This window comes from Methanosphaerula palustris E1-9c, from assembly GCF_000021965.1.
In the GTDB taxonomy this organism is placed as follows: Archaea; Halobacteriota; Methanomicrobia; order Methanomicrobiales; family Methanospirillaceae; genus Methanosphaerula; species Methanosphaerula palustris.
In genome coordinates, this window is sequence record NC_011832.1 from 2,521,764 (window position 1) to 2,634,793 (window position 113,030).

Below are 113,030 nucleotides of genomic sequence, written 5' to 3' on the forward strand. Positions count from 1 at the left end.
GGCCCAGGAAGTCCCTCCTCTGCCACCGGTATCGATCGCCGCTGCCCCTGCCCCGGCGATCCTCCTGGCTGTTTCGCCGGCAATCCCCGACCCGGTCTCCTTGACGATCACCGGGTAGGACGCCTCCTCACAGAGCGAGGCGAGGGCTGCCATACATCCCCTGGCATCGTGATCCCCTTCCGGCTGAATCGCCTCCTGCAGGAAGTTCAGGTGGACGGCCAGGGCATCACCCCTGATCATCTCCACAGCCCGATCGGCCCACTCGATCCCGTGGTCCCTGAGTTGTACGACCCCGATGTTGGCGCAGAGGAACGCTGAGGGAGCCATCTCCCTAACCACCCCAAAGGTTCCTTCCAGGTCAGGATTCTCGAGTGCCGCCCGCTGCGAGCCAACTCCCATACCGAGGTTGAACCGTTCTGCCGCCCGGGCAAGCTGCTCGTTAATGACAGTCGTCTCCGGATGTCCGCCGGTCATCGCCGCGATAAAGAGCGGAGAACCGAACAGATGACCGAGGAACCTTACCCCAGTATCGATCTTGCCCATATCACACTCAGGGAGGGCGTTATGGATCAGACTGACCCCCTGAAACCCGGGATCCCCCTGTTCGACCTCGTCCTGGCTGCAGATCCTGATATGATCCAGTTTTCGTGACGAGGTCTGATGGATGATCGTCATGGTCGTCACGCCATCCTGACCACAGTCCCGCCATGGTCACGCTGGTGCAGAAAGTCTTGTAACCGGGAGACTGCAAATATGTGCGACTCCACACCTCCTCCAGCCAGAACCAGCAGTTCCCGGATCTTCCCCTGCATCCCTCCGGTCACGTCGACACTGGAGGAGGTACCGATCGAAAGTCCTTCGATATCAGACGGCGTGATCGACCTGACCACCTGACCCTCCGAGGAGAGAACCCCAGGCACATCCGTAGCAAGTCCGACCCTGCCAACCGCCAGTTGAGGTGACAGCGCGCTGATCACCTGATCGCCCGATACGATACAAGCTCCCCTCCTCCGGTCCAGCACCACATCCCCATGCAGCACCGGTGTGATCCCAAGGGCATTCAGCCGATCGAGCAGTTCCACCGGGGCAGAGACGAGACGGCCGTCGTCAGCAAGGCAACTATCGAGGAGATGAACGCCGATCGCATCGATCCCTTCGTTCTGCAGGGCTTCGACGACCGCCCGATTCAGGGCGGTAACCGCCCGGTGGGTGACCCCAATACCGACAGCGTTCGAGCGGTCCGCACCAAGGTCGAGGTGATATTGGTGGGCCTCAGGATGCCCGCAGGAACCGGCGCCATGGACGATATATCCGGAGAATGCGCTCTCTTTCAGAGTTGAGGCTATCGTCGCCAATTGCTGGCGATCTATCACGTCCTTTCCCGCCTTGTCGGTGATCACACTGCCACCGAGTTTCAGCATCACCTGATTATGCATCGTTCTCCTTTCTGGCTCCGACCGTATCGATGGAGGTGATGAAGGCTCTAGCATCGCAGGCATCGATGGCCGCTGCCACCCGCCCCTTCATATGTTTTGGACAGAGCGCAATCATACATCCACCACCACCGGCACCGGTAAGTTTTGCCCCAAAAGCCCCGGCATTACGGGACGCGATCACCAACTTTGAGAGGGTGGGGTGGCCGACCCCAAGCACCTCAAGTAGTGCCTCATTGATGTTCATCAGTTGCCCGAGCTGCCTGGGGTTGGAGAGGTTCCGAACTGCACTGAGCGTCAGCGCCCCCATCGCTTCCATTACAGGGTTCATCACATCAGGAAATTTTCGCTGCCCTTCTGCGACCAGTTCGACCATCTTTGCAGTGCTGTGCGAGACGAGCGTGTTCCCGACCACCAGATTCAGGTTCTGTGGTGGAATCTTCCTCCGCGATTGTCCAGTGATCAGTACCATCCCTCCGATCGTCGACACGTAGGTGTCCGTCGGACTCGCCCGACCTTTCTGCACGGCCCGTTCGATCTGGTAAGCAGTGAGAGCGATCTCCTCACGGGTACGATCGAGATCGAACTCGTCGTTGATCGCCGAGAGGGTGGCCACCGTAACGGCCGCCGACGAACCGAGCCCTGACGAGGAGGGCATCTGCGAATTCACATAGACCGAACCTGTCACCCCCATCGCCTTGAAGCATCCGTCGATATACGGGGATTTGGCAGGGGTCGGGTGACGGTTCTTCCGGACCGTCACAAAGACCCGCGGTTTGATGGCCATTGCAAGCCCTGGCTTACCATAAACCACCGCATGTTCACCGAACAGAAATACCTTGCCCGGCGCACTCCAGGTCACCACCTCATATCACCGCAATCGCTGCATACCCAACGACGGAAGCACGATCCCCGGTCACATCCCCACTCGTTGCATACTTCAGAAGTTCTCCCTTCTCAGCCCCTGCTTCAATAGAGGCCGTGATCATCGCTGCGATAGTACCATATCCACAGGCTGAAGAGCCACGTTCACGTAGACGGTTGTAGAAGAGTTCGATCTCCAGAGACTTTAATGCCTCTATCGCGTACAGGTCCTGACCCTTTGCCACGGTTTCAGGGACATAGTGGGAAAAGTCGCTCGAAGCAACCACCCGTATCTCCCGCCGGGTCTCTCGAGCCGCCCGTGCGATCATCCGACCGAGCCTGACTGAGGATGCAAGGTCCTGATCTCCCATCAGCACTGGAGCGATCCTGGCCCGTGGAAATCGGTATTTGATGAAGGGCATCTGCACCTCAAGCGAGTGCTCGTCGGCATGATAGGACTCGTTCACTGGAAGGTCAAGCGCTGATACCAGGTCAGTATCGGTGTCGACAATCCCGAGTGGAGTCTCCCAGGGAACCGCTGAGGTGCAGGTAGGATAACCACGATGACTCGGTCCGATCACCACAAAAGTTCCATCAAATGAAGAAGGGAGCGTGGCATAAGCCAGTGCCGCGACCGCACCGGAATAGATGTACCCCGCATGCGGGGCAACTATCCCACTGGCACTGGTCTCATGACCGGTTACTGCAAAGAACTTTCCAAGCAGTTGTTCCAGATGGCTGGGTTCCCCAGGATAAAACATACCCGCCACTGCGCATGTTCTGATCTTCATTAGGGAACCTTTCGCGTTCTGGTATATCTACAGATCGATCTCGAAGTCTTCCTGGGTCAGTGAGGTGGTCACACCACGAATGCGGAGGATCTCACGGGTCAGCAGGAAGTAGATCATCGAGAGGGCCTTGCGCCCCTTGTTATTGGTGGGAATAACAAGGTCCATGAACTGAGTCATATTGTTGGTATCACAGAGGCCCACAACCGGGATCCCACTCTGCACGGCCTCCTTGACAACCTGTGCATCACCGATCGGGTCGGTGATGAAGACGACTTCGGGCTCGAGGTAACCGTTCAGGTTCTGGTTAGTCAGTGACCCGGGGATGAACCGTGCAGTCTTTGCAATCCCACCGATGGCATCTGCGAACTTCTTGGCTGGGTACTGCCCATACTGACGGGAGGTGACGACCAGAATGTTCGAAGGGTTGAACTGGGAGAGGAACTTCGCCACAGTCTTGATCCGCTCATCAGTCTCCCTGATATCGATGATATAGAGGCCATCCCCGCGGACGCGGTAGATGAACTTCTTCATATCCTTGCTCTTCTGCTGGGTGCCGATATGGATACCGGCGGCCAAGTACTCCTCAACGGGAATCAGGGGTTCTTTTAACTCAATTTCCATTTCATTTGCTGTCATTAGATCTGCTCCTCAATGCGTATCAGTTCATTCAGTTTTGCTATCCGTTCGCCGCCAACGACGCCGGTCTTTAAGAATATGCACCCAAACGCTGTCGCCAAGTGTGCAATGGTGGTATCTGTGGTCTCACCGGAACGGTGGCTCATCACGGTATCCATCCCATGAGTATGAGCCATCTGAACCGCTTCATAGGTATCGGTCAGGGTCCCGACCTGATTCGGCTTGATCAGTACAGCATTTGCCGAACCGATATCGATCCCCTGCATGATCCGCTCGGTGTTGGTCACGAAGAGATCATCACCGCAGATCAGACAACGGTCACCGACCGCTTCAGTCAGGTCTGAGAAGCCCTCGAAGTCGTCCTCACGGAGCGGATCCTCGACATAGATAAGGGAGTAACGGTCGACCAGTTCGCCGATGTAGGCGATCTGGTCTTCAGTGGTTCGGTCGGCATCCTTGTAATGGTAATGGGTATCGTTCCAGAGTTCACTGGCGGCGACATCGATCCCCATCGAGATCGTGATGTTCATCTCATCAGAGATGGCCGTCACAGCCTGATGCACCGTTTCAAAGGCAGTGATGTCGTCGATGTGCGGAGCCCATGCCCCTTCATCTCCCTTTCCACAACCCTTGCCCAGTGCAATCAGCAGTTCCTTGACCTTCCGATGGACTGCTGCATTCGCAAATACTGCCTCCTCTGCATCAGAGGCTCCAGTTGGAACGACCAGAAACTCCTGAATGTCAGTGGCATCCACAGCATGAGCTCCGCCGCCGATCACATTCCCGAGTGGGAATGGGGTCTCCTTGATGAAAGCTCCACCCAGATAACGATAGAGATCCATTCCATTGGCACTTGCTGCTGCCTTGGCATTTGCCAGCGAGAGGGCGACCGCGATGTTCGCCCCGATCTTTGAGAGATCTGGTGTGCCATCGATCGAACGGAGCTGCTGATCGAACTCTGCCTGATCTCCAGCATCCAGCCCGATCAGTGCAGGGATCAGGTTCTGCTCTGCATCATCGATCGCTTCGTCGACGGGTCGAACCTTCGCTTCATAGACACCGGTGCTTGCACCGCTCGGTGCAGCCGCCCGACCAAAGCCACTCTCTGTGACCATGTCGACCTCCACCGTCGGGTTTCCTCTGCTGTCCAAGATCTTTCTGAGCTGGACCGCCTGAATAATCGTCATCTAATTATTGCCTCCTCTTCACCGTGATGGGGATTATACCCTGGTTGTACTCCTCAAGGGCGATCTCTAGGGGATCTGACTTGGTAGTCCTGACCAGAATAGGTGCTCCCATCGATATCTGCAGAGACCGAGCACCGATGATCCTTGCTCGTTCATACCGAGTATACGATTCCATTCTCCGCCTCAAAATCATTCATTTATGAGAAATGGGGTCGCTGAGATTCGAACTCAGGTCACAGCATCCCGAACGCCATAGGATTCCAGGCTACCCCACGACCCCTCATGTTCAAATTACTGGTATGGGTTTAACTCATCAATAATCTCTTTGTGTGTCAGCAGCATTCGTCTGCAGCAGTACTGCGTCAGACCGAGGTCGTCGAGGATCGCTCCAGGATCCTCGCCGGCATCTCTCCGCTGTTTAAACTCTTCCCAGGCGGTAGAAATTACTTTTCCACATGTGAAACATCGTACAGGTATCATTGATGATCGGTCTCTTATCAGTATATAATTAACGGTATGATTTCTGGACTTTGGCGCGGGCGCCCTTTCCGTGCGGTTTCTTTGCCTCTTTCTGACGTGAATCGTTGACCAGCAATGTCCGGTCGTAGGCTACATACAGATCCTTGAGTTGTGGATCGTTGTGCCAGTTCACGATAGCGCGCGCAAGAGCGGTCCGGACAGCTTCTGCCTGACCCATAACCCCGCCGCCTTTTACATCGATGATCACATCGACGTCTTCAACGCCCTTGGGATTCAAAAGGATCGGCTCGGATATCTTCATCCGGACAACTTCGGTCCCATATACCTCAAGCGGAACAGAGTTGATTCGAATGACCCCTTTGCCAGCCTTCAGAGTGGCGCGAGCGATCGCGGTTTTCCGCTTTCCACTGGTGTTTATGACTTTTACCATTATATCTCCTCAATACTTCGACCCAAGGAAGGTGCTTACAGCGCCGACTGTTATATAGCGCGATGTGTTCAGGCGGTCGATATGTGCCTCATCGAGTTTCTCGATGGGCTGATTTTTCAGATCCACAGGAACACCGACATAGGCCTTGATGGCCTTGAAGGCCTCGATACCCCGCTGGCGTTTGTAGGGAAGCATCCCCCGAATCGTCCGCTTTACAATGTGATCAGGCCTGCGGGGGAAGAACGGTCCGCCCTCGCGGGAACCTCGTGTCCGCTTGACACGGTAGTGCTGGAGTATACTCGCCCTACCGCCAGAGATCACGGCCTTCTCTGCGTTGATGAGGGCGATCTCCTCGCCATCAAGGGCACGCTTTGCCACAATTGAGGCCATCCTTCCGAGCAGGAGTCCTTCTGCATCAATAATCGTCACCATCTGCTCACCTCAGAATCCTCACGCGGCTCCCCTTCGGGTTGTTCGCGAGCAGTTCTTCAATCGTCATGCATGTGCCCTGTGCCTTGGCGATCTTGCTGACCGCCGATTCACTGAAGTTCAATGCAGCGACCCTGACCGACTGGTTCAGCATCCCGCTCCCGAGCACCTTGCCCGGAACGAGGATTGTCTCGCCCTCGGCAGCATACCGATTGATCTTGCTTATATTCACCTCTGCGTGCGCACTGGTGGACGCCTCGAGACGATTTGCAATATCTCGCCAGATCTTTACCTCACCTGTACGCGATGCGTCCTTCAATGTGGTGATGAGGCTGGTAAGGCGTGGATTTGTCTTCTTCACTCTTCCTGTCATCAACTATCCCTCGGATATCTCCTGTAATTTTTCAGCCAGCTCGTTTGATTCGTTCTTCAGATACAGCAGCGATTGCCGTATAATCGTCCGGACCGGAAGGGATCCGTCACTCTCCACCACGCCGATGAACCGGGTGGCATCGTCGGAGATCCGAATCCCCGGCTCATCTCCGATCCCTGTACTCAGGCATGCCTTTTCACAGAGTTTGCAGAGTGAACAGGACTCGAGCTTTCCCTCTTCGACGGTGAGCACACCGCCCTTCAGAACCAGTACATCTCGTGGGCACTGGTCAACACAGGTACCACATGCATCGCAGTGGGTCTCGACCGTGATTACCGGATAGTTCTTGTATCCGCAGTTGATTGTGGGCTGCCACTTGGCATGGACCTTTCCAAGGTTCATCTCGGCACGTGCCTCAATGACCACCTTCTGCCCCTTCTCAAGCTTCACGATCGGGATCTTCTCATCAACAGGGACTGCCTCAGGGTCTGATGGTATCAGATCCCGTGAGTAGACCATCCCCGGTCCCTCGACACTCAACGTATACATCGTCGAACAGCGGTCGCATCCTGCTCCTTCACAGGTACACCGATCTGCAGAGACATAAAGGTCCGAGTTGGTCTTCAGCGGGACGAGCCCGATCCGGTGTGCCAGCATCTCATCAAACAGAGCACTGGTATTGTCGTAGATTTTAATATCTTCTATCGCAAGTTTCGGAACTTCACTGCACATCGCTCTCCGGATGGCATTGATGAACGAAGGACTCACGCCAGTCAGCGTATAACGCGCTACGGTGTTGTCAAGTCTGCTGAATACGAGATCCATTCAGACTCTCCTTCCCCGCCGGCCACCCTTTGCACGAATGCTGTCGTGGGGAACCGGAGTTACATCCTCGATGCGACCGATGCGCATACCTGCCCGGGCGAGTGCACGGATTGCTGCCTGTGCGCCTGCCCCAGGAGATCGCTGCTTGCCGCGACCAGGTGCTCGGACCTTGATATGAAGCCCGACGAACCCCTTGTCCATCGCTGCCTGCGCAACATCCCCGGCCATCTTCATTGCTGCGTACGGGGAGGACTCGTTCCGGTCCTGCTTGACGACCATACCGCCGCTGCTCTTGGTCACAGTCTCTGCACCAGTCATATCGGTGACGGTGATGATTGTATTATTGAATGAGGCGAAGACATGTGCGACTCCCCACTTTTCTCTGTCATTTGCCATGCTGACTCACCGCCTCTTCTTGTTGATCCGCTCGATCTCCGGGTGCCCCTCACTAGTCAGTGGGGAGGTCCCATAGTAAGAGATCAATGTCTCCTGATCCCGTGGAACACGGTAAGACGGAATGTCCACACGTCGGCCTGCGATTGCGATATGACCATGAGTTACCATCTGACGAGCCTGCTTTGGTGAGCGTGCGAGACCCTGCCGGTAGACCATCGTCTGCAGGCGGCGCTCAAGCGGCTGCTGGATCTTCAATGACAACACATCACCAATGTCTGCATCCGGTCCAAGCAACCCAATCCTGTTCAGGTGACCGAGCAGATGTTCCTTTTTCGTGGCGATCTGCTGCTCGTCGGAGCTCTGTGACATGAACGCAAGCAACTCCCGTGCCGCTTTGCGGTACCTGCGGAGCACACTCTGTGCTCTCCAGACCTCACGCTTGTTCCGAAGGCCGTACTCGATAACAATACGGGTCTCATCCTCGATCCGCTGCTTCTCAAACGGACGTTTTGGGGCTTCATACCCCTTCGTGTTCTTGCCTGGATACCCCATTTATTCACGACCTTAGTCTTTCTTCCTCTTCACGCCGACAGTGGTGCCGGTTCTACCAGTAGACTTGGTCCGCTGTCCGCGCACCTTCTGTCCGGTCTCATGCCTGATACCACGGTAACATCGGATCTTCCGAAGAAGGTTCACGTCCTCATCGTTGGTCATCGCAAGGTCTGAACCAAGGATATGCTTGCTCTCGCCAGTATAGACGTCCTTGATACGGTTGCGCATCCACGCAGGGATCAGCGCACCATAGTCAGTGACGACATCGCGGATCCGGTCGACGTCCCCATCGGGAAGGCGACCGAGCAGTTCATGTTCGTTGACGGCTGCACGGCGGGTGATAATCCCAGAGGTGTGCCTACCGACACCAGGGATCCCAGTCAGGGCTACCCTGACTGACTTGGTCCCGTCGAGGTCAGTGTTGCTGACCCGTACAAAGTATTTTATGTCCTCTTCTTCTTGAGCCATTGAACTCTCCTCAATGAGATAATCTTGTAGCGCTGAGGGAGGGATTTGAACCCTCGAGTCCCAGGGGGACACAGGTTTAGCAAACCTGCGCCATACCAGGCTTGGCTACCTCAACAGAGAATCTCGCATCTTTCGACACTCGCAGCGCGATTTGACTGCTCCATGAATGGTGCTTTATCATATAAGACGGGGGGATTAATAACTGTTGTGGCACTCCATCAGAGAACCGGCTTCTTCCGTTCGACACCCCCGGCGATCAGTGCAGAGGTGACCAGCGGCAGAGCGATCGTCGCATCGACAAAGCACTGGACACGCGGCGAGGTGACCTGCTCCTTTCCCCATGAGATCGCCTCTTCAAAGGTACAACCCGAGAGACCACCCCAGTGAGGAGCGTCGCTGGTATATTGGACGGCGTACGCATGACCCTGACAATCCGCATTATGGATCGAGGCGATCACCTGAGTCTGCTGGATGAAGTTCTTCGGGACACCCCCGCCAATATATACCACTCCAGTCTTACCAGCCTTCTCGACGATCGCAGTCACCTCGTCGGCGTCAGAGAGCTGATCGATCTGAACGTCCACACCAGATCGCCGGGCCATTAGCAGACCTATGCCGATCGATGAGTCACAGAGCGCAGGAATAAAGATCGGGACATTGACCGAGACACAGGTGCTGATCAACGAGGTCCCGTCAGGATACGTTTCCGAGAGCCACTTTCCGAAGACCTGAATGAACGCCCGGGAAGAGCCCTGGAACGGAGCATGGTCCCGGGCGAAGTCGGCGATGATCTGGTCGACAGTTCGGAACTCTCCCTCATAGGCAAAGATATCATAGATCCGGTCGATTCCCTTGGAGAAGAGTTCACCATCATCGACATGGTGATGGCCTATGTAGTGGTGCACCCCGATATGCTCGCAGGCATCGTGGAAGATGTTAGCTCCGGTGGAGACGATGGCATCGACATATCGATGCCTGACCAGTTCGACAAGACACTGCTGCATCCCAGCTGGGATCATCGCACCCGAAAGACCGAGCAGAATGGTGCAGTCGGGGTCGTTGATCATCTCGGTCCAGACCCTGACCGATTCTCCAAGTTTCCTCCCCTGGAAGCCTGTCGCGCTCATCCCCTTCAACAACGCCGCCACGTCGCGTTCCGGGATCACGGGTTCTGTTGGATGCATCGCCATAATCGTCGACTAATCATTGGGAGGTGCAACGTATATAAACTCTATCTGTTTCTTTCTGTTTAGGCGATAAACACCAGTTCAACGGTAGAAAGAAGGGGAATATGAAGGGGAATATAAAGAGGAATATAAAGAGGAATATAAAGAGGAATATAAAGAGGAATTCATCGCAATCGAACAGGACAATCCTTGTAATTCAGGACTGAGGCGTTGGCATCCCGCTGCCCGGGGTGCTGTTCTGCAGGTACTTCTGGGGGATCCGGACCTCTATCGAGTACGACTGGATGTACTTGGTGTTGATGATGAAGTAGTAGTCATGGTTCCCTTCAAAGAATTTCTCGACAAACGGTCCGCCATAACTGTTCCCCGGTGGAGTGATCACCCGGACGAACCGGTTCGGGTCCTCGGCATCGACCACTTGCATCGAAAACTTTGGAACCACCACGTCAGGAGAGACTGTGGTAGTAAGGGTATACCAGATCTCGAAGTACGGGTACGGGATGTGTATTACATCGGTGGTTCCGCTCCAGCGGCCATTTATGGTCGCGAAGACCCTAGTCGTCTTGTCTGCCCCGCCATCCGGCTTCGGTACATTCATCGTTGGATAAGTATCGATCACACTGACATTATATCGGGCGGGGTCGACGAAGGGAACCGTTTTCGGTGTGAACGATGTGGAGAGTGTCTGAGTGGTGGTGAGCCCCACAAATGGGAGGCCGGAGGGGAGAGGAGGCGTCGAATTTTCCCCAGACCCATTTCCAGAAATATTGGTTGTCGTGCCATTTCCCGATACAACTGAATTAGTATTGTTGGCCTGCGTCTGGTTCGTTGCCCCTGACTGATTGGAGGAGGTCGCCGGCGTCTGCGTTCCATTCAGGGTGGTGACAGTCGGCGTCACCGTCGGAAGGCCTGTGTTGGCAGGTTTGCCAGTAATAGCCGGTTTCACTACCAGTGCCAGGATGATCACGATTGAGAGCGCGAGGATAACATACCGGATATCCTGCTTTTCCATAATATATTCACGTTGGCTTGAGGATTATTTATAATCCTATAATTCTGATCGGCAGGGTATCCTATGAGCCAGGTGAATTATCTGAATCAATTGATAGAAAAAATGAATAATTCCGAAATTTCGCTTGTTTCCGATTGAAAACAAATATATAACTCGACTGCGTTCAAAGATATAGAATACCGTAAAAATCTGGTATTCAGTTAAGAAGGTGAACAGGATGAATACTATTAGAAGAAATGAAGACGCATTTACCGGCCTCGAAGCGGCAATTGTACTTATTGCATTTGTCGTCGTTGCGGCGGTGTTCTCATACGTGGTGCTGGGCGCAGGGTTCTTCACCACACAGAAGAGTCAGGAGACTGTACATACTGCTGTAGGTCAGGCATCATCAGCCATTGAGATTGTCGGTAACGTCTACGGTCAGGCAGACAATGCAGGGGACGATATAAGTTCAGTCGTCTTCAGCGTCGGCCTCGCAGCAGGCGCGACCCCAGTGGACATCAACAAGACCGTCCTGACCTTCTCAACAGGAGATACCGTAGAGACCCTGACATTCGCAGGATCAGCTGATCCCGCAGGAGCAGCAACTCCTGCAGCGGGTCAATGGGCAATTACTCATCAGGAGAACAGCCTTGGAACAGAAAACAAGGTGCTCGACAGTGGAGAACAATTCACCATCACGGTTAAGCCAACGACAGCACTGAAGGCATACGCTGGATTTAACATCGACGTCAAGCCCGCAGTCGGAGCAGCACTTGCAATCCACAGAACTGTTCCAGCATACACCGATAAGGTGAATCTCCTCTACTAATACTTTTTTTATCCTTTCAGTGAAGGTTCTCCTAGACCCAGTTTAGGCAATTCATACCAAGGCAGACTCCGGACCGGAATCAGCACACGGTTTGATCCTCCTGAATATTGGAAAGGTACCACCTTCCGGCGCCAGAAAATCACATTTGAGAGTGCGAAGATACTGGATTCATATATTTTGCAGTTCCTTTCATGTATTCAGTCAGGTTCGTGAATTATTTATAAAACCATAATTCTGATTACACACTAATTCGTATGGACCATTGAACTGGGAATTTCACTGATAATAAAATTGGAATAGTTCCATAATTACGCATATTTCATATTGCAAATATTTATAAGTTATAACTACATTCAATGATATAGAATACCGGGGAAACCCTGTGTTCAGTCAAGAAGGTGAATAGAATGAAATCCATTAGAAGAAATGAAGACGCATTCACCGGTCTCGAAGCGGCAATTGTGCTTATTGCATTTGTCGTCGTTGCGGCGGTGTTCTCATACGTGGTGCTGGGCGCAGGGTTCTTCACCACACAGAAAAGTCAGGAGACTGTACATACTGCCGTAGGACAGGCATCATCAGCCATTGAGATTGTCGGAAATGTCTACGGTAAAGGCACTGCTGGGACCTCAGTTGACACGATTGTCTTCAGCATTGGCCTCGCAGCTGGAGCAACCCCAGTCGATATCAACAAGACCGTTCTGACCTTCTCAACAGGAGATACTGTGGAAACACTGGCATTCGCAGGATCGACTACCACGGATGGATCAGGTACTGTGACAGCAGGGAAATGGGCCGTTTCCAGTCAAGATAACTCCCTTGGAACAGAAAACAAGGTGCTCGACAGTGGAGAGCAGTTCACCATCACGGCAATGCCATCAACAGCACTGAATGCATACGCTGGATTTAACATCGACGTCAAGCCCGCAGTCGGAGCAGCACTTGCGATCCACAGAACTGTCCCGGCATATATCGATTCAGTGAACCTCCTCTACTAATCTTTTTTTATTTCCAGAGATGTCTGATTCAATCGATTTTCCATCAGATACCATTGAGTGAATGGATCACCAGACAGATTCCCCTGCTCGCTCAGTTATTAAAGAGAAAACTCGAAAAGGATACACAGTAACCTATTTAGAGAACTCAGAAACTCACACTCCAATGAAGGATAAAAAGGAGATGAAACAAGGATGGAAGATGCATTCACCGGACTTGAGGCTGCAATCGTTCTGATAGCCTTCGTTACGGTCAGTTCGGTCTTCTCATTTATGGTTCTGAGCGCAGGGTTTATGACCACTCAGAAAGCACAGGAGGTCGTGCATGCTGGAGTGGATCAGGCAACGAGTACCTTGCAGATACAGGGGGAAATATATGGAAGCACAGATAGTCCAGGTGGTCCGGTGACCACGGTGACGATCATGTTGAAGACCGGGGTTCCCTTCGGGTCCGTCGATCTCAATAAAACAACATTTCATATATCAACCGATTCAACAAACGAAATCCTCCATAAGGGAACAGACCTAACCGATCCTGGACCTGGCCAGTGGACTATCCATGAACGAACGGGAGATAGCACCGGACAGACTGCTCGTCTCGGAATGAATGATCAGATCACCGTCGAGTTGAGGCCATCATCCCCACTCCAACCAGGCAGAAGGTTTACGCTAGAAGTGAACCCGTCTGGGACCGTAGGATTTACAATTACTCGATCAATACCAACCTCAACAGACCACATCGTTACCTTATATTGAAAGAGGCTTCGTTTAGCAGGGGGATGAATCTCTGAAAAATCCGGGCTCTCTTCAGTCCAGCCGGTCTTGGATATGACAAAGATCAGTCCAAGAGGTCTTCCCAAAACTATTATCTCCAATTATCCCCAGGGGTCTCCGTATGACCTTTATCGAAATTGGTGATGAACTCTGGAATCTTATTAGCCCCTTATTTCCCCCACAAAACCTCCGATGGGTCGTCCACGTTCTGATGAGCGTGGTTTGATCAATTGGCATTCTTTACGTACTTTCCACTGGTTGCTCTTGGACTGATGTTCCTCGACAATATGGCACTAAATCTACAACACACCAGTTTCACTTGTTACTCAGTACTCAGGGAAGACATGACCAGATATTTGCCCTTATCCAAAACCAAGGTTATTATCTCTCCCAATTCGATCTCTCCTGTTGTTCGATTGATACTACCACGATCCCAGAAAAAAGAGGATTGCTAGGCTTTTACAGACTGGATCGAATTCAAGGCAGCAAAATGAGTGTTCTCGTAGAATGGCATGGTAGACCACTCGCCTACATCATTGTTCCAGCGAACGTACATGATGCAATGACGTATCACCGACGTTAACGGTGTTCAGAATTCAAAGGCCGATTGGAAGGCCGATCACACGATCACAGGAGATTCTCGCAGATGCAGCGTACGATTCCATAGCCATCAGAACAATCAATCGTAGACGCGGAATTAAGACGATGATTCCAGTCAAACGGAGAAATCGCAGGCGACCCAAAAGAGGACGATCATATCGATTCGATCCCATGATCTACCGTTCTCAAGGAGCAGTTGAACGGTTCTTTAGTTAGGTCAAAGCATTCAGAACGATCTCACCCAGATATGAACGGCTCGAAGAATCATTTCGAGGACTGGTCATCGTCGCCTGCATACTGATATTATGAAGACATTTGAGATGATCTCCAGGATTATCAACTGAAATGATCGTCAGTATAGGAATGTCCATCCTTAGTTTGAGCCGGGACATCTTTTTTAAGGGGTTCTTCCCACAACCAGTATCAATGAGATGGACAGTTTTACCACGAACGATAATCATAGTGAAAATTTTCAAATATATTTTGAAATAACCCCCATATTACTTGAATTTAAAATAGATTAACTTAAATTGTATTGTCTCATCAAATAGGGGTAGATTAATGGATATGTGTCATATTTCCATTATTTGAAGGCGAAGAGAATGAGAGATCAAATCAAAAATGAAGATGCATTTACCGGTCTCGAAGCGGCAATTGTGCTCATTGCATTTGTCGTCGTCGCAGCAGTGTTCTCATACGTGGTGCTGGGCGCAGGGTTCTTCACCACGCAGAAGAGCCAAGAGACTGTACATACAGCCGTAGGACAGGCATCATCAGCCGTTGAGATTGTCGGAAATGTCTATGGAAAAGGTACTGCTGGAACCTCGATAGGCACAGTCGTCTTCAGCATCGGCCTCGCAGCTGGGGCAACTTCGGTCGATATCAACAAGACCGTATTGACCTTTTCGACCGGCGAGACCATCGAAACCCTGACATTCGCAGGATCGGCTACCCCGGATGGATCAGGAACTGTAACGGCAGGAAAATGGGCTATTACCAGGCAGGACAACTCTCTCGGAGCAGAAAATAAGGTGCTCGACAGTGGAGAGCAGTTCACCATCACGGCAATGCCATCGACAGCACTGAAGGCATACGCTGGATTTAATATCGATGTCAAACCAGCAGTCGGAGCAGCACTCGCAATCCACAGGACCGTCCCGGCGTACATCGATGCAGTGAACCTCCTCTACTAATACTTTTTTACTTACTCGATCTTGAAGAAGACTTAACCAACAGGAAGAAAGAGGTTTAGATGGAGTGTCCGCTGCCCATCTGTGCATTCCAAGGACCATATACACCCATAATGACCTATCAACTGGCCATTTTCTTTAGATTCTATAAATATCCACATAAATTAATTATTCACAATAGAATAATATAAATATTATAATAACCTCAATAGTAATTAGAATATCAGAGTGATCTGGTGTTCAGTCAAGAAGGTGAACACGATGAAATCTATTAAAAGAAACGAAGACGCATTTACCGGCCTCGAAGCGGCAATTGTACTTATTGCATTTGTCGTCGTTGCGGCGGTGTTCTCATACGTGGTGCTGGGCGCAGGGTTCTTCACCACACAGAAGAGTCAGGAGACTGTACATACTGCTGTAGGTCAGGCATCATCAGCCATTGAGATTGTTGGTAACGTCTACGGTCAGGCAGACACTGCAGGGGGCGATATAAGTTCAGTCGTCTTCAGCGTTGGCCTCGCAGCAGGCGCGACCCCAGTGGACATCAACAAGACCGTCCTGACCTTCTCAACAGGAGATACCGTAGAGACCCTAACATTCGCAGGATCAGCTGATCCCGCAGGAGCAGCAACTCCAACAGCGGGTCAATGGGCAATTACCCATCAGGAGAACAGCCTTGGAACAGAAAACAAGGTGCTCGACAGTGGAGAACAATTCACCATCACAGTTAAGCCGACGACAGCACTGAAGGCATACGCTGGATTTAACATCGACGTCAAGCCCGCAGTCGGAGCAGCACTTGCAATCCACAGAACTGTTCCAGCATACACCGATAAGGTGAATCTCCTCTACTAATACTTTTTTTTATTTCCAGACCCTTGTTGTAGCAGTTAATCAAAGAGAACAAATACGCAATCATGAAATGATTCTGGTTCTACCGATTATCTTTCGAATAACAAAATAGATCATCCGATCCCCTACTCAATCCACCACTAAAGAGATACCTCGAAATGGATAAGCATCAATCTTATGAGATAACCATTGGAACCCACCTTCGAGAGAAGGTCCATAGGGAGATGAAAGAGAGATGGAAGATGCATTCACTGGACTTGAGGCTGCAATCGTTCTGATAGCCTTTGTCACAGTAGGTTCGGTCTTCTCATTTATGGTTCTGAACGCAGGGTTCGTAACCACCCAGAAGGCACAGGAAGTAGTACATACTGGAGGAAGCGAGGCTGCGATTACCCTCCAAATCCATGGAGATATCTATGGCAGCGCCGATAGTTCAGGGGGACCGGTGACCATGATAACGATGATGCTGAAGGCTGGGGTTCCCTCGAGTTCCATCGATCTCAACAAAACCACATTCCATATCTCAACCGATTCGACAAACGAGATCCTCCAAAAGGGAACGGATCTGTCGGATCCCTCCCCAGGACAGTGGACAATTCACGAACGATTCAGTGAGAACAACGGACAGATCTCTCGTCTCGGACCCAATGACCTGGTTACCATAGAGATCAGACCTTCATCCCCACTCCCCCCAGGTAAAAGATTCACACTGGAAGTGAACCCGACCGGAGCAACAGGTTTTGTCATAACACGATCAATACCTACCTCAACAGACCATATGATCGTCTTATATTGATGAGTGTGGGGCCTCAGCAAAAAGCAGAATCTCAGAAATATTCCTGCCATCCCCTTCCGGATTCGAACCTGAATTGATGTTCAGACATCTGATCCCTTTTTTTGGCTCTGATGAAATGCTTCAACTATGATGACAATCACTACAGATTGAACTACCTTCGTGAGGTTATAGAGGATCATTTTGACCTTGATCTCATTGACCTGTTACCAATTTTTTCGTGCCTTCAAGTCATCTCCGTAGCGTGCCAAAAGTGATGTAAAGTAAAAATACCCTGTATTCAACCTAGAATTGCGTGAAAGGTGAAACAGGGCCATGATACCATTATCATTTATCGAAGAACTCATCCCAAAAGTCTCCATAGTATCAGTATGCAGGCGACGATGACCAGTCCTCAAAATGATTCTTCGAGCCGTTCATATCTGGGTGAGATCGTTCTGAATGCTTTGACCTAACTAAAGAACCGTTCAACTGCTCCTTGAGAACGGTAGATCATGGGATCTTCACCGATATGACTGCCCCGATAGAGATATTCACCCTTGATTCAAGCCGGATTCAACACATAAGAAGTGTACTTCCCACAACCTGCTTTAATGAGAAGAACATTTTATCCCAAAATCAATAATCCTGGCGATTAACTACTACTAAAATCTTAAAATATCACCATATATCATTAATCTAAAATGGATTAGTTTAAATATTAATATCACATTAGTAATGAATAGAATACTGAATAGTTTCGGTATTCCTATTTGTTGAAGGCGAAGAGAATGAAATCTCTAATCAGGAATGAAGATGCATTCACCGGTCTCGAAGCGGCAATTGTGCTCATCGCATTTGTCGTTGTTGCGGCGGTGTTCTCATACGTGGTGCTGGGCGCAGGGTTCTTCACCACACAGAAGAGCCAAGAGACTGTACATACTGCCGTAGGACAGGCTTCATCAGCCGTTGAGGTTGTAGGCAATGTCTACGGAGAAGGTACTGCTGGAACTTCGGTTGATACAATCGTCTTCAGCATCGCCCTCGCCGCAGGGGCAACCTCGGTTGATATTAATAAAACTGTATTGACCTTTTCAACCGGTGATACCGTCGAAACACTGACATTCGCGGGTTCTGGTTCAACAGATGGAGCAGGTACCGTAACAGCAGGGAAATGGGCAATTACCGGACAGGATAACTCCCTTGGAGCAAAGAATAAGGTGCTCGACAGTGGAGAACAGTTCACCATCACTGCAATGCCATCAGCAGCACTGAATGCATACGCTGGATTTAATATCGATGTCAAGCCTGCAGTCGGAGCAGCTCTAGCAATCCACAGGACCGTGCCGGCATACATCGATGCAGTGAACCTCCTCTATTAATCCCTTTTTTTTACCAATTCAGTCTGTATTGTGACTGAAGATCAAAGACGTCTTCCTAAACCAATTATCAGATCTTTATTTCCCTGGACCTCCGTACGACTTTCGTCAGATTGATGATGAACTTAAAAATATAATCCGCTCTACTCCAAAATTCTTCAAAGGATCTGACAGGTCAACTCATACACAAACATAAGTCGCGAGTTCCACCAAACATGAAGTCCCCCTTGGACGTTGCATGGGTCCACTATGAGAATACGCACATCCACCTATTAAAAAATGATTAGGAACATACCAGCCACACAGCAGCAATTATATTCTACATCCGTCGATATCGCTAGCGGTGCTCTCATACGTTGTGCTTGGCGCAGGGCCCTCTACCACACTGAAGAGAAAAACGGATTCCACCAACAGAAAAAAATGCTGTTTCAACGTAACACAATATGCAATTTGTGAAATGAAATTAGATATCGACGATGCAGTATAAATAATTTTAAATAGTAAAATATCAATTTATTCTATATATTAATCATCCATTTTGATCTCCCATAAAGACAGAAGGTGACCAGAATGAATCTCTCCATCGGATCTGCAACAAATAATGAAGCCGCGTTCACCGGTCTCGAAGCGGCAATAGTACTGATTGCGTTTGTCGTCGTCGCATCAACCTTCACCTACGTAGTGCTGGGTGCAGGGTTCTTCACCACACAGAAAAGTCAGGAGACTGTACATACTGCCGTGGGACAGGCATCATCAGCTGTTGAGATTGTGGGTAATGTCTATGGAAAAGGCATTGCTGGCACATCGATCGACACGATCGTATTCAGTATCGGTCTCGCTGCAGGGGCAACCCCGGTGGATCTCAATAAAACCGTATTGACCTTTTCTACGGGTGATACTATTGAGACACTGGCATTCGCTGGATCCGGTTCAACAGATGGATCAGGTACAGTCACAGCAGGGAAATGGGCAATTTCAAGCCAGGACAACTCCCTTGGGGCAGAAAACAAGGTGCTCGACAGCGGGGAACAGTTCACCATCACAGCAATGCCATCTACAGCGCTGAATGCCTATGCTGGGTTTAATATCGATGTCAAGCCCGCAGCAGGAGCGGCCCTTGCGATCCACAGGACCGTACCGGCATACATCGATGCAGTGAACCTTCTTTATTAACCCTATTTTTATTATTCAAAAAAAAGAGTATAAACAAAAAATTATCAGAGAATTAGGAGAGGCTGGCTCACTTCGCCCCCCGAGGCAGGGCAATCTTTCCGGTCCGAACAAACTCCTTGATCCCATACTGCCTGAGCAGTTCTTCGAGTGCATCAATTTTCTCAGAGTCGCCGGTCACCTCCAGCACCACTGTCTTCGCCCCGACGTCGACGATCTGGGCCCGGAAAATATCAGCGATCTGCATCACCTCAGCCCGGCCGGCACCGGGCTCGGCGGTGACCCGAATCAGAGCCAGCTCGCGGTCGATATAGGCCCGTTCGGTCAGGTCGGAGATCCGGATCACATCGATCAGTTTGTGGAGCTGCTTCTTCACCTGCTCGACCATCGGGTCATCCCCGATCACGACGATGGTGATCCGCGACATCCCCGACTCCTCGCAGGTGCCAACGGCCAGCGACTCGATATTGAACCCGCGGCGCGAGAAGAGCCCGCTGACCCGGGAGAGAACACCGGCCCGGTTCTCGACCAGCACCGAAAGGGTATGCGCCCTCATCGCTCCCGCCCCCCGATCATCTCATTGATCGCAGCACCGGCCGGCACCATCGGGAAGACATTCTCTTCCCGTTCAACCCGGAAGTCCAAGAGGAATGGCCCATCGGTGGCGATCGCAGTCTTCAGGGCCTCATCCACCCCGGAGACGGTAGTGACCTGCATCCCGTCGATTCCGTACGCTGCTGCGATCTTCACGAAGTCCACGGCCGGCAGCTCGGTGAACGAGTACCGCCGGTCATAGAAGAGTTCCTGCCACTGACGGACCATCCCGAGGTAGAGGTTGTTGAGGATCACAATCTTTACCGGGATGTTGTACTGCGCGACGGTACCGAGCTCCTGTATATTCATCTGGAAGGACCCGTCACCGGCAACGACGAAGACCTGTTCATCGGGGCGGGCATACTGAGCACCGATGGCCGCCGGGAAGCCATAACCCATCGTGCCGAGACCGCCGGAGGTGATCCACTGCCGCGGCTCTTGAAAGCAGTAATACTGGGCCGTCCACATCTGATTCTGCCCGACCTCGCTGGTGATCACAGCCTTACCACCAAGCAGTGCCGAGAGTCGCTGGATCACATACTGCGGATGGAGGAGCCCGTCGTCACAGTACCGAAGCGGATGGTCCCGCTTCCACGCGGCAACCTGCTCCAGCCAGGCGGACGACTGCTGCTTCTTCTGCAGACGGGAGAGGAGTTCACCGAGCACACACTTGGCATCGCCAACGATCGGCACCTCCGGTTGCCGGTTCTTCCCAATCTCGGCCGGGTCGACATCGATGTGGATCACCCGAGCCCCCGGCGCGAAGGTCGAGAGCTTACCGGTGACCCGATCATCAAACCTGACTCCGACGGCAATCAACAGGTCCGCCTCGGTGACAGCGAAGTTCGCGTACTCGGTCCCGTGCATCCCGAGCATCCCGAGGTTGAGCGGGTGGTCGCCCGGAACGGCACCGAGACCCATCAGCGTGGTTGTCACCGGGATCATCAGTTCCTCGGAGAGGGCAAGCAGCTCTGCCGATGCACCGGCCGCGATCACACCCCCACCCGCATAGATCAGGGGGCGTTCGGCCTCCCGGATAAGCTCGGCGGCCTTCTCGATCTGTCGGGGGTGACCCTGCCGGGTCGGCTGGTAGCCACGGAGGACCGGCTTTGGAGCGATGACGATATCGTCAGGCACCGATCCGGTCATCATGTCTTTCGGGAGATCGATCAGCACCGGACCGGGCCGACCGGTGGACGCGATATAGAACGCATCGGCGAGCACCTGCGGAATGTCGGCGACCTTTTTTACCAGGTAGTTATGCTTGGTCACCGGCATCGTGATCCCGGTGATATCAGACTCCTGGAACGCATCGTTACCGAGCAGGTTCGTCGGAACCTGACCGGTCAGGGCGATCAGCGGTACCGAATCCATGTATGCGGTCGCGAGGCCGGTGACCAGGTTGCATGCCCCCGGTCCCGAGGTCGCCAGGCATACCCCGGTCTTCCCGCTGGCGCGGGCATATCCGTCCGCAGCATGCGCTGCTGCCTGTTCATGCCGCATCAGGATATGCCTGAGTGGCGAGTCATACAGTTCGTCATAGATCGGTAACACCGAACCCCCGGGGTAGCCAAAGATTGTAGTAACCCCCTGCCGGTGCAGCCCTTCAATCAGGACCTTAGCGCCTGTCTTCATCTCTTCTCCTCAGCAATCTGTTCATTCCCTGCACCACCGCCTCTACACTGGCCGCGATGATGTCGGTTTCAGCGCCTCTGGACGTACGTGTCATTTCACCATTACTTAATGTTGCGGTCACCTCGACGAGCGCGTCGGTCCCGCCAGTGATGGCATCCACATGGTACTCCAGCAGACTGATCGCGGCCACGTCAGCCACCGACCGGCGGAGCGCTTCGATCGCCGCGTCCACCGGCCCGGTGCCGGTCGCGGCGTTGGTCACCTCCGCGCCGTTCACCAGCAGGGTCACCGAGGCCGTCGGAAGAACCCCAGACCCCGAGACCACCGTGAACTGCTTCAGCACCAGCACAGGTTCGGTCGAAACCTCCAGCACCGCCTCTGCGATCGCAGCCAGGTCGCCATCAGTGACCCGGTGCCCCTGGTCACCCAGATGTTTGACCCGTGCAACGATCACCTGCAGCTGGGCCGGGGTCGGGCGATATCCCGACTCCTGCAGCGCGGCCTCGACACTGGCACTCCCCGAGTGCTTGCCGAGGATGATCCGCCGGGTCCTACCGACCGTTTCAGGGGCGAGCGGCTCGTAGGTCGACGGGTCCTTGAGGATCCCGTCGGCATGGATACCACTCTCATGCGTGAAGGCCAGTTCCCCGACGATCGGTTTCTGGGCCGGCAGGGGTACCCCAGTCAACCGTGAGACGAGGACAGAGAGAGGGTAGAGACGTTCGGTCCGGATCCTGGTGTCATAACCGTAGAGCCGCTCCAGCGCCATCACCACCTCTTCGAGGGGAGTGTTTCCTGCCCGCTCGCCCAGACCATTGACGGTCACATGAGCACACGATGCTCCTGCCTTAAGGGCCGCGATCGTCGTCGCCAGCCCAAAACCGAGGTCGTCATGACAGTGGATCGAGAGGGGCGCGATCGCCGCCAGCGGCGGGATCATCAGGGCGGTCCGTTCCGGAGTCATCAGCCCGACAGTGTCACAGAAACAGAGCCGGTCGGCCCCGTGTTCGACACCGCTGGCAAAGACCTCCGCCAGAAAGGACTGATCCGCCCGGGAGGCATCTTCACCACTCAGTTCCACGATCAGACCCCTCTCCTTAGCATAATCCACAGCCTTATTCGCCATCGCTGCCACGGTTGCCCGATCCTTCCGGAGTTTCTTCTGGATGTGCAGGTCGGAGACCGGCACCACCAGGTGGACTGAATCGACACCACATTCAACAGCGGCATCGATGTCACCGGTCATCGCCCGTACAAACGTACAGACCTCGACCCCCAGTCCGGCATTGGCGATCTGTCGGATCGCTGCCCGGTCTCCTGGAGAAGCAGCGGCTGAGCCGGCCTCGATCACATCGACACCCACAGCTGCAAGGGCTGTGGCAATGATACATTTCTGATCCGGTGTCAGTGAGACGCCCGGTGTCTGTTCTCCATCCCGAAGGGTGGTATCAAAAAAGCGCAGTTTTTCGCCAAATAAAGCAATCACTCATAGTAATATACACCACCTACCAATTTGATGGGACTGCTATATAAGTCTTCAGACCGTCAGCTGCCCAGAAACACCGGAGCTGATGACACTTATTACCTAATACAGACAAGCATTATACCAGCAACAGTAGCATGTTGAGGCAGATGTGGTCATATGGGAACAGCAATTGACGGTGTGGTTATCAAGCCACTGAAAGTCATCCCTGATGAACGGGGATGGCTGATGGAGATCCTCCGGAATGATGACCCGATCTTCACCCAGTTTGGACAAGTCTACATGACGACCGCGTACCCCGGCGTGGTGAAGGGGTGGCACTACCATAAAAAGCAGACCGACAACTTCACCTGTGTCCACGGGATGATGAAGGTCGCCCTGTACGACAAGCGGGAAGGATCGTCGACCTATGGAGCACTGATGGAGATCTTCGTCGGGGAGAAGAACCCAGTGCTGATCAGCGTGCCGCCGGGTGTCTACCATGGATTCAAAGGAATCGGAACAGAGACAGCGTTCTTCGTCTCGGTCCCGACACTTCCCTACAACTATGCCGAGCCAGATGAGTACCGCCTTCCACCGGACACCGATGAGATCCCGTACGACTGGGGTCTGCTGCCCGGGCTCAAGCATGGATGAGGTGGGATGATGAGACTACTGGTGACCGGCGGGTCAGGATTCATTGGTTCAAACTTTGTCAGGTACATGCTCAAGGAGCATCCTGACCTGGACCTGGTGAACCTGGACAAACTGACCTATGCCGGCAACCCGGCCAGCCTGAAGGATCTGGAAGACGACCCCCAGTATACCTTCGTATACGGGGACATCTGCGACCCCCAGGTTGTTGAGAAGGCGATGAGTGAACACGAGTGCGACACGGTCGTCCACTTCGCCGCTGAGAGCCACGTGGACCGGTCGATCCACGACGCCTCAGCCTTTGTCAAAACCAACCTGCTTGGGACCGCGACGATGCTGGAGGCCGCGAGAAAAAACGGGATCACCCGGTTCATTCATATCTCGACCGATGAGGTCTACGGGTCGACGCTCGAAGGGGCGTTCGTCGAGACCGACCGGCTCGAACCGTCGTCGCCGTACTCCTCCTCAAAAGCCGGGTCCGACCTGCTGGCGAAGGCTTATGCGACCACATACGGGCTGAACGTCTCGATCACCCGCTGCTCCAACAACTACGGTCCGTACCAGTTCCCAGAGAAGTTGATCCCCCTCTTCGTCACCAACCTGCTCGAGGGCGGGAAGGTGCCGATCTACGGAACCGGGAAGAATGTCCGGGAATGGATCTATGTGCTGGACCACTGCAGAGCTATCGACTTCGTGCTCACCCACGGGGCAAAAGGAGAGATCTACAACATCGGGTCAGGAGTCGAGAAGACCAACCTTGCGATCACCGACCAGATCCTCGCTCTGCTCGGGAAGGACCAGTCCTCGATCGAGTATGTGCAGGATCGGCCAGGGCATGACTTCCGGTACGCGATCAACTGCACGAAACTGGAGACGATGGGTTGGAAGCCGGCCTACTCGTTCGAAGAGGCGCTGACAGCCACCATCAACTGGTACAGGGAGAACCCATGGTGGTGGAAACCCCTGAAGCACCCGGCAGTCTGAAAGGCTGTTCAGATGAAAAAGCGTCGCTCCGAACCCTGATCTTCGGGGGGACCGGCCGACTCGGCAGGGTGCTGCAATGCACCTATCCCAGTTCGGTCGCAGTCGGCCACACTGTCCCGATCACCGACAAGGAGGCGGTCAGGGCGCTGGTCGAACGGGTCAGGCCAACCCTGGTGCTGAATGCCGCGGCATGGACCGATGTGGACGGGTGCGAGATCGATCAGACACGTGCTCTTCTTGTGAACGGCGAAGGGCCGGGATACATCGCTACAGCCTGCAAGGAGGTCGGGGCCACCCTAGTCCACTTCTCCACCGATTATGTCTTCTCTGGTGACCGGATGGTCTACTACGAGGACGATCCCGTATCGCCGATCAACGTCTATGGCAGGGCCAAGGCGCTCGGGGAGGAGCGGGTGATGGCTGGCTGCCATGACTATCGGATCATCCGGACCTCCCGCCTCTTTGGGCCGTACGGCGAGAACTTCGTCACGTTGATGCTCCAGCGTTCTGCTGATAAGAAGACGGTTACGGTGATCAATGACGAGGTCAGCTCGCCGACCTACATCCCCGACCTCGCCAGCATGGTGCCGGCTGTGATCAGTGCTCAGCCCGGGATCTATCATGTGACTAACAGCGGGTCCTGCTCCTGGTACGAGTTCGCGGCTGCGGTGATCGGAAACGCGGTCCCGGTACATGCCGCGCAGTGCAGAAAACGGGCACCCCGCCCTCGATCCTCGGTGCTCTGCTCGCGAACCCTCCCCCCCCTCCGCTCCTGGCAGCAGGCACTCGGTAAGTATCTACAGGAACTGAACCGATGATACCTGCCGATCGGTAGACTGGACCCACGTGGGAAGAGAAGAGAGGATCCAGAGGACACCTTGAATGATGGTGATGGTTTTTCTCAGCAAATAACCAGCAGATTCTGACTCTTTCAGTTCCGAAATGGAAGAGTCACCACCCTATATAACCTATCAGGGAGAGATCAGATCAGATGAAAGGTGTAATACTGGCGGGAGGCACAGGCTCGCGCCTCCTTCCCCTGACGAAGGTCACCAACAAGCATCTGCTACCGGTCTATGATCGGCCGATGATCTTCTATCCACTCCAGAAACTGATCGAAGCCGGGATCGAGGAGATCATGATCGTCTCAGGGCGGGGACATGCCGGCCATTTTCTGGAGCTGCTCGGGTCCGGAGCGGCCTTTGGGGTCAGGCTGACCTACGAGATCCAGGACGGAGCCGGCGGGATCGCCCAGGCCCTTGGGCTGGCCCGAAAATGGGCGCAGGGTGAGAGCATCGCCGTCATCCTCGGTGACAACATCTTTGAGGATGACTTCCGCGAGAAGATCACCTCGTTCACCTCCGGCGGCAGGATCTTTCTCAAAGAGGTGCCCGACGCCAACCGATTCGGGGTCGCTCAGGTGAAAGGGGACCGGGTGATCGGGATCGAAGAGAAGCCGGAAGAGCCGAAGTCCAATCTGGCCGTGACCGGGCTGTACCTGTACGACTCCGAAGTCTTCGATATCATCAGCACTCTGAAACCCTCGGCCAGGGGTGAACTGGAGATCACCGATGTCAACAACGCCTACATTGCCAGAGGAACGATGGGGTTCTCAGTGTTATCGGGGTTCTGGTCTGATGCCGGGACCTTCGATTCGTTGATGCGAGCCAGTCTAATGGTGCAGGAGCACAGAAAAGCAGGAAAACAGTGATATTATATGACAGAACAGACACGGATCGGCGTGGTCGGGACCGGGTTCATCGGCAAAGGGATCGTGATGTCCCTCGAGAACCAGCCCGATCTTCGGATCAGCCATGTACTGACCAATTCGGATATCTCCCGACGGAATGACTATCCAGGAAAACACCTGTTGACCAACTCGGTGGAGGACCTGATCAGCGGGTCTGACCTGATCGTCGAGTGTAGCGGCGAAGCTGTCTCGGCCACCTATGTGGTCGACAAGGTGATCAAGGCCGGCCTCCCGGTTGTGACGATGGACGCGGAACTGCAGGTGACGACCGGGTCGTACTTTGCCAAGAAGGGGTTCATCACCGAGGCCGAGGGAGACCAGCCCGGCTGTCTGGCAGCGCTCGACGAGGAGGCCCGGCAGATGGGCTTCTCCCCGCAGGTCTACGGGAACATCAAGGGGTATCTGAACTACACTCCAACCATCGAGGATATGCGGTTCTGGTCCCAGAAGCAGGGGATCAGCCTCGATAAGACCACTGCCTTCACCGATGGAACGAAGGTTCAGATCGAACAGGCGCTGGTCGCCAACGGGCTCGGAGCCCAGATCCTGCAGGACGGGATGCTCGGCCCCGAAGCAGATGATATTCAGTCCGGCGGGCTGATCCTCGCCGAAGCCGCAAAGAAGATGGGGACGAAGGTGAGCGACTACATCCTCGCCCCAGGCGCTCCCGCCGGGGTCTTCATCGTCGCAGAGCACGAGGAGCGGCTCATTCCCTATCTCAGATATTATAAGATGGGCGAGGGGCCCTGGTACACCCTCGTTCGAAATTTCCATCTCTGCCACCTCGAAGTGATCAAGACGATCCGACGGGTGCTGGACGGGGGAGAGGTGCTGTTGAACAACAGTACTGCCCCAACGGTCAGTGTCGGTGCGATCGCAAAGCGGGATCTCGAACCAGGACAGATCCTCAAGCGGGGAATCGGATCCTTTGATGTACGGGGGACAGCGCTCACCATTGCGAACAACTCCCAGCATGTCCCGATCGCTCTTCTCACCGGGGCCGTGCTGACCGAGCAGGTCAAAGCGGGTGCACAGATAACCTTCGACGATGTCGAGGTACCGGCAAGCCTGGCCTGTGATATCTGGTTGAAGAATAATTAATAGAAAAAGTGATATGAGAGAGAGACTCTCCCTTTTTTCCCTTTTTAACTTCTGTTTCTTAAGAGTGCCATCAGCGAATGAAGGATCAGTCCAGAGGTGATCAATAGCAGTCCGGTCAGGGTCAGCAACGCTCCGATGGATATCGTGAAGAACGGGATCTGCGTGGTCTGGGTATACCGGTACGCCCCCCAGGTGGAGATGATCAGGCCGAACAGGGCGATCAGGATCCCCGGGGTGCCGAAGGCCGTCAGCGGCCTCTTCGCTCCGATGGTCCCGATGATATTGGTCAGGACCCCAAATCCATGGGTCAACGGGTTCTTCTTGTGCTTGTGCGGCACCTCATACTTCACTGAGATCGGTACCTCGGTGATCGTATATCCCCTGGACGAGAAGGACGAGAGCATGTCAGACTCGACATTATAGCCATCGGACTTCAGTTCCAGATCCTCAAGGGCACGCTTGGAGAGGGCCCGGAAGCCGGACTGCGAGTCGGTCGAGTGGTAATCTGAGGAGGCGTTCGTGAAGATGTTCAGCACGATCTGACCGAACCGCCGGTAGAGCGGAATGTCATAGTCGGTCTCGAGGAATCGAGACCCGATCACTAGGTCCGCCCGTCCCGAGAGGATCGGGGCGACCACTGCCGGGATCTCATCCGGGCAGTGCTGTCCGTCACCATCGATCAACACCAGCGCCCGATACCCACCGTCACGGGCATAGTTCATCGCGTCCCGGACACCGGCACCCTTCCCGAGGCACCCCAAATGGGAGATCACGGTCGCTCCTGCCAGAGTTGCGATCTCGGCCGTCAGATCTTTTGAACCATCGTCGATGACCAGCACCTCGTCGGCATACTGCCGAGCTTTCAGAACCAGCGACCCGATGGTGAGCCCTTCATTGAAACAGGGGATCGCAACCAGCACCTTCATCGGCTGCGCTCCATCGAAGAACTCCATGTACAGTACAACGGACTAATCGAAATACACCCCATCAACGCAGGCACGAAATTCGTGCGAGTCATTATAGATCTCGATCCTGAGCCATATGTACTTTCTCCCAGAGCGGCGAGGTGACGAAAAAAATAGGATGGATTAGTGGGTGGAGAAGTCCGGACGAGTCTTCAGCGCCTCGACCAGGAGATCGACCGCAGCCTCGAGATCGGCGATGTCGAGCACCTCTACCGGGGAGTGGATATACCGGGTCGGGATCGAGAAGGAGGTGCAGGGGATGCCAGCTCGGGTCAGGTAGATAGATGAAGCGTCGGTCACTCCGCCACTTCCAACCTCGAACTGGACCGGGATCTGGGCTTTCTCTGCGGCGTCCCGAAGCCATGAGATCATTCGTTTATGGGCGACTACACCCCGTCCGCCCGCCTCGACGATGGCGACGACCGGCCCCTTGCCCATCTTCACCGGGGCGTCCTTCTGCTCGATGCCGGGATGGTCTCCGGGGATCGTCACGTCGGTGGCGATTGCACAGTCAGGATCGATCCCAAAGGCGCTGGTCTTCGCCCCCTTACATCCGACTTCCTCCTGGACGGTGAATACGGCATAGACCGTGGACGGGGACTTCATCCGCTGCATGGCCTTAATGAGCATCACAACGCCGGCCCGGTTGTCAAAGGCCTTGCCACTGACACGGTTGTTCGATAATTCAGCAAACGAACGGTCGACGGTGACCGGGTCACCGATTTCAATTCCGAGAGCTGCGACCTCCTCAACCGATGCGGCACCGACATCGACGAACATCTCCTCGATCTTGACGCCCCGTTTCCGTTCTTCGTCCTTCATCATATGCGGAGGCTTGCCACCGACGACGCCGGCGATCATCCCGTTCTTTCCATGGATCAGGACCCGCTGGTTGTACAGGGTAGGGGCATACCAGCCGCCGATCGGGACGAACCGGATGAACCCCTTCTCATCGACATAGCTGACCATCAGCCCGATCTCGTCCATGTGGGCGGCCAGCATCACCTTGAAGTCATCGCCATGTTTGACGGCTATCAGGTTGCCCATCGTATCTTCGAGAATCTCGTCGACATAGGGGGTGATCTCCTTCTTAATCAATGCATAGATACTCTCTTCGTTGCCTGATGTGCCATGGGCATCTGATAGTTGCTGTAACAGTTTTTTTACCATGATTATTTCCTCATCACTTCTCTGATTCGCCCGAGGGCTGTCGCCAAGTCTTCACGAGAGGCGGCGTAACTGATACGGGCATAGTTGGGTTCATTGACCCCGAAGGCCTCACCGGGCACGATCGTGACCCCATGCTCGATGATCCTGTCGGCCAGGGCCGGGTCCATCGGGACGAAGAGATAGAAAGCCCCCTCCGGCCGCGGGAAGACGAAACCAAGATCGGTCAGCCCACCATAGACCAGGTCCAGACGGGCCTGGTACTCATCATGCATTATGCCAATACAGGTCTGGTCGCCAGTATAGGCCTCGACGGCAGCATACTGTGCGATTGAGGTGGCACAGGCCTGGGCATACTGGTGAAGTTTGATACACTGGGCGAGATGCTCCTCCGGCCCGGCCAGACACCCGACCCGCCAGCCAGTCATCGCATAGGTCTTGCTGGTCGCATTGATGGTGATCACGTCATCACCGAACCGGGCAGGGCTGGTATGCGAGACCCCATAGGTGAAGTGTTCGTAGACCTCGTCTGAGACGACGGTGACGCCGGCATCCATCGCGTACTCGACCAATGCTCTGATAGATGCTTCCGGTTCTACAGCCCCGGTCGGGTTGGCAGGAGAGTTAATGACAATCAGCCGGGCTCCGTCCATTGCTGCCTTGGCCTGCTCGACATCGATATGGAACCGGTCGTCGAGTTTGAGTCCTTCTGGTCTTCCTCCGGCGATGGTGGCCAGGGCCGCATACGAGACGAAGCCGGGGTCCTGTACCAGCACCCGGTCGCCAGGGCTAACCAGGGACTGTATCACCAGATGGAGGGCCTCACTGGCTCCGGCAGTGACGATGATCTGGTCAGGGGTGTACCTGATCTGGTTCTCACGCAGGAATTTCGCGGCCAGGGCTTCGCGGAGTTCTGAGATCCCAGCATTGGGTGTGTACCCGGTTTTATTCCCCCTTATGGCAGCGATAGCAGCCTCACCGATATTCGCCGGTGTCGGCAGGTCGGGCTGTCCGAGGCCAAGGTTGATCGAACCCGGGCCGGCTCCTTCAAACCATTTCCTGATCCCAGAGACCTCCACAGATGCGATTCCAGGGGCATATGCTCTTCTGATCATCATTTTTTCCCCCAAGGTGTCACTCCATGTTCGCGTGTCGCGACTTGAGCTGGGTCTCATCGACCTTCCGGAGTTCCATCAACCGCGAGATGATCGAGTCAGCAAAGATCATCGACGTGGTCTCAAAGATGGTGCCAAGCGGAGCGAACGATTTATGTTCGCCGGTCATCTGACGGATATCGAACTCAGAGGAGTCATCTGGAATTTCGTCACGCACCGACTCGAGGACGACAATGCAATCGGCGATCCTACCGATCCGTGAGTCGGGGTTGGAGGTGATAAGGCCGATATTTCCCCCAATCTCCCTAGCAGTCTCGGCGATATCAGCGACGGTCTTGGTCTTCCCGGATCCTGAGAGGACGACCATCGCATCCTGAGGGGTGAAGGACGGAGTAATTGTCTCCCCGACCACGAACGATGACAGACCGAGATGCATCAACCTCATCGCAAAGGCCTTGGCCACGAGGCCTGACCGGCCGGCACCCATCACATAGATCCGATCCGCTTTCAGAAGCATGTCGATGAACTGATCGATCTCTTCATCAGATATCGTATCTGCAATCGATGCCACCTGTGTGGCCATCAATTGCATCATTCCCTGTACCCTGTGCTGTTCCATACCTTCTCCCTGTATGCATCACCTTCTGTGGAGAAGAGGATTTCGGGGTGGGGGATCGATCAGACTTATGCCTGATTAGAGCCAGATCATGGGTATGGCATCTGTACTCTTACTTCTCTTCACTGAGATTTTGATGATCTTCTTTCTGGGCATCGGGTATCTGATCCGATTCAAGGGCAAGGTCACCCTGGTCGCCGGATATGATCCCAAACGGGTCAGAGACAGCACAGGGCTCTCCACCTGGATTGGAAACAGTCTGCTGTTGATAGGGGTCATTGGGGTTATCACCTTCCTTATCGAGGTGCTGGTGGATGCCCAGGCCCTAGCAGCGTTCTTCACCTTCGCACTCATCATCGTACCGGTTGTCAGTATAGTCACTGCCTGGGGAGCCAGGAGATTCTACAAGAAGGAAGTAGAATAATTTTTCAAATCTCTCTTTTTTTATAGATTATTTCATCAGAGTGATCAGTACGATTTCGCTGAACAGGTATCTTCGGTCTCTTACCTGATAACATGAGAGGAAAGCCGTCCCCACACATCCGAGGAAGGAGCATTTGGGACTCTGATATGAAGACCGATCAATAGCAGTGGATGGATTCTAAAGAATCGTTCAAGAGCAGCCCATCGATATCTGATGATAACAGATCTCTTGTTCACTATCGACAGTAGATCCTGATGGTGCAATAAGACACCGACAAAAAAAAGGGGTGATTAGTTTCTGCGTGCGACCAGGAAGGCAACTGCACCGAGACCAATCAGGGCAACCAGGGCACCGAATCCGGGTGACTGGGTTGGAGCTGTTGAGGTGGTGTTGTTAACCCTGGTGGTTGATGCTGCAGAGGTTGCTGCCGAGGTTGAGGAACCGGTTGCGTTGGACTTAACAGTTGAGATTGCAGCGGTTGTCGCTACAGCTGAAGTGTTGTTGCTAACTGCTCCGGTCTCAAGGAGGTTGAAGGTACTGGTCTGTGAAGTACTGGCCTCGATGGACTCTACCTTGACGGTGTACTGGTCTGCCTTGAACGCAGATGCGTCGACGGTGAAGTTCCAGGTGTTACCATTGTCGCCTGCGACGATGGTGGTTGAGCCTGAGACTCCGCTGAAGTCGCCGGCCTGGGTCTTGTCAGTTGGCTTGAATGATGATGACAGGACGTCGACCAGGACTGTGTCGCCTACTGCGAGGTTGGTGGTTCCGCTGATGTCGAACTTGTCTCCAACGTTCTTGTCAGGGATCGCGTTGATGTTGATGTTCGGCTCATCGATGACGAAGCTGAGCTTGGTGTACTTGTCGTCAATGTTTGCGCCGTTCAGCAGGTCAACGAGTGCATTGGCTGCGTCTGAACCCTGGAGTCTTCCTGCGCCTTCTGCGACGAAGAAGTTACCGCTGGTGTCGTAGACACGGGTGACTGAGCCGTTCTTGAATGGTGCGACATCGAAGACGCCGTTGCCCATTGGGTGCTGGATGACTGCGAAGTACTGTCCGGAAGCGAGGTTCTGGGTTGTACCGCGGTCGATGGTGATCTCATATGTGCCGTCGTCGTTCACTGTCTCGGTGTTGTACGCGAACAGGTTCTTTCCGACGATCCAGTATGCTACTGAGCTGGGCTTGCCTTCTGCAAGTCCATCGATGATTAACTTGTCGCCCTTGGCAACCGTTGCTGCTGATGCATTGGCGGTTACGAATGGCTTCTTGATGATGACGGATGCAGTTGCGTACTTGGCATCCTTAAGGTTGTCCTTGTCTGCCGGGACACCCACTGCATAGACAGTGTATGAACCTGCATCGATGTTCAGGTTGCTGGTCTCCCATTTGTATGACCAGGTGTCGTCAGTGTTGACGGTTTCCTGGGTGAATGAGCCTGCATTCCCGTTCACGACTGCTGAGATGTCAGTGAGACTGGCACCGTTGGTCGGGGTGTTTGGACCGGTGATGAACAGGTAGACGTTGGATGAGTCAGTGTTCTTACCGCTCAGGGTGACCGATTCACCGAGGAAGTAGCTCTGATTGCCGCTTGAGGTGATGGTTACCTCACCCTTGCTGACCTTGACCTTGACAGAGTCGGACTTGAACTCGCCGTTTGCGTCAGTCCACTGGACCTTGATCGTATAGGTCTGGTCCTTGGTGCTGGAGTTGGTCGAGAGACCGACAGTTCTCTTGCCGTTGTCGTCAGTGGTTACGTTTGCAAAGTATGCTGAAACGCCTGTGTCAGGGTTGGTACCTGGTGCGACATCGGATGCAACGGTCTGGCCTGCACTGTTGTAGACGTAGCTACCGGTGGTTGCTGATCCAACTGCAACACCATTCTGGCCGCTCTTGATTGCCGGTGGCATCTCGCCGTCGGTTCCCTTGAGGGAGCTGGTGCCTGAGACCCACATGTTGTATGCCTGGTTTGGTCTGCCGCTGATTGAGATCGCAAAGTCGTTGTTTCTGATGACACCTGCATTTGCATCAGCGTTGCTGGTGATTGCAAGGGTGTCCTGGCCGATGGTCAGGGTGTAGACCGACGAGATGGTCTTGCCTGTGTTATCTGCACCTGATGACGGATCCTTGTAGTTGTCTTTCATGCCGTTGGCATTGGACTCTACCCAGATCTTGTAGTCGCCGTCCTTGTAGTCCTTGTAGTTGGTATCCCACATTGCTCCGGACGTTCCGGTTCCCTTCACGAAGAAGGAGCTGGAGGAGACAGGGATGTTGACAAGTCCGTTGGACTGCTTGAGGTCATCGTACAGTGCGACGTAGACGTTGCCTGACGGGTCCTTTACCTTGATGGTGACGGGTGCCCCGGTAACTCCACGCTGGGTGAATGCATCGAGGTTGCTGTCGATCCTGAAGTTCAGGAGTGTGCCTTCAACAACCTGCTTGTTGGTGACATCCTTTCCAGTCTTGGCGTCGAAGATCTTCATCGCGACCGATGGATCCTTGACGGTGAACGCTGCAGTCTTGGTCTCCAGGTTGTACCATACACCGGTCTGGGTGCCTGGTGCAATGTACACGTTCGATGCATCGCTGATGACGAGTGTTGCATCTGGCGAGTTGGTCTGGATGTTGGATCCGGACTGGTACCATCCAAGGGTCTGGCCGTTCTGGATGCCTGCAAGGGTGTTCAGGTTCAGGCCTGCTTCACCGATGTAGACTGACCCGCCGGCTGGGACAACCTTGATGTTGCCGGTTGCATTCGTAACGTTAGTAGCGACGGTTGCTACAGTGGTCACATTGCTAACATTGCTGACGACCGTTGTTGTGGTGGTCGTTGTGTTGTTCGTTGCATTGGCTATTGCCGCCAGTACATCTGCCGAAATTGTTACAGTTGGCACTGCGGTGGTGGTGGTGTTGTTCACTGTCGTCGTGGCAGTGGTGGTCGGATCTACTGCCGCCACTGGGGCAACAAGAACCAACGCTAACAACACCAGTGAAACCAGTGCTATGCTCAATTTTTTTATCATCTTGCTTTCCTCCATGTAAAGTAATCAGCTTACTTCTGTTAGTGGAATGATCCACCCGCCTGTTCGACATATGTCGAATTCGGGTTCTGCTTGCTCTATACTCCGAACGACGGAATATGGTTGAATATTAGTAGAACACTTGATATATCCTTTGTGGTTGAGTTGAACATGCAACCACCTGCAGCATAAAGAGGGATACTGATATTTCGGTCTATTCTGCCGATTATCGGATCGCAACGGATGGAGCATCGATGGCTGGGAAGTACAGGTGGCCCGGGCCGACTGCCTGAAGAGGTGACGCGCACGAGTATATCAGAAATCACCGGATCTCTGCCGGCTTCGGCACTGTGATCCCGCAGCTGATCAACGATCGACCGGCGAGCACGGTGATCGTCGGAAGCTGCAGAGATCAGTCCCCCATCCATCTGCATGAAGGTACGAAACCACACCTCACCTCCAGCCACCCCGAGAGATGGTCCATTGGATCCATTGATTGGATCCATTGTATTGTTCTCATCTGGAGGTGCGTCTATATTATAGTGCAGTTTCCTGCACATCCGATCCGTCCCGGAATTTCACCCATGACGGCCAGGAGAGAGCCTCATGCACCATGAACGTTTCGGGCCGGCTGATGATCGGGAGGTGCTTGACCCCCCATTTTTCCGGAATGAATGGTCAACCTGCTTCTTAAAGATGAAGAAGTCGACGGTATGAGAAGAATCCCCTTTCGGAATATATATATCTCCGAGGTGCGTACTATCAATCAATACTGCAATGCACGAATGTTGCATTATTGAAGGTGAACATAATGAAGATGACACGAAATGAAGATGCAGTTTCGCCGGTCATCGGGGTCATCCTGATGGTCGCGGTGACAGTGATTCTCGCAGCAGTGATCGCGGCGTTCGTATTCGGGATGTCCGGGAATATTTCAAAGGCTCATGTCGTAGCAGCAACAGGCCAGGTTGACTCAACTGGAAATGTTGCTGTCACCTACCAGGGAGGACAGGATGCAGCTCAAGTTCAGAGTATGAACGTAACTTTTGATGCAGGAAATACCAATGTCGTCAAACCTCTTCCAATAACTGTAGGGTCATCAGTATCAGGTATTAAGGGCCATACTGTCGTTGCCGCTACATTCAAGGATGGCTCTACGTCAGTCATTCTGGATACCACTTACTGAATTTCTTAAATTATTCTTTTTTCAAAGATATGAGATGAATATCACTGATCTATTAAATCTACGATCTAGAGGGCAGAGATGTGCGTGTAAAGACAGAAATTCTCCTGATCGTATCAATTCTCAACATTATTCCATTCACAATCATTATCATCGGGGACTGGCTGGGTGCCAGCATCCAATCTCCATGGTTCACCTATATCATCTCTTACCAAGGCACAAGCCTGATTTCTGCCTACTCAAACCTGGGATATGTCACTTCAGGAATCCTCTCCCCCAAATCCACCATCTCGATCGTCCTCTGGGAAACCGGCACCGTCCTTCTCGCAGCTGCAACCTGTCTGCTGTTCTATGAACACACCAACGCATCTCCCCGCCATAAAGTTTCCGGCACCCTGACGATCCTCGCCGGCATCGCAATGCTCGCCTCGCTGGTGCAGCAGTACGGCCCCCTCCTCCATGGGCCGGCCGGCATCGCCATCCCGGTCGGGCTGCCGCTCGTTTTTGCCGTCGGGTGGTGGGTGTACAGGTACGAGGAACCTGTCGATCCATCACCTGCCGGTGAACAAGCAGCCGGTGAGGGAGAACAGGAACTGCAATAAGTTCTCACCAGCGGGATCCTCCGTCCTATCCAGAGGAAGAACCTACCGACAGTTCATCCACTACATACCGATCCATCCCATTATCCCCGAATCCCAAAAAAATATCGGACGGATTCCAATTCGAAGTATATATATTCTAACATGGCGTTGGTTCACTCAATCGGAAATGCACCTGACGGTGCATCCGACGGATACCATGATGAAGATGACACACAACGAAGATGCAGATTCACTGGTCATCGGGGTCATCCTGATGGTAGCAGTTACGGTGATCCTCGCAGCAGTGATCGCAGCATTCGTATTCGGGATGGCCGGAAGTATCGAGAAGCAGTATGTCGTCGATGTGGGGGGGCAGGTGGATACTGCCAGCAATACAGTTCTTCTCACCTATTATGGCGGACAGGATGCGAACAGAGTTACCGGACTAAACTATTCCGTCGATGGCGGTATACCCGGTTCAATCTCCCCAGTTGTAGGCACTTCCGTATCAGGCATTCCAAGGGGTCATATCGTTGTCACTGCATCCATTAAAGATGGACCAACCGTGGTGATTCTTAATAGCAATTATTAATTTCAATTTTTCCGTTCTTTAACAGACCGTACCCACCACACAGCCACGATGATCGAAAAACCTTCAAGAATATTGAAATATCCTGGGCATACATCAGAAATATCCTCCCAAAACTGAAATTACCCCATCCTCGTCACTATAATTCCATGATAGCGAATGCAACAACCGTCCATCACTGGTTCCCAGCACCCATTCAATCCCCGCCCACAGAGCAGCGGAGTCCCCCCTCCCAGGGGCCGGCCTACCTTCGGTCGGAGAAAAACAACTGACACTGAACGCAGACCATCCATCGGCGTGAGATCGCCTGTACTCACTCCATGATGAACTAAAAAAGAAACCGGATCAGGCCGGAAGCGGGATCGGGATCGTCGTCTGAACCGATACCGGGACCACCGGCTGTGGCACTGTCGTCCCTGCCTGAGTCGGCAGCGATGGAACCGTCGTCTGCTGCGTCGTCGGTACTGAAGGCACCGTCGTCTGGGGTGCAGTCGTCTGAGATACCGTCGTCTGGGGTGCAGTCGTCTGTTGCGTTTGCACAGTCGTCTGAACAGTCGACGACGTAGACTGGGTGACCAGTCCGCCCTGCGTCGGTGATGTCCGGGTCGTCCCTTGAGTCTTCGTCATCTCAGACGTCGCCGTCGTCACAGCCGCTGTCGTCGCGTTCGACCGAACGGTCTCGGCCTGGGTGGTGTTCGAGGTGAGTGGCCCGGAGCTCGTCTGCGTCGTGTTCACGGTCACCGGAGTATAGACCGATCCATCCCCATTGGATACCGGGTAAACAGGAACCACATAGGTCGATGTAGATGAGGTTGCCATCGTCGTCGGCTCTGTTGTCGTCACTGTGGTCGTAGCGGTGGTCGTCGCCGTCGTCCGGGTGGTCTGATTTGGCGTCTGGTTCGACGTCTGGTTCTGAACCACCGTCTGGCCAGGGACCGTTAAATTCCCGAAAGAAGCGATGGAAACCGCCGGCGCCAGTCGAACCAGTGACCAGCCGTTCCCTTCACCGAGAGTGTCCCCGGGCAGCTTATCAGCGGTCGAGTAGGCCAGTGGCAAACCCCGCCAGGTACTCTGTTTGGTCCCGTCCAGCCGCTTGAGAACCCCAAAGTCACGCAGGTTCAGTATCGTCGGTCCTGATGCCTGCTCGGTGTAGAACGGCGTCTTGCCAGTCTCGTTCTTCACACTCGGCGTCACCATGGTCGTCTCAGGAGTGGCGGCCGTGCTGTTTGCTGATCCGTTTCCATAGACATAAAGCGCCCTTCCAGCGCCATCGGTCAGGTACAGGCCGGGCTGATCCTTCTCCTCGACCATCAGCGTGAAGTCAGGACGGATCGCAAACCAGATATTCGAGGCCGTGTCCAGCTTCAAATCCCCTGCATTCTTGTCATTGAAGTAGTAATACAGCGGCCAGCCCTTGTAAGTAGTCTGCTTCTTTCCATCAGTCCGGGTCAGAATCCCAAAATCCGAGATATTGATCCCAGGCGAAGAGACCACATTCTCAGCATAGAAAGGCGGATAATACCGGCTGAACTCCCCAAGGTCAGTAACCTTCCCGGTTCCAGGCACATCCTTAGCGAGGAAATAGAGCGCCTTTCCATTGGAATCGGTCAAAATTGAACCAACCGACGGATGATCACTCAACTTCACCGACAGTGAAGAGGACTGGGTACACCCTGCACTGAGCAGCAGAGCTGCGAGCAGAGCTGCGATTACCAGCGGTGATCTCTTCATAGCAGAACCCCGGTCTTGGCACTCATAGATGAGAATATGTTGGAGTCTCCCCTTATATGATAACTATGGTCATGGCACCGTAGAACCTGGAAATAGGTATTATACGAAGAGATAATGAGAATTAACGTGAGAGACATGCACAGATCAGATCCGTTTAATCAGTTCTGCAACATTCTCGGCAAACCGTCGGATCCCCTGGATTCCCTCTTCATCCTTCCAGATATCGCCCGGGTTCCCCCCAAAGAGCATGTTCCAGGAGAGAGATCCAGGCACGATCATATCGTTGCTCAAAAAGAACATCACCATCTCTTGGAGACTGCTGGTCTGCCTACCACGCCGTGCCACCACGACCGGCCCCCCCAACCTTCCAGGTGAGGAAATTCCTTCGCCCTGGAGACCATCCCGATCCGCTGCAGAGCGGCCATCATATCGCCCCCGGGCCGTTCCAAAATAGACCGGAGCCCCAGCGATCAGCCCATCTGCCTCCCGGACCTTCTCGATCACATCACCGAGTCCGTCATCAAGTACACAGGTTCCCTGCTCCTGACATTTTCTACAGGCTATGCATGACCGAATCTGCATCAGACCAAGTGGGATCACCTCAGCTTCGACACCTGATGCTCTGATGATAGAGGCACATTCATCGAGTATCTGCCGGGTATTTCCATCCTGACGAGGGCTACCACAGAGCAGCACAACCTTCTTATCAGTCATCAGGGGCGAAGCTAGGCTACACCGGTTGTTAGGTTTGTCGCTAAAAGAGGATATTCCAAACCTTTAGAACCCGGCCAGACGGAGGAACGTACCCAACGTCAACCCGGCCATCGTTGTAGACGCAGCAAAAAGACCGATACAGATATTCCCAAGCATTGGACCTACCTTCATCTCCACATAGGGACGATCCAGATATCGCCGCCTGTCCTTTCGGAACAGGGGAACATCAGATGATACGATTGGCCTGTTCTTCTTAATTTTCATCACTGATCACCACGGATCTAAAGTAATAATTACCTAATATTCAACATCATATAAATACTCATCTGCCCGTTCGATACCAAAAAGGGAGGTTCTGCCGTTTACGGCTCCCCATTGTCATCCTCCGGCAGGATCACCCAGGCCAGCAGGTAGAGGAGGATGCCAGGAACCACCCCGGTCAGTGAGATCAGGATCCAGACCAACCGCACCAGGTTCGAATCAATCTCGAAGTACTCACCTATCCCGCCACAGACCCCTGCAAAGACCCGGTCTCTCCGCGATCGAAGCAATTGCTTCATAATCACCACTAGGGATAAGACATATTTATAATCATCTCAAAGCCGGCCAAAGAGCATGACCACATCATCGAAATCCAATCTCCCGTTACCATTCAGATCTTCATAGAGACCAAACACTGATAGACCAGCAGAGAGCGGAACCTCCACCGTCCCATGAGCATAGGTATCAAAAACTCCGGTCGATGGAATCGGGACCGTGCCGAGCTCGGGATCGTTATCAAGCAGAGTGACAGAATGGCCAGCCCCCGGACTGAATACTTACAGGTCAACCCGAAAAACCCTGAAGCAGTAACATTCAGCGTGCAACGAGTCCACTCCCCGTCCCGGATAAACTGAGGTATAGCCCCACTGCTGGTCGACTCGATGTCAACCCCATCGGTCCGGTAGGTGCCCCCCAGGTTGGTTGGGGAGGTGTCATGATACCCAACCCCCTCACCGCCAGTAATATAGTCCTCAGCCTGGACGATCCCGGGTACCTGATGAAGCGTAGGTATCTCTGTCGGAGAGACCGTGGTTGTCGGCACCTGCCCGGCCTGCCACCCGGCAATGCGTGTCCAGAAGTCCAGGTTGCATATGCCTTTCTATTTGCGTTCAACGGTCCGGTTTGCGCTGCACCGCACTGACACCAGTCCACCCCTTCATCATGTTGGTCCTGCCAGCCCGGGCCCAGTTATGCTGCCAGTTATCATAGTTACAGCCGTTATCTGCGCCACGGCTCAGGTACTCGTTCCCGTCAGGGTCGTAACTCTCGATGTCTGCGAAGTCAAAGAGCACCTTGTCGTGTGCCCTACAGTACGCCCGGATCTGATTGTTCCACTGGTTCAGATTCCCGGAGAGACCGGTCCCATCGAGGTGGCCGGTCATAGAGACAAACACAACCTGATGATAGTCGACCTCGAAGGAGTCCATCAGTGAGAGATACATATCGACATTCGCCGAGGAGGCAGAGAAGAACTCTCCGCACCAGGACCAGAAGACAACGTTGGTCTTTGGATGGCTATTTAAATAATTCCAGGTCATTGTAGACTTGGAGGAGAAATCCGGGTTACCGAGGTCATTCCAGACCCCCTTCCACATCCAGATCCAGCGCTCCACCAGAGTCCCACCTTTGTTCCAGGCAAAGTTGAGCCAGGGTACGGGACATGGGGAAAGGAGACCAGACTTATCATCCCAGTAGTCATCTGGGAACCATGCGAGGTGTGTCCATAACGATATGCAGATTCTGTTTCGCCTGATCTTTCGCCATACCTGGGAGAGCAGAAAAATCTGTTGTCGTGTGATCGATGATCAACAGCGCCGTCCTGGCCTCCTCCGTCTGCTGCTGGCGGGGACGATCAGAAGGAGCAGAAGCAGGACGATAAGAACATTCTGTTTGGACATAGAAGATGCCATGACTGAACATTGTGATAAATCCTCGGAATTTACTGATTTTGGATAGACAATCCAATCAAAAGAAGATATACCCAGAGGAATCTGAGAAAATGTCGGGGGAAAAAGAGAGATGGTTTTCAAGAGGCCGCATCAGAAGAATGCTGGGCTCAGTTCCGGCCATGAGGGTGCTTAGCTGGGTGCGCCTTCTTGGTGGCAGGTGACCTGACTGAACTCTCGACCTTTTCAGGGGATACACTCTTCTCAGCGGGCGTACTCTTGGTTGGTACCGTCTCACGGCCCTTGTTTTTGGACATTACGTAGTTCCTCGGTGTCGACACCAGTCGACAGAAGAGGAATACCCTGTGAGGGTGTATATACCTATGGGTAAAGACACACCAATATAAAATTCAACCAGACCATCAGAGAGATAAGAACGCTCCACAGGGTTTTCCAGGCTGGAACTCGAAGAACCCAAAAATGGAGACGGAACCCTCATCCAAGATACGGAAGATAGAAGAGGGAACCCTACCAACGCATCACCATGAAGTTCTCGGTCAGCATTCCAGATGATATCATTGCGCTCATAGATACCAGAGCATCGACGGAAGGTGTGACCCGGACGGAATGGATCAGACAGGTCGTCACCCTTGCCTGCACCCCGGTAGAAGCAGGCCGAGCACCCGAGAACCCCCAAGATAGCACCTTACAGAACCCGCAAAGAACCCCAGAGAACCCCGACAATTCCCAGCAGATCCGTGATCTGGAGGCAGATGTGAGACGGCTGGAAGAGCTGGCTGAGGAGAAGGATCGGCGGATCGCAGACCTCAAGGGGATCAGTGATCGGCTCCTCGACCAGGGGGAGCGATACCAAGTCCTCCTGCAACAGCAGACCAGAATTTCAGCCGGCTCCCCACTCTCTGAACCATCAGCAACGGTGAGACCACCCTGGTGGAGATTCTGGAAATGAGCAAAAGGACACCTGGGATCGCCGCTGATCGACAGTCTGATGTAGAACCTCCCCGCCAGTCGGGTATCATCTTTCAGGTCGATGGAATTCTGGTACCGGGAAGACGACCTGAAATAAAAACAGAGATCTACATATCGTAAAACTGAACCAATAAGAATTGTTCAAATTCAACAATGAAAAAAGTCAGACAACCCATATTTCAAAGGTCTCGATCCTGCTACAGTGAATGAGCCCCATGCTCCAGAGATCAGATAAAAACAAAGAACCAAAAATCACTTGGAAAAAAAAGCCGGAGATGATCCTTACCCGGATCTTCAGACCACTCCTTCAGAAACGGGCTTGAGCCCATAGAGACTCTGACGGGCATCGGGGATGTAGAACCGCACAGAGAGGATCCCCACGTCACGCAGTCTCCCAATCGCGTACCTGACTGTCCGGGAAGGAAGCGTGGTCCTTTCGATCAGATCCTTCTGGGTCAGTGCACCTTCAGATTCGAGCACCCGGTATACGAGTTTTGCCGATGGAGGCAGATGAACTAAGCTGTCTACTGGGCTGACGCCCTGGATCTCAACTTCGGAGACAAAAACGATCACTCATGACGTATCACATATAATCATTGGAGTTCACAATTGTTAACTATTTCGATCAGAAGAACATGGTTTAAGATCAGGGGTGAAGGAAGTACCTGAAAAATCAGAAATATCAATCCTGAAAACAGCGAGATAGCCTCATTAACCTGCACGATCATAGTCATCCTCTGATCACTATGGTAGAATGTATCATTGTCAGTACCCCATTTGTGCCCGGACATAAGATCACGAAGAACATTGGATTCACCTGGGGCCTGATCGTCCGGAGCCGGGGCCTCGGCGGGAACATCGTCGCTGGTCTCCGAACGATCACCGGAGGGGAGATCCACGAGTACACCCAACTTCTCAACGAATCGCGATCCCAGGCCCTCGATCGAATGAAGGATCATGCGACCGAGATGGGAGCAAACGCCGTCATCAGCGTCGGATTCGACTCTTCAGAGATCGGTCAGTCGATGACCGAAGTGCTGGCCTACGGCACCGCCGTTGTCATCGAACCCGAGACTGCCCCGTCCAACCCGGTCAGGTTGACCTGATGGGAATAACCGAAACAGTCCGGTTCAGCATAGCCCGAGCATGAACGATCCGATCATCGCTGTTGCGATGAAGAACTGATAACCCTTTTTTTTATGATGGAAGGCACAGGACGATCCTGAAATAGAACGTCGACCATGGTACTGCATACAGAGGTATGGAAGATGCAGGAGCAGATCGAAAGAATAATTGTGTATGTACAGACGGTCTTTGAGGAGTCCGGGTCGCACGGGTTCGACCATACCCTCCGGGTCACCCGGCTCTGCGAAGGCCTGGGCGAGGACGAAGGGGCTGATATGAGGGTCGTCCTCCCGGCCGCCCTGCTGCATGATATCGGACGCCCCCTCGAAGAGAAGCAGGGGATCGCCCATGAGAAGGCTGGTGCAGTGATCGCAGAGGAGTTCCTCAGATCGATCGGATATGACAAGACCCTGATCCCGAAGATCACGCACGCTATCCGAACGCACCGGTATCGCTCAGAGAACAGACCCGGGACCCTGGAAGCGATGGTCCTCTCCGATGCAGATAAACTGGATGCTATGGGGGCGATCGGGATCGCCCGGACGTTCATGCAGGCAGGGGAACGGAACAGGACGATGACAGACGCCACCGATCATATCCATGAAAAACTGCTGAAATTAAAGGGAATGATGTACACCAGGGGTGCCCGAGGGATGGCTGAGAAGCGACATACAGTGTTGAACAAGTATCTTCAGGCCTTCGAGGCTGAACTCTCCCATTGAACGCCGACTGGTTCACCGAGAGAGCCAGACTGATAGGTCGGTCTGATCCAGACCCGGGCCGGTCCCTTTTCTGACCATCAGACCCTCATCCCGGGCGTACCGTGTCACTGCAGCGCTGACTGTCTGCCAGGAGATGATCGGGAACGGATCAGAGAATCCCCGACCGATCCGGTACCGAATCGGCCGCTCTACAGTGAAGGCCGGGTGCTCGCCAAAGACCAGCGCATGGTTTGGAGCAGGTGAAGATCTCGAAGGCAGGAGACCCCTGGGTGAGCGATGCTGGCCTGGCGAACTGGGTGATCGGCCGTGTCCAGGTCCCCTGCCGGTCGAGCTTGAAGAAGCCCTTCCCCCCCTTCTTCCCGACCACCACCGGGCACGCCCGAAAGACGGGGTCACCGAGGAGGGGAAGATGTGTTTCGTCATCGATATCCAGACAGCAGATCGTGTAATGATCGGCAGTCGGATAGTTCATGTCGATCGAGATGGAGAGGATCTCGGGCCCCCATCCCCTGACCCCCGGGATCTGCCAGAATTGTTCGATCGCATTGAGCCGTTCCTGCGTCGGAAGATGGAACGAATCCCGAACCTCCCGACCGAACCGCTCGCGGCCGAACCTTGAGAGGAGAACAGAAGCGGACGGGGGATTGTCCTGGTAGACGCCGTAGCGTGAGATCACCGAGACCGGACTCTTGGAGCGGGGCCGACACGGGATTGCAGTGATCCCGTTTATCGAAAGCCAGTCGAGGATCGGGCCGGCGATGAAGCAATGATGGTCCATGATCCCTACTCCTCAGGAGATCCCACCTCAGATGGCCAGATTGCGATCAGCAGGATGGCGACCGCGCTACCGATGACTGACTCACAGAACCGAAGGCCCGCGTTGATGATCGGGTTCAGATCGGGATTCAGAAACGAGATCACCATGATCACCCCGACCGTCAGGGCGGCGAGGCGAGGGTGACCCGGAATATGAAGTTCCTGGCAGATCAGAACGGTCAGGCCGATCATGATCGCCATCCCAAACGGGTTGAACGGCAGGAAGGAGAGGTAGAGCCCACTCATCACCGCCCCTACCAGTGAACCGAGGACCCGGAGCCATGCGTTGTCGATGGTGTCCTGCCGGGTCTCCTGCATTACCACGATTCCCGAGACCATCGACCAGAGCGCCCCGGTGGTCGTCATAATCGGGGTACCGGAGATCGATCCCGTGAGATAATACGCCCCTAAGTAGGCCAGCAGGGATACGAGCAGATACTGGACTGTGATGGTGATATACTGGACCTGCCCTCTCATGGTTTACCATACCTCTTCTCGGGCTTTCGGAAAAAATATCGGATCGTGTATCATCGGTCGGGCATGATCTCCTAACCGAGATGACAAAAAACGGAACTACTATCTACCCCCTGGGCCATCATCTTCCATGCATCAGCACCTACGTGACACCATCGGGCTCGGAATGGCCTTCTGGCTGATCGGGTACCTCCTCTCGCTCGTCCTCTACTTCATCCTGCCACCCGGGGTCATGGGCTGGATCCTCTTTGTCGTACTGACACCGGTGATGATCGGAGTCACCTGGCGGTGGTTCAGAGATCGGAACCTCCCGGTTACCTATTACCTGAGGGTCGCACTCACCTGGACCGCGATCGCGGTGGTGGGTGACTATCTCTTCATTGTGCACCTCTTCTCATCTCAGGGTTACTATCAGGCCGATGTGCTCGTCTATTATCTGGTGACATTCCTGATCCCGATGGGCGTAGGAATTGGACTGAACCGGAAAGGCGATGAAGCCCGGACCACCAGATGATCACCCGCGGTTCATCGATCTGTTGGAGAAAGTCAGATGGATCAGAACCATCGACGATTGGGTTCCTTGAGAACCCTCAAAATGAGAAAATATTTTAGTTGAGTCTGGGTTAGAACCCAGAACCCCATAAAGAACCCATTTGAGAACCCTCCTCAGGGGGACTGGAGATCATCCAATGCGGGATTTTTCCGGAAAACTGGAGAGACCCATCACCCAACACCTACAGTCGAAACCCCGGGACCGTCTCAAAGAGGTTCTGATAGAGTCTGGAGAAGAGGGCGATATATTCGGGTGCCCGTTCGGTTGCAGCATAGGTGGTCTTCTCCCCTGCCAGTACTTTCAACAGGTATCCCCTGGTGACCAGAAACTCGAGATACTCCTGCCCGGTCTTTGAGTTGAGGTCACAGCGGTTGATGATCCCGGTGAATGACCTCGGTGTTTTGCAGAAGACAAGGATCTCCCAGTAGATCTCGTAGGGCGTCCTTCTTCCACTCATGGGCTGTACTCCTCCATCATTCTCTGGAGTTCTTCTTCAGACCGGGCGATCTCCATCATCCTTCGATCCCAGACCGAGGAGTACTTCCAGAAGAGATACGAGTTGAGGAGGCTGACCAGACTCATCCCCAGAGTGATCAGTGCTGAAGGGAGCAGCAGGGAATTGAAGAGATCGATGGTGAATGCCCCGGCGGTCAGCCCGAGGGATACAAACTCGATACTGTTCAGGATGCCGAGCACGAAGAAACAGACGCCACCAAGGGTGCATACCAGGATCATCTGTTCGATGACCGGTTTATTCTCCCGGTACTGGGTGATCATCCTGACGATCAGCCCGGTGATCTCCTCCTCAGTGCCCTGGTCGGCCAGGGCGCTCAAGGCCTCCCGGATCTCCTGCACTCCACAAAAGATTCTGGCGCTCGAGGAGATCCATTTCAATCCCAGCAGGAATGCCAGGGCAGCCAGGACGAGGATCACCATTGAGACTCTGGGGGATCCTGGTATCGAAGTGACCTGCTGGACGATGGTGGAAACCCCAAAAGCTATCGCCAGAGCACCAAAAACCAGGTTCAACAGGGAGAGGAGGAAGAACGCTCGAAGTTCGTTCTCGAACCGTTCACGCACATGCTTGTTCATCGCCGTATTCACTGGACTAATGGTAGGTCTGATGGTTATAAAAACGGCCATGAATCTGAAGTACATAGCAGCGTTCGCCGGCATCGAACGATCAAAAAAGGGCTGGGGGGGAAAGGAATAGCAGATTACAGCCCCTCGATGAACCGGAACAGACCCTGAGGAACCGTGATCTCAAACCGCGTACCCCTGCCGGGTTCACCGGTCTCCCGGATACTCATCCCGGAACTTTCGAGGATGTCATGCACAAAGGTGATACAGAAATCCTGTGCCCTGACGATCTCACGGGTGAAGAGATCCCGTTTTCTGCTACCGGATAGACCAGCACTGTTGTCCTCATAGGTGAGGCAGAGACCATCGGGCACCTCAGTACAGGTGATCCGGACCTCAGGATTTGTGCTCTGGTTCTTCAGAGTATATTCGATCAGGAGGGAGAACATCCGGTCAAGGGTCGGATCACAGAAGAGTTCCAGGTGATCCAGATCGAGGTCAATCCGGAGGAGAGTTACGCCAATTCTGGACCAGGCCTGATGGACTGCATCTTCAACACTCATCCACCGCCGGGGGAGCGAACCGATCTTCTGGTAATCCATCGTGTACTGGAGCAGGTCATGGATCTGGCCAAGTAGTCGCTCCTCTGCCTCGATGAATGCCATGCCCTTCTCGTCCTGGGTCAGGTCCCGTGAAAGGTCGACATATCCCCGGATACCACTGATCTTGTTTTGGATCTCATGCCAGGCGACAATGTTCATGAGATCGAGTTTCTTGCGAATGAGGGTGAACTGACGCTCCATTCGTCTCCGTTCTGTGACATCGGAGATCACATAGGCAAATCGCGGATTCCCGCTCACCGATATACACAGATATCTGACCGTTGCAGAGAAGAAGTGCTCATCGTCATCAAACCACTGGGTGTATTCAAAGGAGACCGGCTGGTCCAGGCGTCGACTCTCCTCACAGTGCTGAATCCAGGTTCGATTATTTCGGACGAGATCATCGATTTCCGGTATGATCCGGGGTAGGGAGTTCCCCTTCTTCTGTTTCAGAAACCCGGAGGTGCAGGGATTATCAGATATATCAATGATATCAGTGTCCACGACTTCAGCAATTCCCCGAAAGAGACCCGGGGTATCAGTGATATTCTGAATGCAGGAACTGCAGTCCATCAGTGAATAATCTGCGCGCTTGCGATCGGTGACCATCATCATTATGAATCACACACAATCCACATTATCCCGGTGATAATGTATATCATTACCGTTTTAACGATTTTAACGCCATTAAAATAAATTACGTCGTTGTAATCCCGGGGCTGAATACAACTGGAGACATCCTCATAACAGACACTCAATACCGCTGTCAGGAGGTGGATCCGAGGTGCCGATCCAGAGGGATTTTCCATAGAGAAGAACAAAGTCCTCTTGGTTATCCGGTGCACACTATGAGCGATCTCTTAAGCGTCATCTCAGCCTCTGAAAAGAGGCGCAATCTTCTGATTCTCCTGAACAGTGGACCAAAGGAATGGGATGAGATCAAACATACCCTCAATGTAACCTCCACCGGGATGCTCCCCCAGGTAAAAATTCTCGAAGATGAACACCTTATCGAGAGAGATGGAAAGAACTTCTTCCTCACCCCGATGGGGAGGGTGCTGACTGCACAGATGATCCCCCTGATAAAAACAATGGATGTCTTTGATCGGGAGAAGAAGTACTGGCACGAACACTCCCTCGATGCACTCCCGTATGAACTCCTGCTCGATATCAGTGACCTCGGAAATTATAAGATCATTGAAAATTCTGATGAAGAAATCTTTGATATCACCACATTTCTCAACAATATTGCCACCTCAAAGACAGTGAAAGGGATATCTCATGCAGTGCACCCACGGTACCCTGAATTCTTCTTAAACCTTGCAAAAACCGGTGTCGAAGCATCATTGATCCTGACCCCGGGAGTGTATAAGATCATGAAGGATAAGTACTACGATGCCTTTGAAGAGGGGTTACGCTACAAGACATCAAGCGTGTACGTATCAAAGGATGATATAAAATTCTCGTATACTGTCACGGACTCATACTTTTCGATCTCCCTCTTCTATAATAACGGTGTCTTTGACTCGAAGAACGACCTTATCAGTCGTGACCAGTCTGCACTTGCATGGGGAGAGCGTATCTTCTCATACTACAGAGACCGGTCGGAAAAAATTGAGTCTTTGGATTAACCCACAACACACGCCCTGATGGTCAGTCCGATGATCGGCTCCCAGCTGATCACAAACTCCCTCATCTTCCTGAAGATAAGTGAGGGTCTGTCTTCAAAGGATGAGGAATAGACCATCAGAAACGCGATAGTGACCACCAGGCTGAAGAGCAGGATGATCCATTCACTCCGGATGATATGGAGGTTCAGCGCGTAGATCATCACGCCGTACAGCCCCAGCAGGATCAGGATCAGCACACCTCGGGTCATATTCTCCCCGAGACAGGCCGGCAGGGTCCGGATGCCTGCCATCATGTCCCCCTTGACATCCTTGAAATCGTTCACACAGGAGTTGACGAAGACTCGCGATCCATAGAAGAGGAAGATAATACCGACCGTCACGAGACTGGTGGTCCACTGACTGATGATCAGGGCGATCGTTCCTCCCCAGGTGATCCCGACGATGATGTTCTTTACGCCGACACTTCCTTTGAGTTTGATCGTATGGGACCCGATCCGGATCCCACGGGTATAGAAGTACCCCACGATAAAGGGGAAGAGAGGTGCGAGGTATATCCCGTCCATGCCAAGGATCGACGCCCCCAGAAGAAATGTCACGGCACTGGCGATGAGACCGGCATTCCGGTTTGCACCACACAGTTCACTCTTATTGATCGCATCCTCTTTACAGTCGAGGGCACGGTCCAGTGTATAGGTGGAGTAGATGATCAGTATACAGGCACAGTATACCGGTATTCTCATAGCAAGACCTGCGAGGAGGAAGGCAATGTGCAGCCGAAGTCCCCCTGATAGTGCGACAACTGTGGATGAATTCAACAGTCGCATCGTTGGTGTGGCAAAAGGAGTCACACCTTAAAAAATTTCTTGTGTTCTATTATTATAACCGCATTATAATTTTTTATCTGATTATAATCTTGCAGATTGACCCATCCATCATATCATCTGTATACCCAGTCACCTGACCTGATGAAACAGAACCACGAGGAAGAGTCGACTCATCTCCATCTCAGATTTGTCAGGAATATCAGAAAGCCTCATCTCCCATGAAAGGAGAATGAAGGCTCGATGATCACACAGGGCATCATCAAAAAACTCTGGGATGAGACTGGAGTCGGAAACGTCGCCCTATGAATGGATGAAACGATGACCGTGGTGCCAGCCAACTATCCAGATGAGACCGCCGGAGAACGACCGATGGTCATCCTCAAGCCCATCGCCCTGGTGAATCAGTACGAACTGCTGGACTTCGCCCTGAACGATGAAGGATTACTTGAAGAAATCGAACGGGTGGTCAGGACCGCCGGCGGCGTGATCACCCGGGGCCAGAGACAATAAAACCCTGGTCGGGGATGATCCCCGCTCTCCCATCAGGTGGTGTCAGCCTTCCGGGGGACTCTGACGAGGAGAAAGAGGATGGCCGCGATGAGTATGATCACCGGGAAGAGGGTCAGGGTCGCGGTGAGGCCGAGATGGTCGGCGACCGCTCCGGAGACCGATACACCCAGTCCGCCGGCACCCATCGCGATCCCCATAAAGAGACCCGAGATCATGCCGATCTGTGAAGGGATCATCTCGTGAGCCATGGCGATGGTGACAGAGAACGACGACCAGAGCAGGAACCCAAAGGTCATGATGGCGGCGATCTGCGCGACCCCGTGGGTGAGAAGGATCAGTGCGAAGGCAGGGATGGCTGCAAACGTGGAGACGACGACGATCGGCTTTCTGCCCAGACGATCTGATAGTATGCCACCGGTGATCTGCCCGGCGACGCCGGAGAGGAGCATGACGCTGACGAGCATCGTGGCCGTCAGGATCGGATAACCATTCAGGACCAGATACGTGGGGAGGAACGTCATCGTCCCGAAGGTCACCCAGGCCCGCAGGGTGCTCCCGCCGAAGAGGAGGAGCACCGGCCGCCAGTTTTCATGGTCGGACATGGCAACCTTCCTGACGACCGGACAAGTATCAGGGATCGGACTGACGAGGAGGATCAGGGCACCGACCACCGCTGGAATGACCAGCCAGGTGACTGCAGGGATCCCTCCGAAGGTCAGCACCAGCCCCCCGAGGATCGGGCCGAGTGCCTGTCCGAGGTTGCCACCTACGACAAAGAATGAGGTGATCCGCCCCCGGTCTCCCTGACTCGCGATCGCATCGACCTTGCAGAGCGCACCGGGATGGAAGGTGGCATGGCCGATACCGGATATCGCGACGCAGACGAGCAGGATCAGGTAGTGATCAGTGAGCTGACCGACGAGGGCAATGCCGAGGCCGGAGAGGAGGATCGAGAGGCCGACACTGACCCGGAACCCACGACTGTCGGCCAGCCGCCCGAAGACTGGCTGGAGGAGTGACGAGATCAGACTGTGCATCACCGGCAGGAGAGCTGCCTGGAAGTAACTGTAGCCCATCGTCGTGATCAGCACCGGCTGCAGGGCCATCAGCACCGGTGCATAGATATCATTGATCAGATGGGCCAGTGCCAGTTCAGAGATCTCCTTTAGCCTGGCGGAGGTCCGGGCCGGCCGGGTCTGCCCGGTGCCCGGTTCTGCCTCCATTCATCTCACCTCCCGTGACTGCAGCCGTGCCGTAAGGAGTTCCTCGATTCGTTCATCATAGACAGATTCAAACGCATTGAAGAAACGGGCGATCAACTCCAGTTCCTCCTCTGAAAGGGGGCCGACCCGTTCGGTGGTCCTCGTGTAGATCTCCTTATGAGTCTGTTCATGGTACCTGTAGGCGACCCATCCCTGGTCGGTCAGCTCGAGCGAGACCTCCCGTTCGTTCTTCCGGCCCCGGACTTTCTTCACCAGCCCGCGTCCAGCCAGTTTTGTGACGGCCTGTGAGGCGGCCGAAGGGGTCACCCCGAGCAGGTCGGCGATGACCCGGACATTGTTCTCCGGGGTGGCGCCGATCGCCTGAATGGTATGGATCTCAGAGAGGAAGAGTGACTCCTTCACCCCGTAATCACGAGGGATGCTCTCCATCTCATTGACCTTGTTCCGAAGCCGCATCCAGATCTGGTACACTTCCTGCATGGTGATGGGGTGAGATGCCATAATGATCAACCAATTATATACTTAATTAATAAGTCACTAATTGGTTTAACTATTTTGTATCAATCCACCCGGTTCGGCATATTCCCTTTCACCAGGGAGCGACAATTGGCATAAAGACTGGACAGATGATACCATTATATATTCAACCGATATAGTGCCCCCTATGAAAGAAGAAAGCCGGCTCCCATTGCCGCCATTCTCATTCGAGACCGCGGTGGAGAAAGTACGAATGGCAGAGGATGGATGGAACTCAAGGAACCCAGAACTGGTCTCGCTGGCCTACAGTATCGACAGCAGATGGCGCAACCGGGCCGAGTTCGTCAATGGTCGCGAAGAGATCGTCGCGTTTCTGAAACGGAAGTGGGCGAAGGAACTCGAATATCGCCTGATCAAGGAGATCTGGGCGTTCCAGGAGAACAGGATCGCCGTACGATTCGCCTATGAATGGCATGATGATGCAGGGAACTGGTTCCGTTCGTACGGTAACGAGAACTGGGAGTTCGATCAGACCGGCCGAATGAGTGTGCGCCATGCCAGCATCAACGACCTGCCGATAACCGAGGGGGAACGGAAGTTCCACTGGCCGCTCGGTCGACGCCCCGATGATTACCCCGGCCTGTCTTCCTTTGGCCTATGACCAAGGAAAAGGAAAGAACCCTTTTTTTGACACTGATCTCACTCCCCGCCACAATGAACCCGGCCCACGATCACCTGGCCGCCCTCTGCACTGAGTCATAGGAGAGCGACCGACCGGTTCGGCCGGCAGTCGACGGGCTGAGGAGTACATCCAAGAAGAACTCGAAGCGCTCGGGTATCAGGTCGAGGGGCAGGAATTTTTGACCAGGAACTGGACGGTGGAGGAGGCGATCTGCCAGTGCGGAGAGGAGACGATCTTGGTGGTGTAGATCGGATCGATGGACGACATGAAGCAGCCAGACCTTGTCGGGAAGGTCGTCATCGCCCACGGGGACCTGACCGCAGAGCCGCTGATGCCGAAGAACTTCCGGTTCTACTGGCATGAACCGCACCGGGAGATCATACGGGTCATCGAGGAGAAAGGGCCGGCCACCCGGATCACGGTCTCTCCCCGGTAGGATTACGCAGTGCCGGTGATCATCTCGCCGGAGACTTCCAGATCCCCCCCCGTACGGTCACCTCACCGGCAGGGGACCACCTCCGCTCGCACCCGGACTCCCCGATCACCCTGACTTAAAAACCAGGATCAGCCCGATCTGGGCCGCCAACGTGATCGGCTGGCAGGGGACCAGGAAAAGAGGATCGTCCTCTGTGCAAACCAGAACACCAAGCATTACACCCCCGGTGCCCTCGACAATGCCTCGGGGGTGGCTGCCCTGCTCCTCCTCACCTGGAGGTTCGCTGAGCAGCCGCCGACCATCGGACTGGAGGGTCTTCTTCAATGGGGAGGAGTGTTACCATGTCCCGGGTGAAGGAGCGTACCTCGATGCCGGCTCCCCGGACCCGGCGAAGGTCGCCCCGGCAATCAATATCGATGGGATCGGCCTTTTTTATCACCGGTCAGGCATTTCGTATTATGGATGTCCAGAGGACATGGTCGTCACAGCTGAGCAGGCAAGAGAGCCTTTTCCAGACCCGGAACGGACCGAGCCCTGGCCCCAGGGGGATCATATGATCTTCCAGGGCGTACCGACGATGGCCATCTCGGCTCTTACAGCGTTCGGGGTGATCGAGCAGGTGATCCATACCCCGGCCGATTCCTGGACGGGTTGGACGAAGCCCTGATCGAGAGGACAGTCGACGCGGTTGAAGCGATCGTCAGGGCTCTGAATCGGGAAGGAGCGATCATGTAATACCAGCATCACAGGGCACCTCCCCTACCGCGATCTCTTTGTGGTCTCCGGGCAAATGATCTGAATCTATGTCCCGATCATCATGACACCACCCGAGGACCTGCTGAAGAGATACTGGGGCTACTCCTCTTTCCTCCCACACCAGAAGGAGATCATCGGATCGGTGCTGAAGGGTCAGGACACGCTCGCGATCATGGCCACCGGGGGTGGAAAGTCGCTCTGTTACCAGCTGCCGGCCCTCTGCCTCGGTGGCCTGACGGTGGTCGTCTCGCCGCTGATCTCGCTGATGAAGGACCAGGTCGACGACCTGAACGAACGGGGGATCCTGGCGGTCGCCTTCAACAGTTCGATGGAGTACCGTGTCCGGACGAAGATCGAAGCCGACCTGAAGAACGGAAAGATCCGGCTCCTCTTCGTCTCTCCGGAGCGGTGTATGCAGGCCGGCTTCCTCGACCTGATCAAAGCCGCCCCGATCCGGTTGATCGCCGTCGACGAGGCGCACTGCATCTCCGAGTGGGGGCATAACTTCCGGCCGGAATACCGGCAGCTGGCTCAACTGAAGAAACTCTTCCCGGCCGTCCCCCTCGTCGCCCTGACCGCGACGGCCATCCCCGAGGTCCGGCGGGACATCTGCCAGCAGCTCGGAATCTCGGACGCCCACGAGTTCGTCGGCAGCTTCAACCGGAAGAATCTGATGTACCGGGTCGTCGAAAAGAAGAACCCGAAGATTCTCCTCCTCACCTTTCTGAGCCGGCACCAGCACGAATCAGGGATCATCTACTGCATGAGTAAGAAGGAGACCGAGGAGGTCGCCCGCGATCTCCGGCGACGGGGGTACAATGCACAGGCCTATCATGCTGGCCTCTCGAAACAGGTCAGGACGAAGGTTCAGGACGGGTTCATCAAGAACACGATCACGATCGTCTGTGCCACCATCGCGTTCGGGATGGGGATCGACAAGCCGGATGTCAGGTTCGTGATCCATTACGACATCCCAAAGACAGTGGAGTCCTACTACCAGGAGACCGGTCGGGCAGGGCGGGACGGCCGGCCGAGCGAGTGCGTCCTCTTCTACAGCCGGGGGGACATCGCACGGGTCCGCTCAATGCTCGAGCATGACCACATGACAGAACGAAACCTCCGGGCCTCGCTCCGGAAATTGCAGGAGATGACCGAGTACTGCGAGGCGATCACCTGCCGGCGCCGGTTCCTCCTCTCCTACTTTGGGGAGGAGTCCCCGGACGAGCACTGCACCTCGTGCGACAACTGCAACCACCCGGCAGCGAGGAACGACGGCACGGAACCGGCCCGCCTGATCGTCGAGTGTGTGAAAGAACTCTCCTCGAACTTCGGTATCGACCTGATTACCGACCTGTTGCGCGGGTCGACGTGCGCCAGGATCAGAGACTATCACCTGGACGCACTCGCTGCATACGGAACAGGGAAGCAGTACAGTAAGGCTCAGTACCGGACCTGGATCAACGAACTGGTCAGGCAGGGTTACCTGGCACGGACCGGCGACCGGTATCTGGTGATCGGCATGACCGACAAGGGCGAGGATCTGCTGAGGGGAAAAAACCGTGTGATGCTGCCGGCCCAGGAGAAGATGAAGACAAAAACCACAAAGGCCCCGAGGGCCAGACCGGCCGCGGAACCTGTGGTCACCTCAGCCCGGGATACCGACCTCTTTCTCCAGCTCAGAGCCCTCCGCCGCTCGATCGCCGAGCAGGGAGGGATACCGCCGTTCATGGTCTTCCCCGACAAAACCCTCAGGGAGATGGCCCGCATCCGACCCTGTGACCGGGAGAGTTTCCTTCAGATCTCCGGCGTCGGCGAAGTGAAGGTGAAGCGATACGGCCCGGCCTTCATCGAGGTGATCCGTGGCTGTTCTGAGGAATCCTGATACCTAGCGTGCTGACCAGTTCTTCTGCAGGAGAGCAGTAGGTTTTAATAATCCCAGGATGATATGGGGCAGGTCTGCCCTGTCGAAAGAAGTCTCTGAGGCAGATGCGGTACAACCCGGTTCAATCGCCGATAGAGTAGGGGTGACAGGCATGATCCCCGCTCGGTCAGTCGGGAGATGGAAGTACCGTCGGAACAATCGGAGGTAATATTTTGACACCGATTCCTGACACCAGAACAGATAGAAGAATGGCGGTGGGATCACAGATGAGACCCGGAACGGGGTGCTCCATCAGGGAGGAAGAATGATCCACCTCACCCTCACCGACACCGATGCATCGACACTCTCCGGCATGCTCACCGGTTATCTCTCTGATCTCCGGATGGAGATCGCTGACACCGAGCAGCTCGGTTTTCGTCAACAACTCAAGGAAGAGGAGGTAACCATCAAGAAGATACTCGTGATGCTCACCGAGCACCAGAACTGAAGTCCCCGGTACCGGGAAGATCATCACTGGTCTTTAAGAGGTATCCAAGCGAAATCTGGATACCTGAGTGTGATCGTCTGTCGTTCGAATGCCACCAGTGCGGAGAATGCTGTAGCCATCTTGGTCTGGTTCACATCATCGAAGAGGACCGAGGAGCATTGCGGTTTCTGGTCCGGAACCAGTACACCGGGGAGCGGACGCCGGTCATCGTCGACCCTGACAAGATCGAACTCTTTCTTGACAGGAGTACCTTCATCGAACGTCCCGAGGCATGTCCGTTCTTTCGGTTCAATCGATCATCGGCGAAAGGCTACTGCACCGTCCACCTGACCCGCCCAGAGATCTGCAGGGACTACGGCTGCTGGCGGCTGCTGATCCTCGACACCGGGGGGAAGCGGGCCGGCCGGATCATGGGTCAGCGTCATCTGGCGTCAGAAGACCCGGGACTGACCAGACTCTTTTCAGACCAGATCGATCCCCTGGTGGAGCCCGATGACCGGGTCTGGGATGACAGGGTGATACAGATGCTGGAGCGGGCAGGGTATACCGTCCGAAGATGATCAGAGAGACCCGACCCAGTTCATACACCCCCTGTCTCTTTTCGTGAATCAGCAGGGAGAGGACGATCATGCCGATACAGAAGAGAATGCCGACGGTGAAGGTGTGCTGAAACCCGATCAGCACCTCGCCGGCCATCTGATGGAGATGGATCGCACCGGTGGCCCCGGGTTTCTCAAAGACCCGGATCCAGTGATCGAAGAGAACCTTAAAGACCACGATCCTAATGGTGCCCCGAGGTACCGGGAGAAGTACCAGAGCGCTGACGCCGAACCCTGGTGATCCTTCTGGCTGAAAGAGAGGACGAGCCGAAGGTTGGGCGGAGAGAAGAAACCCATCGAGAGCGCCCGGAGCCCGAGTGCGATCAGGATCAGTATCAGGGGCATTGAACTGTCGAAGATGACGAAGAGCAGGAGGATCCCTGCGAGGGTACAGAGCCATCGGGAACCAATCCTGTCCGAAAGGGTACCGGCCACCGGCCCGAAGACGATGATCAGCAGAGATGACACCACCAGCAATAGCCCGGCGAAGTTGGCGGTATACCCTTTCACCAGTTCAGAGTAGAGTGGGAGCAGAAAGACCGTCCCGGAGACCACCATGCGGTTGATGAAGGCCGTTCCGATCCCCATCGTGAACTGTGGCTGTTTGAGGAGGTGCAGGTCGAGGGGGGAGGGCTGGTACCATTCTCTGAAGAGAAAGGCCGAATTGATCAGCAGCGAGAGAAGGAGGAGGAGGATCGGTCCTGAGGTCCAGCCCCGTTCCTTTCCCATGGAGAGTGCGGCTATTCCGGTCCCTACGCCAGAAAATATCAGCACCGACCCGAGGGTATCGAACCCCAAGGTCGCCATCTTCCTCTGACCTGAATCGGAGGGGATGACAGCCAGGGCCAGGAGAACAGCGACGATACCGAACGGGATATTGATGAAGAAGATCCACTACCAGGAGAGGAAATGGGTGAGGAGGGCACCCAGCCTGAACCCGGCGGCGAGGCCGAGGCCGCTGGCTGAGGAGAGGTACCCGAGAGCCCTGCCCCTCAGATCGTCCGGGTATCACTCAAGAGAGTCAGTTCCCAGGGCGTATCTGGCTTTCAAAACGATTTCATCAGAATCCCGCGGCCCCTCGATCACTGGGGGTGAAGAGAGACGATGCTGGTCAGGGATCTGCTGGCGACCCATGGTCTTTATAGACTGCAACATATATCTGTGATACCCGAGGTTATTGTGGGGAGAGAGAGCTATGAAGAGCGTACAGGGAGCGTCGACGATATCACACCATTCGGTGGTCGCCAGGATCAGGGCCAGGCCTGACATGGGCGGGAGAGTACAGCAGGAGATGGAGAATCTGGTCGAACTGACAAGACGTCTGGACAAGGGGTGCATCTCCTACGAACTGTTTCAGGACAGTGAGGATAACGACCTCTTCTGGTTCGTTGAGACATGGGAGGACGAGGAACATCTGAAGAGACACCTGGAGTCGGACCATATGAAGGAATATTTTCTGGCTATGGAAGACCTGGTCGAAGAGACCGGAATACACCACCTTAACAAGATCCGGTAACGGAATTATCCCACACAGGGAATGGATCCCAATCCATTTTAAAAAACGTTTTGGGGTCAGAGGTTGATATGGAGCACTGTCGCCGGCGGAAAGCCGTTGAAGTAGGTGGACGAGGCGATCGAGTAGGCACCGATATTCTCTGAGTAGACGAGGTCGTTGATCTCAAGATCCGGCAGTTCGGCGCTGAGCGTGATCGTGTCGAAGGCATCGCAGGTCGGGCCGAAGACCGCTGAGATCTGAGTTTCTCCCTCCTTAAAGGCCAGCACCGGGTAGGTGTTGTGGTCGAAGACCTGCCCGGAGTAGGTGTGGTAGACCCCATCATTGATGTAATAGCCGGGCTTTCCGTCGCGGAAGGCCTTCCCGATCACCTTGGAGACGAGCGTGCAGGCGTTGGCCACCAGGAACCGCCCGGGTTCGGCCAGGATCTGCATGTCAGGAGGGAAGAGCCGCTCGATCTCGGTGTTCAGCCTCCTGGCAAGGAGGTGAAAGGACTTCACCTCCGGGTGGTACCGAACCGGAAAACCGCCACCAATGTCGAGGATTCGGATCTTCTGGCCGGTTCGGGTCTCGACCTCCTCGATGATATTAGCCGAGAGTTCCAGGGCCTGGACATAGTTATCAAAGTTGGTGCACTGGCTGCCGACATGGAAACTGAGCCCCTCGGTGACCAGTCCCATCGCAAACGCTTCGGAGATCAGGTCGACGGCTTCCCCCGGTTCAGCCCCGAACTTGGAGGAGAGTTCAACCATCGATCCGGTATTGGGAACCCGGATCCGTAAGACCAGCCCCGCATGGGGGGCATAGGTCCGGATCTTCTTCAGTTCCTCGCTGTTATCGAAAGTGACAAGCGGCTTGTACTGGTTGAGGGCCTCGATGGTCTCGATCGGCTTGATGGTATTGGCATAGATGATCTTGTCCCAGATCCATTCCTGCCGCTCTTTATCTGGCAAGTCCTTGATGTTCTCGTAGACGACCATGAACTCAGGCATGGAGGCGACGTCGAAACTGCACCCCATATCGAAGAGCGTCTTCACGATCTCAGGGTTCGAGTTGGCCTTGACCGCAAAGTACACCTGGACATCGGGCAGATGTTCACGAAACTCCCGGTAGTTCTGCCGGATCTTCTCATGATCGATGACAAAGATCGGGGTTCCATGCTCCTGTGCCAGGCTCTGCAACAGTTCCTTCCTCTCCTGGTCGATATGGAGGAGACTGTCGTCACAACCTTCTGAAATATAGTTCTTATCCCCGGGCTCCGGCACCGTTGTCATTACAGAATTACATCATTGCACGAATAAGAAGTTTTTGACTCTTCAATCATTTTCGAGCCCGAAAAAAACCCCGATTCCCGGACATATCGACCGATAATCTCCCCTCTCCATCCCTACATCGCCCCACCGTCATCACCCAGGCCGGAACAGTTGGACAGGCGCAGAGGACTCCGTCACCGGGAACACGCACACCATCAAATCCCAGCCGATCCAGATCGACCTGGGCGGACTCGGTACCCCCACCGATCCATCGATCCCATTCAGTCGACGATCAACCGCTTCAGGAACGGGGACCGGATCTTCAGCAGGTTCAACCCCAGTGCGAGAAGGTAGACGGCAGCCAGTTTCGATCTCCCGACCCGCTCGAATCGCCTGGGGGAACTACAGATCACCCGATCAATCTGGACCAGTCTCCCATAGGATCTGACCGCCCTGCAGAACTCGATATCCTCACAGTAAGGGATCGGTGAAAATCTACCGGACTGAACGAAGATTCTCTGGTCGACAAAGATCCCGAAGTCCCCGAAGAAGGTCTGAAGACGGCGGGCGAGCCAGTTCACCACCTGACGACGGACCTCTTCCGGCCGGTCCGACTCAACGAAACTCTGCAAAAAAGCCCCGCCGACGACCCCGGGAAGGGTGCATGCCTCCTCGATCACCCGTAACGAGTCCGATGGGATCACGCAGTCGACATGAAGGAAGAGAAGGATCTCTCCCCGTGCCACTGCTGCCCCGGCATTCATCTGAATACTCCTCCCGGGGGATGTGGAGAGGATGGTCACCAGTGCAGGAAAACCTCGTATACATTCATTCAGAAGAGAAGGGGTCGTGTCTGAACTGCCCCCATCGACGACGATCACCTCGAAATCTCCGTCCAGGGAGGCAAGGCGGTCGAAAAATAGCCGGACGGTCCCCTCTTCGTTCAGTACAGGAGTGATGATCGAGATGAGGGTCATGGTTCCAGTGGTTATCGAATCAGTCGAAGATACCAAGGTATTTAAATATTCTCTGCTATTCTCCGCATAATGACATTCAACTTCAGACAAGGGATGACTGCCGGAACTGGCTTCCTCCTGCTGGGATTGGCCTGGCTGGGGTTCTGGCTGGGGCCTGCTCTCCCGCTGTACCAGACCGACCCACGATGGGCACATAACTTTGCATTCGCACTGATATTTATTACGGTCGGCATCGCCTACCTGCGTCCATCGGTCCTGACCGGCATCGGGGCGGTGGTCGCCTCGTTCATCACCATTCCGACGGAACTTGCGTTCTGGTCGGGATTGACCGCGACAGAAATAGAAGCAATCCTCCTCGTTCTGGTCGCCGGGGCTGCAGCGATCGAATGGTGGACGAAGGGACCGTTGGTCGCTCCGAGCCCACGGGCTGGATTATGGGCGAAGATCCACCTGCCGATCTTTTCCGCCCTCGGCATCGCCCATATGCCTTTCATCTTCTTTCTGTCCAGGTGGGCGAACGACGTCCCCTACCTCCAATATCTCCCGATCGAACACGAGTACTCGACCACGATCTTCAATGGAATGTTGCTGGTGCTGGTGCTCCTGGCGATCGTTGGGCAGTACGCGAAGAACATCGGACGATTCAGCATTCCAGAGGCAGGGTTCGTCTGGTCTGTACTGATGCTCCTCATCCCGCTCGCCTCGATCGGGATCCTCGGGTCGTGACAGCCATGATCCAACAGCATGTGTCTCACCATCATCCCACCGGCGCCTGCCCACAGACCGTCGCTGCCGGCGGGTGTCTGCATCCCGATCATCGGGAGGTGGTTCGGTACTTCGAGATGAACCGGGTCTACACAGTACAGATCGAGTCGTGCCTGCTCTGCACGCAGGGATGCCGGTACTGCTACGCGGCCGGGGCGGACGCCCCATCGACCGAACTCTCGGCCGAGTGTATCGGCAGGGTGATCACCGAGGCGGCCGAGATCGGGGTCCGGGCGATCGACTGGCTCGGCGGCGACCCGCTGCTCAGAGGGGACTGGGCTGCACTGGCAGGGGTGGCAGAGGAGAACGGGCTCTTCAACAATATCTGGACGAGCGGAATCCCGCTGGCCGATCCGAAGGTGGCTGAAGATGTGGCAGCGATGACTGGCAGCGGATTCGTCAGTGTCCATCTCGACAGTCTGAATGAAGCGATCTATGGGACACTCCACAACGGGGAGCCAGGACCAAAGATCCAGGCAATCCTCGACGGGGTGGAGAACCTCTTCGCAGCCGGCAAGAGAGCGGATCAGGTGATCAACTGCATCACCTTCACCCGCCCGCTCGCCGGGGATGATCTGGAAGAGACAATCCGGTTCTTCTCGGCGAAGGGAATACGGACCTGCCTGACGCAGATCTGCATGGCCGGCCTCGGCAGGGAGCATCCCGAATGGGTCCCATCCAGAGAGGAGGTGGGAGAGGCCGTCAGGCTGCGGGACCGGATCGACTACCCCGGCTCAGACTTCTCGATGGGCACGATGGATGTGAACAGATACTACTGCGGGGGAATGGTCTGTGTCACGGTGGAGGGTGAGGTAACCCCGTGCTCGGTGATCCGACAGGGGTTTGGAAATGTGAACGACCGACCGCTCGGAGAGATCATTACCGATCACCAGAGCGACCTCCTCTTCCTCCCCCTCCGAAACGAGAGCACTATCCGGCGCTGTGGCGCCTGCAAAAACCGGCAGGTCTGCTGGGGATGCCGGGCGACGGCCTTCTACACCTCCGGCGACCTGATGGCCGACGACCCGAACTGCCCCGGGATGGAGGAACTGGTCCAATGACACAGAGAGGGATAGATCTGAGCATCGCCGATGTCTGCGAAGCGTACGCCGGGCCAGTCGGATCACTCTGGGAACTGCTGATGGGGGAGGAGATCCATGTCGGCGGTGTTCAGGAGACCGATACCCTGGCAACCCTGGCCGGCGTTCGGGTCGGGGATCACCTCCTCGACATCTGCAGCGCCCTCGGTGGGCCGGCCCGCCACCTTGCGGCCAGATATGGGTGCCGGGTCACCGGGGTGGATGCGACAGCTGCCATGATCTTGGAGGCGGAGACGAGGACTGATAAGGCCGGCCTTGGGGACCTGGTCTCTTTCCGACTCGGAAATGCCCTGGACCTGCCGTTCCGGGGATCGACATTCGACACGGTTTGGGGACAGGACGCCTGGTGTTATGTGACCGATCGGGACAGGCTGATCGGCGAGGCCGCCCGGGTAACAAAGCCCGGCGGGACGCTGGCCTTCACTGACTGGGTCGAGGCCGGGCGGATGACGGACGGGGAGCGGGAGGATCTGCTCTCGTTCATGCTCTTCCCGGCCCTTGAGACCCCCGGGGGGTACGATGCCCTTCTCGCCCAGCATGGATGGAAGGTAACCAAGTATGAGAATCTGGACAAGAACTTCGCCCACTCTCTGGGGCGGTACCGGGAACTGGTGACAGGTGAGATGAAGCCGACGATCCTCGAACGTTTCGGGGAGGAGCTGTACACGGCAGTCGAACAGGGAATCAGAGGATGGGAGCAGGCGGCCCGTAAAGGAAAAGTCGGACGGGGGCGATGGATCGCACAGAAGCCCGGACTCTGATCTCAGCCCGGCAGGGTATCGCCGTCATGGCGAAAGAGCCGGTGCCGGGCAGGGTGAAGACCCGGCTCTGCCCCCCGCTCTCCCACCAAGAGGCCGCAGATCTCTATGGGGCGTTCCTCGCCGACACCCTCTCCCTGGTGGCAAAAATGTCAGCGACGGGGTTCATCGCCTACGATCCCGACAGAGCCGGACCGTTCTTCAGGGACCTGGCACCCGGCGGAATGATGTGCATCTCCCAGGGGACCGGGGACCTCGGTACACGCCTCGCCCGGGTCTCAAAAAAGCTCTTCTCGTCGGGTCTTCAAAGGGTACTGATCGTCGCCAGCGACGCCCCCGGAATGAACCCAGAGCATCTCTCGCTCGCCTTCAACTACCTCGAACACGCCGACCTGGTGCTTGGCCCTGGTGACGATGGGGGATACTACCTGATCGGCACTCGCTTCCATGCTCCGGCCCTCTTCTCCGGCATCCCCTGGAGCACCACAGAAGTGCTCGCAACAACCCTGAAAATGGCTGATAGAGAGGGGATGACCACAGCCCTCCTCCCATCCTGCCCCGACATCGACACCATGCAGGACCTCTATCGCTTTGCCCGGGAACTGGAGATCGGGGGCAGACCCTCTGCCTGTCCAGGGACCAGACAGGCCCTCGCCGGTATCGGACTGATCACCCCAAAGGATCCCGCCTCATCGGGCAGACGTTCGCCCCCTCCATCTGCCCCTGGGCCCATGCATACCGTTCGCGGATTGTGGGTGGGAGTTGATGTTCATCGATCGGGACAAACCCATACCGGCCGTAGAACCCGACGAGGTCCCGGACCGCGTACATAAAGAGAAGTTCACGCCCGCAGGCCTCGACAAGGGCCGACACCACGGCATGTGCATACCCATGACTCCGGTGAACGATCAGCGTGAAGACCCCATCCACCTCGAGCCCGTCCGGATGACGACGACACCGGGCCAGAGAGACCACCTGACCATCCTGGAACGCCGCAAAGACCCGGTCCGTCCGGGGATCACCAGTCATCTGATGGTACTCGACCCAGACCGCCTCAGCGATCGGGAACTCTGCAGAGGAGAGTTCCCGCACCGAAAGACCGGGGGCGTCCAGAACTCCGTGGAGCCGGGTCGCAGGGGCGTCATCACCGCTCCCTTCGATCCGATACCCGCCGGGCAGAACATGGATTACGAACTGTGCCCCCTGCCCCTCGATCCCGGTCTCCTCGATGGTCATCCCGGTCACCTCGAGGATCTGCCGGCAGATGAAGAGTCCAATCCCGGCGTGCTCCCCCGCATCGTACTCGAAGATCTGTTTCTTCTCGGCGGTCGGGATGCCTTGACCGTCATCCTCCACCAGGAGTGCAAGTCCGTCACCGGTCTCCTGATAGCGGACAAGGATCTCTGTCACCGAGCCGGCGAACCGGAACGGGTTCCTGACGAGGTGGGCGAGAACGTCGACGAGGAGGGGGTCGGCATAGATTTCAAGCCGTTTGGCCCAGAACCGGACCCTGACGGTACCGGCATCCACCGGCAGATGCACAGACTCAAGTGCCCTCTGGACGTTCTGCCAGACTGGCGGGGAGGTTCCGAGATCCTTATAGGACTCAGTGAGAACGAGTTGCCTGGAGATGGTCCCTGCAAGAACCCGGATACGCCCGAAGTACGCCTGGAACCCAGCGCCGCCGTCGTGTGCAGCCGCCTCATCGACCGTCGCCCTGATCTCGTCGACGGTCCGCTGCAGGTGATCGGCCGAGATGCGTGCGAGGAAGTTGAGCTTGTCGTTAGCGGTCTTCAGGGCCTGTTCGGCGTGAACACGGGCCGTAATGTCAAAGAAGGTGAGGATCACCCTCCCCCCACGGAGCGAGGCGGCGGAAACCTGGACGATCAGAGGGGCGCCATCGGGCAGGGAGAAGATTGTCTCGGTCTCGTACACCGCCCCCCCCCGGGAGAGGCGGGAGAAGAAGGCAGACTCTTCCCCGGGATCCCAGAACGCGGTGAGGGGGCCGCCCCGAAGTGCCGAGCGCTTCCTGCCAACGAGGGAGGCGGCCTTCCAGTTGACCTCCCCAACAACCCGCCTGGCCCCGGTGACGACGATCAGGAGACTCCCCCCCTCCGAATGATCGAAGAGACCCCGGTAGAGGTCCTCCTGTTCACCAAGCCGGCGGGTGAGCAGGGCGACCAACCACCCGATGACGATCAGCAGACCGACGCGGACCAGCGCCTCATTCAGGAGAGGAGGCGAACCGCCGGTGATCAGGAGGACCATCACCAGATAGACTCCCCCGATACACCCGGCGGCGGCAGTCCCCCATCGAGGGAACCGATATGCGCCGATCACCACCGGGATATATAGAAAGTGAGGGAGGACGATCGTGATCCCATAGATGAGACCAACACCGTTCAGCAGGAGGAGTGCGATGGTGGTGGCGAGAAATACAGCGTTCCAGAACCCTTCGCGCCCCAGAACAGAACGGTTCATGGATACCTCCACCACATCCACCCAGCACCTACCGACAGCCGGTCCCCTCTTGACAACCTGTCAATCCCGGACCCGCTCGCTCTGGTCATGATACCGTCCCCGGGGATCACCCAGTTTACATTAGTATTTGTTCATATCTCTCGATCGGTCAGGCCATCACACAGGAGGAATCAGATCTCCTTCTGCATCCAGACGGTGTCGAAGAACGCCCCCCACTTCTTGCCGGCGTCCTTAAACCGTCCCACCTCGGTGAACCCGGCACGAATATGGAACCTGATACTCCCCTCATTCTTCGAGGAGATGCAGGCGAGGAGGTTCCGAATCCCAGCCTTCTTCCCCTCGGTCTCGAGGTGTTCGAGCATCCGGCTGCCGATCCCCTGGCCGGTCCGGTCAGGGCTGATGAAGCAGGTGACCTCGGCAGTGTGCCGGAAGGCCGGCATCTGGTTGTGGGGTCGGAGCATCCCGAACCCCACCAGGGTCCTCTGGTCGTCCCGGGCGGCAACCGACGGGTAGATCTTCAGATAGGGGAGTAACCGTTCGAAGAATGCCGAGGAGACGGGGTCTTCAAGAAAGGCCGCGTCGCTCTGCTCGATGTAGTGGTTGAAGATCCCGATCAGGGCCGGCCCGTCGGTGGCCGTGATCAGGGTGAACTGGTAGGCTGGTTCTGCTGTCATAGGTTCCATTCCTCATAGTAACCGGGAAGACCCCGGTTGGTTCTATTTTTGGGGATATGCTCATATGCTGCTTTCGTCATGCCGGATGCGACTGCCCGAACAGGTACCCCCCGAAGACGAGCAACCAGAGCAGGACCGGGTAGACCACCCACCGTTCCATCCCCCCGGGACCGAGGAAGGCGAGCGGCCCTGACATCCCGAGGACCAGGAAGGAGACGAGGTTGATCAGGGAGACCGCACCCAGGATCACCGAGATGTAGCAGAGCGGCGACCGTTCAACCCGGGCCGCAGCGATCGCCGACAGCCCGCCGGCGATGAAGATGAGCAGGGCAAAGAGGGCATGGATGGTACCGAAACTCCCGTTAAAGATGCCGACGCCAGTCAGACCGATCCCGAGGAGGGAGAGCGGGATGGTGACCACCAGGTCCTCAAAGGTCCGATGCAGGCAGACGGACGCCCCGAGGGTCATCAACCCGACGAGCACCATGGCACCATCGAAGATCAGAGCTGAGGGTGGGGGGATGGTGTCATCCAGGGATTCAGCAGAAGTTCCGAGGTCACTGATCTGGTTCTCCGAGGTGCTGTAGCCGGGGAACAGGACCTCGGCGGTGATGATACCGAGGAAAGCGATCATCCCGCCGATCAGCAGCAGGGAGCCGGCGATGGCAAGGTACTGGTGGAGCGAGGGGGATCCATCGAGATCGACCATAGCAATCTGAAGGTGCAGGGCGTATTTATTCGTTCTTCATGGAGGGGAAGGTCGTGCCGGGGTGATGGAACGGAGAGAAGGGGTCGGGTAGTTTTGCGAGGAGGCCGTAGGAATAATTTAAGAAGTCGTACAGAAGACTCCTGCACGTAGTGATCTGTGATAACCAAAGGAGATAATCCGCAGGTTTTTCTCGATGCCGGCAGGAACATTCTCCCGGGCTTCCCCTCCAAAAGAAAGAGGGCGCTCTGGATAGATCACGTTATTCTCTCACCAATTGCTCATTTCACATGATTACCCCTGAATCTCGTGCGGGATCAAATAAGATCCTTTATTGGTTTTTACATTAACTACCTGGTATGAAGTTCGTATGGCCCATAATCATAGCAGTTTTATTATTACTCTTGGGCGGATTTGTTGTGGCTGAAGATCAGATGCAGACCAATCAGACGCAGACCATTGTCATTGGAGGGCTTCTCCCCCTTTCAGGAAATGCTTCAGCACAGGGCCCCTCGTATAAAGCGGCAATGGAACTGGCTGCTGAAGACCTGAATGCAAAGTACGCAACGCTTGGACTTCCCTATCAGGTACGTCTTCGTATCGCTGACACAGGATCTGATCCTGATGTTGCTAAAAAACTTGGTACTGAGATGATCAGGGATGGTATCCATTTCATTATCGGTCCCTTGAGTTCGGCAGAGATGACCGCTCTTGAAGAGACAGCGACGCAATCCCATACCATACTCATCGGATTTGGAAGCACGGCACCGGGTCTTACCAGCCAGAACAATACTATTGTCCGCCTCTGCCCGGACGATACGATTCAGGCTCAGGCACTTCAGGGTCTCTTTAAGAAAGAGAACTATTCCACCATCATTCCTGTCGTCAGAAATGACATATATGGTCAGAAATTCTATGAAATCCTGGATAATTTATCAGAAAACGGGACGTTCACCCTGACTGATCCGATCTACTACGAACCAGGGACAGCCTCCTTCAACACAACTATTGAGGAGATTACTCGGGATGTTCATGATGTACCCTCACACTCACGATCGGCAGTACTGGTTCTTGGATTTGACGAAACTGCAGATATTCTGAATGCAGCATCACAGAGCAGTGAACTGGGATCTCTCTCCTGGGTTGGGACAGATGGTATTGCATTATCCGATTCGGTACTGAAGAACAGAAATGTTGCGGCATTTGCTGCAAAAACAAATTTCACCGCCACCATTTATGGTGAAATGGAGAACGAGCCGAAGTTTATGGATTTCTCCAAGAGAATTCAGAATATCTCCGGTCTCAAGCCGACCCCGTATGCAGTCGTCATTGATGATGCAGTTCAGCTCGCTGCATTGACAGAAATGACAGGGAAGGGGATCACCGATAAACGGCCGCTATTCCTCGACAATGCAGATCATTTCTATGGTGTATCAGGATACACGTTTCTGACTGAATCCGGTGACAGGAGATATACCAATATCGATTTCTGGAGGGTGAAAGATAAAGGAGGAGATTACTCCTGGACGAAGATAGGTCGGTTTGTCGATCAGATGGCCGGTCCCATGATGGATATGAAGACCACATAAGTATATCTTTTTTTGGTGATGTGTTGCAGAATTTCTCCCTGACATACATTCAATGCTGACCCCACCGGCGAAGCAGAGTATTTGTGAGACCGGTATCAGAACTGCATCGGTTCGGGTGAGTACTGGTCGGCAACGATCAGCCATTGTTGCCCGTCATGCACGAGAAAGAACATGTCCCTGCCCTGCATGGTCTGCTGCTGTCCTCCCATCACGAACGTGATGGAGAAGAGATACGTGACCACGGCACTCTTCCCGCCGGAATAGATCTGTACCCGATGATCGGCCTCCCTCTATACGAGGATCTCCGCCGCCTCACAGAATCCCCGCCAGCCGGCAACATAGGCATCCTGCCCTTCGAGCCTGCCGGGAGTTGTCGGGACGATAGCCACCACGTCGGAATGGAGGTACTGCCTGAATTCATCCTCATGCCACCCCTCGGTCCAGCACCGGTTCATCGCCCGGATGGTGGCGATCACGTCTTCACTGCGCTGTTGGATCTCCATGATTGTCCTCCACCATCGATTAGGAGACGAAGAGGGAAAAGGATGACGAAAACACCGTGCAAGTGACCACGCGCAGTCGACACCAGACCCGGATCGAAACCCCTTTCATCTCTACCAGATAATCTCCCAGACCATGGTTGATCCCCTGAGGTATCTGCTCCCTATCCTCCTTCTCGTTCTGTTGATCATCCCGGCCGCTGCCCACGACCCCGGCACCCTCACCGTCTCCTTCCTCGATGTCGGCCAGGGGGACGCGATCCTCGTCCAGGCCCCGAACGACCGGGCGATGCTCGTCGATGCCGGCGAAGCCTGGGCCGGCCCAACCGTCTCGGCCGACCTCACCGCCGAAGGAATAGCCCGGCTCGACTACCTCATCGCCTCACATGACGATGACGATCACATCGGCGGGATCTCCGAGGTCCTCCGGCACGTGACCATCGGCGAATTCGTGAACAATGGGCTGCCAGCCGACACCGAGACGGCTGCCCACCTCTGGAGCCTGCTGGCCGACCAGGGAATCCCAAGCCTGGCCGCGACCGCCGGGGATACCATCCCCCTCGACCCCGCAAATATCACCGTCTCGGTGCTGAACCCGCCGGCAGACCGCGGAACCGACCAGAACGAGGATTCGGTCGTCCTCAGGCTCATCTTCGGCAACCAGTCATTCCTGCTGACCGGCGACGCCGGGACCGAGGCAGAGGATCGAATCCTCGCCGTCGGCCAGCCGATCGCGTCTACCTACCTCAAGGTCGGGCACCATGGGAGCAGCACGTCGACAGGAACCGGATTTGTTAACGCTGTTAACCCAACGGTCGCCATCATCGAAGCCGGCCGGTTCAACCTCTTCCACCATCCAAACCAGGCCGTTGTGAAGCGGCTGCAGGAGAGTGGAGCCACTGTCTACACCACCGCCGAGAGTGGGACAGTCCGGGTCACGGCCACCCGCACGAATTCCCGCCTGGAGACCACCCAGGGACCCGAACTCCCGATCACCCTCCCCGGCTTCTCGCTGCCGCCCACCGATCCAGACTTCGACGGCACCTTCGAGGACGTGGACGGCAACCAGCAGCGCGACTTTGCCGACGTGGTCGCCTACTTCAACCAGATGGACTGGATCGAAGCGAACGAACCGGTGGACCGGTTCGACATCGACCGAAACGGCCAGGTGGACTTCGGCGACGTGATCCGCCTCTTCACCATCATCGACGAACCGATCGTCACCCCCACTCCAACGCCGTCGCCAACCCCGACCATGACACAGGAACCGGACTACACGCTCGTGATCACCGGCCTCGATCTGGCGAACGAATGGGTCTCGGTCCAAAACACCGGCGAAGCCCCGGTCGATCTCACGGGCTGCACCCTCTCGGATGCCGGCTCGACCCATGTATACACCTTTCCGTCATTCACCCTCGCTGCCGGGTCGACCGTGACCATCCATACCGGCAGCGGCCAGACCACCGGAACGGACCTCTTCTGGGGGCTCGGGTCGTCGGTCTGGAACAATGACGGGGATACCGCCGCCCTGAAGAGACCGAGCGGCACAGTGATCTCAACACTGACCCGACCGTGAGGGTTCAGATCTCCGTTCTCGTTTCGATCCGTCGAGCGGCATAATCGACAGCGCCCAGTACGGGCAGCACGATTCCAAGTTATTTATATAGATGAGGGGTAGAAAAGAACGTATCATAGTGATGGCGGACCTGCATGAACGAGAACACTGATTCAGTCCCGGTCGACGATGCCTTCCCCATCGTCGGTGTAGGTGCGTCTGCCGGCGGGCTTGAGGCCCTTGAGCAGTTCCTGAATGGTGTACCCCCAAAGAGCGGCATGGCCTTTGTGGTCGTCCAGCACCTCGACCCGACCCAGCCGGGTATGCTGCCCGAACTGCTGCAGCGTACCACCCCGATGCAGGTCATCCAGATCACGGACTCCCTGGTCATTCAACCCAACTGTGTCTACGTCATCCCGCCAGGCCATGACCTCTCCCTGCTCCACCGAACCCTCTTCCTGCTCGAACCGCACGCCCCACGGGGATTGCGCCTCCCGATCGACTTCTTCTTCCGTTCCCTGGCCGACGACCTGCACGAGAAGAGTATCGGCGTCGTTCTGTCTGGCATGGGCTCCGACGGCACGATCGGCCTGCGAGCGATCAAGGAAAAGGGAGGGCTTGTGATCGTCCAGGACCCCGCCTCCGCAAAATTCGACGGCATGCCCCGGAGTGCCATCGACGCGAGGCTGGCCGACATCGTCGCACCTGCCGAAGACCTGCCGGAGAAGATCCTCGCATTCGCCCGGCACCTGCCAGTCACCACCGAACCGGAGCCTCAGATCGAGTCAGGGGCAGAAAATGCCTTTGACAAGATCGTCATCCTGCTTCGGGCCCGCACCGGGCACGACTTCTCCCTGTACAAAAAGAACACTGTGAACCGGCGTATCGAGCGACGGATGGCGATCCACCAGATCGAGCGGATCGCCACCTATGTACGGTTTCTCCAGGAGAACCCCCCGGAACTCGACCTGCTCTTCAGGGAACTCCTGATCGGGGTAACCAATTTCTTCCGTGATCCGGCCGTCTGGGAAACGCTCGGAGACCGGGTGATCCCGGACCTCATCACAGCCTCGCCGGACGGCACTACGCTCAGAGCTTGGGTGGCCGGCTGCTCAACCGGCGAGGAGGCCTTCTCCCTCGCGATCGTCTTCCGGGAGGCCCTCGGGAACCAGTCGCCGGCGAAGCAGTGTACCCTGCAGATCTACGCCACCGACCTCGACACGGATGCCATCGACCAGGCGCGGATGGGATACTATCCCGAGACGATCGCGACCGATATTACGGAGGAGCGTCTGGACCGGTTCTTTGTCAAAGAGGAGAAGGGATACCGGGTCAGAAAGGAGATCCGGGAGATGGTGGTCTTTGCCCCACAGAACATTATCATGGACCCGCCGTTCACCAGGCTCGATCTTCTCAGCTGCCGGAACCTGCTGATCTACCTGGAACCGGAGATCCAGCGAAAACTGATCCCTCTCTTCCACTATGCCCTGAACCCGGGAGGCGTGCTGATCCTCGGCACGGCCGAATCCATCGGAACCTTCACCGATCTCTTCTCGTCGCTCGATGCCAAACTCAGGCTGTACCGTAAGGTCCAGCCTCCCCTGCCAGCACCATCGGTCGAATTCCCCACTGTCTTCTTCCCGCCCACCAACGGTACAGTCGATCCGCGACCGACACAAAAACCGGTGGTTAACCTGCAATCGCTGGCCGACCAGGTGATCCTGCAGCAGTATGCACCTGCGGCCGTGTTGACCAGTGATACCGGCGACATTCTCTATATCAACGGGCGAACAGGGCGGTTTCTCGAGCCGGCGGCCGGAAAGGCCAACTGGAATATCTTCGCCATGGCCCGCGACGGGCTGCGTTCCGAACTGGGAGGTGCGTTCCGACATGCACTCCTACAGGAGAAGCCGGTCGCCCTCAGAGGAGTCAGGATCGTGAGTGAGGGGGTGACCGTTCACACAGACGTCACGATTCAGAAACTCACCGAGCCCTCTCCCCTGAAGGGGCTGGTGCTGATCGTTCTCGCCGATGTGCCACCCACTCCGGAAGCGCCGGTGCGAGTCCGCCACACCGGCCGGCGCGAGGAGATGCTGGACCTGAAGGAAAGGCTCCGCCAGAGCGAAGAGGATCTCAGGATAACCCGGGAGGAGATGCAGTCCTCGCAGGAGGAGTTGAAGTCGACCAACGAGGAACTCCAGTCGACCAATGAAGAACTCCAGTCGACCAACGAGGAACTGACCACCTCCAAAGAGGAGATGCAGTCGCTCAACGAAGAACTCCAGACCGTCAACACAGAACTGGAGAGCCGGGTCGCCGATCTCTCGCATGTGAATGACGACATGAAGAACCTGTTGAATAGCACCAACATCGCGACGGTCTTCCTCGACAACCAGCTCAACCTGCGGTGGTACACAGCCGGGATGACAAAACTGGTCAACCTGCTCCCGGGTGATGTGGGCCGGCCAGTCACAGACATTGCGTCCGACCTCTTCTACCCGGACCTGATCAGGGATGCCGGGGAGGTGCTGCGAACCCTCATTCCCGTGGAAACAGAGGTCACAGTCAGGGACGGCCACCGATTCTCGGTCCATATCACACCCTACCGGACCCTCGAAAACAGGATCGATGGCGTGGTGATCACGTTCGCGGATATCACGGCCTTCCGGAGACTGGAACAGGAACTCTCCAGGGCCCGCACCTATGCCGAGGCGATCGTGGCGACGATACGGGAGCCGCTGCTCGTCCTCGACAGTGAAATGCACGTCGTGTCGGCGAACCGCTCGTTCTTCGAGACGTTTCAGGTCTCACAGAAGGAGGTCGAGGGCCGCGAACTCTCCACGCTCGGCGACGGGGAATGGGACATTCCTGAACTTCAGCGGCTGCTGGGGACGATCCTGCCGGAGAACGCAGTCTTCAGTGACTTACGGGTCGACCATATCTTCCCGACGATCGGACGACGCCTGATGCTGCTCAATGCCCGCCGGATCATCACCGAGGGAGGGAATACGGAACTGATTCTGCTCGCCTTTGAGGATGTGACCGATAGAGTGGGAGCGGACAGTCCATGAAACCAGACCGTGAGAAGTCACTGAATCCAACACCCTCTGACACAAACCGCCTCAGACAGCATGCCGAGGAGGCGTTAAAGACACAACCGACCCTATCGGACGCAGTACTTTCGCATGAGAAAGCGATCGCCCTGGTCCACGAACTGCAGGTCCATCAGATCGAACTGGAGATGCAGAACGAAGAACTGGCCCAGACCCGGGAAGAGGCTGAAACTCTGCGGGACCAGTACATCGATCTCTATGACTTTGCGCCGGTTGGCTATGTCACGCTCGATCCGGCCGGGATCATCCAGGAGGTGAACCTGACCGGATCGCTGCTACTGTCAATGAACCGGGGGGCCCTCATCGGCGCACGGTTCGGGGCGTTCCTCCACCTGGACTCCCGGCTCCCCTTCACGGCGTTCTGCGAGCGGGTGCGTCGCACCGGCATCACAGAGACCTGCGACCTGAAAATGCAGGGGCCGGCCGGAGACCGGGTCTGGTATGCCCATCTGGATGGGAGGGTCAAGCAAGCGGGGCCGAACAGCGACGGTCGGATCCGGCTGGCCTTCAGCGATGTCACCGAGAACAGAAGGGCGAACGAAGCAGCAGCCGAGAGCGAACTGCGCTTCCGGCGACTCTTCGAGACAATGCTTCAGGGCGTGGTCTACCAGAACGCTGACGGCCGAATCATCTCCATGAACCCCGCAGCCGAGCGAATCCTCGGGAAGAGTCCGGCCGAATTCATCAACCAGACCTCGGAGGATACCGAGCATCACACGATCCGCGAGGACGGCACGAAGTTCCTGGGCCTGGAACATCCGGCGATGGTGGCCCTCAGAACCGGAGAGGATATCAAGGATGTGGTGATGGGCGTGTTCAATCCCAGGGAGCAGGGCTACCGCTGGATCAGCATCGACGCCGTCCCTCTCTTCCATCCGAGCGAGAAGAGGCCCTACCAGGTCTACACAATCTTCGACGACATCACTGAGCGCAGAAAAGCCGAAGAGGTGCTCAGGGAGTATGGAGAGAAGGTGCAGGCGAGCAACGAGGAGCTCCAGCAATTCGCCTATGTCACCTCGCACGATCTGCAGGAGCCACTCAGAAACATCGTCAGTTTCAGCCAACTCCTCAACCGACGATATCAGGGCCGGCTCGACGCAGATGCGGATGAGTATCTCGGGTTCATCATCGAAGGCGGGCAGCGGATGCAGTTGTTGATCAAGGATCTGCTCCAGTTCTCTCAGGTCCAGACCACGGCCAGACCCCTGGAACAGGTGGACATGCACGGGGTCGTTGCCGACGTTCTTCGGATGATGGAGAGGCAGATCCGCGAAGCGAACGCGACCGTGACCATGGGCGACCTCCCGGCGATCATGGCTGACGCATCCCAGCTCGAGCAGGTCTTTACGAACCTCATAGGAAACGCCCTGAAGTACCGCCGGCACGACCTGCCCCCTGCGATCCAGATCTCAGCCGAGCGGATGAGGAAGTGCTGGCGTTTCGCTGTCGCGGATAATGGGATCGGGATCGCACCCGAGTTCTTCGATCGTATCTTTGTGGTCTTCCAGCGGCTCCATACGATAGAGGAGTTCGAGGGCACGGGGATCGGGCTCGCGATCGTCAAGAAGATCGTCGAACGACACGGCGGACGTGTCAGCGTCACGTCGGTGCCTGGCGAGGGGAGCACGTTCTTCTTCACCCTGCCGGCGGTGGAGATCCGCGCACGGTCACGGAATGTCTGATACCCAGTCATATCGGAATGGTCCATCTGGTACCGTGCGATCGTCCACAACTCCCCAGGATACTGCTCTCGCATATGGAGATGCAGGATCTCCCGGGAGAGAAAGAAGCCAAGCCCGGAATTTTTTTCAGAGCCGCGTTCGAAGAGATGCGGTCTGTAATCGGAGGATTCCGGGCCCCCGGAATCCACCGCTCTGCGTCCCTGATAATATGGACGTCAGGTGTTCTTCCCCGTGATACGCCACATACCTTTTGGCACCAGGATCTCAAACCGTGCCCCCGTGCCCGGCTCACCAATCTCATGAATGGCGATACCGGTAATATCAAGGATCTCCCGAGAGATGGCTAAGCCAAGCCCCGTATTCTTCCCAAATCCACGTTCAAAGATCTTCTCCTTATGCTCTGCAGGGACACCATCGCCATCGTCCTCACATACGATCAGAAGGTCATCGCCAGATTCCTGCACAAAGAACCGGATGGTCGTGATCGTTCCGCCGTATCGAACTGCATTATCCATCAGGTTGTAACAGACCTTGACTATCAGCAGGTCGGCGAATATCTCGGTACCAGCAGGGAGATCGTTCTTCATCATGACCTGTCCGAACGGGACTGTCCTGGCCGCAGTATTCACAAGTATTCGGATATCCTGCCAGACCGGGGCATTGACACCAATCGCTTCGTATTCTTTGGTGAACTGGATCATGGCGGAGATCCATTTCGTTGCAGTTGATATTTTCTCAAAATTCTCGCTGAATGCGAGATCCAACTGTGAATCTGCGATTATATTGAGATATCCCTGCAGCGCGGTGAGCTGGTTGTTGATATCATGACGGGTGATACTGAAAAGGAGGTTGAGTTTCCGGTTCGCCAGTTTTAATGCATCCTCCACCCGCTTCAGTTCAGTGATATCACGGACTGCAGCGAAGACACCCACAATTTTTCCCGATTCATCGCGGTACACCGTCGCATTGTACTGAACAGGAGTCACCCGACCATCCCGGTGCCGGATCTCCAGGGCATAATCCACGACAGTCCCGTCACGGAAGACCATCTTGTACCCGGCCTCTGCCCGGTCTGGTTCTGTAAAGTAATCTGAAAAATCGGTGCCGATCAGGTCAGCCCTTGGCATACCGGTTGCTTCTTCCGTGGCAGTATTCACATCCTGGATCTTCCCGTCACGGTTGATCGTTACGAGAGGATCGATGCTCGCTTCGATCAGGCTACGGTTATAGGCGCCAAGTTCGTGCAGTGCTTCTTCCACCCGCCTGCGATCGGAGATGTCCCGAACGATGGCTTGCAGGCAGTAATCTCCTCTGAGCACAATGCGGTTGAGGGTCATTTCGACATCGAAGGGGGTGCGATCATGACGGGCAAGAACCCCCTCGAAAAATTGGGGTTCTCCAGAGAAGGCGGCATCAATCTTCTCTTTTGCTTTTTCTGCTGAAAGACTTCCGTCAGGCTGTCGTTCAGGTAGAAATTCCACAGGGGAGTGTCCGATGATCTGGTCCCGGGGACAGGCATACATCACCTCGGTGCTGTGATTGCACTCCAGAAAGACCGTACGGTTCATGATGAAGATGGCATCGCTTGCACTTTCAAAGAGCGTCCGGAACTTCGCTTCGCTCTCCAAGAGTGCCTCTTCGGCATGTTTTCGTTCGCTGATGTCCCTGATGTTGCACTGGATAATTCTCCTGTCATCAACAAGGTAGACATTGCTGATGAACTCCACATTCATCGTCCTGCCCTGAATTGTCTCCAGGGGCAGATCTTCATATCGGATATACCCCTCTGTCTTCAGTTCAGTGAACGCTTTTTTTGCCAGGGATTTATCTTGGATAAATCCAAGTTCCCAGAGATGCTTCCCGAGGAAGTAATCCAGCGGGTATCCGAGCATATCCAGAATGAATTTGTTCGCATCGATGATCTCCCCGGTGTCCCCATTAAGGATCAGGATCGCATCCTGGGCTGTTTGAAACAGCCGACGGTACTTGAGTTCCGATCTCTTCAGGTCATCTTCGGCATGTTTTCGCTCGCTGATATCCCGGATGTTGCACTGAATAATTCTCTTGTCATCAACAAAGTAGATATTGCTGATGAACTCCACATTCATCGTCCTGCCCTGAATTGTCTCCAGGGGCAGATCTTCATATCGGATATACCCCTCTGTCTTCAGTTCAGTGAACGCTTTTTTTGCCAGGGATTTATCCTGGATAAATCCAAGTTCCCAGAGATGCTTCCCGATGAAGTAATCCAGTGGGTATCCAAGCATATCCAGAATAAATTTATTCGCATCGATGATCTCCCCGGTGTCCCCGTCAAGGATCAGGATCGCATCCTGGGCCGTTTGAAACAGACGCCGATACCGAAGTTCAGATCTCCTCAGTTCACCTTCAGCAGTTCTTCGTTTCTCTTCATGATCAAGCGTCGCGAGGGCAAACGAGATATCCCCGGACTGTTCATGAAGAAGCCGGATGATCCGGTCGGTAAAAAATCCCGGTTCGGCAGCAAAGAAGGTGAGAACACCGGCATTTTCCGTACCAAGTGCGAAGGGGAAGGCGGCAAGGGAACGATATCCCCGCTCGAGCGCTCCTTTGCGCCATGCCACCATGGCTGAATTATTTTCGATATCATTGCAGACATTGGATCTTCCTTCCCGGAATGCAGTTCCGGTCGGGCCCTGCCCGTGGGGCACGTCATCAGTCGATATCGAGATCGAATCCAGATAGCCTTCAACATGACCGGCCTGTGCAATGGGTTCAATGAGGTGTTTTTCATCATCGACGATTCCTGCCCAGGCCATCATAAAACCGCCATCGTCGACAACGATCCGGCAGATCTCCTTCAGCAGTTCCGTTCTGTCATGAATATGAACGATTGCCTTGTTTGTCGTGCTCAGCACCGAATAGAGCCGGTTGACGATGGTGACCTGCTGATCGGCCCGGCGATGTTCGACTGCCGCCTTAATCTTGTGCGTGAGCTCGGCAAACTGTGGTTTGGGTGCTCCTCCTTTCTGAAGATAAAAGTCTGCACCGTTTTCAAAGGCGTCGATTGCAACCTCCTCCCTGCCTCTGCCGGTGAAGAGGATGAACGGGATGGTCTTATTCGTCGTCCGGATCTTCTTTAAGAGTTCTATGCCATCCATTCCCGGCATCTGGTAATCGGAGACAACAGCCTGGATCTCATTGGATTTCATCAGATCGAGGGCGGCCGGAGCAGAAAGTGCAGTGGTGACCGAAAATTCGGTCGTCCGCTCGAGGTACAGTTTACCAATCTCGAGGAGTGCGGACTCATCATCTACATAGAGAACTGATATCATGAAAACAAAACCGGATGAAACTGATATTCATAGTAAACATCCGGTTATCGATAATAAATACTTCGCCTCTACGAAGGAGGAAACTATCAAAGAGATGCTCCATTATTTTTTCAAATCAGGAATATGGTTGGAATTTAGTTTTTTTAAGGTATTCAATAAGAGAAGAGAGGTATAAAATTAGGTGCAAATCAGCCGGAAAAATATCCTGCAGACCGGGGAAAAGAACCCATCCCCAGGCCCCACAGACCATCCATTGGAAGTGTGTATCACCTCGCCCGGAAAAACCCGCACCATATTCCTGAGATAACAAAAGACCGGGGTGTGGAGTTCTGAAAATCGACAGAGAGATAAAAATGAGACAGTGAAGCCTACTCCGTTCTCAACAGACAAAACTTTCGTCCGCTTTCAGTCGGAAAAGTCGCACACTGCTGCAAAGTCCCCCTGTGATCTCTCCGTCGCTGCCGCGATACACCGTTGCATTGCACCGAATATATATGGTATGCCGGTTGGGATGCCGGATCTCAAGCGGATGATCGATGCTTTTTCCCTGGAGATGATCTGACGATATCCCTCGCGTACCTTCTCCGGATCCGTACCGTGCTCAGAGAGATCGGTGCCAATCTGTTCATCCCCAGATATGCCAGTCACGTTCCCAGTGACGGTATTCACCTCCTGGATCGTTCTGTCAGGGCTGATCGTTACGAACGGATCGATGCTCACTTCGAAAAGGCTGCAGTTGTACGTGCCAAGCCAGTGGAGTACCCCCCTACCTGCGATCGGGAACCTCCCGAACGATGGCTTGCAGGCAGTAATCACCCTTGAGCACGATGCGGTTGAGAATCACATCGACATTGAAGGTGGTGTGATCATAACGGGTCTGGACCCACTCAAAAAACTGGGGCTCTCCAGAGAAGGCGGAATCAATCTTCTCTTTTGCTTTCTCAGTTGAAAGCCTTCCATCTGGCTGGCATTTCGGGGACAATGCCACAGGAGAACTGCCGAGGATCTGATCTCGGGAACAGCCAGATATCACCTCTGTATTGTGGTTGCAGTCCAGAATGACGGTGCTGTTCATGATGAAGACGGCATCGCTTGTATATTCAAAGAGCGTCCGGTACTGTGCTTCACTCTCCACAAGTGCATCTCTCACATGTCTTCGTGCGGTAATATCCCGGATGTTGCACTGGAAGATCTTCTTGTCACCCGCAAGGTAGACATGACTGATGAAATCAACGTCAATACTCCGACCGTCCTTTGTCTCCAGGGGCAGATCCTCGTACCGAATATAACCCTTCGTTTTCAGTTCAGCGAATGCATGCTGAGCGATGAATTTGTCCTTGATGAACCCGAGTTCCCAGAGATGTTTACCGATACAGTACTCAAGCGGGTACCCGAGCATATCGAGAATGAATCCATTTGCATCAATAATTTCACCAGTATCACCGTCAAGGATCAGGATCGCATCCTGTGCTGTTTCGAAGAGACGGCGGTACCGGATTTCAGATATCTTCAATGCATCCTGAAACACTTTCCTGCTGGTGATATCCCGGATGTTGCACTGGAAGATCTTCTTATCACCAACATAGTAGACATGACCAATGAAATCGACATCAATACTCCGCCCGTCCTTTGTCTCCAGAGGGAGGTCTTCATATCGGATGCGACCGTTTGTTTTCAGTTCAGCGAATGCGTGCTGAGCGATGGATTTGTCCTTGATGAACCCGAGTTCCCAGAGATGTTTGCCGATACAGTACTCAAGCGGGTACCCCAGCATATCGAGAATGAATGCATTTGCATCGATAATTTCACCGGCATCACCGTCAAGGATCAGGATCGCGTCCTGTGCCGTTTCGAAGAGGCGACGGTACCGGGTCTCTGATGTCTTCAATGCATCCTGAAACACTTTCCTGCTGGTGATATCCCGGATGTTGCACTGAAAGATCTTCTTATCGCCTACATTGTAGACATGGCTGATGAAATCGACAGTAATACTTCGCCCGTCCTTGGTCTCCAGAGGAAGATCCTCGTACCGGATATAACCGTTCGTCTTCAGTTCAGTGAATGCATGCTGAGCGATGGATTTGTCCCTGATGAACCCGAGTTCCCAGAGATTTTTGCCGATACAGTACTCAAGCGGGTATCCGAGCATATCGAGAATGAATGCATTTGCATCGATAATTTTACCAGTATCACCTTCAAGGATCAGGATCGCATCCTGTGCCGTCTCAAAGAGACGGCGGTACTGGATCTCTGATTTTTTAAGATTGTTTATGGCCGCTATTCGTTGCTCTTCATGATCCAGAATTCCAAGAGCAAACGAGATATCTCCGGATTGTTCATGAAGAAGCTCGATGATCTGATCGGTAAAAAAACCAGATTCCGAAGCGTAAAATGAGATTACACCGGCATTTCTGGTATCTAGAGCGAAGGGGAAGGCAGCGAGCGAACGATAACCCCGCTCAAGCGCTCCTTTGCGCCACAGAGCCATCTTCGGATCGCTTTCGATATCATTACAGACCGTGAACATTCCCTTGCGGAATGCAGTTCCGGTCGGACCTTGACCAAGGGGTATATCATCGGTCGATATCAACATCTGATCGAGAAAACCTTCGACATATCCAGCCTGTGCAATGGGTTCGATGAGGTGCTTTTCACCATCGAAAAATCCTGCCCAGGCCATCGTAAAACCGCCGTCATCGACAACGATCCGGCAGATCTCGTTCAACAGTTCCTTTTTATCATGGATACGAACGATTGCGTGGTTTGTCGCACTGAGCACCGTATAGAGCCGCTGGAGGGCGATGACCTGGAGATCAGCCCGGCGATGATTGACTGCTGCCTTAATCTTATGTGAAAGTTCGGCAAACTGTGGTTTGGGCGCCCCACCTTTCTGGAGATAAAAATCCGCACCGTTTTCAAAAGCCTGAATAGCGATCTCTTCCCTGCCCCTGCCGGTGAAGAGGATGAACGGGATGGATTTATTCATCGCCCTGACCGCTTTTAATAACTCAATACCATCCATCCCCGGCATCTGATAATCAGAGACAATGGCCTGGATATCATTAGATTTCATCAGGTCGAGGGCAGCCCGAGCAGATGATGTCGTGATCACGGAAAAATCAGTCGTCCGCTCGAGGTACAGTTTTCCAATGTCGAGGAGGACGGACTCATCGTCTACATAAAGAACCGATATCGTAGAAACCAACTCGAGGGAATCACTATTTCAAAAGGAATATCCATGAGCAGCCATCCTGGCATCACTAACAACGTCATATGTCCCGACACAAAGACTATTCTCTTATGCAATAGACGCCTGATCTCACGGCTGATTATTTATAATTTCCGTATAACCCTCTGTATCCGGAATGGAGATGATCGGGTGCCTGTTGACAGGTCATCGCGAAGAGAGCAGTACCCTGCCGGCCCTTCTGGAAGAACACCCATCTTCCCAAAAGAGTATTTAAGGATCCAGCTGTATTGAACGCATATGGAGATTTCAGGGATCAGTGAAGATCAGAAACTGTCGCTCCTCATCGGTGCGATCTTCATCGCTGTTATCATCGCATTCTGGCCCCTTATGACCGTGTTCGTCTGGGCGGTCGCGCTGGCAGTCGCGCTCATGCCGCTCCACAAAAGATTTTCACGCAGAGTAAAGCCATCACTCTCGGCCATGCTGATCACCTTTGGGGTGATCCTCGTGACAGGTCTGGTGGTGTCGTCTGCAACGATCGTGATCTATGCCGATATCGAGTATATCGGCGTTATGGCAGCCACACTGGTCAAGGGCTTCAGCCGGACTGTCTTTGCCACCTTCCTGCCCACGTTCACTGCGGATCAACTCTCCAATATGCCCCACACGCTCATCGAGATGGTGCTCAATACCCTGCTCTCCCTCACAGCGAACCCGGGCCTCCTCCTTCTCCAGGTGATCATCCTCTTCCTCACGCTTTCGATGCTCATCTATTACGGGGAACAGATCTGGACCTCGGTGACACGGAACCTCTCCCCAAAACTGTCGACTGTTCTGGGAAGGATATCAGAGATCACCGGAAACACGATCTATTCCCTCATCGTCATCCAGATATCTGCAGCTCTCCTCTCATTTCTCCTCGCCATCCCGTTCTTCACCCTGCTCGGCTACGGTCACGAACTCCTCTTCGCCACCATGATCGGATTTGCCATGCTGATCCCGCTCGTCGGCGCCCAGCTCTGTCTGCTCTTCTTCATCCTCTATATGATCGCCCTGGGGGACATCAGAAGTGCGGTCATCACCATGTTCATCGGATACCCTCTGTTGAGCGGCTGGATCGATTTCTATTACCGCCCGGTGATGATGAGACGACGGGTGGCGGTCCATCCCGTGTTCATGATCATCGGTATCTTCGCCGGCGTTCCGTTCATGGGCATTGTCGGTTTTATTCTCGGACCGGTGCTCATGTCACTCGCGGTCACGGGGTATTCGATCTATATCGAACAGACAAGAGTGCCGGCAGAAGAACAGGAATCCCTGGATAAATATCTGTGATCGACATCCTGATACCGGTACCCCGGGAACGATCAGTCGCTCCGCTTCGGTGCCGATCCCTGATGATGATCACACCCCGTGCACGGGACCGGACAACCCGGCATATCCGTTCCGCCGCGTTGTGAGACCCGGATCAGCATCGGGACAAGGCACTCCCAGATAATCCTGGTCATCAGGATCCCGGTTCGGTGACGGGCATCGGTGATCGCACCAGCAGTACCGGCCAGAGAAGGTAGCCAAAGACGACCACAATGATGAACCCGATCGCGGTGTCAACCAGCCGGTAGGCCAGCACCCCGGATGACAGAGTAGATCCGAACTCGAGCAGGATGATGATCAGCGGTGTCATCACGACGGTATAGAGCGTATAGTTGCGGACTCTCAGGATCGGGCGTACCGCTGCCAGGATACCCACCATCAGAATCAGAAACCAAATCGGCGTGAATTTCGAGAGAAGAACACTCCCGATGATGACCCCGGCGCAGGTCCCGAGGGCACGCTGCGATGCCCTGGCGAGCGTGGTCTCGATGTTCCGCTGAAGAATGATCACCACCACCAGGGGGATCCAGTACGACCACGGCTGATCCCAGAGCACGGCGATGATCTCGGAGACCAGGATGCAGAGACTGATCCGCAGGGTATACTGCCATCCGGCCAGATGCTGGAGCGAACGAAACCACCGGCGAAACCGTCGCCGCAGCGTGATCGGTGCAGGTTGCTGATCGATGACGGTGGTTCCGGCAGTGAGACCTTCCCTCCCGAGCGCCCGGAACAGCGACGACGCCAACAACGACACGATCACGGTCCAGGCGGCACCAGCCGCGAAGACGAGGGTCACGTCGATAGGGGGAAGGGCTCCCGAAATCCCGAGGGAGGTGCCGATGATCATGAAGATCGTGAAGACCGTGGTGGACCGGGCGAATGTTCTGCCGAGACTGCCGACCAGGGCTGCGATGGTTGTGATCAGGACGATCGCTGCGCCGGTCATCCAGCCGTGACCGGCGATCGTGGAGCCGACGAGGACCGCCGCACACCCGGTCACCAACGCAGAACAGAGGAGGATCCCCTGCTCACGGAGGGTGCCGGCGGCACCACTCGCCGCAAGTCCGCCGAGCGATGCGAGCATGCCCAGGCCGATCTGATCGATCGCCACACCGACTGCGATGGGGACCGCCATGCCGAGCGCAACCGCCACACTCTGGGATACCGGTACCGGGATCTCCCGGGACCAGCGGACCGCATCCACCAGAATCGATCGGACGGCCTCGGGTAGTGATGTGAGTGCGTTCATCCCTGCCTCATAATCGCAGTGAACTCTTCCCTTCCCGGCATTTCAAGATGTTGATCTCATGCAGACCACGGTATCCCACCCGAGTACCTTACCGAAAATACCACAAAAAAAGAACGCTCCCATCAGTATTTGCCGATTTCAGGGGATTTATACCGGGAATTGTCAAATAATGTACTGCTCTACTGATGAGGGCACAGAACTCCCGGGAATCAACAGATAGTCACGGATTCTTTTCTGATCATCCTCTCCAATCAATCCAGAATACCCTGAACGGATCTTCTGCACGCATTCCGACTGGAAAGGTCATGGATACCCTCATATGGTTCTGCCCTGCAACAGTGATTCTGGAAGACCACGCATGGATGCAATCGAAGCGAACAATCTACACAAATCATTCGGGACCTTCACCGCCGTCGACGATGTCAGTATCATCATCCCACAGGGCGAGGTCTTCGGGTTTCTCGGCCCGAACGGTGCGGGAAAGACCACCACGATACGGATGCTGACCGGTGTTTTGACACCGGATTCCGGATCGGTCCGGATATTCGGGACGGATGTTCACAAGGACCCGCTCACGGCGAAATTGAAGATGGGCGTCATCCCTGAGAACGGCACAGTCTACAGCGACCTCACCGCAGAACAGAACATCCTCATCACGGCGAAGTTCTACGGTCTGGACCGGGCGAGCCGTAAGAAGAAGGCAAAGGAGATCCTCACCCGGCTTGGGCTTATCGAACGAAGAGATGATCTCGTCCGGACGTTCTCGAAGGGGATGCGCCAGCGGATCAGCATCGCCTGCGCTATCGTCCACTCGCCGCAGGTCCTGATCCTCGACGAACCGACCACGGGACTGGACGTATACAGCCGCCGGCTTGTGATCGATACAGTCCGGCACATGAACCAGGAAGGGAGCACGATCCTCATCACCACGCACAACATCGAGGAGGCCAATGAACTCTGCTCGACGATCAGCATTATCAATAAGGGGAATATTGTAGCCACCGGCAGCCCGGAGAAGCTCAAGAAGACCTTCGACACCTCACGACATGTCGAGATCTCCTTCGACCAGCCGGTGAACGAGGCGTTCTTTTCGACCCCGGGGATCACCCGGGCAGAGTCCTGGGGTGACAAGTGGCGGGTCTATACAGACGATCCGGACCGGGCCGTGAAATACCTCGCTTCCGCCGCAGAGCGGGACCGCCTGACGATCGTCTCCATCGCGACCTCGAACCCGACGCTCGAAGAGGCGTTCGTGCAGCTCACCGCGGGGGTCTGATCGCATGGACTGGAGAACCTTCGCCCGAAGCATCCTCGTCATCACCGAGAAGAACATGCGGATCTATTACTTCAAGGGTCCGGTGGTCGTCTTCGGCCTGCTCTTCCCCTTCATTATGTTCCTCACCTTCTTCATCGGCAGGAACCTCGACCTCGTCCTCTTCTTCCCGGGGTTTCTCGGCATGATGCTCTTCTTCACCGCCTCCTCGGTCGGCCCCCTGATCACCCCCTGGGAGAAGCGGGAGAAGACCTACGAACGGCTCGTCTCCCTCCCGGTCGTCCTGGAGAGCATCATCATCGGGGACCTGCTGGCCGGCGCGATCTTCGGGGTGGTCATCACGACGATCGTCTTCACGATCTGTACCGGCCTCCTCCACCTTCCCCTCGTCAATGCCGGGCTGCTCGCCTTCTCGTTCGTGCTCGGGTCGATCACGTTTGCAGCGCTCGGCACCCTCCTCGCCTCGCCGACCACGAACAACCCGTCGAACATCATGATGCTCTCAAGCCTGGTCCGGCTCCCGCTCATCTTCGTCTCGGGTATCTTCGTCCCGCTCGGCCAACTGAGCGGCTGGGAATGGACCCTCACCTCCCTCTCCCCGCTCACGTACCTCGTCGACCTCTTTCATGCAGCCCTGAACGGGGACGCAGTCTATCCGCCGGGGGTCGACACCCTGGTACTCGTGTTCGTGGTCCTGGTCTTCATCGGGTCAGCGAAGGTGATCCAGAAGAGGAACCTGGTGAAGGGGATTTAGGGGTATCCCTAAAATCTAAGGTACGTACAGAGAGTACGGACTTGCGTTTCGTTCGGATATATCATGCAAGAAAACAGAGAGGGATCATGGAAACTTTCCGTGTCAGGGATGCCGGCACGTGGCAATCAGCGTCGTTTTGTCTGCTGCTCTTCGCCGCAGCATTCACCCTCCTCTCGATCCTAACCCATAATTCAACCCAGATTGCACTATCTCCAAACGCACTCCTCCCCATTTTCGGGGGCGGTCTTCTCATCGGTCTGATTTTATGGTATATCATGCCCCGGACGTCGCTGGTACGGGCGGATCTCTTCGTCCTCGTAACCGCAACCCTCTTCGTCATCCAGTCGTTGAGCAATATGATCGAAGCGTACTTCTTCACCTCCTCCTTCTCATCGCCGGGAGTCTTCGCCTGGGGGATCGGGGTAAAACTGGTGCTGGCCTGCGGGGAGGCGGGGGCGGCGGTGCTCCTGTTCACACCACAGGAGAGCCGGCTCTCCCTTATTCCCGGCCTGAGGGAGTATCTCTCCCACCGGAGCACCAGGTCGTGGGCCTGGCGGATGATCGCCGGATCGGTCCTCTATCTTCCCGTTTACTTCCTCTTTGGAGCACTCATCAGTTCCTTTGTGATCCCGTTCTATACCGATCCCACGCTGGGGCTCACGATCCCGTCCATCTCGCTCATCATCCCCCTCGAACTGATCAGAGGGTTCCTGTACATGTGCGTGCTGATGCCGTGGTTTGCCATGCTGAAGATCCCGCGACGATCGATGATGGCCTTACTCGCGCTGATCCTCTATATCCCCGGAGCGCTGATCCCCCTGCTGACGGTCTCCAGCCTTCCCCCCCAGATCATTCCGTTTCATCTGGTGGAGATCCTCTGTGACACCATCGGGTATGGGATACTTCTCACGCTGGCACTGTACACACCCCAGTCTGTCACGATACCGGCACATTCCCCCGATGCCGGTATCGACGGATAACTGCTCCACACCCCCATTTTTTCAGGTCCAGCCGGTGTGACGTGTCCCGGAACCACACTGGGTAGAGAAAAACGATACAAATATGCGAGGAACCCGGACCTTCTATTCCCCTGCCATATCGGCGAGTGCGATCACCGTCTTCCAGTTCCTCGTGGTGGCGGCGATACCCAGGGTCTTCTCGAAGAAGGTGGTGGTGAACGTCGTCCTCCCATACCCGTCAGGGCAGAAGAGATAGACCTCGCGCCCGACGATCACGTACCGGTCCGGGCCGGCCTCCCCGCTCATGCTCTCCCGCACCGCTTCTGGAGGAAGGTCCGAAAGAAACGTCACATGGAGTCTGTCGACGCTCATCCCCTCCCTGACAAGCGGGTTATCGACGACGATGCGCAGGAGTTCCCCAGAGGACCGCAGGATCACCTGCACTGGAAAACCTAATTTCTCAAAGATAATCTCCTCGATCAGAAGTGACAGATGGGCCGGATTCTCATCCAGGGATTCGAAGATCACATTCCCGCTCTGGAGATGGGTCCTCACGGCACCGAAGCCGAGGGACCGGCAGAGTTCCACCAGGTCTCCCATCCTGACCTGCTTATGCCCTCCGACATTGATCCCCCGGAGGAGGGCGATGAAGACCGTCATGGGTCCATCTCGCAGACCGTCTCCTTCGCCGGCTCCACGTCGTGGCTCTCCCCCGGTTTGGCGTTCAGATACTGCCCACCCCATTCCAGCATGGCCTCGATGATCGGCAGGAGTGCCGTCCCCCGTTCAGTCAACGAGTACTCGACCCGCGGCGGCACCTCGGGATAGACCCGTCGATCGATGATCATGAACCCTTCGAGGTCGCGGAGGTGCCTGGTGATGGTCTTGGAGTTGATCCCGCACATCCGGTTCTGGAGCTCGGTGAACCTCAGTTTTTTTGTCCGCAGGTGCCAGATGATGAAGAGGTTCCACTTGCTCCCGATGATATCCACAATGTTTTCAAGGTTGCATTTCTGGGCTTTTTCACATTTCATGCTAATTTATCCAATACTTTATTTTTGGAAATAATGTTACAAAAACACTTCTGGTGCATATAATAAAGTATACGCGAATAAGAATCTGGTTGAATCTCCATGAACACAATAACCATCGATCCTGAATCCTGCACCAGGTGCGGGATCTGCTCCGAGATCTGCCCGATGGGGATCATCGACCCGGCAGACGAGAAGACCTTTCCCATGGTTCAGGATGCAAAATCCGGCCTGTGTGTTCAGTGCGGCCACTGTGAGATAGGCTGCCCGTCGCAGGCTCTCCTGGTGAATACCCCTCCAGGTGAAAAGATCCCCCTGCCCGTCGGTGCCGGTACCATCTCCCCCGAAGAGATAGAGTTCTACCTCAAAAAGCGCCGGTCCGTACGGCGCTTCACCAGCGATCTCGTTCCAAAAGAGAAGATCCTCGAAATCCTCGATATCGCCCGGTACGCCGCATCAGGAGGCAACGGGCAGCCGGTGCAGTGGATCGTCGTGCACGACCCAACGAAGGTGAAGAAGATCGCCGAGCTGACCATCGAGTGGATGAAGATCCTCGTGAATTCCAGCCATCCGATGGCTGGCTACATTCCCCATCTCATCGCAACGTGGGAGAACGGTTCGGACCCGATCTGCCAGGGGGCCCCGCACCTGCTCTTCGCCCATATTCCGGATGGTAACCCGGTCGCATCCGTCGATGCCATCATCGCCCTCACCCATGTCGATGTCGCTGCGCCGGCATTCGGGATCGGAACCTGCTGGGCCGGCTTTGTTTCGATGGCGACAGCTTCCTACGAACCCCTCCAGCAGGAACTCGGCATCCCCGCTGGACGGAAGAGCGCCTATGCAATGATGTTCGGCTACCCGCTGAACAGGGTCTACGGGATCCCCCGCCGAAAACCCCTTGAGGTTTCATGGCGCTAATCCCCCTGAAAGGATTTATGGATACAGATGATTGGTTGAACGCATGACAGATTATGCACTGATCGGACGAGAGAAACTGCGTGAGATCGACGGGGAGGCCGGTGTCAGGGTCGAAGAGACCATGAAGAAGATCTGCCCGGACCTTGCACGCTACATTGTCGAGTACTCGTTCGGGGAGATCTATGCCCGGGAGATCCTCGACAACAGGACGAAAGAACAGGCGGTCGTGGCCGCCCTGACCGCCATGGGGACGGCTGCCCCCCAGTTGAAGGTCCACATCCACGCTGCACTCCATGTCGGCTGCACCCCTGAAGAGATCCGCGAGGTCATCATCCAGATGAACGGATACGCGGGTTTCCCGGCGACGTTGAACGCCGTGGGGACGCTCATGGAGGTTCTCAAAGAGACCAGGCAGACCCTCTCGAAGGAGTCGGTGCATGCCGGCACCGAAGGAAGGTACGAGCGGGGGAAGGAGATGCTCGCACAGATCGCACCCGCCCAGGAGCAGGTGCTTCGGGAGACCTTCGACCCGATAAACCCGGATATCACCAAATATGTCATCGAGTTCGCGTACGGGGACATCTACGCCCGGGGGATCCTCCCGATCCGGAACCGGCAGGCCGCGACGATCGCCGCCCTCGCTGCAATGGGGACGGCCCCCTCCCAGCTCAAATTCCACATCAGCGGCGGACTCCGGGCCGGCCTCTCCGAGGCGGAGATCGTCGAGATCATGCTGCTCGTCTCCATCTACGCGGGTTTCCCGGCAGCCCTGAACGGCATCCTCGCCACTCACGAGGTCGCAAAGATGCTCCAGGAGGATCTATGATCGCGAGGAGAGGTGCATGAAAACCCTGTTCGACAGAACCCGGATCGGGCCCCTCACGCTCCAGAACCGGTTCATCCGTTCGGCCACCTGGGAAGGGATGGCCGACGGTTCCGGACACCTGACCGATCGGCTGGTGGAGGTCTACCGGAACCTCGCCAGGGGCGGGGTGGGGCTGATCATCACGAGCGCCACCCTCATGACCGGGGACGCGACCGGGCTGCCCGGGATGCTTGCAATCTCTGACGATTCGTTCATCCCGGAATACCAGGACCTGACCGCCAAGATCCATGGCGAGGGGGGCCAGGTCGTCATGCAGCTCTCCTTTACCGGCAGGAACGGAGAGAGGTGGTCCCCGGCCGTTCCCTCGCAGGAAGAGATTCATCGGATCGTACAGACCTATGGAGAGTGCGCCGTTCGGGCCCGGAAGGCCGGGTTCGACGGGGTCCAGGTGCACGCCGGCCACGGGTTCTTCCTCAGCCAGTTTCTCGATAAAAGGAAGAACACCCGCGCGGACAACTACGCCGGCACGCCGGAGAACCGTGCCCGGATCATCCTTGAGGTCTACGATGAGATCCGTTCCCGGGTCGGGAAGGACTTTGCGATCCTCATCAAGATCAACTGCTCCGATTTTCTGGAGGATGACGGAGTCTTTGCAGCATGCCGGTACGCCTGCACCCACCTGGCCAAACAGGGGATCGATGCGATCGAGGTCACCGGCGGAACCGGCGGAGCGGTTCCCGGTCTCGAAGAGACCGGGTTTGAAGAGTCGGTCTTTCGGACCTATGCCGAAACGATCGCAGCCGAGACCACCGCCCCGGTCATCCTGGTCGGGGTGAACCGGACGCCGGCGGTGATGGACCGTCTGCTGAATACGACAGAGATTCAGTATTTCTCCCTCTCTCGCCCCCTGCTCAGGCAGCCCGACCTCGTGAACCTCTGGAAGAGCACACCCGAATCAGCATCGGCATGCACGTCCTGCAACCAGTGCCGGCAGCCCGGGGGAAATATCTGTCCCTTCGCCTGATCAGAGAACTGATCGATTGAAAAAAGATTGAAAGATGAGTGTGTTATCATGAAAGTACTTGCCATCAATGGAAGCCCGAGAAAGAAGTGGAATACCGCGACCCTCCTTCAGAACGCCCTCGACGGGGCGGTGTCAGTGGGAGCGGAGACAGAACTGGTCCATCTCTATGACCTGGATTTCAAGGGATGCACCAGTTGTTTCGCCTGCAAACTAAAGGGCGGGAAGAGTTATGGAAAGTGTGCAATTCAGGACGAGTTGACGTCGATCCTTGAACAGATCCAGAACGTGGACGCCCTGATCCTCGGCTCCCCCATCTACTTCGGCACGGTCACCGGGGAGATGCGGAGTTTTATGGAGCGGCTGTTCTTCCCGTACCTCACGTACACCATACCTCAGGCGTCCCTCTTTCCGAGGAAGATCTCGACCGCGTTCATCTACACGATGAATGTCTCCGAAGAGGGGATGAAGGAATATCACTACACCGTGCATACCGGCCTGAACGAGAGCGTCATGAACCGGATGTTCGGTCACGCCGAATCCCTCTTCTCCTTCGAGACGCTCCAGTTCGAGGACTACTCCAAGGTGGTCTTCAACTACTTCGACCCGGAGGAGCGGAAGGAACGGCGGAGGACCGTCTTCCCACTGGACTGCAAACGGGCATTCGACCTCGGAGTACGGTTCGGCAAGGCAGGAGGGAGATGATGGACGTCTTCGAAGCGATACACCGGCGGAGGGCCGTCCGCCGATACTCCCCCGACCGGGTCGGTAGAGAGGATATCCACACCATCCTCGATGCCGCCAACTGGGCTCCCTCGGCCATGAACCGTCAGCAGTGGGAGTTCCTGGTAGTGACCGGAACAAAGATACGCGAGATGGGAGCGTCGTACCGGGCCATTATTGAAGAGTACACAAAGAACTGGGACCCTTCGCCGCTGCGGGGGTCTCTCTCCCGCGAGGAGTTCATCCGTTTCGCCGGATCGTACGGTGGTGCGCCGGCGGTGATCGTCGTCCTCACCGATGCATCTGATAACCCGGATCTCTATAAGGCGAACCTTGAGAGTGCGAGTGCCGCGATGGAGAACCTGCTTCTCGCCGCAACAGCGCTCGGGCTCGGTACCTGCTGGATGACCGGACCCCTCCGGGATGAAAAGGCGCTCCGGGAAATCCTCACAATCCCCGACGACAGGGAGATCGTGGCTGTCACACCGCTGGGGTATCCAGAGGGGACGCCCAACGACCAGCCGCGCCTCGACCAGGGCATGGAACGGAAGATACGGTGGGTGGAGTGAAAGGTACCCTAATCCAGAAGCCGGCGTGCATGAGGTAGCCGGCCCGGAGAAGATCCGGCAGTCTGTGCAGTTCAGGACGATCTGCAGTAGATTCACCGGTTGGTATTGATACAGGTGTCCGATGGGCTGATCGTTGCTCTGCCCATCACATAGCCGAAGATCGTACCGGACATCTATCACCGGTCAGGTTTTCAGTTCCATCCAGATCTTTTGATTTGCCAGTATTTTAAGATCGAAGATACTTCTAACGACTTTACAAAATTGGCGAACTGCTGATTTTGAAGAAGCGGCCGTGAATGGAAGCAGTCGTGTTTAAATCGATACCTATTACAGGATTCAGATCCTATACCGCAACTATTCCACTCAAATCATAACATATCAGGAATCTTCAATTAACGATATTGTTGTGATCTATTAGAGTGAGGAGATGCCATGCCATTTCAGGATTTGAATATGACAGATTCAGGATCCGAGTCCACCAAAAACAAGATCTCCATCCTCTATGTTGATGACGAGCAGGATCTCCTCACGGTAACCAAGTTCTTCCTAGAGCGTGCAGGTGAGTTCAGGGTCGACACCATGACATCGGCCCAGGAAGCACTGAACTCCCCTCTTATTCAATCATACGACGTCATCATCTCTGATTATCAGATGCCGGGGATGGATGGGATCGCTTTTTTAAAAGCCGTCAGGGAACGGTTCGGCACCATTGCCTTCATTCTTTTCACCGGGCGAGGTCGTGAAGAGGTTGTCATCGATGCGATCAACAACGGAGCCGATTTCTATCTCCAGAAAGGCGGAGAGCCAAAGAGTCAGTTTGCCGAGCTCACCCATCAAATCCGCCGAGCTGTCCAGCAGAGAAGGGCTGAAATCAGTATCCGGGATCTTGAACGCAGAGAAGCCGATATCATCGACTTCCTGCCGGATGCAACCTTTGCAATCGACCGATTTGGGACAATTATCGCATGGAACCGTGCCATGGAAGAGATGACCGGTGTACCGACCAGGGATATACTGGGAAAGGGAGATTATGAGTACTCAATCCCGTTCTACGGGCAACGGCAGCCGAGCCTGATCGATCTGATCAATGAAGCGAATGATGTCATTACTAAAAAATATGCACAGATCACCCAACAGAAGGATACCCTGATCGCCGATTCAACAATAACCATGCCGACCGGAAAGACAATCTCATTCATTGGAAAAGCCAGCCCGCTCTACAATCAGCAGGGAGAGGTCGTTGGTGCAATCGAAACCATCCGGGACATCACCGAGTTAAAATCGGCGGAAGAGAGTCTGCGTGAAAGTGAAGGACGGTTCTCCGCATTCATGGAGCACCTGCCAGTAACGGCGTTCATCAAAGATGATCAATCCACCAACCTCTTTGTCAACAGACGTATGGTGGAGGTCTTTGGCGAGCAGGAATGGATTGGAACCTCCGTCTATAACCAGTTTCCAAAGGAAGCGGCAGAAAAGATGGTCGAAGACGATCATCAGACACTCAGGGATGGCTATCGAAGAACCATTGAAACCCTTCAGGGAAGAGATGGCACCAAAAAAATTTATGAGACCTATAAATTCCGGATCGATCGTGAGAAAAAACCACCGCTGATCGGTGGTTTCGCAGTGGATATCACCGACCAGAAACAAGTTGAAGATGCTCTCCGCGAGAGCGAAGAACGATATCGAAATGTTGTCGAAGACCAGACCGAATTTATCTCGCGGTTTTTACCTGACGGGACGCATGTCTTTGTGAACGAGGCATATTGCGGGTATTTCGGAATGAAACGTGACGAGATCCTCGGGCACCGATTCCGGCCAAATATCCCCATCGAAGACCAGGAGCCCGTGAAACAGTTCTTTGAATCCTTAACACCAGACCACCCCGCCGATTCCATTGAACATCGGATCATCATGCCGGATGGCACCATACGATGGCACCGATGGAACGACCATGCGATCTTCGATCCTTCTGGAACGATCGTCGAATATCAGTCAGTGGGCCAGGACATTACCGAACAGAGACAAAAGGAGCAAGTACTGTATGAAAACGAACAACACCTGAATTCCATCTATAATACTGTCGAAGACGTCATCTATCAACTGACCGTCGAACCTGGTGGGCAGTACCGTTTTACTTCCGTTAACGCGGCTTTTAGCAGAATAACCGGAATTCCCACTGAGGAAATTTTCGGCAAGACAGTGAACGAGATCATCCCCGAACCGTCTCTCTCCATGGTTCTGGAAAAATACAGACAGGCCATCGATGAAAAGACCCTCGTTCACTGGGAGGAGATCTCAGTCTACCCCAATGGACAGCTGACCGGAGAAGTCAGCATCGCTCCCATCTTTGATACGGAAGGAAACTGTACACACCTCATCGGATCGGTGCATGACATCACCGAGCGCAAACGGATAGAACACACACTGCGAGAGAGCGAGGAAAAGTTCCGCTCTCTTGCTGAGAGCAGCCCGGATTATATCATGCGGTATGACCAGAAGTGTCGCCATACCTACATGAACCCCGCGGCACTCCTCGCATCAGGACTTACAAAAGAACAGATTATTGGCAAAACACACCGCGAAAGCGGATATGACGATGACCTGAGCAAGTTCTGGGAAGAGAGAATAACCGGGGTCTTTGAGACCAGGAAACCGTTCCAGACCCAGTTCGCATGGGACAGTGTCGACGGACGAGTAGTTCTTGACTGGATGCTGACCCCGGAATTCTCTGATGACGGAACGGTTCGATCGGTACTGGGCGTATCACGGGATATTACGCAATTAAAACTGATAGAAGAGGAACTTTTAAGGAAAAACGAAGAACTTTACGCTTCCTATGAGCAGATCGCCGCATCAGAAGAGGAACTACGGTCCAATTTAGAGGAACTGAGACGACAGGAGATGGCGCTGCGGGAGAGCGAAGAGCGCTACCGGAAGATCTTCGAGAACAGCCCGCTTGGCATGGTCCTTGCCACGCCGGATTTTCGATTTATTTCTGTCAACCCCACTTGGGTAACCATGACCGGCTATAGTGAAGAGGAATTGATTCACCTCTCATTTACGGATATCACGCATCCGGATAATCTCGCCGGCGACCTGGAACATATGAAGGACCTTGCTGCGGGAACAATTCCGGTATATGGTACGGAAAAACGGTATATCAGAAAAGACGGCAGCATCCTCTGGGGATTACTCAGGGTGACGGCGATCCGTGATCACCAGGGTTCGCTCAGTTATTTCGCAGGTCAGATAGAGGATATCACCGAGCGCAAACTGGCTGATGATGCACTGCTGGAGAGCGAGGAGAAGTATCACAATCTCTATCGTAATTCCACCCTCGGTATCTTCCATTCCACCATGGAAGGAAAATTTATCGATGTCAACCCTGCTATGGCAAGGATGCTGGGGTATACCGATCCGGAAGAGGTGGTAACTGCTATCACCAGTATTGCCGATCAGGTCTATGTTGAACGACCAATGTACGACAGTGTCGTACAGGGCATGCTGGAGGGAGGAGGAATCATCAACAGAGAGAACCACTATCGTCGGAGAGACGGTACCCAGTGGTATGGAAATCTGAATCTGCGTATTGTTCCTGATCAACAGGGCAAACCACACCATTACGAAGGGTTCGTAGAGGATATCACTGAACGCAAACTGGCTGAAGAAACGCTTCGTACTAGCAAAGATCAGTATGATACTATGGTCTCACATATACCCGTGGGCATCTACATCCTGCGTGGTACACCAGAGGGATCCTGCTCGTTCGACTTTGTCAGCCCTAAACTGGCAGAGATGTTCAACGTGAGTGCCGAAAATTTTCTGGCAGATCAGAAGATGGGGTTCGAACCGATACACCTCGATGATTTAAGATCTCTCCTCAAATTAAGTTATGAAAAATATTATCAGAAGCGATTTCAACAACCGCAACTCTTCGAATGGGATGGACGGACTCTCGTCGGGGGGGAGGTAAAGTGGATTCATATTGAATCATCACCCGTGCTGCAGGAAAATGGAGATGTCTTATGGAATGGCATCGTGACCGACATCACCGAGCGCAGGCGGGCAGAGGAAGGTCTTCGCCGGGCAAACAGAAAACTCACCCTTCTGTCAGGTATCACGCGTCATGACCTGAAAAATCAGATCCTCTCTTTAAATGGATATCTTGAAATTTCAAAAGAATATATCGATGACGCCGCAAAGATGTCGGAATACCTCACGAAGGAAGAGGAGATTACAAAAAAAATTGAAGGCCAGATCGCCTTCACCGAAGAATACGAGGCGATTGGCGTCAATGCTCCCACATGGCAGGACTGTCGCACTCTTGTCGAGATCGCGTCACAACAAGCTTCGCTTGGAAATATCACAGTCAAAAATGATATTCCCTCAAAAATAGACGTCTTTGCCGATCCGTTAATTATCAAGGTCTTTTACAACTTGATGGATAATGCAGTCAGGCATGGTGGGACAATTACGACCATACGGTTCTCTGCGCAGGAATCTGGTGCTGATCTTCGTGTCATCTGCGAGGATGACGGCATTGGCATCCTAGCAGGGGTAAAGGAGAAGATCTTCGATCACGGGGTGGGGAAGAACACAGGACTCGGACTCTTTCTCACCCGCGAGATCCTGTCCATCACCGATATCATCATCCAGGAGAACGGAGAGCCGGGGAAAGGAGCACGCTTCGAGATCACAGTGCCGAAAAAGGGATGGACCGGCTTCCTATCCCACAATGGGGTGGAGTGAGGTACAGAGAAAGGTCGCGATCGCCATGGGCGCATCTTCAAGGATGGATCGTGCGATTGCAGAACTCCTTACAGAGAACAGTGTCAGGGTGGGACTGGTTCGGGGAGAGACAGGAAGGAGGTAGCCGCGTCATTGCTAGGTTCCAGGGTCAATTCCCACCGGTTTTAGAGAGATCCGAAAGAGGAAGGGATACCAGCAGCAGCATGCTGGTCTCAATCCGTCCTCCCCAACAGTCCGGGTTGGTCTGGTACCGGAAAAAATACTTAGGTATATAATGTTGTGAGGGGTATATGCTGTCAATGGCAACTACTGCGTACATGATCAGACATTTCGGCGTGATCAGTGTTGGAAAATTCAGTGCAGTCTTCGGACTGATATGGGGCTTTCTCATGGGCATCCCTCTGGCCGCCGGGCTGGGAGGGATGGGATCCGTGATGAACGCTCAGGCACTCGGGATCGGAACAGGTATTGTTGGGCTGGTCCTCATGATCATCATAGGAGGGGTTGGCGGATTCATCGGTGGTGCGATCATGGCGATCGTGTACAACCTCGTGCTCGGGGCGACCGGTGGCATCGAGATGGACATTGAAGTGAAGCCATAAAAATCAGTCACCTTTTTTAGAAGAGCAGCATGATTGAGAGCACCGACACATACGAGAAACGCTGGCTGGTTCGTTGATATTTCATCACCTCACCATGACGGCCCGGTCAATGATGTCGTAAAAATGAGATTGATTCTCTAGGATCACTCCTTTCTATACTTCAATCCGGCCGAGAAGGCCCGCTCGACCTGACTTCCCACACCGAAGTAGGTGCCCGGACCATATACAATCGGGTTGACCTTCGTGATATCCGGTTTTCCGTCCGTCAGACAGGCTTTGTCGGCATGGATCTCCACAACCTCGCCGATGTACAGCCGGTGGCTCCCCAAGTCGACCGACTGAAAGACCCGGCATTCGATGTTGACCGGGCACTCCCCAGCCAGGGGCGCGGTCTCCAGTTTCCCGTAGAACGATGTGAAGACCCCTGACTTATCCTCCTTCGCACCGGAGACGAGACCGCAGTGATCGGTCTCGACCGCCTGGTGTACCGACGGTATGTTCAGGCTGAAAGTTCCGTTCTCCTCGATCCCCTGTGCGGTATACCGTTCCTTATTGATAGCAACGCAGACCATCGGCGGCGCCATGCAGGCAACGGTGGCCCATGCAGCGGCCATGTAGTTCGGTGTACCCTTGACGTTAGCACCCACAAGCAGAGTGGGCATGACACCCATGTACGGCATCGGGCCGAGTGTGATCTTTTCCATGGTTTCTCTCCGGGATCAGATATGCAGGGAGAGATTTAAGGATTTCTCTGCAGGGAGAGGGGCTCCGGCAGCCTATCGATCCGATCGCCGCTCATGGTTGGGAAATGTCACCGTCGGTCTGCGGGTGACGAACGAGGCGTCCAAGTTCTTCACCATCCGCATAGCCATCTCTGCAGGAATTCCCAGAGCCATCATCTCAGGGGGAAGGGATCTGTTCAGGGTCGGTTCCTGCGGACCCATGAACGCGGTATCGGGCGGCGTATTCTCTGCAAGGCCGGCCGGAAACGTGATATAGGTCGAACAGGCGGATCCCCAGGGGGCGATGACCGGTGAGAACGGGTCGTCCCGGTCGAAGTGCACGAGCGCCCCCATGTTTCGGATCTGCTCGCCGATGCCAAAGCAGCAGAGGGACCTGACAACAGGTTCGTCGTCCGGAAGGGCTTCGCATGCCTGCACGACAAGTACGTGCCCGGCGGATGGATCGGCCCCACGGCTGCCGTGCAGCGCTCGACCAGTTCTGGGCCGGCCTTCAGGTACTCGGCTGCCCCGCCGCGAACGTCGCTTCTGCCGGTCGACACAAAATACCGGATCTCATCAGGCTCAGGAATGTATCCCACATGGGAGAGACCGCTGGGACAGCAGCCCTCACCGGTGTCGGCACTGACATAGATCGCCGAGACCCCGTTGCCCATCGCCATCCGATGGAGGGAGACGGCAAGACACCGGTTCACCTCGGCCAGCCGGGGGATGCCCGCCGGCAGGAATTCCGACCCGTACACTGCGAGGGGGCGTGTCGAGAGCCTGAATGCTGCCTTCAACCTCGCCCCAACCTCTTTGAAATTGATCTCCGTCGTGATCACCACACCTCATACCTCTCCAACGAGCCCCCTCCAGATCGGGCCGTCGAAGACGCCGTCCTCTGCCTCTTCCTCCATCTCCATAAAGAGAGAGAAGGGGACGGCAAACGTGAACATATGCTCAGGCAGGGCTGCTCCCACATTCGCCCGTGCCGCAAGATCCGTATACCCGAGGACTGCCCGCGGGTGCTCCATCTTCGCCTCATCGTACACAAACGCCCCGATCTGCTGGCAGGCGGCCATGGGCGGAACCCTAACGGGATCGGTGCCCTCACGGATCGCGCCGACCAGCGTGACGAGCCCGGCGATCTGCAACGGGTTGGCGACAAAGATCACGACGACCGGGCGCTCACCGGGTTTCACCTGACTTAAGGGGGTGACGATCACGTATCGCTCGGCGATATCCGTGATCGGCAGGTCCCTGGTCATGAACCGCTCCGCCTTCTCTGTACTCGAATGCAGGCGTTCACCCCGAATGAATTTAGCCTGCTCCTTTTTGGGGACATGCTGTACGATCGCACAGTAAGCATCCGGATCTCTGCTGCTCTCTGCACCTTTCACAAAGAAGGCGGCCATGAACGCGGTGCCGGCGCCACTGAAGGCGTCGTAGTATCCGTTGCCAAAACCGAGGCCGGCACGGGCACCGGGGCATCCACAGGTGTCCCGGTCAAAGACGGCGGTCTTCCCCTTCGTCACGACCTGTGCAAAGAAAGGCATGATGCAGGTCTGGGCATGCGGTTTTATCTGCAATGCACCGTCCGGTTTTGTATCGCTCCAGAGAAGTGCGACGGGTTCGAAGTCAGGCCGGAGTCTCTCGGCAGTGATGCTCTTCATGTCGGGCCACCTGCTCAGGTCATCCAGCCCATCTGGACATACCAGTCGTATTCGTGGATGAACCGGTCCTTGTTGTATTTCACCAGCTGGCAGAAGTACTCCCTCCTCTGCAGGTGAATCTCATCCTGTTCGGGGTAGACGTGTTCACCCCGGATCGACTGGGCCAGTCGCTTTCCTAGTGCACGGGCTTCCTCTTCGCCCCTACCAAGAGCTGCCGGATCCCTGCCGATCGCAACGCCCACTCCTCCGACCGCCGTCGTGCCGAGCGTTGTGAGGACTCTGTTCATATACCCCACAACCTCCTGCTCGCCACTCCCCCCGGCCGTGCAGACCGAACACCCGAACTTTCCGGTCAGCATCTGGCAGTGGATGGCATCCGCCATCCGATCGAAGAGGGCTTTCATCGGTGCGGGCACGGAATCGATATAATTGGGAGCACCGAGCACAATCCCGTCGGCGTTCATCATCCGGTCGAAGATATCCGGGAAATCGTCGAGCAGGGGGCACTCCCCGGTCGCATAGCAGGTGCCGCAGGCCGTGCAGTATTCGATCCGCACCGTGTAAATGTCGACAAGTTCGGTCTTTGCCCCTTCGTCCTCTGCACCCGCCAGAACGGCTTTCACCAGTTTAAGCGTATTGCTATCCTTTCCCCTGGGACTTGCGATCAATCCGATTACTTTCATGTGAAGTCTCCTAATGTATGGAAATCGGAGAAGCACCATGATAAGAGTATTGATCCGGAGTCGGGGCCGGAAAGGATCACGCCTCCCAGGAGTCTTCATCACCCAGAGGCCCGGCATCGGCAAACCGACAATCCGACCGGACTTCATGGATCTCCTGCCTGGTCCGACCGAACCATCCGGTCTTCTCGTCGGGGAAGGCGTCGAATGATGACACGTAGGGCTTGATGTCGAGGAGAGGCGTCCCGTCGAGGATATCGACGTCCTCGATCAGCAGCCGGCAGTCGTCGACCCCGACGAGTCTGACGACGGAGAGGCCGATCGGATTCGGCCGGCGCGGTGCCCGGGTGGCGAAGACCCCGTGCTCGCAGGTGTCGAGGAACGGGACCACCCGCAGCCGGTATCCCTCGGAGCGGTGGAAAGCGTAGAGCAGGATGATCCGCGAGAACTCGTGAAGATCGACGAGCCCGCCGGCGAAGGCAGGGTCGACCTCGACCTCCCCGCGCACTCCCCGGGCCCCGCCGGGTTGGATCGGCATCCCGACCGGGTCGTTGAAGGGGGACCAGATCACGCCGATCGGGCGGAAAATGATTGGATCAAGATTCATAATCCTCTCCCTCCAGATTGGGGGAAATATCTTTCGACGAGGTCGGAAAAAAGGATATCAGATCGATTTCTCCCATCCCTGTCCCATGTCCACGATAGGCCGGACCTCGACGACCTCGAAGGTCGCGAGCGTATGGATCATATCCGCCGCATCCTTCCCGACCGCTGCGGCGATATTCTGCTTGTAGGTGTCGAGCACCGGGCCCGATGTCGCCAGGTCCTTCGCCTTCAGGTAGACCCGGACCCCCTTCCAGTCCATGAGAGCCTTCCCGGGTTCCAGGATCATATAGACCGCGTTCGGGTTCTCATGGAGATTTGCGAGCGTGCGATTCGAGCCGGTTCCGAGGACCACGGTCTTCTCATCGGTCATCTGCGGAGAGCCCATCACCGCGACATCGACCTTTCCGTCCTTTCCAGACGTGCTGATCGTTCCGATCCTCGGCTGCTTGTTGAAATAGTCCACCAGTTTTGACGACATGAAATTACCTCTTTTGTGTAGCATCAGGCGCTTGTTTCCTTTAAAGGTTATGGATTCCCGGGCCTGCTCGCCGGTCGAACCGGATATACCTCACGCCAGCCGGTCGAGCACCAGCGAACCGAGCCGGACCATCCCCTCGAGCACCTCGTCGGCCGGCCCACCATGCTCCTCAGGCATCACCCCGACGACCCCCAGGGCACGGCCCGATACGACCAGCGGGAGGTACCGACCATGACCGGCGGGGAGGGTCTCCATCCCCTGCCCGGCCGGCCTCCGGTTCTCGTATACCCAGGCCGCGATCGCCTCCTCCTTCTCGTCGAGCGGATACGTCGGGTCCCCAGCCGTCCGGGCCAGTTCCCCGCCCTTCGGGATCAGCACGGTCACCGGCCCCCCGGTGACCTGGTGGAGATGGTCGACGAGCCGTTCGAAGACCTCCTGCCGGGTCGTCGCCACGTCGAGGTCCTTCGAGAGGCCGGACATAGCCGCGACCGTCGCCTCGCTCTCGCGGATCTGCGGGAGCAGGTACCGGAGCCGGCTGGCGAGGTTGCTGATCACCAGGGCGACGACCAGGTAACCGATGAACGAGATGAAGTACTGCCAGTCCGAGATGGCGATCGTGTAGTACGGCGGGACGAAGAGGATATCGAAGAGCAGGATGCTGACGGCGACCGCGAAGACCGACGCTGCTCTCCCCAGGAAGAGCGCAGCGATCACGACCGGGATCAACTGGATGATCAACAGGTTCGACGGACTGAGCGTGTCCCGGAGCGTGACGTTCACCGCCGCCACCCCCCCGATCAGAACCAGGGCGATACCGGCATCGGGGATCGAAGGGATGGGGAGCTGTCGACGGATCGGAATCCGTGTACGCTCGATGGGATCGACCAGATGCAGCGCAATCCCCTGGGTATGCCGCATCACCCGGTAGACCGGCGAGAGGAAGAGTCCGAGCCCCCGGGGCTTGCCGAGCAGGATGGTGGTCACGTTGTTCCGCTTCGCATGCCGGATGATCTCGCCGGCCACGTCCTCGGCCCGGTACCGGACGACCCGGCCGCCGAGCCGCCGGGCCGTCTCCAGGGCCTCGCGGAGGTGTGCCTGATCCTTCACCGGGGCCCCGAGGTCGTCCTCGGTCTCGACCGAGAGGACGATCCATTCAGCCTGGAGCCGGCTGGCCACCCGGTACCCGGCCCTGACCATCTGGTCGGCGTACGGCCCGGTCCTGACCCCGACCAGCACCCGCTCTGCAGCCGGCCAGGGTCCGGCGATCGCCTGCGAGTGCATCAGCCCGACCAGTTCCCGATCCGTGGACCCGGCGACGAACCGGAGGGCCAGCTGCCGGAGCGCGATCAGGTTAGCCGGCGTGAAGAAACGGGCGACCGCCAGGGCGGCCATGTCCTGAATATAGACCTTGCCGGCGTGCAGCCGCTCGACGAGCTGGTCAGGCGGCAGATCGATCAGCCGGAGATCGCCGGCCAGTTCAAGGAACGTATCGGGAACCGTCTCGTGGACCTGGATGCCGGTGATCCGGGCGACCGCGTCGTGTTCGCTCTCGATGTGCTGGATATTCACGGTCGTGCAGACCGAGATCCCGGCCCGGAGGAGTTCTTCGATCTCCTGATACCGCTTCGTATGCCGCTGGCCGGGCGCCATGGTGTGGGCCAGCTCGTCGACGAGGACCACGGCCGGGTTCCGGGCGAGCACCGCATCGAGGTCCATCTCATTGAGGTGTATGCCCAAATAGTCCACGACCTTCGGCTGGACCGCCTCCAGCCTCGCGGCGAGCGCATCGGTCTCGGGCCGGCCGTGGGTCTCCACGTAGCCGATCACAACGTCGGTCCCTGCGGTGCGCCAGCCGAGGGCGTCGGCGAGCATCGTATAGGTCTTGCCGACGCCGGACGCGTACCCGAGGTAGACGGTCAGTTTCCCTTCGGTCCTGCGCCGGTCGTCCTCCCGGGCCAGGGAGAGCAGGTCGTCCGGCAACGGACGACCGTCATCCCCGGTCATCGCCCATCGAGCGCCTGATTGAGGGTGTTCACATTCACATACTCCGGATGGAACGGCATCAGGTCGGTGACCCTGTGAGCGATGACGAGGGCCCGGATCTCATCGACAGAACTGTTCCGGGCCGCTGCAACGGCCGGGGCCTGGACCAGGGCAGCCTCGACCGAGAGGTCGGGGTCCAGCCCGCTCGCCGAGGCCATCACGAGCTCGGCCGGGATCGGGCCGGTCACCCCGGCGTCACGAAGACTCGCGATCGAGGTGTTCACCTGGTCGAGGAAGACGGGGTTCGTCGGCCCGAGATTCGATCCCCCCGACGCCGACGCGTTGTAGGAGACGGCCGAGGGGCGAGGCTGGAAGTAGCGCGGGTCGGTCACCGGCCGTGCGATCAGTTCAGAGCCCGAGACCGAACCGTTTACGTCGTACATCAACGAGCCGTGCGCCTGCACAGGGAAGACGACACCCGCAATGCCGGTCATGGCGAGCGGGTAGAGGAGACCGAGCACGAGCAGGCAACCGCCGAAGAGGACGACGGCAGCCCGGAGCGAAGCACGGAGGGTCATAGGTGAAGCCCTCCTGCGATGAGCAGATCGATCAGTTTGATCCCGATGAACGGTGCGATCACGCCGCCGCCTCCATAGATGATCAGGTTCGACAGAAAGAGCCGGTCAGCCGGGATCGGCCTGAACCGAACCCCTTTCAGGGCGAGCGGGATCAGCATTGGAATGATGAGCGCGTTGAAGATCACCGCAGAGAGGACGGCCGAGTAGGGCGTCGAGAGGTGCATGATATTCAGGGCTGCGAGCGCAGGATAGATCCCGACCAGGGCGGCCGGGATGATCGCGAAGTACTTGGCGATATCGTTCGCAATCGAGAAGGTCGTGAGGGCCCCACGGGTCATCAGGATCTGCTTCCCGATCTCCACGATCTCCAGCAGTTTTGTCGGGTCCGAGTCGAGGTCGATGATGTTCGCGGCCTCGCGGGCCGGCTGAGTTCCGTTGTTCATGGCGACCGCTACATCGGCCTGCGCCAGAGCCGGGGCGTCGTTCGTCCCGTCCCCGGTCATCGCGACCATGTATCCCTCGGCCTGCCGGTCGCGGATCAACCGGAGTTTGTCCTCTGGCTTCGCCTCGGCGAGGAAATCGTCGACACCGGCCTCGGCCGCGATCGCGGCAGCGGTGAGATGGTTGTCACCGGTGATCATCATGGTCTGGATTCCGATCCGCCGGAGATCCTCAAACCGTTCGCGGATGCCGGGCTTCAGAATATCCTTCAGGTGGACTACACCTAGAATCGTCAGGTCGCGGGAGACGACGAGCGGGGTTCCACCCGAGGAAGCGATGCCGGCGACCTTGGCGTCGAGGTCGGCGGGGACGGTTCCCCGGGCCGCCGCGACCTCGCGGACGATCGTATCGGGAGCCCCTTTCCGGTATTTGACTCCCCTGCAGTCGACACCGCTCTGCCGGGTCTGTGCCGAGAACGGGATGAAGACCGCGTCGGCAGGGCAGGTGAGGTCACCGGCTCCGCTCTCACGGGCGAGGTCGATGATCGAACGCCCTTCCGGGGTCTCGTCTGCGAACGAGGCGAGCAGCGACGCCTCGACGAGGGCCGCGTGTGTCTGACCGTTCACCGGGACGAACGCGACCGCCTGTCGGTTGCCGAGCGTGATCGTGCCGGTCTTGTCGAGCAGGAGGACGTTCACATCCCCGGCTGCCTCGATGGCCCGGCCAGATAAGGCGATCACGTTCCGCTGGAAGAGTCGGTCCATCCCTGCAATCCCAATCGCCGGGAGGAGGGCCGCTATCGTGGTCGGAGCCAGACAGACGAAGAGGGCGATGAGCACGGTCAGACTGACCGCTGCACCCTGGCCGCTCACGGAGGCACTGTAGGCCGAGACCGGGTAGAGGTTCGCAACCACGGCCAGGAAGACCCCGGTCAGGGCGAAGAGGAGGACGTCGAGCGCGATTTCGTTCGGAGTCTTGCGCCGTTCCGCCCCTTCGATCATCGCGATCATCCGGTCGAGGAAGGTCTGGCCTGGAGCGGCCGTGATCCGGACCACAGCCTCGTTCGCGAGGACGGTCGTCCCGCCGGTCACTGCCGACCGGTCACCGCCCGATTCACGGACGACCGGAGCCGATTCGCCGGTGATGGCAGCCTCGTTGACGAGCACCGCACCGGTGACGACCTCACCGTCAGACGGGATCTGGTCGCCCTGTCGGACCAGCACATGATCGCCCAGCGCCAGGGAGGTCGAGGGGACCTCGTCGAACGGCGCAGTGAGCGAGGGGCTGGAGAGCCGGCGGGCGGTGACGTCGGTCCGCGATTCGCGGAGTGAAGCGGCACGTGCCTTGCCCCGTCCCTCGGAGAGCGACTCGGCGATGTTCGAGAAGAAGACCGTCAGCCAGAGCCAGAGGGAGACGAGCCCCGAGAAGAGCGGGGGCTCGCTGCTGGATGAGGCCAGGGAGGCGAAGAAGGCAAGGGTGGTGAGGATGCCGCCGATCTCGACGGCGAACATTACCGGGTTCTCCTTCTGTTGCCTGGGGTCGAGTTTCTTCATCGCGTCGACGAGGGCCTCGCGGATCATGGCTTTGTCAAAGGCCTGAACGGTCTCGACGTGTTTGCGGGTCATAAGACCATCCCTCCCACCATCTGGAGATGTTCGGCGATCGGGCCCATGGCAAAGATCGGGAAGAAGGTGAGTGCACCAACGATCAGGACCACAAGGACGAGCCAGATGGCAAATGGTACAGTATGCGTCGGCAGGGTGCCAAAGGATGGAGGAACCGTCTTTTTGGCCGCGAGGGCGCCGGCGAGGGCAAGGATCGCGATGATCGGCACGAACCGGCCGAGCGCCATGGCCAGGCTTCCAGTGAGGGTGTAGAAGAGCGTCGTTGCATTCAGTCCGGCAAAGGCCGAACCGTTGTTGTTCGCCATCGAGGCGAAAGCGTAGACGATCTCAGAGAGACCATGGGCGCCCGGGTTCAGGATCGAACTCGTGCCAGCCGGAAGGGAGAGCGCGATGCCGGAGAGGATCAGGGTGAGGATGCCGGCCGTGAGCACGGTCGCGACCGCCATCTTCATCTCAAAGGCTCCGATCTTCTTGCCGAGGTACTCGGGGGTCCGTCCGATCATCAGTCCTGCGACGAAGACGGCGATGACGACGAACGCGATCATCGTATAGAACCCGGAACCGACCCCGCCGAAGATGACCTCACTGAGAAGGATCAGCGCGAGGGGCACAAGACCACCGAGCGGAGTCAGGGAGTCGAACATCGTGTTGACCGCCCCTGTCGAGGTGGCCGTGGTCGCGGTCGAGAAGAGCGCGGTGCCACCGAGTCCAAACCTGACCTCCTTCCCCTCCATCGGGAAGCCCGAGGTTCCCGAAATGAGGGGGTTCCCGGAGAGCTCGGCCGTGTACAGGACCGCAAAGGCCCCGAGGAAGAGGGCGAGCATCACGGCGTAGAGGATGTACCCCTGCCGCCGGTCGCCGACTGCCTCACCGAACATGAACGGTAGCGCAGCCGGGATCAGAAGGATCAAAAAGATCTCGGCGAGGTTGGTGAACGGGTTCGGGTTCTCGAAGGGATGGGCGGAGTTCGCATTGAAGAATCCGCCGCCGTTGGTCCCGACCTCCTTGATCGCCTCCTGGGAGGCGACCGGACCCATCGCGATCGTCTGCAGACCATCGCTGGTCTGGACATAGGGATCGAGATTCTGGATCACACCCTGCGAAGCAAGGACGAGAGCGCCGATGATCGCGAGAGGCAGCAGAACGCCGAGGACACCGCGGGTGAGATCGACCCAGAAACAGCCGACCCGGTCGGTCTCACGCCGGGTGAGTCCCCGGATGAGCACGACGGTCACGGCGAGGCCGGTGGCGGCCGAGAGGAAGTTCTGGACTGCGAATCCGACCATCTGCGAGAGGTAACTCGCAGCGACTTCACCTGAATACGCCTGCCAGTTGGTGTTGGTCACGAACGAGATGGCGGTGTTCAGCGCAAGGTCCGGGGAGAAGCCCGAAACTCCGGCCGGGTTGAGCGGCAGGAAGCCCTGCAGAAGAAGCAGGACGAAGAGGAACGCCACCCCGATACCGTTGAAGATGAGGAGGTCGCGGGCATAGCCTCGCCAGGTCTCCTCGGCTGTCGGGTCAACCCCGAGGAGGCGGTAGACCGGAGCCTCAAGGGTTCGAATGATAGCCGGCGGCCTGTCTTGGAAGAAGAGCCGGGACATGTACTTTCCGAGAGGGAAAGCGACGGCGGTCAGGAGAAGCACGAAAACGATAATTCCCACCGCATCAAGGAGTGGATCAGGGTATGTCACCGAAGATCACCTGATTGCAGATGGGCCAGTTGTTGCTGACGAGAAATTCTCACCATAGACATTTTCACCTCGACGCCACGGGGGCGACGAACCGAACTAATCTAATACATATTCTGGAATGAGATGCTTGAATATCAACTTTTTCTATTTTAGATAGAATGTTTAATATGTAAGAACTTTTTTTATCATCCAGATACCCCCTTTCAACCCTCCAGAAGGGAGGTGAAAAATAAGAAATTTCCGACCTGCGCAGGCCCGGATCGATGGCTGCAGTGATGGTCATCTCGCCCTGTTAACGGTGTGAACCACGGTTGCAATCATACGATCAGGTTTATCACATCAGGGCTTCATCAGAACACCATGAACATAAACAATAAAATGAAAGCCATACTCTGTGTGAGTATTCTCCTCTTCGCGGTACTGATCAGTGGATGCACAACCACATCTCAGCAGAGCACTGCAGCGGTTGCCACTCCACCCAGCCTCCTTGGGAACTGGACCGGCACGATGAATGGGTACTCCAATGGGGAAGGGTACAATAACTGGACCGATTACACCATGACCATGAAGGTCACTGAACAGAGAGGCCGGATCTTTTCGGGAGAGTTCCTCTTCACGAATCAGAGCGGAATTTCGTCGACCAACAAATGTGCCGGAGTGATCGGCCGCGATGGAAAGACTCTTTCCATGGTCGAGGACGGGGGAGGAACTTCTTCCGGCTCCCTTGTCGCTCCGGATGAGATAGAACTCACCTACACGAATGGGGCAGAACCCTTCACCATCTCGATCGATTCGCTGAAGAAGGTCTGAGATTACCATTCCCCCCATCTTTTCGGAGGTGCGAACAATATTTTTGGCCGGAAGACCTGTGAAGGAGAGGCTGATGTGAATGCAATCATAAAGTAGTGAAACAAAAGATCATCCATTGTAATGGAAGAACGACCTGTGGTTACCATGACGATATCACCTCTCGAACGCTATCACGGATCACTCCTCGGTCTGGCAGTCGGCGATGCTCTGGGTGTCCCCCTTGAATTCATGTCCCCGGGAACGTTCAACCCGGTCCACGCCATGATCGGCGGAGGAATGTTCGGATTGAAACCCGGGGAATGGACCGACGACACCTCGATGGCCCTCTGCCTGGCCGAGAGCCTCATCCAGTGCAGTGGGTTCGACCTGAACGACCAGCTCGAACGGTACTGTGACTGGTACCGGAACGGACACCTGAGCAGCAATGGAAAAAATTTTGATATCGGGACGACGACCCTCTCCGCACTCCTCCATTTCGAGAAGACGGGGGAACCCAAATCCGGTCCCACCGATCCTCGTTCGGCGGGAAACGGGTCCCTGATGCGCCTGGCCCCGATCCCGCTGGCATATGCCGGCACGCCCTCCTGTGCGATCGAACTCTCCGGGGAGAACTCGAAGGCGACCCATCCCCTCGACCTGTGCGTCGACGCATGCCGCTATATGGGGGGGCTCATCGTCGGTGCCGTCCGGGGCACTTCAAAGGAGGAGTTACTCTCCTCGCAATTCTCACCTGTTGAAGGCTACTGGGACCTCCATCCGCTTGCACCGGAGATCTGCACCGTAGCCGACGGCTCTTTTTGGGAGAAGGAGCCGCCGGAGATTCGGGGGCGGGGTCATGTCGTCGACTCGCTCGAAGCGGCGTTGTGGGCCTTTGCCCGGACGGAATCCTTTGAAGAGGGGTGCCTCGCGGCGGTGAACCTCGGCGACGATGCGGATACGACCGGGGCGATATACGGGCAGCTCGCCGGCGCCTATTACGGAGTCACTGCGATTCCGGATGGTTGGAAGGAGACGATCGTGCAGCGGGAGACGATCGAGCAGTTTGCGAACGATCTCTTCCGGATCGCCGGACGTTTATAGGAGAGGTCGACCCTGGCGGGTTCCTGCAGAGAGGGGGTTTCTCTCTCCGGATACTCATGGTTGAGATCGACGACCGACCGGTCGATCGATCGCCCCCCACCCTTCCCGATCAAAAGATCTGGTTTTATCCCTCTCCGTGCTTCATCAGAACGATATGAACATGAAGATAACGATGAAAGCCCTGCTCTGTGTGAGTCTCCTGCTCCTCGGAGTGCTGATCGGCGGCTGTACAACCGTCCCTCAGGAGAGTAAGAACACGAGCACGACTGTAGTCACCGCTCCCAACCTGCTCGGGAACTGGACCGGTACGATCGATGGGTACATCGAAGGGGAGGGATACAATGCTTATTCCGGTGATACCATGACCATGAGGATCACTGAACAGAAAGGGCGGATCTTTTCGGGAGATTTTGTCTTCGCGAACCAGAGCGGAGTCTGGAAGACCACCACGGGTGCCGGGGAGATCGGCCGCGATGGAAAGACACTAACCCTGGTCCAGACCGGGGGAGGATATTCTTCCGGGACACTGGTCGCTCCGGATGAGATTGAATTCATCTACACGAACAGGAACGACCCCTTCGCCATCTCGATCGATTCGCTGAAGAAGATCTGAGAACATCTCCTTTTTTATCAGGAGACGGTAGCCACCCGGATAGGAGACCATCGCACCCGGATCGAACGGCACCGGCCGGATCGGTACTGACCGAACCATTATCAGCCCCGTCGAGAACGGATCGTATGATCTGTTCTTCACGTTTGAATCCCAACGATCTGATACTCAGGAGATAACGGTGGAGAACATGGAGAATATTCAAAAATTACCCCCCTCCGATGACACAATCGAGGATACTGAAGCACAGTGTCCGGAGTGTCACCGGGAAACGGATCGCCTCCCTTCAGATCATGACGTCGATCTTTTTGAAGACGCCTGCCAGGAGCATTACCCCCTGGATCATCACTTCTCCCTTGTCTGGGCCTCCCTCTCCTGGTCCGAGTGGGTCCCTTTCACCGCGGAGAAACACGAATTCCGGGAGATCCCAAAAGAGCCCGGCCTCTACCGGATACGGCCGGTCGGCAGTGATTTCCTCATGTACATCGGCGAGACCCGGAGAAGCGTGTACCAGCAGCTCAACGAACTCCGGTACACCCTCAAACGAACAGACCTGATGCCGTGGAGCGATCCCTATACGGTCGCCCCCTCCCTCTGGGCCTGGCGGGATGCGGAAGGATTCGAGTTCGAATGTTCCGGCGCCCCGCTCGATGCCTCCACGAACGGGAGGCGGGGGATGGAGCATCTCCTCCTGTACCGGTACCGGCAACAGCAGGGTGAATCCCCACTCTGCAACTTCGGCCGGTTCCACCCGCGGTACCGGAGGTCCACGAACCGGAAAGAGCATCTTCGCGGTGGGAGGCTGGAAGCCGGCCAGAAGGACAACCCGGCCGGCGGGAAAAGTTCTCCGCCGCTCTCTGCAGCAGGGAAACCCGGGGATGCTGACTGGATGGACCTCTCATGGAGTGACCGCGAGATGCTCGTGCCGGAGAAGATCCTGACCGTTCCTGCAGGCCCCGGGCTGTATCTCCTCTCCGATCCCGGTTCGCAGGAGATCGTCTCCATCGGCCAGTCCGGGAACTGTGCGAAGCGGTTGCTCGATCTCAGCGGAAAGTCGTGGGATGGAAAGGACCTGCAATTCTCGGTTCACGGCGTCGAGGAGTCGGTGCTTCCGCATCAACTCTGGGAACTGGAGAACGAT

119 protein-coding genes, 2 tRNA genes and 3 pseudogenes (2 of these 124 cut by a window edge) are annotated in these 113,030 nt (G+C 55.6%); 56 read left to right on the forward strand and 68 right to left on the reverse strand.

The features are described from left to right. The 19 genes from fni to MPAL_RS11940 form a co-directional block, all read right to left on the reverse strand. Positions 1-675: the 5' portion of a type 2 isopentenyl-diphosphate Delta-isomerase gene (gene fni, locus MPAL_RS11850; protein WP_012618974.1), read on the reverse strand. The gene continues 390 nt to the left of window position 1, outside the view; the window shows 675 of its 1,065 coding nt (coding positions 1-675); its start codon is at positions 673-675; its stop codon lies off the left edge, out of view. A gap of 5 nt (positions 676-680) precedes the next feature. Further along, complete coding sequence (locus MPAL_RS11855; protein WP_012618975.1) at positions 681-1,436, reverse strand: isopentenyl phosphate kinase; 756 nt, start codon at positions 1,434-1,436, stop codon at positions 681-683. Next, on the reverse strand, positions 1,429-2,298 hold the full coding sequence (mvk, locus tag MPAL_RS11860) for a mevalonate kinase (RefSeq protein WP_012618976.1): 870 nt from the start codon (positions 2,296-2,298) through the stop codon (positions 1,429-1,431). Before mvk ends, MPAL_RS11855 begins: the two co-directional genes overlap by 8 nt. A 1-nt stretch (position 2,299) precedes the next feature. Beyond that, positions 2,300-3,088, reverse strand: a complete 789-nt coding sequence (amrB, locus tag MPAL_RS11865; protein WP_012618977.1) for an AmmeMemoRadiSam system protein B — start codon at positions 3,086-3,088, stop codon at positions 2,300-2,302. Between the two features lie 27 nt (positions 3,089-3,115). Beyond that, positions 3,116-3,724, reverse strand: a complete 609-nt coding sequence (gene rpsB / locus MPAL_RS11870; RefSeq protein ID WP_012618978.1) for a 30S ribosomal protein S2 — start codon at positions 3,722-3,724, stop codon at positions 3,116-3,118. Beyond that, the gene (eno, locus tag MPAL_RS11875; protein WP_012618979.1) at positions 3,724-4,911 is read right to left on the reverse strand and encodes a phosphopyruvate hydratase; all 1,188 of its coding nucleotides are present in this window, start codon (positions 4,909-4,911) and stop codon (positions 3,724-3,726) included. Before eno ends, rpsB begins: the two co-directional genes overlap by 1 nt. 4 nt (positions 4,912-4,915) lie before the next feature. Continuing rightward, positions 4,916-5,086 carry a DNA-directed RNA polymerase subunit K gene (locus MPAL_RS11880; protein WP_012618980.1) on the reverse strand — a complete coding sequence of 57 codons (171 nt, stop codon included), beginning with the start codon at positions 5,084-5,086 and terminating at the stop codon, positions 4,916-4,918. A 32-nt stretch (positions 5,087-5,118) separates the two neighbouring features. Further along, positions 5,119-5,191 (reverse strand) — tRNA-Pro (locus MPAL_RS11885). Positions 5,192-5,202: 11 nt separating this feature from the next. Continuing rightward, positions 5,203-5,391 (reverse strand): DNA-directed RNA polymerase subunit N, encoded by a 189-nt coding sequence (locus tag MPAL_RS11890; RefSeq protein ID WP_012618981.1) that lies wholly within the window; start codon positions 5,389-5,391, stop codon positions 5,203-5,205. 28 nt (positions 5,392-5,419) lie between these two features. Next, a complete protein-coding gene (locus tag MPAL_RS11895) occupies positions 5,420-5,821 on the reverse strand; it encodes a 30S ribosomal protein S9 (protein ID WP_012618982.1) in 402 nt (133 codons plus the stop codon). A 9-nt stretch (positions 5,822-5,830) separates the two neighbouring features. Then, positions 5,831-6,253, reverse strand: a complete 423-nt coding sequence (locus tag MPAL_RS11900) for a 50S ribosomal protein L13 (RefSeq protein ID WP_012618983.1) — start codon at positions 6,251-6,253, stop codon at positions 5,831-5,833. Positions 6,254-6,257: 4 nt separating this feature from the next. Further along, positions 6,258-6,623 (reverse strand): 50S ribosomal protein L18e, encoded by a 366-nt coding sequence (locus MPAL_RS11905; RefSeq protein WP_012618984.1) that lies wholly within the window; start codon positions 6,621-6,623, stop codon positions 6,258-6,260. A gap of 3 nt (positions 6,624-6,626) precedes the next feature. Beyond that, a complete protein-coding gene (locus MPAL_RS11910; protein WP_012618985.1) occupies positions 6,627-7,448 on the reverse strand; it encodes a DNA-directed RNA polymerase subunit D in 822 nt (273 codons plus the stop codon). Then, complete coding sequence (locus tag MPAL_RS11915) at positions 7,449-7,844, reverse strand: 30S ribosomal protein S11 (protein WP_012618986.1); 396 nt, start codon at positions 7,842-7,844, stop codon at positions 7,449-7,451. Positions 7,845-7,850: 6 nt separating this feature from the next. After that, positions 7,851-8,396, reverse strand: a complete 546-nt coding sequence (locus MPAL_RS11920) for a 30S ribosomal protein S4 (protein WP_012618987.1) — start codon at positions 8,394-8,396, stop codon at positions 7,851-7,853. Positions 8,397-8,408: 12 nt separating this feature from the next. Beyond that, entirely contained in the window at positions 8,409-8,864 is a 456-nt protein-coding gene (locus MPAL_RS11925) for a 30S ribosomal protein S13 (protein WP_012618988.1), read from the reverse strand. Positions 8,865-8,894: 30 nt separating this feature from the next. Further along, positions 8,895-8,979, reverse strand: a tRNA-Ser gene (locus tag MPAL_RS11930). Between the two features lie 103 nt (positions 8,980-9,082). Further along, positions 9,083-10,054, reverse strand: a complete 972-nt coding sequence (locus tag MPAL_RS11935) for a deoxyhypusine synthase (RefSeq protein WP_012618989.1) — start codon at positions 10,052-10,054, stop codon at positions 9,083-9,085. 193 nt (positions 10,055-10,247) lie between these two features. Next, the gene (locus MPAL_RS11940) at positions 10,248-11,063 is read right to left on the reverse strand and encodes a hypothetical protein (protein WP_012618990.1); all 816 of its coding nucleotides are present in this window, start codon (positions 11,061-11,063) and stop codon (positions 10,248-10,250) included. Positions 11,064-11,280: 217 nt separating this feature from the next. On the opposite strand from MPAL_RS11940, the gene MPAL_RS11945 reads away from it, so the two are divergent. The 6 genes from MPAL_RS11945 (at position 11,281) to MPAL_RS11970 (ending at position 17,081) form a co-directional block, all read left to right on the forward strand. Beyond that, positions 11,281-11,874 carry an archaellin/type IV pilin N-terminal domain-containing protein gene (locus MPAL_RS11945; protein WP_012618991.1) on the forward strand — a complete coding sequence of 198 codons (594 nt, stop codon included), beginning with the start codon at positions 11,281-11,283 and terminating at the stop codon, positions 11,872-11,874. Between the two features lie 407 nt (positions 11,875-12,281). Further along, entirely contained in the window at positions 12,282-12,872 is a 591-nt protein-coding gene (locus MPAL_RS11950; protein ID WP_012618992.1) for an archaellin/type IV pilin N-terminal domain-containing protein, read from the forward strand. A 192-nt stretch (positions 12,873-13,064) separates the two neighbouring features. Further along, the gene (locus MPAL_RS11955) at positions 13,065-13,625 is read left to right on the forward strand and encodes a flagellin (RefSeq protein ID WP_012618993.1); all 561 of its coding nucleotides are present in this window, start codon (positions 13,065-13,067) and stop codon (positions 13,623-13,625) included. 1,220 nt (positions 13,626-14,845) lie between these two features. Then, the gene (locus MPAL_RS11960) at positions 14,846-15,436 is read left to right on the forward strand and encodes an archaellin/type IV pilin N-terminal domain-containing protein (RefSeq protein ID WP_012618994.1); all 591 of its coding nucleotides are present in this window, start codon (positions 14,846-14,848) and stop codon (positions 15,434-15,436) included. Between the two features lie 258 nt (positions 15,437-15,694). After that, a complete protein-coding gene (locus MPAL_RS11965; RefSeq protein WP_012618995.1) occupies positions 15,695-16,288 on the forward strand; it encodes an archaellin/type IV pilin N-terminal domain-containing protein in 594 nt (197 codons plus the stop codon). A gap of 232 nt (positions 16,289-16,520) precedes the next feature. Continuing rightward, a complete protein-coding gene (locus MPAL_RS11970; RefSeq protein ID WP_012618996.1) occupies positions 16,521-17,081 on the forward strand; it encodes a flagellin in 561 nt (186 codons plus the stop codon). An 80-nt stretch (positions 17,082-17,161) separates the two neighbouring features. Here the strand turns inward: MPAL_RS11970 and MPAL_RS15955 are convergent. After that, positions 17,162-17,323: pseudogene (locus MPAL_RS15955) on the reverse strand (IS5/IS1182 family transposase); the annotation flags it as partial. Between the two features lie 525 nt (positions 17,324-17,848). Here MPAL_RS15955 and MPAL_RS11975 point away from each other — a divergent pair. Both MPAL_RS11975 and MPAL_RS11980 read left to right on the forward strand, forming a co-directional pair. After that, a complete protein-coding gene (locus MPAL_RS11975; protein ID WP_012618997.1) occupies positions 17,849-18,439 on the forward strand; it encodes an archaellin/type IV pilin N-terminal domain-containing protein in 591 nt (196 codons plus the stop codon). Positions 18,440-19,006: 567 nt separating this feature from the next. After that, on the forward strand, positions 19,007-19,609 hold the full coding sequence (locus MPAL_RS11980; protein WP_012618998.1) for a flagellin: 603 nt from the start codon (positions 19,007-19,009) through the stop codon (positions 19,607-19,609). Positions 19,610-19,676: 67 nt separating this feature from the next. Here the strand turns inward: MPAL_RS11980 and ilvN are convergent, their stop codons facing one another. From ilvN to MPAL_RS11995, 3 genes are read right to left on the reverse strand one after another with little or no spacing between them, the layout of a single operon-like run. Continuing rightward, entirely contained in the window at positions 19,677-20,162 is a 486-nt protein-coding gene (ilvN, locus tag MPAL_RS11985) for an acetolactate synthase small subunit (protein ID WP_012618999.1), read from the reverse strand. Next, the gene (gene ilvB, locus MPAL_RS11990; RefSeq protein WP_012619000.1) at positions 20,159-21,835 is read right to left on the reverse strand and encodes a biosynthetic-type acetolactate synthase large subunit; all 1,677 of its coding nucleotides are present in this window, start codon (positions 21,833-21,835) and stop codon (positions 20,159-20,161) included. The genes ilvN and ilvB overlap by 4 nt, the downstream gene beginning before the upstream one ends. Then, complete coding sequence (locus tag MPAL_RS11995; protein ID WP_012619001.1) at positions 21,819-23,321, reverse strand: 2-isopropylmalate synthase; 1,503 nt, start codon at positions 23,319-23,321, stop codon at positions 21,819-21,821. Before MPAL_RS11995 ends, ilvB begins: the two co-directional genes overlap by 17 nt. Before the next feature lie 156 nt (positions 23,322-23,477). Between MPAL_RS11995 and MPAL_RS12000 the strand changes: the two genes are divergently transcribed. From MPAL_RS12000 to MPAL_RS12020, 5 genes are all read left to right on the forward strand, one after another. Continuing rightward, a complete protein-coding gene (locus MPAL_RS12000) occupies positions 23,478-23,954 on the forward strand; it encodes a dTDP-4-dehydrorhamnose 3,5-epimerase family protein (protein ID WP_012619002.1) in 477 nt (158 codons plus the stop codon). Positions 23,955-23,960: 6 nt separating this feature from the next. Further along, on the forward strand, positions 23,961-24,935 hold the full coding sequence (rfbB, locus tag MPAL_RS12005) for a dTDP-glucose 4,6-dehydratase (RefSeq protein ID WP_236610386.1): 975 nt from the start codon (positions 23,961-23,963) through the stop codon (positions 24,933-24,935). Continuing rightward, complete coding sequence (gene rfbD, locus MPAL_RS12010) at positions 24,899-25,753, forward strand: dTDP-4-dehydrorhamnose reductase (protein WP_012619004.1); 855 nt, start codon at positions 24,899-24,901, stop codon at positions 25,751-25,753. The genes rfbB and rfbD overlap by 37 nt, the downstream gene beginning before the upstream one ends. Before the next feature lie 173 nt (positions 25,754-25,926). Further along, positions 25,927-26,646: a sugar phosphate nucleotidyltransferase gene (locus MPAL_RS12015; RefSeq protein ID WP_012619005.1), complete on the forward strand. Its 720-nt coding sequence runs from the start codon at positions 25,927-25,929 to the stop codon at positions 26,644-26,646. A gap of 6 nt (positions 26,647-26,652) precedes the next feature. Continuing rightward, positions 26,653-27,786 (forward strand): NAD(P)-dependent oxidoreductase, encoded by a 1,134-nt coding sequence (locus MPAL_RS12020; RefSeq protein ID WP_012619006.1) that lies wholly within the window; start codon positions 26,653-26,655, stop codon positions 27,784-27,786. A gap of 44 nt (positions 27,787-27,830) precedes the next feature. On the opposite strand, the gene MPAL_RS12025 is transcribed toward MPAL_RS12020, so the two are convergent. The 4 genes from MPAL_RS12025 to hxlB form a co-directional block, all read right to left on the reverse strand. Next, a complete protein-coding gene (locus MPAL_RS12025; RefSeq protein WP_052292272.1) occupies positions 27,831-28,739 on the reverse strand; it encodes a glycosyltransferase family 2 protein in 909 nt (302 codons plus the stop codon). A 135-nt stretch (positions 28,740-28,874) separates the two neighbouring features. Next, on the reverse strand, positions 28,875-29,921 hold the full coding sequence (locus MPAL_RS12030; RefSeq protein ID WP_012619008.1) for a M42 family metallopeptidase: 1,047 nt from the start codon (positions 29,919-29,921) through the stop codon (positions 28,875-28,877). A 2-nt stretch (positions 29,922-29,923) separates the two neighbouring features. Continuing rightward, complete coding sequence (locus MPAL_RS12035) at positions 29,924-31,036, reverse strand: pyridoxal phosphate-dependent aminotransferase (protein WP_012619009.1); 1,113 nt, start codon at positions 31,034-31,036, stop codon at positions 29,924-29,926. A gap of 16 nt (positions 31,037-31,052) precedes the next feature. Continuing rightward, on the reverse strand, positions 31,053-31,652 hold the full coding sequence (hxlB, locus tag MPAL_RS12040; protein WP_012619010.1) for a 6-phospho-3-hexuloisomerase: 600 nt from the start codon (positions 31,650-31,652) through the stop codon (positions 31,053-31,055). A 133-nt stretch (positions 31,653-31,785) separates the two neighbouring features. Between hxlB and MPAL_RS12045 the strand changes: the two genes are divergently transcribed. Beyond that, on the forward strand, positions 31,786-32,073 hold the full coding sequence (locus MPAL_RS12045) for a DUF3784 domain-containing protein (protein ID WP_158303678.1): 288 nt from the start codon (positions 31,786-31,788) through the stop codon (positions 32,071-32,073). A gap of 290 nt (positions 32,074-32,363) precedes the next feature. Here the strand turns inward: MPAL_RS12045 and MPAL_RS12050 are convergent, their stop codons facing one another. Beyond that, positions 32,364-35,093 (reverse strand): MEMAR_RS02690 family S-layer glycoprotein, encoded by a 2,730-nt coding sequence (locus MPAL_RS12050; protein ID WP_012619012.1) that lies wholly within the window; start codon positions 35,091-35,093, stop codon positions 32,364-32,366. Between the two features lie 808 nt (positions 35,094-35,901). Between MPAL_RS12050 and MPAL_RS12055 the strand changes: the two genes are divergently transcribed. The 3 genes from MPAL_RS12055 to MPAL_RS14780 all read left to right on the forward strand — a co-directional run bounded on the left by MPAL_RS12055 (position 35,902) and on the right by MPAL_RS14780 (position 37,446). After that, entirely contained in the window at positions 35,902-36,276 is a 375-nt protein-coding gene (locus MPAL_RS12055; protein WP_012619014.1) for a type IV pilin, read from the forward strand. 80 nt (positions 36,277-36,356) lie between these two features. Continuing rightward, positions 36,357-36,875, forward strand: a complete 519-nt coding sequence (locus MPAL_RS12060; RefSeq protein WP_012619015.1) for a hypothetical protein — start codon at positions 36,357-36,359, stop codon at positions 36,873-36,875. 205 nt (positions 36,876-37,080) lie between these two features. Then, the gene (locus MPAL_RS14780; RefSeq protein WP_236610387.1) at positions 37,081-37,446 is read left to right on the forward strand and encodes a type IV pilin; all 366 of its coding nucleotides are present in this window, start codon (positions 37,081-37,083) and stop codon (positions 37,444-37,446) included. A gap of 342 nt (positions 37,447-37,788) precedes the next feature. Here MPAL_RS14780 and MPAL_RS12070 read toward each other — a convergent pair whose 3' ends face one another. The 6 genes from MPAL_RS12070 to MPAL_RS12095 all read right to left on the reverse strand — a co-directional run bounded on the left by MPAL_RS12070 (position 37,789) and on the right by MPAL_RS12095 (position 41,543). After that, positions 37,789-39,174, reverse strand: coding sequence for a hypothetical protein (locus MPAL_RS12070; RefSeq protein WP_012619017.1), 1,386 nt, complete (start codon positions 39,172-39,174; stop codon positions 37,789-37,791). 144 nt (positions 39,175-39,318) lie between these two features. Next, positions 39,319-39,888, reverse strand: a complete 570-nt coding sequence (locus MPAL_RS12075; RefSeq protein WP_012619018.1) for a flavodoxin family protein — start codon at positions 39,886-39,888, stop codon at positions 39,319-39,321. Positions 39,889-39,951: 63 nt separating this feature from the next. After that, a complete protein-coding gene (locus tag MPAL_RS12080) occupies positions 39,952-40,152 on the reverse strand; it encodes a hypothetical protein (RefSeq protein ID WP_048145379.1) in 201 nt (66 codons plus the stop codon). Between the two features lie 98 nt (positions 40,153-40,250). After that, a complete protein-coding gene (locus MPAL_RS12085) occupies positions 40,251-40,448 on the reverse strand; it encodes a PspC domain-containing protein (RefSeq protein WP_012619019.1) in 198 nt (65 codons plus the stop codon). 92 nt (positions 40,449-40,540) lie between these two features. Then, on the reverse strand, positions 40,541-40,972 hold the full coding sequence (locus tag MPAL_RS12090) for a carbohydrate-binding protein (RefSeq protein WP_048145380.1): 432 nt from the start codon (positions 40,970-40,972) through the stop codon (positions 40,541-40,543). 67 nt (positions 40,973-41,039) lie between these two features. Continuing rightward, positions 41,040-41,543, reverse strand: a complete 504-nt coding sequence (locus tag MPAL_RS12095; protein ID WP_148208237.1) for a hypothetical protein — start codon at positions 41,541-41,543, stop codon at positions 41,040-41,042. Between the two features lie 817 nt (positions 41,544-42,360). Between MPAL_RS12095 and MPAL_RS12100 the strand changes: the two genes are divergently transcribed. Beyond that, on the forward strand, positions 42,361-42,786 hold the full coding sequence (locus MPAL_RS12100) for a hypothetical protein (protein WP_012619022.1): 426 nt from the start codon (positions 42,361-42,363) through the stop codon (positions 42,784-42,786). Between the two features lie 314 nt (positions 42,787-43,100). On the opposite strand, the gene MPAL_RS12105 is transcribed toward MPAL_RS12100, so the two are convergent. Further along, complete coding sequence (locus MPAL_RS12105) at positions 43,101-43,286, reverse strand: hypothetical protein (RefSeq protein WP_236610388.1); 186 nt, start codon at positions 43,284-43,286, stop codon at positions 43,101-43,103. Between the two features lie 266 nt (positions 43,287-43,552). On the opposite strand from MPAL_RS12105, the gene MPAL_RS12110 reads away from it, so the two are divergent. Next, a complete protein-coding gene (locus tag MPAL_RS12110; protein WP_012619024.1) occupies positions 43,553-43,912 on the forward strand; it encodes a heavy metal-binding domain-containing protein in 360 nt (119 codons plus the stop codon). A gap of 162 nt (positions 43,913-44,074) precedes the next feature. After that, positions 44,075-44,653, forward strand: coding sequence for an HD domain-containing protein (locus MPAL_RS12115; protein WP_012619025.1), 579 nt, complete (start codon positions 44,075-44,077; stop codon positions 44,651-44,653). 148 nt (positions 44,654-44,801) lie between these two features. Here MPAL_RS12115 and MPAL_RS12120 read toward each other — a convergent pair whose 3' ends face one another. Continuing rightward, positions 44,802-45,431 (reverse strand): hypothetical protein, encoded by a 630-nt coding sequence (locus MPAL_RS12120; protein WP_012619026.1) that lies wholly within the window; start codon positions 45,429-45,431, stop codon positions 44,802-44,804. A gap of 5 nt (positions 45,432-45,436) precedes the next feature. After that, positions 45,437-45,946, reverse strand: a complete 510-nt coding sequence (locus MPAL_RS12125; protein WP_012619027.1) for an FUSC family protein — start codon at positions 45,944-45,946, stop codon at positions 45,437-45,439. A gap of 127 nt (positions 45,947-46,073) precedes the next feature. Here MPAL_RS12125 and MPAL_RS12130 point away from each other — a divergent pair, with 127 nt between their 5' ends. Further along, positions 46,074-46,457 (forward strand): hypothetical protein, encoded by a 384-nt coding sequence (locus MPAL_RS12130; protein WP_012619028.1) that lies wholly within the window; start codon positions 46,074-46,076, stop codon positions 46,455-46,457. 220 nt (positions 46,458-46,677) lie between these two features. Here the strand turns inward: MPAL_RS12130 and MPAL_RS12135 are convergent, their stop codons facing one another. From MPAL_RS12135 to MPAL_RS12145, 3 genes are all read right to left on the reverse strand, one after another. Further along, a complete protein-coding gene (locus tag MPAL_RS12135) occupies positions 46,678-46,953 on the reverse strand; it encodes a winged helix-turn-helix domain-containing protein (RefSeq protein ID WP_012619029.1) in 276 nt (91 codons plus the stop codon). After that, positions 46,950-47,588 (reverse strand): hypothetical protein, encoded by a 639-nt coding sequence (locus MPAL_RS12140; protein WP_048145382.1) that lies wholly within the window; start codon positions 47,586-47,588, stop codon positions 46,950-46,952. Before MPAL_RS12140 ends, MPAL_RS12135 begins: the two co-directional genes overlap by 4 nt. A gap of 125 nt (positions 47,589-47,713) precedes the next feature. Further along, positions 47,714-48,793 carry a sensor histidine kinase gene (locus MPAL_RS12145; protein ID WP_012619031.1) on the reverse strand — a complete coding sequence of 360 codons (1,080 nt, stop codon included), beginning with the start codon at positions 48,791-48,793 and terminating at the stop codon, positions 47,714-47,716. 233 nt (positions 48,794-49,026) lie between these two features. Here MPAL_RS12145 and MPAL_RS12150 point away from each other — a divergent pair, with 233 nt between their 5' ends. Continuing rightward, a complete protein-coding gene (locus MPAL_RS12150) occupies positions 49,027-49,809 on the forward strand; it encodes a helix-turn-helix transcriptional regulator (RefSeq protein ID WP_012619032.1) in 783 nt (260 codons plus the stop codon). Here the strand turns inward: MPAL_RS12150 and MPAL_RS12155 are convergent. Next, positions 49,806-50,657 (reverse strand): UbiA family prenyltransferase, encoded by an 852-nt coding sequence (locus tag MPAL_RS12155; protein ID WP_012619033.1) that lies wholly within the window; start codon positions 50,655-50,657, stop codon positions 49,806-49,808. The two genes, MPAL_RS12150 and MPAL_RS12155, sit on opposite strands and share 4 nt — an antisense overlap. A gap of 294 nt (positions 50,658-50,951) precedes the next feature. Between MPAL_RS12155 and MPAL_RS12160 the strand changes: the two genes are divergently transcribed. Then, complete coding sequence (locus tag MPAL_RS12160) at positions 50,952-51,143, forward strand: hypothetical protein (RefSeq protein WP_012619034.1); 192 nt, start codon at positions 50,952-50,954, stop codon at positions 51,141-51,143. Positions 51,144-51,175: 32 nt separating this feature from the next. Here MPAL_RS12160 and MPAL_RS12165 read toward each other — a convergent pair whose 3' ends face one another. After that, on the reverse strand, positions 51,176-52,366 hold the full coding sequence (locus MPAL_RS12165; RefSeq protein WP_012619035.1) for an MFS transporter: 1,191 nt from the start codon (positions 52,364-52,366) through the stop codon (positions 51,176-51,178). Beyond that, on the reverse strand, positions 52,367-52,867 hold the full coding sequence (locus MPAL_RS12170) for a MarR family winged helix-turn-helix transcriptional regulator (RefSeq protein ID WP_148208239.1): 501 nt from the start codon (positions 52,865-52,867) through the stop codon (positions 52,367-52,369). It abuts the gene before it with no gap. Positions 52,868-53,030: 163 nt separating this feature from the next. Here MPAL_RS12170 and MPAL_RS12175 point away from each other — a divergent pair, with 163 nt between their 5' ends. From MPAL_RS12175 to MPAL_RS12195, 7 genes and pseudogenes are all read left to right on the forward strand, one after another. After that, positions 53,031-53,504, forward strand: a complete 474-nt coding sequence (locus MPAL_RS12175) for a nuclear transport factor 2 family protein (RefSeq protein WP_012619037.1) — start codon at positions 53,031-53,033, stop codon at positions 53,502-53,504. A gap of 277 nt (positions 53,505-53,781) precedes the next feature. Continuing rightward, positions 53,782-53,961, forward strand: a complete 180-nt coding sequence (locus MPAL_RS16350; protein ID WP_158303679.1) for a hypothetical protein — start codon at positions 53,782-53,784, stop codon at positions 53,959-53,961. Positions 53,962-54,144: 183 nt separating this feature from the next. Beyond that, positions 54,145-54,195, forward strand: a pseudogene (locus MPAL_RS17645) (hypothetical protein); the annotation flags it as partial. A gap of 4 nt (positions 54,196-54,199) precedes the next feature. Then, positions 54,200-54,628 (forward strand): SRPBCC family protein, encoded by a 429-nt coding sequence (locus tag MPAL_RS17090; RefSeq protein ID WP_048145384.1) that lies wholly within the window; start codon positions 54,200-54,202, stop codon positions 54,626-54,628. 150 nt (positions 54,629-54,778) lie between these two features. After that, positions 54,779-56,599 (forward strand): DNA helicase RecQ, encoded by a 1,821-nt coding sequence (gene recQ / locus MPAL_RS12185; protein ID WP_012619039.1) that lies wholly within the window; start codon positions 54,779-54,781, stop codon positions 56,597-56,599. A gap of 304 nt (positions 56,600-56,903) precedes the next feature. Beyond that, the gene (locus MPAL_RS12190) at positions 56,904-57,086 is read left to right on the forward strand and encodes a hypothetical protein (protein ID WP_012619040.1); all 183 of its coding nucleotides are present in this window, start codon (positions 56,904-56,906) and stop codon (positions 57,084-57,086) included. A 77-nt stretch (positions 57,087-57,163) separates the two neighbouring features. Beyond that, positions 57,164-57,646 carry a YkgJ family cysteine cluster protein gene (locus tag MPAL_RS12195; protein ID WP_048145385.1) on the forward strand — a complete coding sequence of 161 codons (483 nt, stop codon included), beginning with the start codon at positions 57,164-57,166 and terminating at the stop codon, positions 57,644-57,646. 117 nt (positions 57,647-57,763) lie between these two features. Here the strand turns inward: MPAL_RS12195 and MPAL_RS12200 are convergent, their stop codons facing one another. Then, positions 57,764-58,576 (reverse strand): MFS transporter, encoded by an 813-nt coding sequence (locus MPAL_RS12200; RefSeq protein ID WP_083767054.1) that lies wholly within the window; start codon positions 58,574-58,576, stop codon positions 57,764-57,766. Here MPAL_RS12200 and MPAL_RS15965 point away from each other — a divergent pair. Together MPAL_RS15965 and MPAL_RS12205 are read left to right on the forward strand one after the other, a co-directional pair. Then, positions 58,518-58,850, forward strand: coding sequence for a hypothetical protein (locus tag MPAL_RS15965; RefSeq protein WP_148208240.1), 333 nt, complete (start codon positions 58,518-58,520; stop codon positions 58,848-58,850). The genes MPAL_RS12200 and MPAL_RS15965 overlap by 59 nt on opposite strands. A 30-nt stretch (positions 58,851-58,880) precedes the next feature. Further along, positions 58,881-59,201, forward strand: a complete 321-nt coding sequence (locus MPAL_RS12205; protein WP_012619042.1) for a putative quinol monooxygenase — start codon at positions 58,881-58,883, stop codon at positions 59,199-59,201. Between the two features lie 56 nt (positions 59,202-59,257). Here the strand turns inward: MPAL_RS12205 and MPAL_RS12210 are convergent, their stop codons facing one another. Both MPAL_RS12210 and MPAL_RS12215 read right to left on the reverse strand, forming a co-directional pair. Beyond that, on the reverse strand, positions 59,258-60,472 hold the full coding sequence (locus MPAL_RS12210; protein ID WP_012619043.1) for a type III PLP-dependent enzyme: 1,215 nt from the start codon (positions 60,470-60,472) through the stop codon (positions 59,258-59,260). A 260-nt stretch (positions 60,473-60,732) separates the two neighbouring features. Continuing rightward, entirely contained in the window at positions 60,733-61,428 is a 696-nt protein-coding gene (locus tag MPAL_RS12215; protein ID WP_012619044.1) for a TIGR04283 family arsenosugar biosynthesis glycosyltransferase, read from the reverse strand. A 93-nt stretch (positions 61,429-61,521) separates the two neighbouring features. On the opposite strand from MPAL_RS12215, the gene MPAL_RS16355 reads away from it, so the two are divergent. From MPAL_RS16355 to MPAL_RS17380, 4 genes are read left to right on the forward strand one after another with little or no spacing between them, the layout of a single operon-like run. Further along, positions 61,522-62,154, forward strand: a complete 633-nt coding sequence (locus MPAL_RS16355) for a hypothetical protein (RefSeq protein WP_158303680.1) — start codon at positions 61,522-61,524, stop codon at positions 62,152-62,154. Positions 62,155-62,174: 20 nt separating this feature from the next. Further along, positions 62,175-63,254, forward strand: coding sequence for a radical SAM/SPASM domain-containing protein (locus MPAL_RS12225; RefSeq protein ID WP_052292277.1), 1,080 nt, complete (start codon positions 62,175-62,177; stop codon positions 63,252-63,254). Further along, the gene (locus MPAL_RS12230) at positions 63,251-64,054 is read left to right on the forward strand and encodes a methyltransferase domain-containing protein (RefSeq protein WP_012619047.1); all 804 of its coding nucleotides are present in this window, start codon (positions 63,251-63,253) and stop codon (positions 64,052-64,054) included. Before MPAL_RS12225 ends, MPAL_RS12230 begins: the two co-directional genes overlap by 4 nt. Then, positions 64,027-64,884, forward strand: coding sequence for a TIGR04282 family arsenosugar biosynthesis glycosyltransferase (locus tag MPAL_RS17380; RefSeq protein ID WP_012619048.1), 858 nt, complete (start codon positions 64,027-64,029; stop codon positions 64,882-64,884). Before MPAL_RS12230 ends, MPAL_RS17380 begins: the two co-directional genes overlap by 28 nt. A 10-nt stretch (positions 64,885-64,894) precedes the next feature. Here MPAL_RS17380 and MPAL_RS15405 read toward each other — a convergent pair. The 3 genes and pseudogenes from MPAL_RS15405 to MPAL_RS12250 all read right to left on the reverse strand — a co-directional run. After that, positions 64,895-66,532: pseudogene (locus tag MPAL_RS15405) on the reverse strand (ATP-binding protein); the annotation flags it as partial. Positions 66,533-66,702: 170 nt separating this feature from the next. Further along, a complete protein-coding gene (locus MPAL_RS12245) occupies positions 66,703-67,206 on the reverse strand; it encodes a GNAT family N-acetyltransferase (RefSeq protein ID WP_012619050.1) in 504 nt (167 codons plus the stop codon). Between the two features lie 76 nt (positions 67,207-67,282). Continuing rightward, positions 67,283-67,915, reverse strand: a complete 633-nt coding sequence (locus MPAL_RS12250; RefSeq protein ID WP_012619051.1) for a DUF998 domain-containing protein — start codon at positions 67,913-67,915, stop codon at positions 67,283-67,285. A 356-nt stretch (positions 67,916-68,271) separates the two neighbouring features. Here MPAL_RS12250 and MPAL_RS12255 point away from each other — a divergent pair, with 356 nt between their 5' ends. Continuing rightward, the gene (locus tag MPAL_RS12255) at positions 68,272-69,501 is read left to right on the forward strand and encodes an ABC transporter substrate-binding protein (RefSeq protein WP_012619052.1); all 1,230 of its coding nucleotides are present in this window, start codon (positions 68,272-68,274) and stop codon (positions 69,499-69,501) included. 95 nt (positions 69,502-69,596) lie between these two features. On the opposite strand, the gene MPAL_RS15970 is transcribed toward MPAL_RS12255, so the two are convergent. Further along, positions 69,597-69,743, reverse strand: coding sequence for a hypothetical protein (locus MPAL_RS15970; RefSeq protein WP_158303681.1), 147 nt, complete (start codon positions 69,741-69,743; stop codon positions 69,597-69,599). A 48-nt stretch (positions 69,744-69,791) separates the two neighbouring features. Continuing rightward, positions 69,792-70,004, reverse strand: coding sequence for a hypothetical protein (locus tag MPAL_RS12260; RefSeq protein ID WP_012619054.1), 213 nt, complete (start codon positions 70,002-70,004; stop codon positions 69,792-69,794). Positions 70,005-70,137: 133 nt separating this feature from the next. On the opposite strand from MPAL_RS12260, the gene MPAL_RS14790 reads away from it, so the two are divergent. From MPAL_RS14790 to MPAL_RS14795, 3 genes are all read left to right on the forward strand, one after another. Next, the gene (locus MPAL_RS14790; protein ID WP_012619055.1) at positions 70,138-71,577 is read left to right on the forward strand and encodes a lamin tail domain-containing protein; all 1,440 of its coding nucleotides are present in this window, start codon (positions 70,138-70,140) and stop codon (positions 71,575-71,577) included. A 134-nt stretch (positions 71,578-71,711) separates the two neighbouring features. Then, positions 71,712-74,627, forward strand: coding sequence for a chemotaxis protein CheB (locus MPAL_RS12270; protein WP_012619056.1), 2,916 nt, complete (start codon positions 71,712-71,714; stop codon positions 74,625-74,627). Then, the gene (locus tag MPAL_RS14795) at positions 74,624-76,351 is read left to right on the forward strand and encodes a sensor histidine kinase (RefSeq protein WP_012619057.1); all 1,728 of its coding nucleotides are present in this window, start codon (positions 74,624-74,626) and stop codon (positions 76,349-76,351) included. Before MPAL_RS12270 ends, MPAL_RS14795 begins: the two co-directional genes overlap by 4 nt. A 215-nt stretch (positions 76,352-76,566) precedes the next feature. Here the strand turns inward: MPAL_RS14795 and MPAL_RS14800 are convergent, their stop codons facing one another. The 3 genes from MPAL_RS14800 to MPAL_RS12290 all read right to left on the reverse strand — a co-directional run bounded on the left by MPAL_RS14800 (position 76,567) and on the right by MPAL_RS12290 (position 82,870). Further along, a complete protein-coding gene (locus MPAL_RS14800) occupies positions 76,567-79,665 on the reverse strand; it encodes a PAS domain S-box protein (protein WP_012619058.1) in 3,099 nt (1,032 codons plus the stop codon). Positions 79,666-80,070: 405 nt separating this feature from the next. Then, a complete protein-coding gene (locus MPAL_RS12285; RefSeq protein WP_148208242.1) occupies positions 80,071-80,481 on the reverse strand; it encodes a PAS domain-containing protein in 411 nt (136 codons plus the stop codon). Next, a complete protein-coding gene (locus MPAL_RS12290; RefSeq protein WP_012619059.1) occupies positions 80,432-82,870 on the reverse strand; it encodes a PAS domain S-box protein in 2,439 nt (812 codons plus the stop codon). The genes MPAL_RS12285 and MPAL_RS12290 overlap by 50 nt, the downstream gene beginning before the upstream one ends. Positions 82,871-83,152: 282 nt before the next feature. On the opposite strand from MPAL_RS12290, the gene MPAL_RS12295 reads away from it, so the two are divergent. Then, the gene (locus tag MPAL_RS12295) at positions 83,153-84,190 is read left to right on the forward strand and encodes an AI-2E family transporter (RefSeq protein ID WP_012619060.1); all 1,038 of its coding nucleotides are present in this window, start codon (positions 83,153-83,155) and stop codon (positions 84,188-84,190) included. 32 nt (positions 84,191-84,222) lie between these two features. On the opposite strand, the gene MPAL_RS16360 is transcribed toward MPAL_RS12295, so the two are convergent. Together MPAL_RS16360 and MPAL_RS12300 are read right to left on the reverse strand one after the other, a co-directional pair. After that, positions 84,223-84,363 carry a hypothetical protein gene (locus tag MPAL_RS16360; RefSeq protein ID WP_158303682.1) on the reverse strand — a complete coding sequence of 47 codons (141 nt, stop codon included), beginning with the start codon at positions 84,361-84,363 and terminating at the stop codon, positions 84,223-84,225. Beyond that, entirely contained in the window at positions 84,363-85,481 is a 1,119-nt protein-coding gene (locus tag MPAL_RS12300) for an FUSC family protein (RefSeq protein ID WP_012619061.1), read from the reverse strand. Before MPAL_RS12300 ends, MPAL_RS16360 begins: the two co-directional genes overlap by 1 nt. Before the next feature lie 358 nt (positions 85,482-85,839). Here MPAL_RS12300 and MPAL_RS12305 point away from each other — a divergent pair, with 358 nt between their 5' ends. The 3 genes from MPAL_RS12305 to MPAL_RS12315 all read left to right on the forward strand — a co-directional run bounded on the left by MPAL_RS12305 (position 85,840) and on the right by MPAL_RS12315 (position 88,488). Then, the gene (locus tag MPAL_RS12305; RefSeq protein WP_012619062.1) at positions 85,840-86,757 is read left to right on the forward strand and encodes a daunorubicin resistance protein DrrA family ABC transporter ATP-binding protein; all 918 of its coding nucleotides are present in this window, start codon (positions 85,840-85,842) and stop codon (positions 86,755-86,757) included. Positions 86,758-86,761: 4 nt separating this feature from the next. Beyond that, complete coding sequence (locus MPAL_RS12310; protein ID WP_012619063.1) at positions 86,762-87,508, forward strand: ABC transporter permease; 747 nt, start codon at positions 86,762-86,764, stop codon at positions 87,506-87,508. Between the two features lie 86 nt (positions 87,509-87,594). Further along, positions 87,595-88,488 carry a hypothetical protein gene (locus tag MPAL_RS12315; RefSeq protein ID WP_012619064.1) on the forward strand — a complete coding sequence of 298 codons (894 nt, stop codon included), beginning with the start codon at positions 87,595-87,597 and terminating at the stop codon, positions 88,486-88,488. A 102-nt stretch (positions 88,489-88,590) separates the two neighbouring features. On the opposite strand, the gene MPAL_RS12320 is transcribed toward MPAL_RS12315, so the two are convergent. Continuing rightward, a complete protein-coding gene (locus tag MPAL_RS12320; protein WP_012619065.1) occupies positions 88,591-89,127 on the reverse strand; it encodes a DUF1697 domain-containing protein in 537 nt (178 codons plus the stop codon). Beyond that, on the reverse strand, positions 89,124-89,501 hold the full coding sequence (locus tag MPAL_RS12325) for a winged helix-turn-helix transcriptional regulator (RefSeq protein WP_012619066.1): 378 nt from the start codon (positions 89,499-89,501) through the stop codon (positions 89,124-89,126). The genes MPAL_RS12320 and MPAL_RS12325 overlap by 4 nt, the downstream gene beginning before the upstream one ends. 99 nt (positions 89,502-89,600) lie before the next feature. On the opposite strand from MPAL_RS12325, the gene MPAL_RS12330 reads away from it, so the two are divergent. The 7 genes from MPAL_RS12330 to MPAL_RS12360 all read left to right on the forward strand — a co-directional run bounded on the left by MPAL_RS12330 (position 89,601) and on the right by MPAL_RS12360 (position 98,912). After that, on the forward strand, positions 89,601-90,419 hold the full coding sequence (locus MPAL_RS12330; protein WP_012619067.1) for a nitroreductase family protein: 819 nt from the start codon (positions 89,601-89,603) through the stop codon (positions 90,417-90,419). A gap of 43 nt (positions 90,420-90,462) precedes the next feature. Further along, positions 90,463-91,245: a carboxymuconolactone decarboxylase family protein gene (locus tag MPAL_RS12335; protein WP_012619068.1), complete on the forward strand. Its 783-nt coding sequence runs from the start codon at positions 90,463-90,465 to the stop codon at positions 91,243-91,245. Positions 91,246-91,261: 16 nt separating this feature from the next. Then, positions 91,262-92,269, forward strand: coding sequence for an NADH:flavin oxidoreductase (locus MPAL_RS12340; RefSeq protein WP_012619069.1), 1,008 nt, complete (start codon positions 91,262-91,264; stop codon positions 92,267-92,269). A gap of 48 nt (positions 92,270-92,317) precedes the next feature. After that, complete coding sequence (locus MPAL_RS12345; RefSeq protein WP_012619070.1) at positions 92,318-92,971, forward strand: flavodoxin family protein; 654 nt, start codon at positions 92,318-92,320, stop codon at positions 92,969-92,971. Further along, on the forward strand, positions 92,968-93,558 hold the full coding sequence (locus tag MPAL_RS12350; RefSeq protein ID WP_236610389.1) for a nitroreductase family protein: 591 nt from the start codon (positions 92,968-92,970) through the stop codon (positions 93,556-93,558). The genes MPAL_RS12345 and MPAL_RS12350 overlap by 4 nt, the downstream gene beginning before the upstream one ends. 453 nt (positions 93,559-94,011) lie before the next feature. Then, on the forward strand, positions 94,012-98,310 hold the full coding sequence (locus tag MPAL_RS14805) for a hybrid sensor histidine kinase/response regulator (protein WP_052292278.1): 4,299 nt from the start codon (positions 94,012-94,014) through the stop codon (positions 98,308-98,310). A gap of 299 nt (positions 98,311-98,609) precedes the next feature. Continuing rightward, positions 98,610-98,912 (forward strand): hypothetical protein, encoded by a 303-nt coding sequence (locus tag MPAL_RS12360; RefSeq protein WP_148208243.1) that lies wholly within the window; start codon positions 98,610-98,612, stop codon positions 98,910-98,912. Positions 98,913-99,055: 143 nt separating this feature from the next. Here the strand turns inward: MPAL_RS12360 and MPAL_RS12365 are convergent, their stop codons facing one another. Both MPAL_RS12365 and MPAL_RS17100 read right to left on the reverse strand, forming a co-directional pair. Next, positions 99,056-99,616, reverse strand: a complete 561-nt coding sequence (locus tag MPAL_RS12365; RefSeq protein ID WP_012619074.1) for a flavin reductase family protein — start codon at positions 99,614-99,616, stop codon at positions 99,056-99,058. 72 nt (positions 99,617-99,688) lie between these two features. Further along, positions 99,689-100,072, reverse strand: a complete 384-nt coding sequence (locus MPAL_RS17100; protein ID WP_236610390.1) for a DUF169 domain-containing protein — start codon at positions 100,070-100,072, stop codon at positions 99,689-99,691. Between MPAL_RS17100 and MPAL_RS17385 the strand changes: the two genes are divergently transcribed. After that, a complete protein-coding gene (locus MPAL_RS17385; RefSeq protein WP_330217454.1) occupies positions 99,971-100,285 on the forward strand; it encodes a hypothetical protein in 315 nt (104 codons plus the stop codon). The two genes, MPAL_RS17100 and MPAL_RS17385, sit on opposite strands and share 102 nt — an antisense overlap. A 197-nt stretch (positions 100,286-100,482) precedes the next feature. Here the strand turns inward: MPAL_RS17385 and MPAL_RS12375 are convergent, their stop codons facing one another. From MPAL_RS12375 to kdpA, 8 genes are all read right to left on the reverse strand, one after another. Continuing rightward, positions 100,483-101,307 carry a DUF169 domain-containing protein gene (locus tag MPAL_RS12375; protein WP_012619075.1) on the reverse strand — a complete coding sequence of 275 codons (825 nt, stop codon included), beginning with the start codon at positions 101,305-101,307 and terminating at the stop codon, positions 100,483-100,485. A gap of 14 nt (positions 101,308-101,321) precedes the next feature. Further along, entirely contained in the window at positions 101,322-101,990 is a 669-nt protein-coding gene (locus MPAL_RS12380) for a flavodoxin family protein (protein WP_012619076.1), read from the reverse strand. A 76-nt stretch (positions 101,991-102,066) separates the two neighbouring features. Continuing rightward, the gene (gene tsaA, locus MPAL_RS12385; protein WP_012619077.1) at positions 102,067-102,594 is read right to left on the reverse strand and encodes a tRNA (N6-threonylcarbamoyladenosine(37)-N6)-methyltransferase TrmO; all 528 of its coding nucleotides are present in this window, start codon (positions 102,592-102,594) and stop codon (positions 102,067-102,069) included. Between the two features lie 57 nt (positions 102,595-102,651). Continuing rightward, positions 102,652-103,071 (reverse strand): pyridoxamine 5'-phosphate oxidase family protein, encoded by a 420-nt coding sequence (locus MPAL_RS12390; protein WP_012619078.1) that lies wholly within the window; start codon positions 103,069-103,071, stop codon positions 102,652-102,654. A gap of 90 nt (positions 103,072-103,161) precedes the next feature. Beyond that, entirely contained in the window at positions 103,162-105,075 is a 1,914-nt protein-coding gene (locus MPAL_RS12395; protein WP_012619079.1) for a DUF4118 domain-containing protein, read from the reverse strand. Next, the gene (kdpC, locus tag MPAL_RS12400; RefSeq protein WP_012619080.1) at positions 105,072-105,632 is read right to left on the reverse strand and encodes a potassium-transporting ATPase subunit KdpC; all 561 of its coding nucleotides are present in this window, start codon (positions 105,630-105,632) and stop codon (positions 105,072-105,074) included. The genes MPAL_RS12395 and kdpC overlap by 4 nt, the downstream gene beginning before the upstream one ends. Beyond that, positions 105,629-107,698 (reverse strand): potassium-transporting ATPase subunit KdpB, encoded by a 2,070-nt coding sequence (gene kdpB / locus MPAL_RS12405; RefSeq protein WP_012619081.1) that lies wholly within the window; start codon positions 107,696-107,698, stop codon positions 105,629-105,631. Before kdpB ends, kdpC begins: the two co-directional genes overlap by 4 nt. Next, positions 107,695-109,359 carry a potassium-transporting ATPase subunit KdpA gene (gene kdpA / locus MPAL_RS12410; RefSeq protein ID WP_236610391.1) on the reverse strand — a complete coding sequence of 555 codons (1,665 nt, stop codon included), beginning with the start codon at positions 109,357-109,359 and terminating at the stop codon, positions 107,695-107,697. Before kdpA ends, kdpB begins: the two co-directional genes overlap by 4 nt. A gap of 408 nt (positions 109,360-109,767) precedes the next feature. On the opposite strand from kdpA, the gene MPAL_RS12415 reads away from it, so the two are divergent. The 4 genes from MPAL_RS12415 to MPAL_RS12430 all read left to right on the forward strand — a co-directional run. Continuing rightward, positions 109,768-110,199: a hypothetical protein gene (locus MPAL_RS12415; protein WP_236610392.1), complete on the forward strand. Its 432-nt coding sequence runs from the start codon at positions 109,768-109,770 to the stop codon at positions 110,197-110,199. A gap of 144 nt (positions 110,200-110,343) precedes the next feature. Then, on the forward strand, positions 110,344-111,279 hold the full coding sequence (locus MPAL_RS12420; protein ID WP_012619084.1) for an ADP-ribosylglycohydrolase family protein: 936 nt from the start codon (positions 110,344-110,346) through the stop codon (positions 111,277-111,279). A 154-nt stretch (positions 111,280-111,433) separates the two neighbouring features. Further along, positions 111,434-111,892: a hypothetical protein gene (locus MPAL_RS12425; protein WP_012619085.1), complete on the forward strand. Its 459-nt coding sequence runs from the start codon at positions 111,434-111,436 to the stop codon at positions 111,890-111,892. A 187-nt stretch (positions 111,893-112,079) separates the two neighbouring features. Then, on the forward strand, positions 112,080-113,030 hold the 5' portion of the coding sequence (locus tag MPAL_RS12430; RefSeq protein ID WP_012619086.1) for a hypothetical protein. Its footprint extends 69 nt past the window's final position; the window shows 951 of its 1,020 coding nt (coding positions 1-951); it begins with the start codon at positions 112,080-112,082; its stop codon lies off the right edge, out of view.

Excerpts from the sequence above, each read along its gene's own strand:
- MPAL_RS11940 (WP_012618990.1), bottom strand. The coding sequence starts at position 11,063 with ATGGAAAAGCAGGATATCCGGTATGTTATCCTCGCGCTCTCAATCGTG.
- rfbD (WP_012619004.1), top strand. The coding sequence starts at position 24,899 with ATGGTGGTGGAAACCCCTGAAGCACCCGGCAGTCTGAAAGGCTGTTCA.
- MPAL_RS12420 (WP_012619084.1), top strand. The coding sequence starts at position 110,344 with ATGACGATATCACCTCTCGAACGCTATCACGGATCACTCCTCGGTCTG.
- rfbB (WP_236610386.1), top strand. The coding sequence starts at position 23,961 with ATGATGAGACTACTGGTGACCGGCGGGTCAGGATTCATTGGTTCAAAC.
- MPAL_RS15965 (WP_148208240.1), top strand. The coding sequence starts at position 58,518 with ATGACAGCCAGGGCCAGGAGAACAGCGACGATACCGAACGGGATATTG.
- MPAL_RS12390 (WP_012619078.1), bottom strand. The coding sequence starts at position 103,071 with ATGTCGTCAAAACTGGTGGACTATTTCAACAAGCAGCCGAGGATCGGA.
- MPAL_RS12350 (WP_236610389.1), top strand. The coding sequence starts at position 92,968 with ATGATGGACGTCTTCGAAGCGATACACCGGCGGAGGGCCGTCCGCCGA.
- MPAL_RS12335 (WP_012619068.1), top strand. The coding sequence starts at position 90,463 with ATGACAGATTATGCACTGATCGGACGAGAGAAACTGCGTGAGATCGAC.
- MPAL_RS12100 (WP_012619022.1), top strand. The coding sequence starts at position 42,361 with ATGAAGTTCTCGGTCAGCATTCCAGATGATATCATTGCGCTCATAGAT.
- MPAL_RS12395 (WP_012619079.1), bottom strand. The coding sequence starts at position 105,075 with ATGACCGGGGATGACGGTCGTCCGTTGCCGGACGACCTGCTCTCCCTG.
- MPAL_RS12330 (WP_012619067.1), top strand. The coding sequence starts at position 89,601 with ATGAACACAATAACCATCGATCCTGAATCCTGCACCAGGTGCGGGATC.
- eno (WP_012618979.1), bottom strand. The coding sequence starts at position 4,911 with ATGACGATTATTCAGGCGGTCCAGCTCAGAAAGATCTTGGACAGCAGA.
- MPAL_RS16355 (WP_158303680.1), top strand. The coding sequence starts at position 61,522 with ATGACTGCCGGAACTGGCTTCCTCCTGCTGGGATTGGCCTGGCTGGGG.
- MPAL_RS14805 (WP_052292278.1), top strand. The coding sequence starts at position 94,012 with ATGACAGATTCAGGATCCGAGTCCACCAAAAACAAGATCTCCATCCTC.
- MPAL_RS12310 (WP_012619063.1), top strand. The coding sequence starts at position 86,762 with ATGGACTGGAGAACCTTCGCCCGAAGCATCCTCGTCATCACCGAGAAG.
- MPAL_RS11920 (WP_012618987.1), bottom strand. The coding sequence starts at position 8,396 with ATGGGGTATCCAGGCAAGAACACGAAGGGGTATGAAGCCCCAAAACGT.
- MPAL_RS12130 (WP_012619028.1), top strand. The coding sequence starts at position 46,074 with ATGCATCAGCACCTACGTGACACCATCGGGCTCGGAATGGCCTTCTGG.
- MPAL_RS12210 (WP_012619043.1), bottom strand. The coding sequence starts at position 60,472 with ATGACAACGGTGCCGGAGCCCGGGGATAAGAACTATATTTCAGAAGGT.
- MPAL_RS14780 (WP_236610387.1), top strand. The coding sequence starts at position 37,081 with ATGACACACAACGAAGATGCAGATTCACTGGTCATCGGGGTCATCCTG.
- MPAL_RS12245 (WP_012619050.1), bottom strand. The coding sequence starts at position 67,206 with ATGACAGCAGAACCAGCCTACCAGTTCACCCTGATCACGGCCACCGAC.
- MPAL_RS12135 (WP_012619029.1), bottom strand. The coding sequence starts at position 46,953 with ATGAGTGGAAGAAGGACGCCCTACGAGATCTACTGGGAGATCCTTGTC.
- MPAL_RS11975 (WP_012618997.1), top strand. The coding sequence starts at position 17,849 with ATGAAATCTCTAATCAGGAATGAAGATGCATTCACCGGTCTCGAAGCG.
- MPAL_RS11935 (WP_012618989.1), bottom strand. The coding sequence starts at position 10,054 with ATGGCGATGCATCCAACAGAACCCGTGATCCCGGAACGCGACGTGGCG.
- MPAL_RS12375 (WP_012619075.1), bottom strand. The coding sequence starts at position 101,307 with ATGAAGAGCATCACTGCCGAGAGACTCCGGCCTGACTTCGAACCCGTC.
- MPAL_RS12250 (WP_012619051.1), bottom strand. The coding sequence starts at position 67,915 with ATGGTCGATCTCGATGGATCCCCCTCGCTCCACCAGTACCTTGCCATC.
- MPAL_RS12045 (WP_158303678.1), top strand. The coding sequence starts at position 31,786 with ATGATCTTCTTTCTGGGCATCGGGTATCTGATCCGATTCAAGGGCAAG.
- MPAL_RS17380 (WP_012619048.1), top strand. The coding sequence starts at position 64,027 with ATGGATCGCACAGAAGCCCGGACTCTGATCTCAGCCCGGCAGGGTATC.
- hxlB (WP_012619010.1), bottom strand. The coding sequence starts at position 31,652 with ATGGAACAGCACAGGGTACAGGGAATGATGCAATTGATGGCCACACAG.
- MPAL_RS12080 (WP_048145379.1), bottom strand. The coding sequence starts at position 40,152 with ATGAAAATTAAGAAGAACAGGCCAATCGTATCATCTGATGTTCCCCTG.
- MPAL_RS12120 (WP_012619026.1), bottom strand. The coding sequence starts at position 45,431 with ATGGACCATCATTGCTTCATCGCCGGCCCGATCCTCGACTGGCTTTCG.
- MPAL_RS12230 (WP_012619047.1), top strand. The coding sequence starts at position 63,251 with ATGACACAGAGAGGGATAGATCTGAGCATCGCCGATGTCTGCGAAGCG.
- MPAL_RS11960 (WP_012618994.1), top strand. The coding sequence starts at position 14,846 with ATGAGAGATCAAATCAAAAATGAAGATGCATTTACCGGTCTCGAAGCG.
- MPAL_RS12050 (WP_012619012.1), bottom strand. The coding sequence starts at position 35,093 with ATGATAAAAAAATTGAGCATAGCACTGGTTTCACTGGTGTTGTTAGCG.
- MPAL_RS11910 (WP_012618985.1), bottom strand. The coding sequence starts at position 7,448 with ATGGATCTCGTATTCAGCAGACTTGACAACACCGTAGCGCGTTATACG.
- MPAL_RS12075 (WP_012619018.1), bottom strand. The coding sequence starts at position 39,888 with ATGACTGATAAGAAGGTTGTGCTGCTCTGTGGTAGCCCTCGTCAGGAT.
- MPAL_RS11980 (WP_012618998.1), top strand. The coding sequence starts at position 19,007 with ATGAATCTCTCCATCGGATCTGCAACAAATAATGAAGCCGCGTTCACC.
- MPAL_RS16350 (WP_158303679.1), top strand. The coding sequence starts at position 53,782 with ATGGACGACATGAAGCAGCCAGACCTTGTCGGGAAGGTCGTCATCGCC.
- MPAL_RS12160 (WP_012619034.1), top strand. The coding sequence starts at position 50,952 with ATGACCGTGGTGCCAGCCAACTATCCAGATGAGACCGCCGGAGAACGA.
- MPAL_RS11895 (WP_012618982.1), bottom strand. The coding sequence starts at position 5,821 with ATGGTAAAAGTCATAAACACCAGTGGAAAGCGGAAAACCGCGATCGCT.
- kdpB (WP_012619081.1), bottom strand. The coding sequence starts at position 107,698 with ATGACCCGCAAACACGTCGAGACCGTTCAGGCCTTTGACAAAGCCATG.
- MPAL_RS11915 (WP_012618986.1), bottom strand. The coding sequence starts at position 7,844 with ATGGCAAATGACAGAGAAAAGTGGGGAGTCGCACATGTCTTCGCCTCA.
- MPAL_RS12270 (WP_012619056.1), top strand. The coding sequence starts at position 71,712 with ATGAACGAGAACACTGATTCAGTCCCGGTCGACGATGCCTTCCCCATC.
- MPAL_RS12260 (WP_012619054.1), bottom strand. The coding sequence starts at position 70,004 with ATGGAGATCCAACAGCGCAGTGAAGACGTGATCGCCACCATCCGGGCG.
- MPAL_RS12165 (WP_012619035.1), bottom strand. The coding sequence starts at position 52,366 with ATGGAGGCAGAACCGGGCACCGGGCAGACCCGGCCGGCCCGGACCTCC.
- MPAL_RS12150 (WP_012619032.1), top strand. The coding sequence starts at position 49,027 with ATGAGCGATCTCTTAAGCGTCATCTCAGCCTCTGAAAAGAGGCGCAAT.
- MPAL_RS11950 (WP_012618992.1), top strand. The coding sequence starts at position 12,282 with ATGAAATCCATTAGAAGAAATGAAGACGCATTCACCGGTCTCGAAGCG.
- recQ (WP_012619039.1), top strand. The coding sequence starts at position 54,779 with ATGACACCACCCGAGGACCTGCTGAAGAGATACTGGGGCTACTCCTCT.
- MPAL_RS12035 (WP_012619009.1), bottom strand. The coding sequence starts at position 31,036 with ATGATGATCAGAAGAGCATATGCCCCTGGAATCGCATCTGTGGAGGTC.
- MPAL_RS16360 (WP_158303682.1), bottom strand. The coding sequence starts at position 84,363 with ATGACCAGGATTATCTGGGAGTGCCTTGTCCCGATGCTGATCCGGGTC.
- MPAL_RS12070 (WP_012619017.1), bottom strand. The coding sequence starts at position 39,174 with ATGAAGAGATCACCGCTGGTAATCGCAGCTCTGCTCGCAGCTCTGCTG.
- kdpC (WP_012619080.1), bottom strand. The coding sequence starts at position 105,632 with ATGACCCTCCGTGCTTCGCTCCGGGCTGCCGTCGTCCTCTTCGGCGGT.
- MPAL_RS12000 (WP_012619002.1), top strand. The coding sequence starts at position 23,478 with ATGGGAACAGCAATTGACGGTGTGGTTATCAAGCCACTGAAAGTCATC.
- MPAL_RS11890 (WP_012618981.1), bottom strand. The coding sequence starts at position 5,391 with ATGATACCTGTACGATGTTTCACATGTGGAAAAGTAATTTCTACCGCC.
- MPAL_RS12255 (WP_012619052.1), top strand. The coding sequence starts at position 68,272 with ATGAAGTTCGTATGGCCCATAATCATAGCAGTTTTATTATTACTCTTG.
- ilvN (WP_012618999.1), bottom strand. The coding sequence starts at position 20,162 with ATGAGGGCGCATACCCTTTCGGTGCTGGTCGAGAACCGGGCCGGTGTT.
- MPAL_RS12295 (WP_012619060.1), top strand. The coding sequence starts at position 83,153 with ATGGAGATTTCAGGGATCAGTGAAGATCAGAAACTGTCGCTCCTCATC.
- rpsB (WP_012618978.1), bottom strand. The coding sequence starts at position 3,724 with ATGACAGCAAATGAAATGGAAATTGAGTTAAAAGAACCCCTGATTCCC.
- MPAL_RS11955 (WP_012618993.1), top strand. The coding sequence starts at position 13,065 with ATGGAAGATGCATTCACCGGACTTGAGGCTGCAATCGTTCTGATAGCC.
- MPAL_RS11905 (WP_012618984.1), bottom strand. The coding sequence starts at position 6,623 with ATGACAGGAAGAGTGAAGAAGACAAATCCACGCCTTACCAGCCTCATC.
- tsaA (WP_012619077.1), bottom strand. The coding sequence starts at position 102,594 with ATGAATCTTGATCCAATCATTTTCCGCCCGATCGGCGTGATCTGGTCC.
- MPAL_RS12055 (WP_012619014.1), top strand. The coding sequence starts at position 35,902 with ATGAAGATGACACGAAATGAAGATGCAGTTTCGCCGGTCATCGGGGTC.
- MPAL_RS14800 (WP_012619058.1), bottom strand. The coding sequence starts at position 79,665 with ATGATATCAGTTCTCTATGTAGATGATGAGTCCGCACTCCTCGAGATT.
- MPAL_RS11965 (WP_012618995.1), top strand. The coding sequence starts at position 15,695 with ATGAAATCTATTAAAAGAAACGAAGACGCATTTACCGGCCTCGAAGCG.
- MPAL_RS12015 (WP_012619005.1), top strand. The coding sequence starts at position 25,927 with ATGAAAGGTGTAATACTGGCGGGAGGCACAGGCTCGCGCCTCCTTCCC.
- MPAL_RS12025 (WP_052292272.1), bottom strand. The coding sequence starts at position 28,739 with ATGGAGTTCTTCGATGGAGCGCAGCCGATGAAGGTGCTGGTTGCGATC.
- MPAL_RS12305 (WP_012619062.1), top strand. The coding sequence starts at position 85,840 with ATGGATGCAATCGAAGCGAACAATCTACACAAATCATTCGGGACCTTC.
- MPAL_RS12345 (WP_012619070.1), top strand. The coding sequence starts at position 92,318 with ATGAAAGTACTTGCCATCAATGGAAGCCCGAGAAAGAAGTGGAATACC.
- MPAL_RS14790 (WP_012619055.1), top strand. The coding sequence starts at position 70,138 with ATGGTTGATCCCCTGAGGTATCTGCTCCCTATCCTCCTTCTCGTTCTG.
- MPAL_RS11900 (WP_012618983.1), bottom strand. The coding sequence starts at position 6,253 with ATGGTGACGATTATTGATGCAGAAGGACTCCTGCTCGGAAGGATGGCC.
- MPAL_RS12365 (WP_012619074.1), bottom strand. The coding sequence starts at position 99,616 with ATGGAAAAGATCACACTCGGCCCGATGCCGTACATGGGTGTCATGCCC.
- MPAL_RS12190 (WP_012619040.1), top strand. The coding sequence starts at position 56,904 with ATGATCCACCTCACCCTCACCGACACCGATGCATCGACACTCTCCGGC.
- MPAL_RS12360 (WP_148208243.1), top strand. The coding sequence starts at position 98,610 with ATGGCAACTACTGCGTACATGATCAGACATTTCGGCGTGATCAGTGTT.
- MPAL_RS12170 (WP_148208239.1), bottom strand. The coding sequence starts at position 52,867 with ATGGCATCTCACCCCATCACCATGCAGGAAGTGTACCAGATCTGGATG.
- MPAL_RS12085 (WP_012619019.1), bottom strand. The coding sequence starts at position 40,448 with ATGAAGCAATTGCTTCGATCGCGGAGAGACCGGGTCTTTGCAGGGGTC.
- MPAL_RS12215 (WP_012619044.1), bottom strand. The coding sequence starts at position 61,428 with ATGACCCTCATCTCGATCATCACTCCTGTACTGAACGAAGAGGGGACC.
- MPAL_RS12140 (WP_048145382.1), bottom strand. The coding sequence starts at position 47,588 with ATGAACAAGCATGTGCGTGAACGGTTCGAGAACGAACTTCGAGCGTTC.
- MPAL_RS17090 (WP_048145384.1), top strand. The coding sequence starts at position 54,200 with ATGCCTCGGGGGTGGCTGCCCTGCTCCTCCTCACCTGGAGGTTCGCTG.
- MPAL_RS11970 (WP_012618996.1), top strand. The coding sequence starts at position 16,521 with ATGGAAGATGCATTCACTGGACTTGAGGCTGCAATCGTTCTGATAGCC.
- MPAL_RS11925 (WP_012618988.1), bottom strand. The coding sequence starts at position 8,864 with ATGGCTCAAGAAGAAGAGGACATAAAATACTTTGTACGGGTCAGCAAC.
- MPAL_RS11880 (WP_012618980.1), bottom strand. The coding sequence starts at position 5,086 with ATGGAATCGTATACTCGGTATGAACGAGCAAGGATCATCGGTGCTCGG.
- MPAL_RS12300 (WP_012619061.1), bottom strand. The coding sequence starts at position 85,481 with ATGAACGCACTCACATCACTACCCGAGGCCGTCCGATCGATTCTGGTG.
- MPAL_RS11855 (WP_012618975.1), bottom strand. The coding sequence starts at position 1,436 with ATGCATAATCAGGTGATGCTGAAACTCGGTGGCAGTGTGATCACCGAC.
- MPAL_RS12325 (WP_012619066.1), bottom strand. The coding sequence starts at position 89,501 with ATGAAATGTGAAAAAGCCCAGAAATGCAACCTTGAAAACATTGTGGAT.
- MPAL_RS12415 (WP_236610392.1), top strand. The coding sequence starts at position 109,768 with ATGAAAGCCATACTCTGTGTGAGTATTCTCCTCTTCGCGGTACTGATC.
- MPAL_RS12175 (WP_012619037.1), top strand. The coding sequence starts at position 53,031 with ATGAAAGAAGAAAGCCGGCTCCCATTGCCGCCATTCTCATTCGAGACC.
- MPAL_RS12315 (WP_012619064.1), top strand. The coding sequence starts at position 87,595 with ATGGAAACTTTCCGTGTCAGGGATGCCGGCACGTGGCAATCAGCGTCG.
- MPAL_RS12125 (WP_012619027.1), bottom strand. The coding sequence starts at position 45,946 with ATGAGAGGGCAGGTCCAGTATATCACCATCACAGTCCAGTATCTGCTC.
- MPAL_RS12030 (WP_012619008.1), bottom strand. The coding sequence starts at position 29,921 with ATGGTAAAAAAACTGTTACAGCAACTATCAGATGCCCATGGCACATCA.
- MPAL_RS12115 (WP_012619025.1), top strand. The coding sequence starts at position 44,075 with ATGCAGGAGCAGATCGAAAGAATAATTGTGTATGTACAGACGGTCTTT.
- MPAL_RS12145 (WP_012619031.1), bottom strand. The coding sequence starts at position 48,793 with ATGATGATGGTCACCGATCGCAAGCGCGCAGATTATTCACTGATGGAC.
- MPAL_RS12110 (WP_012619024.1), top strand. The coding sequence starts at position 43,553 with ATGGTAGAATGTATCATTGTCAGTACCCCATTTGTGCCCGGACATAAG.
- MPAL_RS12020 (WP_012619006.1), top strand. The coding sequence starts at position 26,653 with ATGACAGAACAGACACGGATCGGCGTGGTCGGGACCGGGTTCATCGGC.
- MPAL_RS12320 (WP_012619065.1), bottom strand. The coding sequence starts at position 89,127 with ATGACGGTCTTCATCGCCCTCCTCCGGGGGATCAATGTCGGAGGGCAT.
- ilvB (WP_012619000.1), bottom strand. The coding sequence starts at position 21,835 with ATGAAGACAGGCGCTAAGGTCCTGATTGAAGGGCTGCACCGGCAGGGG.
- amrB (WP_012618977.1), bottom strand. The coding sequence starts at position 3,088 with ATGAAGATCAGAACATGCGCAGTGGCGGGTATGTTTTATCCTGGGGAA.
- MPAL_RS12380 (WP_012619076.1), bottom strand. The coding sequence starts at position 101,990 with ATGAAAGTAATCGGATTGATCGCAAGTCCCAGGGGAAAGGATAGCAAT.
- MPAL_RS12205 (WP_012619042.1), top strand. The coding sequence starts at position 58,881 with ATGAAGAGCGTACAGGGAGCGTCGACGATATCACACCATTCGGTGGTC.
- MPAL_RS14795 (WP_012619057.1), top strand. The coding sequence starts at position 74,624 with ATGAAACCAGACCGTGAGAAGTCACTGAATCCAACACCCTCTGACACA.
- MPAL_RS11945 (WP_012618991.1), top strand. The coding sequence starts at position 11,281 with ATGAATACTATTAGAAGAAATGAAGACGCATTTACCGGCCTCGAAGCG.
- MPAL_RS12425 (WP_012619085.1), top strand. The coding sequence starts at position 111,434 with ATGAACATGAAGATAACGATGAAAGCCCTGCTCTGTGTGAGTCTCCTG.
- MPAL_RS12340 (WP_012619069.1), top strand. The coding sequence starts at position 91,262 with ATGAAAACCCTGTTCGACAGAACCCGGATCGGGCCCCTCACGCTCCAG.